The organism is Paraburkholderia aromaticivorans (genome assembly GCF_002278075.1).
In the GTDB taxonomy this organism is placed as follows: Bacteria; Pseudomonadota; Gammaproteobacteria; order Burkholderiales; family Burkholderiaceae; genus Paraburkholderia; species Paraburkholderia aromaticivorans.
Genome location: NZ_CP022989.1, coordinates 287,126 through 402,468, shown reverse-complemented (window position 1 = coordinate 402,468; position 115,343 = coordinate 287,126). Strand labels below are relative to the sequence as shown.

At 62.2% G+C, this 115,343-nt stretch carries 101 protein-coding genes, 1 other RNA gene and 1 riboswitch (2 of these 103 running past the window's edge); of the genes, 46 read left to right on the top strand and 56 right to left on the bottom strand.

Annotated elements, in window-relative coordinates:
• From CJU94_RS01725 to CJU94_RS01675, 11 genes are all read left to right on the top strand, one after another.
• Positions 1-783: the 3' portion of a methyl-accepting chemotaxis protein gene (locus tag CJU94_RS01725; protein WP_095417293.1), read on the top strand. Its footprint begins 765 nt before the window's first position; the window shows 783 of its 1,548 coding nt (coding positions 766-1,548); its start codon lies beyond the left edge, outside the window; its stop codon occupies positions 781-783.
• Between the two features lie 315 nt (positions 784-1,098).
• On the top strand, positions 1,099-2,646 hold the full coding sequence (locus CJU94_RS01720; RefSeq protein ID WP_244220896.1) for a malate:quinone oxidoreductase: 1,548 nt from the start codon (positions 1,099-1,101) through the stop codon (positions 2,644-2,646).
• 454 nt (positions 2,647-3,100) lie between these two features.
• A complete protein-coding gene (locus tag CJU94_RS01715; RefSeq protein ID WP_095420175.1) occupies positions 3,101-3,835 on the top strand; it encodes a Crp/Fnr family transcriptional regulator in 735 nt (244 codons plus the stop codon).
• Positions 3,836-3,958: 123 nt separating this feature from the next.
• A complete protein-coding gene (locus CJU94_RS01710; RefSeq protein WP_095417291.1) occupies positions 3,959-5,074 on the top strand; it encodes an acyltransferase family protein in 1,116 nt (371 codons plus the stop codon).
• Positions 5,075-6,187: 1,113 nt separating this feature from the next.
• Positions 6,188-7,249 (top strand): dTDP-glucose 4,6-dehydratase, encoded by a 1,062-nt coding sequence (gene rfbB / locus CJU94_RS01705; RefSeq protein ID WP_095417290.1) that lies wholly within the window; start codon positions 6,188-6,190, stop codon positions 7,247-7,249.
• Positions 7,250-7,259: 10 nt separating this feature from the next.
• On the top strand, positions 7,260-8,153 hold the full coding sequence (gene rfbA, locus CJU94_RS01700; RefSeq protein ID WP_095417289.1) for a glucose-1-phosphate thymidylyltransferase RfbA: 894 nt from the start codon (positions 7,260-7,262) through the stop codon (positions 8,151-8,153).
• A gap of 485 nt (positions 8,154-8,638) precedes the next feature.
• The gene (locus CJU94_RS01695) at positions 8,639-10,129 is read left to right on the top strand and encodes a lipopolysaccharide biosynthesis protein (RefSeq protein WP_095417288.1); all 1,491 of its coding nucleotides are present in this window, start codon (positions 8,639-8,641) and stop codon (positions 10,127-10,129) included.
• A gap of 9 nt (positions 10,130-10,138) precedes the next feature.
• Positions 10,139-11,140 (top strand): glycosyltransferase family 2 protein, encoded by a 1,002-nt coding sequence (locus CJU94_RS01690; protein WP_095417287.1) that lies wholly within the window; start codon positions 10,139-10,141, stop codon positions 11,138-11,140.
• Positions 11,137-11,787 (top strand): acyltransferase, encoded by a 651-nt coding sequence (locus CJU94_RS01685; RefSeq protein ID WP_095417286.1) that lies wholly within the window; start codon positions 11,137-11,139, stop codon positions 11,785-11,787. Before CJU94_RS01690 ends, CJU94_RS01685 begins: the two co-directional genes overlap by 4 nt.
• Positions 11,784-12,938, top strand: a complete 1,155-nt coding sequence (locus CJU94_RS01680) for an NAD-dependent epimerase/dehydratase family protein (protein WP_095417285.1) — start codon at positions 11,784-11,786, stop codon at positions 12,936-12,938. The genes CJU94_RS01685 and CJU94_RS01680 overlap by 4 nt, the downstream gene beginning before the upstream one ends.
• Positions 12,939-13,020: 82 nt before the next feature.
• On the top strand, positions 13,021-13,929 hold the full coding sequence (locus CJU94_RS01675; RefSeq protein WP_095417284.1) for a glycosyltransferase family 2 protein: 909 nt from the start codon (positions 13,021-13,023) through the stop codon (positions 13,927-13,929).
• Here CJU94_RS01675 and CJU94_RS01670 read toward each other — a convergent pair.
• From CJU94_RS01670 to CJU94_RS01660, 3 genes are all read right to left on the bottom strand, one after another.
• The gene (locus tag CJU94_RS01670; RefSeq protein ID WP_095417283.1) at positions 13,892-15,235 is read right to left on the bottom strand and encodes a hypothetical protein; all 1,344 of its coding nucleotides are present in this window, start codon (positions 15,233-15,235) and stop codon (positions 13,892-13,894) included. The two genes, CJU94_RS01675 and CJU94_RS01670, sit on opposite strands and share 38 nt — an antisense overlap.
• Positions 15,236-15,364: 129 nt before the next feature.
• The gene (gene rffA, locus CJU94_RS01665) at positions 15,365-16,537 is read right to left on the bottom strand and encodes a dTDP-4-amino-4,6-dideoxygalactose transaminase (protein WP_095417282.1); all 1,173 of its coding nucleotides are present in this window, start codon (positions 16,535-16,537) and stop codon (positions 15,365-15,367) included.
• A gap of 160 nt (positions 16,538-16,697) precedes the next feature.
• Positions 16,698-19,073 (bottom strand): polysaccharide biosynthesis tyrosine autokinase, encoded by a 2,376-nt coding sequence (locus CJU94_RS01660; RefSeq protein WP_425272188.1) that lies wholly within the window; start codon positions 19,071-19,073, stop codon positions 16,698-16,700.
• Positions 19,074-19,600: 527 nt separating this feature from the next.
• Between CJU94_RS01660 and CJU94_RS01655 the strand changes: the two genes are divergently transcribed.
• A complete protein-coding gene (locus CJU94_RS01655; protein WP_095417281.1) occupies positions 19,601-20,722 on the top strand; it encodes a glycosyl hydrolase in 1,122 nt (373 codons plus the stop codon).
• A 15-nt stretch (positions 20,723-20,737) separates the two neighbouring features.
• Here the strand turns inward: CJU94_RS01655 and CJU94_RS01650 are convergent, their stop codons facing one another.
• The 4 genes from CJU94_RS01650 to CJU94_RS01635 form a co-directional block, all read right to left on the bottom strand.
• The gene (locus CJU94_RS01650; RefSeq protein WP_425272187.1) at positions 20,738-21,817 is read right to left on the bottom strand and encodes a glycosyltransferase family 4 protein; all 1,080 of its coding nucleotides are present in this window, start codon (positions 21,815-21,817) and stop codon (positions 20,738-20,740) included.
• Between the two features lie 773 nt (positions 21,818-22,590).
• A complete protein-coding gene (locus CJU94_RS01645) occupies positions 22,591-23,817 on the bottom strand; it encodes a glycosyl hydrolase (protein WP_244220895.1) in 1,227 nt (408 codons plus the stop codon).
• Positions 23,818-24,649: 832 nt separating this feature from the next.
• Positions 24,650-25,744, bottom strand: coding sequence for a glycosyltransferase (locus CJU94_RS01640; protein ID WP_095417279.1), 1,095 nt, complete (start codon positions 25,742-25,744; stop codon positions 24,650-24,652).
• 45 nt (positions 25,745-25,789) lie between these two features.
• Positions 25,790-26,653, bottom strand: coding sequence for a sugar transferase (locus CJU94_RS01635; protein WP_095417278.1), 864 nt, complete (start codon positions 26,651-26,653; stop codon positions 25,790-25,792).
• A 1,030-nt stretch (positions 26,654-27,683) separates the two neighbouring features.
• Between CJU94_RS01635 and CJU94_RS01625 the strand changes: the two genes are divergently transcribed.
• Positions 27,684-30,779 (top strand): acetoacetate--CoA ligase, encoded by a 3,096-nt coding sequence (locus tag CJU94_RS01625; RefSeq protein ID WP_095417276.1) that lies wholly within the window; start codon positions 27,684-27,686, stop codon positions 30,777-30,779.
• 41 nt (positions 30,780-30,820) lie between these two features.
• Here the strand turns inward: CJU94_RS01625 and CJU94_RS01620 are convergent, their stop codons facing one another.
• From CJU94_RS01620 to CJU94_RS01585, 8 genes are all read right to left on the bottom strand, one after another.
• Positions 30,821-31,555, bottom strand: a complete 735-nt coding sequence (locus CJU94_RS01620; RefSeq protein WP_095417275.1) for an ABC transporter ATP-binding protein — start codon at positions 31,553-31,555, stop codon at positions 30,821-30,823.
• Positions 31,556-31,583: 28 nt separating this feature from the next.
• On the bottom strand, positions 31,584-33,524 hold the full coding sequence (locus CJU94_RS01615; protein WP_095420172.1) for a branched-chain amino acid ABC transporter ATP-binding protein/permease: 1,941 nt from the start codon (positions 33,522-33,524) through the stop codon (positions 31,584-31,586).
• A gap of 8 nt (positions 33,525-33,532) precedes the next feature.
• Positions 33,533-34,408 (bottom strand): branched-chain amino acid ABC transporter permease, encoded by an 876-nt coding sequence (locus CJU94_RS01610; protein WP_095417274.1) that lies wholly within the window; start codon positions 34,406-34,408, stop codon positions 33,533-33,535.
• A gap of 96 nt (positions 34,409-34,504) precedes the next feature.
• Positions 34,505-35,722, bottom strand: coding sequence for an ABC transporter substrate-binding protein (locus CJU94_RS01605; RefSeq protein ID WP_095417273.1), 1,218 nt, complete (start codon positions 35,720-35,722; stop codon positions 34,505-34,507).
• A gap of 230 nt (positions 35,723-35,952) precedes the next feature.
• On the bottom strand, positions 35,953-36,975 hold the full coding sequence (gene galE / locus CJU94_RS01600; protein ID WP_095417272.1) for a UDP-glucose 4-epimerase GalE: 1,023 nt from the start codon (positions 36,973-36,975) through the stop codon (positions 35,953-35,955).
• Positions 36,976-36,987: 12 nt separating this feature from the next.
• Positions 36,988-38,136 carry a glycosyltransferase family 4 protein gene (locus CJU94_RS01595; protein WP_095417271.1) on the bottom strand — a complete coding sequence of 383 codons (1,149 nt, stop codon included), beginning with the start codon at positions 38,134-38,136 and terminating at the stop codon, positions 36,988-36,990.
• 39 nt (positions 38,137-38,175) lie between these two features.
• On the bottom strand, positions 38,176-39,006 hold the full coding sequence (locus tag CJU94_RS01590) for a glycosyltransferase (protein ID WP_095417270.1): 831 nt from the start codon (positions 39,004-39,006) through the stop codon (positions 38,176-38,178).
• Positions 39,003-40,265 (bottom strand): oligosaccharide flippase family protein, encoded by a 1,263-nt coding sequence (locus CJU94_RS01585; RefSeq protein WP_095417269.1) that lies wholly within the window; start codon positions 40,263-40,265, stop codon positions 39,003-39,005. The genes CJU94_RS01590 and CJU94_RS01585 overlap by 4 nt, the downstream gene beginning before the upstream one ends.
• A 292-nt stretch (positions 40,266-40,557) precedes the next feature.
• On the opposite strand from CJU94_RS01585, the gene CJU94_RS01580 reads away from it, so the two are divergent.
• From CJU94_RS01580 to waaA, 4 genes are all read left to right on the top strand, one after another.
• On the top strand, positions 40,558-41,952 hold the full coding sequence (locus tag CJU94_RS01580; protein WP_095417268.1) for a phosphomannomutase/phosphoglucomutase: 1,395 nt from the start codon (positions 40,558-40,560) through the stop codon (positions 41,950-41,952).
• A gap of 230 nt (positions 41,953-42,182) precedes the next feature.
• On the top strand, positions 42,183-43,184 hold the full coding sequence (gene waaC, locus CJU94_RS01575; protein WP_095417267.1) for a lipopolysaccharide heptosyltransferase I: 1,002 nt from the start codon (positions 42,183-42,185) through the stop codon (positions 43,182-43,184).
• A gap of 49 nt (positions 43,185-43,233) precedes the next feature.
• Positions 43,234-44,118 (top strand): Kdo hydroxylase KdoO, encoded by an 885-nt coding sequence (gene kdoO, locus CJU94_RS01570; protein ID WP_095417266.1) that lies wholly within the window; start codon positions 43,234-43,236, stop codon positions 44,116-44,118.
• Positions 44,119-44,200: 82 nt separating this feature from the next.
• On the top strand, positions 44,201-45,517 hold the full coding sequence (gene waaA, locus CJU94_RS01565; protein WP_095417265.1) for a lipid IV(A) 3-deoxy-D-manno-octulosonic acid transferase: 1,317 nt from the start codon (positions 44,201-44,203) through the stop codon (positions 45,515-45,517).
• 36 nt (positions 45,518-45,553) lie between these two features.
• On the opposite strand, the gene ureG is transcribed toward waaA, so the two are convergent.
• From ureG to CJU94_RS01465, 19 genes are all read right to left on the bottom strand, one after another.
• Positions 45,554-46,207 carry an urease accessory protein UreG gene (ureG, locus tag CJU94_RS01560; protein WP_095417264.1) on the bottom strand — a complete coding sequence of 218 codons (654 nt, stop codon included), beginning with the start codon at positions 46,205-46,207 and terminating at the stop codon, positions 45,554-45,556.
• 11 nt (positions 46,208-46,218) lie between these two features.
• Complete coding sequence (locus CJU94_RS01555) at positions 46,219-46,899, bottom strand: urease accessory protein UreF (protein WP_095420171.1); 681 nt, start codon at positions 46,897-46,899, stop codon at positions 46,219-46,221.
• Complete coding sequence (gene ureE, locus CJU94_RS01550) at positions 46,886-47,557, bottom strand: urease accessory protein UreE (RefSeq protein WP_095417263.1); 672 nt, start codon at positions 47,555-47,557, stop codon at positions 46,886-46,888. Before ureE ends, CJU94_RS01555 begins: the two co-directional genes overlap by 14 nt.
• A 2-nt stretch (positions 47,558-47,559) precedes the next feature.
• Positions 47,560-49,266, bottom strand: coding sequence for an urease subunit alpha (ureC, locus tag CJU94_RS01545; RefSeq protein WP_095417262.1), 1,707 nt, complete (start codon positions 49,264-49,266; stop codon positions 47,560-47,562).
• Positions 49,267-49,324: 58 nt separating this feature from the next.
• The gene (locus CJU94_RS01540) at positions 49,325-49,630 is read right to left on the bottom strand and encodes an urease subunit beta (protein WP_095417261.1); all 306 of its coding nucleotides are present in this window, start codon (positions 49,628-49,630) and stop codon (positions 49,325-49,327) included.
• Between the two features lie 18 nt (positions 49,631-49,648).
• On the bottom strand, positions 49,649-49,951 hold the full coding sequence (gene ureA, locus CJU94_RS01535) for an urease subunit gamma (RefSeq protein ID WP_095417260.1): 303 nt from the start codon (positions 49,949-49,951) through the stop codon (positions 49,649-49,651).
• Positions 49,952-50,126: 175 nt separating this feature from the next.
• On the bottom strand, positions 50,127-50,930 hold the full coding sequence (locus tag CJU94_RS01530) for a transporter substrate-binding domain-containing protein (RefSeq protein WP_095417259.1): 804 nt from the start codon (positions 50,928-50,930) through the stop codon (positions 50,127-50,129).
• Between the two features lie 499 nt (positions 50,931-51,429).
• Positions 51,430-52,311, bottom strand: coding sequence for an urease accessory protein UreD (locus tag CJU94_RS01525; RefSeq protein WP_095420170.1), 882 nt, complete (start codon positions 52,309-52,311; stop codon positions 51,430-51,432).
• A 116-nt stretch (positions 52,312-52,427) separates the two neighbouring features.
• Positions 52,428-53,120 (bottom strand): urea ABC transporter ATP-binding subunit UrtE, encoded by a 693-nt coding sequence (gene urtE / locus CJU94_RS01520; protein WP_095417258.1) that lies wholly within the window; start codon positions 53,118-53,120, stop codon positions 52,428-52,430.
• A 45-nt stretch (positions 53,121-53,165) separates the two neighbouring features.
• Positions 53,166-54,029, bottom strand: a complete 864-nt coding sequence (gene urtD, locus CJU94_RS01515; RefSeq protein ID WP_091796480.1) for an urea ABC transporter ATP-binding protein UrtD — start codon at positions 54,027-54,029, stop codon at positions 53,166-53,168.
• Positions 54,026-55,210 (bottom strand): urea ABC transporter permease subunit UrtC, encoded by a 1,185-nt coding sequence (urtC, locus tag CJU94_RS01510; RefSeq protein WP_095417257.1) that lies wholly within the window; start codon positions 55,208-55,210, stop codon positions 54,026-54,028. The genes urtD and urtC overlap by 4 nt, the downstream gene beginning before the upstream one ends.
• Position 55,211: 1 nt before the next feature.
• Positions 55,212-56,873, bottom strand: a complete 1,662-nt coding sequence (gene urtB / locus CJU94_RS01505) for an urea ABC transporter permease subunit UrtB (protein WP_095420169.1) — start codon at positions 56,871-56,873, stop codon at positions 55,212-55,214.
• Between the two features lie 200 nt (positions 56,874-57,073).
• Positions 57,074-58,372: an urea ABC transporter substrate-binding protein gene (urtA, locus tag CJU94_RS01500; RefSeq protein ID WP_091796478.1), complete on the bottom strand. Its 1,299-nt coding sequence runs from the start codon at positions 58,370-58,372 to the stop codon at positions 57,074-57,076.
• Between the two features lie 356 nt (positions 58,373-58,728).
• Positions 58,729-59,991: a DUF3443 domain-containing protein gene (locus CJU94_RS01495; RefSeq protein WP_244220894.1), complete on the bottom strand. Its 1,263-nt coding sequence runs from the start codon at positions 59,989-59,991 to the stop codon at positions 58,729-58,731.
• 320 nt (positions 59,992-60,311) lie between these two features.
• Entirely contained in the window at positions 60,312-60,803 is a 492-nt protein-coding gene (locus CJU94_RS01485; protein ID WP_095417256.1) for a DUF2844 domain-containing protein, read from the bottom strand.
• Between the two features lie 145 nt (positions 60,804-60,948).
• Entirely contained in the window at positions 60,949-62,289 is a 1,341-nt protein-coding gene (locus CJU94_RS01480; protein WP_095417255.1) for a DUF3443 domain-containing protein, read from the bottom strand.
• A gap of 28 nt (positions 62,290-62,317) precedes the next feature.
• Entirely contained in the window at positions 62,318-62,782 is a 465-nt protein-coding gene (locus CJU94_RS01475; protein WP_095417254.1) for a DUF2844 domain-containing protein, read from the bottom strand.
• 372 nt (positions 62,783-63,154) lie between these two features.
• A complete protein-coding gene (locus CJU94_RS01470) occupies positions 63,155-63,478 on the bottom strand; it encodes a rhodanese-like domain-containing protein (protein WP_091796474.1) in 324 nt (107 codons plus the stop codon).
• A gap of 60 nt (positions 63,479-63,538) precedes the next feature.
• The gene (locus tag CJU94_RS01465; RefSeq protein WP_095417253.1) at positions 63,539-64,192 is read right to left on the bottom strand and encodes a protein-L-isoaspartate O-methyltransferase family protein; all 654 of its coding nucleotides are present in this window, start codon (positions 64,190-64,192) and stop codon (positions 63,539-63,541) included.
• A gap of 279 nt (positions 64,193-64,471) precedes the next feature.
• Here CJU94_RS01465 and CJU94_RS01460 point away from each other — a divergent pair, with 279 nt between their 5' ends.
• From CJU94_RS01460 to CJU94_RS01435, 6 genes are all read left to right on the top strand, one after another.
• Positions 64,472-65,551 carry a LacI family DNA-binding transcriptional regulator gene (locus tag CJU94_RS01460; RefSeq protein WP_095417252.1) on the top strand — a complete coding sequence of 360 codons (1,080 nt, stop codon included), beginning with the start codon at positions 64,472-64,474 and terminating at the stop codon, positions 65,549-65,551.
• Between the two features lie 3 nt (positions 65,552-65,554).
• Entirely contained in the window at positions 65,555-67,042 is a 1,488-nt protein-coding gene (locus CJU94_RS01455; protein ID WP_095417251.1) for a sugar ABC transporter ATP-binding protein, read from the top strand.
• On the top strand, positions 67,023-68,036 hold the full coding sequence (locus CJU94_RS01450) for an ABC transporter permease (RefSeq protein WP_095417250.1): 1,014 nt from the start codon (positions 67,023-67,025) through the stop codon (positions 68,034-68,036). Before CJU94_RS01455 ends, CJU94_RS01450 begins: the two co-directional genes overlap by 20 nt.
• A gap of 86 nt (positions 68,037-68,122) precedes the next feature.
• Positions 68,123-69,085, top strand: coding sequence for a substrate-binding domain-containing protein (locus CJU94_RS01445; RefSeq protein ID WP_095417249.1), 963 nt, complete (start codon positions 68,123-68,125; stop codon positions 69,083-69,085).
• 89 nt (positions 69,086-69,174) lie between these two features.
• Positions 69,175-70,224 (top strand): sugar phosphate isomerase/epimerase family protein, encoded by a 1,050-nt coding sequence (locus CJU94_RS01440; RefSeq protein ID WP_095417248.1) that lies wholly within the window; start codon positions 69,175-69,177, stop codon positions 70,222-70,224.
• A gap of 33 nt (positions 70,225-70,257) precedes the next feature.
• Entirely contained in the window at positions 70,258-71,409 is a 1,152-nt protein-coding gene (locus CJU94_RS01435; RefSeq protein WP_095417247.1) for a Gfo/Idh/MocA family protein, read from the top strand.
• A gap of 39 nt (positions 71,410-71,448) precedes the next feature.
• Here the strand turns inward: CJU94_RS01435 and CJU94_RS01430 are convergent, their stop codons facing one another.
• The 3 genes from CJU94_RS01430 to CJU94_RS01420 all read right to left on the bottom strand — a co-directional run bounded on the left by CJU94_RS01430 (position 71,449) and on the right by CJU94_RS01420 (position 74,090).
• A complete protein-coding gene (locus CJU94_RS01430; protein ID WP_091796466.1) occupies positions 71,449-71,709 on the bottom strand; it encodes a hypothetical protein in 261 nt (86 codons plus the stop codon).
• A gap of 235 nt (positions 71,710-71,944) precedes the next feature.
• Positions 71,945-73,114: an ABC transporter substrate-binding protein gene (locus CJU94_RS01425; RefSeq protein ID WP_091796465.1), complete on the bottom strand. Its 1,170-nt coding sequence runs from the start codon at positions 73,112-73,114 to the stop codon at positions 71,945-71,947.
• A 34-nt stretch (positions 73,115-73,148) separates the two neighbouring features.
• Positions 73,149-74,090, bottom strand: coding sequence for a CysB family HTH-type transcriptional regulator (locus tag CJU94_RS01420; protein WP_091796464.1), 942 nt, complete (start codon positions 74,088-74,090; stop codon positions 73,149-73,151).
• Between the two features lie 219 nt (positions 74,091-74,309).
• On the opposite strand from CJU94_RS01420, the gene CJU94_RS01415 reads away from it, so the two are divergent.
• The 7 genes from CJU94_RS01415 (at position 74,310) to CJU94_RS01385 (ending at position 81,750) form a co-directional block, all read left to right on the top strand.
• The gene (locus tag CJU94_RS01415) at positions 74,310-75,989 is read left to right on the top strand and encodes a nitrite/sulfite reductase (protein WP_095417246.1); all 1,680 of its coding nucleotides are present in this window, start codon (positions 74,310-74,312) and stop codon (positions 75,987-75,989) included.
• A gap of 22 nt (positions 75,990-76,011) precedes the next feature.
• Positions 76,012-76,551, top strand: coding sequence for a DUF934 domain-containing protein (locus CJU94_RS01410; RefSeq protein WP_095417245.1), 540 nt, complete (start codon positions 76,012-76,014; stop codon positions 76,549-76,551).
• The gene (locus tag CJU94_RS01405) at positions 76,548-77,279 is read left to right on the top strand and encodes a phosphoadenylyl-sulfate reductase (protein WP_095417244.1); all 732 of its coding nucleotides are present in this window, start codon (positions 76,548-76,550) and stop codon (positions 77,277-77,279) included. The genes CJU94_RS01410 and CJU94_RS01405 overlap by 4 nt, the downstream gene beginning before the upstream one ends.
• A 108-nt stretch (positions 77,280-77,387) precedes the next feature.
• Positions 77,388-78,350 carry a sulfate adenylyltransferase subunit CysD gene (gene cysD / locus CJU94_RS01400; RefSeq protein ID WP_095417243.1) on the top strand — a complete coding sequence of 321 codons (963 nt, stop codon included), beginning with the start codon at positions 77,388-77,390 and terminating at the stop codon, positions 78,348-78,350.
• A gap of 24 nt (positions 78,351-78,374) precedes the next feature.
• Entirely contained in the window at positions 78,375-79,691 is a 1,317-nt protein-coding gene (locus tag CJU94_RS01395) for a sulfate adenylyltransferase subunit 1 (RefSeq protein ID WP_011487103.1), read from the top strand.
• A gap of 54 nt (positions 79,692-79,745) precedes the next feature.
• Positions 79,746-80,501 (top strand): uroporphyrinogen-III C-methyltransferase, encoded by a 756-nt coding sequence (gene cobA / locus CJU94_RS01390; protein WP_095417242.1) that lies wholly within the window; start codon positions 79,746-79,748, stop codon positions 80,499-80,501.
• A 796-nt stretch (positions 80,502-81,297) separates the two neighbouring features.
• Positions 81,298-81,750, top strand: a complete 453-nt coding sequence (locus CJU94_RS01385; protein WP_095417241.1) for a hypothetical protein — start codon at positions 81,298-81,300, stop codon at positions 81,748-81,750.
• Between the two features lie 613 nt (positions 81,751-82,363).
• Here CJU94_RS01385 and CJU94_RS01380 read toward each other — a convergent pair.
• The 3 genes from CJU94_RS01380 to lptF are packed head-to-tail and all read right to left on the bottom strand — an operon-like array spanning position 82,364 to position 84,996.
• The gene (locus CJU94_RS01380; protein WP_095417240.1) at positions 82,364-82,735 is read right to left on the bottom strand and encodes a sirohydrochlorin chelatase; all 372 of its coding nucleotides are present in this window, start codon (positions 82,733-82,735) and stop codon (positions 82,364-82,366) included.
• Positions 82,736-82,746: 11 nt separating this feature from the next.
• Entirely contained in the window at positions 82,747-83,895 is a 1,149-nt protein-coding gene (lptG, locus tag CJU94_RS01375) for an LPS export ABC transporter permease LptG (protein ID WP_007175952.1), read from the bottom strand.
• Positions 83,896-83,898: 3 nt separating this feature from the next.
• Complete coding sequence (gene lptF, locus CJU94_RS01370; protein WP_095417239.1) at positions 83,899-84,996, bottom strand: LPS export ABC transporter permease LptF; 1,098 nt, start codon at positions 84,994-84,996, stop codon at positions 83,899-83,901.
• Between the two features lie 137 nt (positions 84,997-85,133).
• On the opposite strand from lptF, the gene CJU94_RS01365 reads away from it, so the two are divergent.
• The 3 genes from CJU94_RS01365 to CJU94_RS01355 all read left to right on the top strand — a co-directional run bounded on the left by CJU94_RS01365 (position 85,134) and on the right by CJU94_RS01355 (position 87,925).
• Positions 85,134-86,645 carry a leucyl aminopeptidase gene (locus CJU94_RS01365; RefSeq protein WP_095417238.1) on the top strand — a complete coding sequence of 504 codons (1,512 nt, stop codon included), beginning with the start codon at positions 85,134-85,136 and terminating at the stop codon, positions 86,643-86,645.
• A gap of 58 nt (positions 86,646-86,703) precedes the next feature.
• A complete protein-coding gene (locus CJU94_RS01360; RefSeq protein WP_007175949.1) occupies positions 86,704-87,120 on the top strand; it encodes a DNA polymerase III subunit chi in 417 nt (138 codons plus the stop codon).
• A gap of 94 nt (positions 87,121-87,214) precedes the next feature.
• Positions 87,215-87,925 carry a DUF2486 family protein gene (locus CJU94_RS01355; RefSeq protein WP_095417237.1) on the top strand — a complete coding sequence of 237 codons (711 nt, stop codon included), beginning with the start codon at positions 87,215-87,217 and terminating at the stop codon, positions 87,923-87,925.
• 82 nt (positions 87,926-88,007) lie between these two features.
• Here CJU94_RS01355 and CJU94_RS01350 read toward each other — a convergent pair whose 3' ends face one another.
• Positions 88,008-88,346, bottom strand: a complete 339-nt coding sequence (locus CJU94_RS01350; RefSeq protein ID WP_095417236.1) for a c-type cytochrome — start codon at positions 88,344-88,346, stop codon at positions 88,008-88,010.
• A 168-nt stretch (positions 88,347-88,514) separates the two neighbouring features.
• Positions 88,515-90,188, bottom strand: coding sequence for a dihydroxy-acid dehydratase (ilvD, locus tag CJU94_RS01345; protein WP_095417235.1), 1,674 nt, complete (start codon positions 90,186-90,188; stop codon positions 88,515-88,517).
• A 172-nt stretch (positions 90,189-90,360) separates the two neighbouring features.
• On the opposite strand from ilvD, the gene CJU94_RS01340 reads away from it, so the two are divergent.
• Positions 90,361-91,347, top strand: coding sequence for a LysR family transcriptional regulator (locus tag CJU94_RS01340; RefSeq protein WP_095417234.1), 987 nt, complete (start codon positions 90,361-90,363; stop codon positions 91,345-91,347).
• A 127-nt stretch (positions 91,348-91,474) separates the two neighbouring features.
• Complete coding sequence (gene lgt / locus CJU94_RS01335) at positions 91,475-92,380, top strand: prolipoprotein diacylglyceryl transferase (protein ID WP_095417233.1); 906 nt, start codon at positions 91,475-91,477, stop codon at positions 92,378-92,380.
• 112 nt (positions 92,381-92,492) lie between these two features.
• Here lgt and CJU94_RS01330 read toward each other — a convergent pair whose 3' ends face one another.
• The 5 genes from CJU94_RS01330 to CJU94_RS01310 form a co-directional block, all read right to left on the bottom strand.
• The gene (locus tag CJU94_RS01330) at positions 92,493-93,224 is read right to left on the bottom strand and encodes an SIMPL domain-containing protein (protein ID WP_095417232.1); all 732 of its coding nucleotides are present in this window, start codon (positions 93,222-93,224) and stop codon (positions 92,493-92,495) included.
• A 184-nt stretch (positions 93,225-93,408) separates the two neighbouring features.
• Entirely contained in the window at positions 93,409-93,867 is a 459-nt protein-coding gene (locus CJU94_RS01325) for an EVE domain-containing protein (RefSeq protein WP_095417231.1), read from the bottom strand.
• Positions 93,868-93,987: 120 nt separating this feature from the next.
• Positions 93,988-94,169, bottom strand: a non-coding RNA gene (gene ssrS / locus CJU94_RS01320) — 6S RNA.
• A 134-nt stretch (positions 94,170-94,303) separates the two neighbouring features.
• The gene (locus CJU94_RS01315) at positions 94,304-94,618 is read right to left on the bottom strand and encodes a cell division protein ZapA (protein ID WP_091796442.1); all 315 of its coding nucleotides are present in this window, start codon (positions 94,616-94,618) and stop codon (positions 94,304-94,306) included.
• The gene (locus CJU94_RS01310) at positions 94,615-94,971 is read right to left on the bottom strand and encodes an ATPase (protein WP_095417230.1); all 357 of its coding nucleotides are present in this window, start codon (positions 94,969-94,971) and stop codon (positions 94,615-94,617) included. Before CJU94_RS01310 ends, CJU94_RS01315 begins: the two co-directional genes overlap by 4 nt.
• Positions 94,972-95,178: 207 nt before the next feature.
• Positions 95,179-95,435, top strand: a riboswitch (cobalamin riboswitch).
• Positions 95,436-95,526: 91 nt separating this feature from the next.
• Here CJU94_RS01310 and CJU94_RS01305 point away from each other — a divergent pair.
• The 6 genes from CJU94_RS01305 to cobC are packed head-to-tail and all read left to right on the top strand — an operon-like array spanning position 95,527 to position 101,821.
• On the top strand, positions 95,527-97,398 hold the full coding sequence (locus tag CJU94_RS01305) for a TonB-dependent receptor domain-containing protein (protein WP_095417229.1): 1,872 nt from the start codon (positions 95,527-95,529) through the stop codon (positions 97,396-97,398).
• Positions 97,399-97,449: 51 nt separating this feature from the next.
• Positions 97,450-98,502, top strand: a complete 1,053-nt coding sequence (locus CJU94_RS01300) for a FecCD family ABC transporter permease (RefSeq protein WP_095417228.1) — start codon at positions 97,450-97,452, stop codon at positions 98,500-98,502.
• Positions 98,499-99,338, top strand: a complete 840-nt coding sequence (locus CJU94_RS41655) for an ABC transporter ATP-binding protein (RefSeq protein WP_095420167.1) — start codon at positions 98,499-98,501, stop codon at positions 99,336-99,338. The genes CJU94_RS01300 and CJU94_RS41655 overlap by 4 nt, the downstream gene beginning before the upstream one ends.
• A gap of 36 nt (positions 99,339-99,374) precedes the next feature.
• On the top strand, positions 99,375-100,436 hold the full coding sequence (gene cobT / locus CJU94_RS41650) for a nicotinate-nucleotide--dimethylbenzimidazole phosphoribosyltransferase (protein ID WP_095417227.1): 1,062 nt from the start codon (positions 99,375-99,377) through the stop codon (positions 100,434-100,436).
• Between the two features lie 33 nt (positions 100,437-100,469).
• A complete protein-coding gene (locus CJU94_RS01285; protein WP_095417226.1) occupies positions 100,470-101,246 on the top strand; it encodes an adenosylcobinamide-GDP ribazoletransferase in 777 nt (258 codons plus the stop codon).
• Positions 101,231-101,821 carry an alpha-ribazole phosphatase gene (gene cobC, locus CJU94_RS01280; protein ID WP_095417225.1) on the top strand — a complete coding sequence of 197 codons (591 nt, stop codon included), beginning with the start codon at positions 101,231-101,233 and terminating at the stop codon, positions 101,819-101,821. Before CJU94_RS01285 ends, cobC begins: the two co-directional genes overlap by 16 nt.
• A gap of 35 nt (positions 101,822-101,856) precedes the next feature.
• On the opposite strand, the gene CJU94_RS01275 is transcribed toward cobC, so the two are convergent.
• From CJU94_RS01275 to cobU, 4 genes are read right to left on the bottom strand one after another with little or no spacing between them, the layout of a single operon-like run.
• Positions 101,857-102,768: a cobalamin-binding protein gene (locus tag CJU94_RS01275; protein ID WP_095420166.1), complete on the bottom strand. Its 912-nt coding sequence runs from the start codon at positions 102,766-102,768 to the stop codon at positions 101,857-101,859.
• A gap of 59 nt (positions 102,769-102,827) precedes the next feature.
• Positions 102,828-103,886 (bottom strand): threonine-phosphate decarboxylase CobD, encoded by a 1,059-nt coding sequence (gene cobD / locus CJU94_RS01270; protein WP_425272197.1) that lies wholly within the window; start codon positions 103,884-103,886, stop codon positions 102,828-102,830.
• Positions 103,887-103,890: 4 nt separating this feature from the next.
• The gene (gene cbiB, locus CJU94_RS01265) at positions 103,891-104,826 is read right to left on the bottom strand and encodes an adenosylcobinamide-phosphate synthase CbiB (protein ID WP_095417223.1); all 936 of its coding nucleotides are present in this window, start codon (positions 104,824-104,826) and stop codon (positions 103,891-103,893) included.
• On the bottom strand, positions 104,826-105,380 hold the full coding sequence (cobU, locus tag CJU94_RS01260) for a bifunctional adenosylcobinamide kinase/adenosylcobinamide-phosphate guanylyltransferase (protein ID WP_095417222.1): 555 nt from the start codon (positions 105,378-105,380) through the stop codon (positions 104,826-104,828). The genes cbiB and cobU overlap by 1 nt, the downstream gene beginning before the upstream one ends.
• 186 nt (positions 105,381-105,566) lie before the next feature.
• Here cobU and CJU94_RS01255 point away from each other — a divergent pair, with 186 nt between their 5' ends.
• A complete protein-coding gene (locus tag CJU94_RS01255) occupies positions 105,567-107,027 on the top strand; it encodes a cobyric acid synthase (RefSeq protein ID WP_244220979.1) in 1,461 nt (486 codons plus the stop codon).
• 143 nt (positions 107,028-107,170) lie between these two features.
• Positions 107,171-107,587 (top strand): DoxX family protein, encoded by a 417-nt coding sequence (locus CJU94_RS01250; RefSeq protein ID WP_095417220.1) that lies wholly within the window; start codon positions 107,171-107,173, stop codon positions 107,585-107,587.
• 82 nt (positions 107,588-107,669) lie between these two features.
• Here the strand turns inward: CJU94_RS01250 and CJU94_RS01245 are convergent, their stop codons facing one another.
• A complete protein-coding gene (locus tag CJU94_RS01245; protein ID WP_095417219.1) occupies positions 107,670-108,089 on the bottom strand; it encodes a PaaI family thioesterase in 420 nt (139 codons plus the stop codon).
• 210 nt (positions 108,090-108,299) lie between these two features.
• Between CJU94_RS01245 and CJU94_RS01240 the strand changes: the two genes are divergently transcribed.
• A complete protein-coding gene (locus CJU94_RS01240; RefSeq protein ID WP_095417218.1) occupies positions 108,300-108,938 on the top strand; it encodes a ParA family protein in 639 nt (212 codons plus the stop codon).
• Between the two features lie 146 nt (positions 108,939-109,084).
• On the opposite strand, the gene panD is transcribed toward CJU94_RS01240, so the two are convergent.
• The 4 genes from panD to CJU94_RS01220 form a co-directional block, all read right to left on the bottom strand.
• Entirely contained in the window at positions 109,085-109,471 is a 387-nt protein-coding gene (gene panD / locus CJU94_RS01235; RefSeq protein WP_012432059.1) for an aspartate 1-decarboxylase, read from the bottom strand.
• A 50-nt stretch (positions 109,472-109,521) separates the two neighbouring features.
• On the bottom strand, positions 109,522-110,355 hold the full coding sequence (gene panC / locus CJU94_RS01230) for a pantoate--beta-alanine ligase (protein ID WP_095417217.1): 834 nt from the start codon (positions 110,353-110,355) through the stop codon (positions 109,522-109,524).
• Positions 110,356-110,542: 187 nt separating this feature from the next.
• On the bottom strand, positions 110,543-111,418 hold the full coding sequence (locus CJU94_RS01225) for a segregation and condensation protein A (RefSeq protein ID WP_095417216.1): 876 nt from the start codon (positions 111,416-111,418) through the stop codon (positions 110,543-110,545).
• Between the two features lie 4 nt (positions 111,419-111,422).
• Positions 111,423-111,608, bottom strand: a complete 186-nt coding sequence (locus CJU94_RS01220) for a DUF3460 family protein (RefSeq protein ID WP_007175923.1) — start codon at positions 111,606-111,608, stop codon at positions 111,423-111,425.
• Between the two features lie 456 nt (positions 111,609-112,064).
• On the opposite strand from CJU94_RS01220, the gene CJU94_RS01215 reads away from it, so the two are divergent.
• Both CJU94_RS01215 and CJU94_RS01210 read left to right on the top strand, forming a co-directional pair.
• Positions 112,065-113,900: an autotransporter assembly complex protein TamA gene (locus CJU94_RS01215; RefSeq protein WP_095417215.1), complete on the top strand. Its 1,836-nt coding sequence runs from the start codon at positions 112,065-112,067 to the stop codon at positions 113,898-113,900.
• A 28-nt stretch (positions 113,901-113,928) separates the two neighbouring features.
• Positions 113,929-115,343: the beginning of a translocation/assembly module TamB domain-containing protein gene (locus CJU94_RS01210; protein WP_095417214.1), read on the top strand. The gene runs 2,947 nt beyond the window's last position; 1,415 of the gene's 4,362 nt are visible here — the first part of the coding sequence; its start codon is at positions 113,929-113,931; the stop codon falls past the right edge of the window.

The following is a 115,343-nucleotide window of genomic DNA, read 5'->3' as shown; positions in this document are numbered from 1 at the left end:
ATGCGCGACGGTCTCGTCGAGACAGTGTCCAAAGTGCGCGGCAGTACGACGGCAATCACGCAGGGGGCTAACGAGATCGCATCGGGCAATGCGGATCTGTCTTCGCGCACGGAGCAGCAGGCAGCGGCCCTTCAGCAGACCGCTGCGAGCATGGAGCAGCTGTCGGCCACGGTGAAACAGAATGCCGACAACGCGAAGCAGGCGAACCGGCTCGCCCATGGCGCGCTCGACACGGTCACGCGTGGCGGTACGGTGGTGTCGCGGGTCACTGAAACGATGGATGGGATCAGCGAGTCGTCGCGCAAGGTGACGGAAATCATCGGCATGATCGAAGGAATTGCGTTTCAGACCAACATTCTGGCGTTGAACGCGGCGGTCGAGGCGGCGCGGGCCGGCGAGCAGGGACGTGGGTTCGCTGTCGTGGCCTCGGAAGTGCGCAGCCTCGCCCAGCGCTCGGGTGCGGCCGCGAAGGAAATCAAGGAGTTGATCGGCGAATCGGCCGCCAAGGTGCAGGAGGGCGCATCGCTCGTGTCCGACGCGCAGAAGACCATTCACGAAGCCATGAGCGCCGTCGAACGCGTGACCGGTGTGATGAACGAGATCGAGGCATCCGCGCTCGAACAGAGTGACGGTATCGAGCAGGTCAATAAGGCCGTATCGCAGATCGACGAAGTCACGCAGCACAATGCGGCGCTCGTCGAAGAAGCCGCTGCGGCGGCGAAATCGCTGGAAGAGCAGGCGACGATATTGCGCGACGCGGTGGCGGTGTTTCAGATGGCGTAGTGAAGAGGGCCGCGCTACCAAGGCGCGGCATACGCATTGGGGTGACTATTGTGGCGCGATTGACACAACGGATCGCAATTATTAGTAAGTCATGCAAATCAATAAAGGTTGAAGCGACCCATACCATTGGGCCGTTTGACGGCGATGGCGGTGCGTCAACACTAGATCGCAGCATTTTTTCCCGACACCGGCGGCGATCCGGAAAATTGTTCCATTCATTCGGTAAGGTTCCGGAATATTGTCTGTGCGCGAGCGCACAGAGTGATGCATGGCATTCGGGGATATTGTGTGTAGATTGCGAGCCGAGGAACAACCTTGACACTGGCAACGCGCGCCGTGCGCACCAACCACCGACAACGTTCGAACCTATCAGTTATGCAGAGTTCCTCAGCGGAAATCCCGGAAAGCTCCGGCAGCGTACCAAGCGATTATTCGTGTGTTTTGTGTGGGGCCGGCCCCGCGGGGATGGGCTTCCTGTTTTGCGCGTTCAAGAGTGGCAAGCTGGCGGAGGTTGCTAGAAACGGTTTGCTGATCATCGACAAACGCGTCAGTTTGGGGGCGGGCAAGCTTGGTGACTACGTGAACGTCACAGGCAACTCGGTCGCCAAAACGTTCCTCGCGTGCCTCGAGCACGAACGCTTCGACGACGTGTTCGGCGACATCCGCGAATTCAACGCCTTGCATAGGAAAATGGCCGCGGATCCCGACGCCGCACCGCTGCTCTCGGAAGTTGGTCAACTTCTCACGCTCGCCGCCGAGCGCTTGATCGCTCATCTTGTCGAACACTTCGATGTCGACGTGCTGCGTGGACATGAAATCGAGGCGATTCGGCGCTGTAAAGACGGCCGGTTCGAGATCGTCCATCACGACACGCGCAAACAAGCGGAACGCCGGTTGGTTATCAGCGACACCGTGGTGATGAATCTGGGCGGTTCGCAGCGCGTCGAAGAAGTCGACGAACTGTGTCGCACGCTGGACATTCCTCCGCCGGGCAACGGCGTCATGATTCGCACGTCGGACGACCTGCTTCGCCTCACGAAGACTCAACTGGTCGGCACCTTCGCACCCGTCTTCGCGCCACCTACGGCCGGGCTTACGAACCGGATATCGATCATCGGCGGGTCGCACAGCGCGTTCACGATGATCGAGCGCCTTGCGACAGATCTTGGCGGTGCCGGCCTGGATGAAATCTCCGTCATTCACCGCTCGCCGATACGGTTGTTTTTTGAAACCGAGCATGATGCGCGTGCATGGGGCTACGCAGTCGATCCAGTAACCGATATCTGCCCGGTCACCCAGCGCGTCAATCGTTCGAGCGGCCTGCGTTACCGCGCGTTCGAGGTGGCCTGTTCCGTCATGTCGCACGGTCGCGTAGCCGGTACGAAACCGCGCATCGAATTGATCGATGCAGCCTCCGGAAAAGCCGCCCACGCCCGCGCCGCCGCTTGTCTGGCCAACTCATGCGCCGTGATTCATGGGGCAGGTTACGGGCCCAACATGTCCGCCCTGGTCGATCACCGAGGCGCGACAATTCCCCTCCAGTTCAGCCAGGGCGGAATCGAAGTCGACAAATTTGGCCGCCCGCTCGACATCCACGGAGATGCGATACGCGGACTATTCACATTTGGGCTAGGCGCCGGTTTCCGGCCCGATGCGGAGATTGGGAGCGAGGTTGCATTCACCGGACGAATCTACGGCGTCTGGATCTTTCACCACGATATCGGCGCCCGGATTCTGGCGGGCGTATTGAAAGCGTTGGCCAGGAACGCCGTCGCGCGCGAAGCAGAAATGATCTCGACGGCGGACGACGACAGACATGAGACTCACCGTTCGGGCCGCGGACAAACCCGCCCACGACGCTGACTGCCGCTCGCCCTCTGGCGGAGAGTCTAGCCGGCTCCCTAACGCCGAGCCTGCGCATTGCGGAGTGGAACCTAGTCTCATAGATGTCCATAATAAATTAGACATATTGCGATCCAAGTTCGGTAGACGAGTCGGATATATCGAATCCTTCTCCGTCTGCAATAAAACCGGTTGCGCGTACAGAGCAAGAGCCAACCTTCAACGCAAATAAGTCCTCTCTATTCCGCCTATCGTGCTGGGTATTCCGCCAGTCATATTGGCGCGGCATTCTTTGCCGGTTATGCTGCACTGCGACATCAAAGCCAGCGCGACAATCGTTGCGAAGCTTTGATCGTCTCCATTACCGATTCAGTTTGCCGGCCGCGCGAGTGAGGGGAAGTGAATCGTCATTGCCTCCTCGATTCGAGTGGAGGCCTGCCATCCGCAGGCCTGCAATACTTAAGGGAGGGAAATGATGGCGACATATCAGTCATACCGACGTGGAAACCGTCTGCTTGAGGCGCTCCCAACGCGTGAATGGGAAGAGCTGGCTCCTCATCTTGAACTCGTCGAGTTGACTCCGGGACAAATGCTGTCGAAATCCGGTGAACTCATACGCACCGTCTATTTCCCTGTCACAGCCATTGTGTCTCTGCTGCAGACAATGGAAAACGGGAGTTCGGTGGAAATCGCCGCGATCGGCAGAGACGGCACGACAGGTGTGCCGATCCTGACAGGTGGAGACACCATGCCGGCGAGTGTGCAGGCCCAATGCCGGGGCTTCGCCCATCGAATAAGCGCAAAAGCACTTCGCGATGCGTTACGCGATTGTGCATCTCTACGTTCGTTGATGTTGCTGTACATGCAGGCTCTCCTCACACAGGTCGCGCAGACGGCTGCGTGCAACAGGCTGCATCGACTCGACGAGCAACTGTGTCGATGGCTGCTGGTTGACATCGACCGTTCGGGCACGAGCGATTTGCAAGTCACGCAGCAACTGATTGCCGACATGCTCGGTGTGCGCCGTGAAGGTGTGACGGAAGCGTCTGGCAAGCTCTGCGAAGCCGCTCTCATCCATCACAGTCGCGGCCGTGTCCGGATTCTGGACCGGACCGGACTCGAGGCGCGGGCGTGTGAATGCTACGAGATTGTCAAACGCGAATTCGACCGGCTATTGCCACGCGTCAGTGCGATGGAAGCCACGCGCTGATGGCCGATATTTCCGCGTCGAATTGATAAATTTGGCCGGAAGCGGTGCATTTGTGTGTTTGCGTACACTGCCCGACGCTCCACAGAGATAGACTCCGGCGACAACCCGTCTCAAGGAAACCTGATGCCGAAACCGGAAGAAATAAGGTTACCGAATGCGGGCCGGGCAGCGACTTCCGGTGGCCGCTATGCTTTCATCGATGTTCTCCGTGGAGTGGCAGCGCTGCTCGTGATTTTTCAGCATGGCGGCGAGGGCGCCGGTTGGTTTTCAATCAACACAGGGTTTGGCCCGTGGATCAACTTTGGGCAAGTTGGCGTCCTAACATTTTTTCTAGTCAGCGGATTTGTTATTCCACTGAGTCTTGAGCGCGCAAATGCGCTGGGTAGATTCTGGAAACATCGTATTTTTCGTATCTATCCACTCTACCTGGCCATTTTCGCGTTCGAGTTCGCGCTTTATCTTATTGGCTACGGTGCCTACCCTCCGGGCGCTGTACATAATTTCGGCTACTTCGTCTTATTGCACCTGTTCTTTCTCCAGGACTACGCACATCTACCCAACTTCGTTAGCGCATCGTGGACGCTTTCTATGGAGTTTGCCTGGTATATTCTGTTGTCGTTCGCATTCGCTCTACGGGTCAATCGGCGTAGTGTCTTACTGGCTTCGCTCACAGTAGCCGGATTGCTCGCATTGTCCATAGCATCATACGTTTTGCACCTGCGCATACCGCTTGGCCGCTTCGGCATCGTGGCGAGTTGTGTCGTAGGTCTGCTGTTTTACCGCCGGCATACTCACGAGATCAGCCAGTTGTCATTTCTGATTTTGGTGGGCTCAATTATGCTCGCGATCGTTCCAGCGCTTTTTATAGGATTCGGTGTTTTCCAACGCCCTGAGATTGCGACAGTACAGTCTGTGTTCATCTCATGGGGTGTCGCCTATCTGCTGTTCATCGGTTGCTATGCGGCACGTGAACGATCGATTATGCAACTCAAGCCGCTGCTAGGTCTCGGAACAATAAGCTACTCACTGTACCTCGTGCACCCGACTGTCCAGAATCTGATCGGACTGGCCAATATCGAAGGCTGGTTGCATGTGGCGATCCTCTGCCCGGCAACGCTGGCGCTCTCGTATCTTACGTATCGTTTCATCGAAAAGCCTGCGATCGATTACCCGCGTCGCATGGAGCGGAAAAAGAAGGCGCGTCTCGAGATAAACGGGCAGGCGTTAGCTAACGATTGAGCACCCAGCGATCCGCATGCGTCGGATACATTGCGTCGTGACCGCCCTCATGCTCGGGGCGGTTCCTGCGGAGCGCGTGAACGAGGCCTCTCGCGTTCTCGACAGTTAGCGGTGTGCCGTCTGAGTAGGAGTCGCCGTTCGTCGTCTGGTTTGCTTTCGAACTGCGATTTCGCGACGGCCTGCAGTTCTTGCCACGTGTCGTATCACGTCCGCACCCTTGCCGATTTGCCATGCTTGTATGCGCGGCGGGCTTCATGTCCTCGGCGCAAGCCGGGCCAGTCATCCGTATTCGCGTCAAAGTTCGATAACCAGTCCGATGCGTCGCGACAGGCTAACCGCATCGGCTGTATTCGCTCTTTGGACTGCGTCGCATTTCAGTAATGTATGATATTTGCCGCAACGATCACCGCGCTATACCAGTGCTGCTGCCAGAGTATTTTCGACTTTCGGTAGGTTGCACTTCCGGCTGCGGTCGGTGATTTTAGGTAAATCGCGAAGGAGGTGATTCGTTATAAATTCAATCTCGCCTCAATGAAAGGACCAGGCAAATGTTGAGCGTTTTGACACACTTCTTATGCTTCATATTTGGCGTGCTCATTGGCGTTTTCGTATGCGCATTGTGTGTCGCACGTTCCAGAACGCCGCGTGGCGATAAATAAACCTTTTCTTCGGGCGCGCAAGTGAGCGGCGTTTCGATGCATATCGGCGGCCGCGTCTGCCTCGAACCATGAAGGCCGCGACGATCATCTTCACGACGCAGTAGGGGCTATCAGCAAGAGTAATAGCCGCCCTCGGCGAAGATCTGACAAACTCATCTCCAGGCGGTCGAGGCATGGGCAACGCGCACTCCGGAGAGTGTTGCCCACTCAGACGAAGCTCCTCCTCTAACCCGGTAGTTGGGCGAAAGCACGTATGTTGCTTTCCGCACTGAAACGCGAGTGCGGGGATCCTACACTGCACGGGTTGCATCTGATCGCGGCAATGGAAGTCGCGATTGAAAGCTACACCGAAGCTGCTTGCCGACTTTTCGTGGCCGCACCGTTCACCGGATGTCAACCAGATCTTAATCGACCTTCTGCGCACTTGCGCGAAGGCGGCTTCCAAAGGGCTTCCATGATCTTCTTGACAGGCTGCGCCGGTTTTATCGGCGCAAACTTCGTGATTGACTGGCTGAAAATCTGCGATGAACCCGTGGTGAATGTCGATAAGCTCACCTATGCGGGCAATTTGCGCACGCTTAAAATGCTACAGCGCAATCCGTTGCATATTTTCGTTTGCGCGGATATCTGCGACCGCGGCGCGCTCGACGCGCTGTTCGCCGAGCACAAGCCGCGGGCCGTGCTGCACTTTGCCGCGGAAAGCCACGTCGACCGTTCGATTCATGGGCCGGCTGATTTCGTGCAAACGAACGTGGTCGGCACCTTCACGCTGCTCGAGGCGACGCGCAACTACTGGAACGCGCTCGGCGAGGCCGACAAGGCCGCTTTCCGCTTCCTGCACGTGTCGACCGACGAAGTGTTCGGCTCGCTGTCCGCTACCGATCCGCAGTTCTCCGAAACCACGCCGTACGCGCCGAACAGCCCGTATTCGGCCACCAAGGCGGGATCGGACCATCTGGTGCGCGCCTACCACCATACGTATGGTCTGCCGGTGCTCACCACGAACTGCTCGAACAACTACGGTCCGTACCAGTTCCCCGAGAAGCTGATTCCGCTGATGATCGCCAACGCGCTCGCGGGCAAGGCGCTGCCGGTGTATGGAGACGGCCAGAACGTGCGCGACTGGCTGTACGTGGGTGACCACTGCAGCGCGATCCGCGAGGTGCTGGCGCGCGGCACGCCGGGCGAGACGTACAACGTGGGTGGCTGGAACGAGAAGAAGAACCTCGAGGTGGTGCACACGCTGTGCGACCTGCTGGACCAGTTGCGTCCGAAGGCGGGCGCGTCGTATCGCGACCAGATCACGTATGTGAAGGATCGTCCGGGCCACGACCGCCGTTATGCGATCGACGCGCGCAAGCTCGAACGGGAGCTGGGGTGGAAGCCGGCGGAGACGTTCGAGACGGGTCTGGAGAAGACGGTGCAGTGGTATCTGGACAACCAGGCCTGGTCGGACGAGGTGGCCTCGGGCGAGTACCGCAAATGGGTTGAGACCAACTACGCGCAGCGCGCGTAAGGGCACGGCAATGGCGCGCAAAGGCATTATTCTCGCGGGCGGTTCGGGCACGCGCCTGTATCCGATCACGCACGTCGTCTCGAAGCAGTTGCTGCCGGTGTACGACAAGCCGATGATCTACTACCCGCTGTCCACGCTGATGGTGGCGGGCATTCGCGACGTGCTGATCATCTCGACGCCGCAGGACACGCCGCGCTTCGAGGCGATGCTCGGCGACGGCAGCCAGTGGGGGATGAACATCCAGTACGCGGTCCAGCCTTCGCCGGACGGGCTTGCGCAGGCGTTCATCATCGGCCGGGACTTCGTGGGTAACGATCCGTCGGCGCTGATACTCGGCGACAACATCTTCTACGGCCACGATCTTGCAAAGCAGCTTGCCAGTTCCGATTCCCGAACTGACGGCGCCACCGTCTTCGCCTATCACGTGCACGATCCGGAGCGGTACGGCGTGGTCGAATTCGACCGGCAGTTCCGTGCGCTGTCCATCGAGGAGAAGCCGGTCAAACCGCGCTCAAACTACGCTGTTACCGGTTTGTACTTCTACGACAAGCAGGTGTGCGACATTGCCGCTGAGATCAAGCCGTCGCCGCGTGGCGAGCTTGAAATCACCGACGTCAACTCGCGTTATCTCGCCAACGCCGCGCTCAATGTCGAAATCATGGGCCGGGGATATGCGTGGCTCGACACGGGTACGCACGATTCGCTGATCGAAGCCGCGACATTCATCGCCACGCTGCAAAAGCGGCAGGGTCTGGTGGTTGCGTGTCCGGAAGAGATTGCTTTCCGCAAAGATTGGATTGACGAAGAGAAATTGCTGGAACTCGCGAAACCGCTCGCCAAGAATGCGTATGGACGATACCTGCTTAATCTGCCGAACGATCAGATCGCTTGGCCAACCCGGTAACACTTGTGTTCGCGCGAAACGAGTCAGCCCGTAACGATATGTGATACCCCATTCCCAAAGCGTTGAACGTGCGCCGACGCACATTTGATTTGAAACCAGGCAGGTATGCTTGATTCCATGGGCCTCAGCGGACGTCTTTATCGCTCCCCAGTTGTATACGCGTTTGTCAGCGCGGTCTGCACACCGGGTTGAGTGGCGCGTTCGATATGCGTGTTCTAACCCCCAGACCGCAGCAGATAACCTGACAATACGTCGAATTTTTACGGTATTGATCTTCGAGTCACCCATGAGCATATAGCCAACCTGAGTAGTCGTTCCGCTGACGGCAGACCGTCGTGGTAGTGGAATGCTCGGTCGCTTGACCAATCACGCGCTCGCCCCTGAACAAGTTTGCGACGAATGAGTACCGCCAGGGGATTTAAGTCGGGTTCCACGGCGCTTCTGGCGCCACCTGAAGTTCTTACACAAATTACCGGCAGACCGCGATGTTGAGACGAAGCCTGCTCGCGAATTTCGTTGGCCAGATGGTGACTGTTTCGCTCGGCATCGTCATGGTGCCGATCTATGTGCGCCATCTTGGCGTGGAAGCATATGGGCTCATTGCCATCAACGCGGTTCTCCTCGCATGGGTGCTCGTGCTCGACTTCGGCCTTTCGCCAACGTTGTGCCGCGAGCTAGGCAGCCTGCGGGCAGGTACTGGGTCGAAAGATGAAGTGGGATTGTTGCTCGAGTCCTTGGAAAAATTGATCCTCGGCACAAGCGTGGTCCTGTTCGTCTTGTCGATCTTTGCCGCCCCCTATTTTGCCGAGCGATGGTTGAACGCCTCCACGCTGCCTCCGAGTGAGATCCGCACTGCGTTTGTGCTGATGACGCTGACGGCTATCGCGCGCTGGCTTTGTGCACTGTACCGCGGGGGAGTGATCGGTATCGACCGGCAGGTCGCGCTCAATGGCATTGGTATTACCTTTGCCGTGATACGCAACGTGCTCGTTGTGCCAATCATCATCGCTTGGCCGCGCGTCGAGTTCTTTTTTGTCTGGCAACTCATCGCGATTGTCGGCGAGGCTGTCGCAATGCGGATTCTGCTTGGCAGCACGATCGATATACCGATCTTTTCGACGCGGTTCTCGTGGAAGGTTTTGTCATCGCGCGCCAAGCTATCTCTGTCGATTGCATTGTCCGCACTGATCTGGGCTTGCACCGCGCAGATTGACAAGGTGGTTCTTTCGAAGGTCCTCCCTTTGGCGGATTTCGCGGTGTTCAGTATGGCAACGCTGCTTGCGAGCGGCATCATGTTGCTGGCCAACCCGATTCAGCAGGCTTTCATTCCCCGATTGACTACCGAGAGCTTTGGTGGTGGCGAGCGAATTCGTCAGATGTACGCGCTGGCCTCTGAGGTGACGTCATTGGCGGTAATCCCGGTGGCAGCGGTGTTCGCCTTCTCTCCCGAAGCCGTGCTTCGATTGTGGTCCGCGAGTGCGCCGGTGACGCCCGACGCATTGCGAACGATGCAATGCTACGCAGTCGGAAACGCATGTTCGGCGCTGGCATCACTTGCCTTTTTCGTGCAATACGCAAAAGGGGATTTGTCGCTGCACTTGAAGGGGAACATTGGCTTTCTCATCCTCTTCGCGCCCGCAGTTCTATACGGCGGCATTCATTTCGGCGCAGTCGGCGCGGCCTACGTGTGGCTAGGGATGAATCTTCTGCTGCTCTTCGGCTGGGTGATGATCGTCCATCGAAAGTTCATCGACGGAATCAACGGCAGCTGGTATCGCGGACTCGCAGCACGCGTTCTGGCGGTCATACCCATCGGTCTGTTAATGAGCCGCGCCGATTTGACGGCATGCTCGCGCATTGGTCTGTTCTGCGTTCTGTCGGGCGCGTGGCTGGCCATGCTTGCCCTGACCGTCGCGGTTTCGCCGATCGTTCAACGCAAGGCTCGCCACCTGGCGGGACGACTGGTCCTCAACTGAGAGAAACGTATGGATACAACTCTTCAGCACTCGGCATACGAGCCAACCGCGCCTGTGCTTTCGGTCGTGGTGCTCTGTTACCGGCAAGGCGAGTACGTCGGCGCGTGCCTGCAAAGCGTGCTCGACCAGAAGATCGATGTGCCGTTCGAGGTGATCGTGGGTGACGATAACTCACCTGACAATTCGCTTGAGGTCATCGAGTCGTTTCGACGGCGCTTTCCGGAGGTGATCAAGCTGGTTGCGCATGAGAAGAATGTTGGTTTCTCGGGCAACTTTGCCGATACGGTTGCTCTCGCGAGGGGCGAATACATCGCCAACATTGACGGTGACGATGTCATGTCTCCCGGCAAGCTGCAGCGTCAACTCGATTTCTTGAGGTCTCACCCGGAATATGGTCTCGTAGTACACAAGATGCGCACGGTCGACCAGGATACGTTGGAGCCCGTGGCGTATCCGCTGCCGCAGAAAAAGCCAGTGACGTTCGATGCCGAATACCTCATCAAGAATGGTCCATTCTTTTTTCATAGCTCGGAGATGTATCGGGCGCATTTGCGCCGCCGCCATCCGGTCGACGTCGGTCTCAAGTCGGTTCCTGACGTGGCCCACCTGACCCAGGTCCTGATGGGCTCTCGAGGTTGCTACCTGGACGAAGATTTGGGTTTATATCGCGTCAACCGTACCGGTTTGACTTCCGTTCGCATTAATAATCCCTCGCGCCATAGGGAATGTCTGAATGACGTAATCCAGACCTGCCAGGTCGCGGCTGATCTCGGCATGGCGAGCGACGCCGTCAACCAGGGGCGTGCCAAGTTCTATCTGACGTCGGCCATTTTCTATCTCGAGCATGGGAGCGAGGACGACTTTGAGGACTGCATCGAATCGAGCTGGCGCGCTGCGCGTATCGGTTCGAAACAGATGGTCTTGTACGCCATGCGCCGCTGGCCCCGTACGTTGCGCGCTATCTATACGGGGCTCAAGCAGATGGCCGGACGCCAACGGGCTAGCGCATGAGTACGACCGTTCAGGAGAGCGAGCGGCCGGCCACAAGGAAGGTGAGGCTTCTCGATCTGTGCAACCTGGCGCGTCTGGCCTGGTACCGAATCAAGACGCGTCTCTGGTACGCGCACGTATTCCAGTCGGTTGGCGCAAAAACGACAATCTTTCGCCCGATGCTGCTCGTCAACGTGCATTACGCGTCGGTCGGCGAGCGTGTGCTGATTCGGCCGGGCGCGCGTATCGAACTTGTGGTGACGGAATCGGCTGCGCCGCCGCGGCTCACGATTGGTAGCCGGGTCAATATCGAGCAGAACGTTCACATCGTATGCGGCTCTTCGATCGAAATTGGCGATGGCGTGACCATTACAGGCAATGTTGCCATCGTCGATGTTGAGCATCCCTATGAGGACGTCAACGACAGGACACGTATTGGCGAACGTATCCGCACCCGAGGCAACCACGTGTCGATAGGGCAGGGCACATTCATTGGATTCAATGCGGTGATTCTACCCAATGTGAAGATCGGACGTCATGCCGTGGTGGGCGCGCATTCGGTGGTGACACGCGACGTTCCCGACTATTGCGTGGTTGCAGGAAATCCGGCGCAAATCATGAAGCGCTACAACTTCGAAACGAAATGTTGGGAGAGGGAGAAGAAATGAAAGTCCTAATTACGGGTGGCGCCGGCTTCATCGGCTCAAGTCTGGCACGCAAGCTCTGCGCAGACAATGCGGAAGTTACCGTGCTCGATAATCTTTCCCCCCAGATTCACGGAGATGATCCCATTGTCACATCCGCAATCTTTGCGTCGTTGCCGGCAAGCGCGCACTTCGTGAAGGGGTCGGTGACTGATCGGGCAGTGCTGGAGCGTGTTATGCAGGGGCAGGACGCGATCGTGCATCTTGCAGCCGAGACGGGTACTGGCCAATCGATGTACGAGGTCGATCGCTATGTCGATGTGAACGTGCATGGCACAGCCCTGATTCTCGACATACTGGTGAAGAACAGTCGCAACTCCGTACGCAAGGTAGTTGTTGCTTCCTCGCGTGCAATTTATGGAGAAGGCAAGTATCTTTCGCCGGTCGCCGGCGTTCTGTATCCCGGCCCGCGGCAGGAAAAAGATATGCTCGAGGGGCAGTTCGAGCACCTCTGTCCGGTCAGTGGTGAAGCGATGGAATGCGTGCCTACCGACGAGGAATCGAAAATCCATCCGACCTCGCTTTATGGCATTACCAAGCAGACTCAGGAGCAGATGGTGATGACCACCTGCCGGTCCATCGGCATCGCTGCGTCAGCGCTACGCTATCAAAATGTATACGGCCCAGGGCAGTCGTTATCCAACCCTTACACGGGCATTCTTTCGATTTTTTCGACGCGTATCAAAAACGGCAACCCGATCAATATTTTCGAGGACGGGCTGGAAAGCCGGGACTTCGTCTACATCGATGACGTGGTCGACGCGACCTATGCGGCGCTTACGGACGCCAATGCGGCGGACAACGTATTCGGCATTGGCTCCGGCGTGCGTACTTCGGTCATGGATGTCGCAAAGACACTGTGCGAGGTGTATGCAAGTGATGTCAGCGTCGCCGTGACTGGCGCATTCCGCCTGGGCGATGTACGCCATGTCTATGCAGACTTGACCAAGGCAAGGGAAATGCTCGGATTCGAGCCTAAAGTGTCGTTTAGCGAGGGAATCACACGATTTGCCCAGTGGGTCGACCGGCAGCAGGTGATGACGGATACCTACGAGAAAAGCATCGCTGAGATGCGGGAGAAGGGGCTCTATAAGGGATGTGAACGCGCCGCCTGAAGCATAATCCGGCGATGCCCTCATCATGCCAGGACGGCGGCGCCGCGACGGCCACCTCCGCAACTCATTTGAAGGACGCGATATGTCAACGAGATATGGATCGCCGCTAATCGGGATTGTCACCGTGCTGTACCGCTCCGATTCTGTGCTTCCCGATTTTTTCAAAAGTCTCGCCGCCCAGCGCGATGTAAACTTCAAGCTGTATGTGATCGATAACAGCGAGACGGACACGGGAAGTGCGATATCGCGCGAGCTCGCGGCCCTTCACCATATCCGCGCCGACATCGTGTTCAACAACAACAATGCCGGTGTCGCGCGCGGCAACAATCAGGGCATAAAAATGGCGTTGGCAGACGGATGCGATTACGTTCTGCTAGCCAATAACGACACTGATTTTCCCGATCCCGACGTGATCGCGGGACTCGCGAGGCACACTGAGGAGGCGGACGCTTTGGCCGCCGTGCCCAAAATCACATATCACGGTACTAATCGCATATGGTGTGCGGGAGGGCGGTTTTCGCCCCTAACCGCCACTACGCCCCACGTGGGCGATCGGAAGGAAGATCGCGGGCAATTCGACAAGGAGATGTTTACGGAATACGCGCCAACCTGCTTTATGTTGCTGCACAAAAGCATTTTCAGGACGATCGGAATGATGGATGAAAAATACTTCGTCTATTACGACGACAGTGACTTCGTCTGGCGTATGAAAAATGCCAATATCGGTCTGCTATATGTGCCGACTTCATGCGTCGGGCACAAGGTGGCGGTGTCCACTGGTGGCAATGAAAGTCCCTTCAGCCTGTTTTATACGGCACGTAATCGCGTCTATTTCAGCCGCAAGCATTTGGCTCCTACATACCGTGCGATTGCGATTGCCTATGCCGTAGCTACTTTGACGGTAAAGTGCGTGAAGTTTTCGCCAGCGGGCAGATTAAGCGTGTTCAAAGGACTTAGAGCCGGCTTCGCACTGTCAGTTGCCGATCATTGACCGATCTCTGAGGCAACGCGCCGGCACTTCGGTGCGCTGTCATCTTTACGACGCGAAGCCGGGCATAAGCGATGGCAATGAATGTCCACGGCGCGAGGTAGGAGAATTCCGGAACTGAGATCATCATCATCACCCATGTCGTGACGCAACACTGGCGCAATGCCATCCCCTCTGCCGACCAATCGAGTTTGAACGCCGGGTACAGAATGAGCAGGCTCACGAGGATCAGCCCCACGACCCCCGTATTGACGAGCAGAGTCGAGAAGAGGTCGGTCGAACGGATATAGCCGAAGCCGATCCCAAATAGCTGGTTGGCGAGCGACCCGGCCGCCCACATATCCATGGAAGCACGGAAGAAGCCGGATCTCTCGACGCCAGATACGTTGTGCCCGTCCATCTTGTCGAGAATCATCTGTTGAAACAGATCGGCGATATAGTCTCTTGCCAGATAGGCGACCACAAAGAGCACTAATGCACCCGCCATAGCCTTGAGCGGATGGAAGCCAATCTTTCTGATGCGAATAAGCAGATAGACGACGTAGCCGATAAATGCGGTCGACGAAGTACTCATGATCAGCGAGGCGCCGATTATCCACACCGGCAGTCGCCGTTTCGACGTCGCGTTGAAGTAGACCCAGAATGGGAACATCGACAGAGCATACATCGACGGTTCACCGGTCAGGCTCTTCAGCCGCTGCATGTGGAATCCGTGGATGTCGAGCCATTGAAAGGAGCTCCCGTTCAGCGAGCCTTCCTCCGCGCTTCCGTCACCATTTCGAAAATCAGCGCCAAAAGACCGGTTGGAGATAAAGTCTCCGGGTTGACCCGTTATGACGAAGTACACCACCTCATAGATACCGTACACAGCGAAAATCGCCGCCGAGGCAAGCAGCCACTGCCGCCACGATGGTTTGTAGAAAATATAGACGTATGAGGCATAGAGCACGACAGCGACGAGATAGATCGTTTGGGTAAACAAGCTCTTTCGAAGGATAAAGGTCAACACATCGCTATCGTCGATAAGCAGGACTTTTGTAAAGTCCGGCTCGTAGGGAGCTGCGGTATCAGCGAGCTGGGACGCCAGGAAGAAGATTGTCCACACTGACGCTGCGACGATCAGGAAGTTGATATAGCGAGTACGCGAAGCGCCGGCGCACGCCAATGCGATCGGTAATGACAGAAAGCACATGATGTAACCGAGCGTCGTCCCCTGAACGGAAGGCAGGAGTAATACGGACGTCACCGGCATCGCGAATACCCAGACGAAATAGTACAGATCGGCGTGCGAGGAAATGCGCTGTTTCATGGGATTCCAGAGAGGGCTTGCAAACCGGTTCAGGAAGTGGAAATGGATCACGGTGCCGGGTTGCTGGCAAAAAACCTGTTGCCAGCCCCCGGATGCGATACTCGCGCGCCTGCCGGCGGGTATGCCGCCCTATTTCAGAAGAGCGCTAAAAATGTCGACCACCCGTATTTGCTGCGTTTCGGTCAGGCCTGCCCAAAGGGGCAGACGGATCAATCGCTTCGACTGATTGATCGTGACGTCAAGTGAGCCGACAGCTTTACCGTACCTTTGCCCGCCTGGAGAGGAATGAAGCGGAACATAGTGAAATACCGAGCCGATTTCGTGTCTTCTGTACTCGTCGAGTATGCGCTGGCGTACGTCCTCGTCTTCGACTAATACATAGTACATGTGTCCGTTGTGCTTGCATTCGTTCGGTATGATAGGGCGACGCAGCGCTCCTTTGCGCTCGAACGGTTCGAGAAGCGCATGATATCGCTCCCAGTTCGCGAGGCGCGCCTCAGTGATCATTTCTGCACCTTCCAACTGTGCCCAAAGATAAGCGGCGATTAGTTCGCTCGGCAGAAATGACGAGCCGACTTCTTGCCAGGTGTACTTGTCGACTTCTCCGCGGAGAAAACGGCTGCGATCGGTGCCTTTCTCGCGGATTACTTCCGCGCGCCTCGTGAGGGCCGGATCGTTGACCAGCAGTGCGCCACCCTCGCCAGAAACGATATTTTTGGTTTCGTGAAAACTGTATGCGCCGAGGTCGCCAATGGAACCCAGGCCGCGACCTTTATATGTGGCCATGACGCCCTGCGCTGCATCTTCCACGACTTTGAGTCCGTGGCGTCGCGCAATCGATACGATCGTGTCCATTTCGCATGCCACGCCGGCGTAGTGCACCGGGACAATTGCGCGGGTTCGTGACGTGATCGCGGATTCAATCAATCGTTCGTCGAGATTCATGGTGTCTTCGCGGATATCCACGAAAACCGGCACGCCGCCGCGTAGCACAAAAGCGTTCGCCGTCGAGACGAACGTGTACGAAGGCATGATGATCTCGTCGCCGGGCTGAATGTCTAGCAACAGTACTGCCATTTCGAGTGCGGCTGTACAGGAGTGAGTCAGCAAAGCCTTGCCAGAACCGCTTCTTTCCTGCAGCCACCTGTTGCAACGTCCCGTAAACGAGCCGTCGCCTGCAAGCTTTTTGCTGAAGTGAGTCTCCGCGATGTACTTCAATTCGTTGCCCGTCATGGCGGGTGCGTTGAAGGGGATGCGGTTCTCGTTTACCTCGATTCCAATTTGCGGCGTAGATCGGCTCATGAATAGGTCACCCCAAATAATCGAGAATCAATGGTTCTCGCTGCGACATGTACTTGGGTCTCGAAGCCGTGCAGCCTCAAGCCCCCGCTTTCCGGCGAACTCGCCTGATGTTTCACAAGGAGCAAGGTGCGTGAGCGCCTCGCTGGATACCTCTGTAGCGTTACACCTCGTCTGTTTCACTGAGCGTGCGCGTGTACTGCGCGGCCTGCTCATAGCTTCGCCAGTTGCTGGCTCGTTTGGGGATTGCGTTGAAAACCGATCCGAGAAGTCGTCCTCCTGCGCGTCGTAGCTTCTTGACCGTCTCTGAAATCTCGTCTTCGCTTTGCATGCCGGAGCGAAGCACGAGGACGGTCGCACCCGCGTGAGGTGCCATAATCGCGGCGTCGGTCACTACGAGGAACGGCGGGGTGTCGACTAGAACGAGATCGAACTGCACGCTCAACTGATCGACGACCTGCTTGAAGTCGTGCATCATCAACAGTTCAGACGGGTTGGCCGGGTAGGCGCCGCAAGACATAAAGGAGAGGCCGCGAACGCCAACAGAACGAATTGCATCCGCGCTGCGGAGCTTGCCTTGGAGAACCTCGGACAGGCCACCGCGATTGGATTGTTTGAAGAACGAGGCGAGATTGCCTCGGCGCATGTCTGCATCGATGAGCAGGATGCGCAAGCCGACTTCCGTAAGAAGTATCGAAAGATTCGCCGCCACAAAGCTCTTGCCGGTGGAGGGACTCGGACCCGTTAACATCACAATGTTATTCTTTTTGTTCAGACGATCGCGACACACTTGCGTACGTACCTCGCGCAACGCTTCCACTGAGGGCTCATGCGGCAAACGGCTGGCGAGAATGCGCGCGCCCACTTCGCGCGCTAGCCCAGGGGCGACAGCAGCTGCCGACGACTGGGCGTCGAGTGGGTCCAACGCTAGCGAATGGGGATCGGGCAGGCCCGGAACGCTGTCAGCGCGCCCGGACGGCAATTCTTGCGAGGTCTGCACAGATGTTTCGTTTTCCAACTGAGCCTGTTGCCGGCTGAACAGTACTTCGCCGAGGACCGGCACATCCAGCCGGCGTTCGACAAAAAGCGGGTCGGTAACACCGGTGGTTGCATAGCGCCTCAGTACAATGAAGAACGCGCCGATAAAAAATCCCAGCCCCCCGCCCGCAAAGATAACCAAAGGCCGGTTGGGCTTGATCGGTCTATACGGCTGCATCGCCTCGTCGACAATGTGTGCACCACCTGAGGCGCTTGCGCGGCGCACGGAAAGCTCTTCGGCCTTGCTAACCATGCCTAGGTAGATAGTTTCTGCCACTTTCGCATCGCGGGTGAGTTCAGCGTTGCGCCGCTCGGAAGTTGGCATGCTGGTGAAGCGCGAGTCGAAGGCACGTTTTGCTTCGGCCAGCTGGGCGAGTTGCGCGTCGATCGTTTTGACCTGCTGACTATTGGGCGTAAAAAGCGACGCCGCCTGCGTGCGCTGCAGTTGCAAGGCTGACGTCCGCTGCTGCAACTCGATGCTTCCCTGTAGATACGATTGCGCTTCGGTCGTCGGCCGCATTGTCTCGGTTGACGATTGATAGTCGCTCAAGGCCTGCTCGGCACTCGTGAGATCCCGTTTTAGCCTCGGCAACTCGCCCTGGATGAATTCAAGCGTTTTCGTGTCATTGAGCTGGCGGCTCGCCACCGCAGATGCAATGTATTGCTGAGCAACCGCATTGGCGACGTCTGCGGTCAGTCCTCGGTCTTTCGAGGAGAAGGAGATCTGGACGATCCCTGTGTCCTTGGTCACTTCAGCGATTTTGAGTTGGCGCCGCAGCCCATCGATTGCATCGAGCGCATTGCGATGGATCACCGTGAACGGAGTACCAGGTCTGGCGACGAGTTCCTTGACCGTGATTGCTAGTCCATCCGCTGCGGTCACGGGCGTGCCAGTCTCACCACGTAATAGGATATCGCCGGTGGGTGCGCGGAGTTCGTACTGGCCCTTGTCGAGCGCAATTAGTTCCAGTGGTTTTTCCTCAAGGTACGCAGGCACGTGGAGCGACGGGATTTCGAGCCGTTCGCCGCCCCAGGCGAACGAACTGAGCCCAAACCACGGCTTGGCGGGATGGCCGGGATAGGCGAGTTGCTCCGCGAAATGACCGAGGACAGGGAAGGTGTGCGGTGACACTTCGACATCAAACTGAAACTGGCGAATCACCGGCTCAAGCACGGACCTGCTTTGCATGAGCGAGATTTCCGCAGCGGTCGCTTGCGTGCCGGGTTGCTGCTGCGCTGTGCCATCCTGGCGGGAAATGCCGAGTGCATTCTGGTCGGGCGGGGCAGGCGGGTCGACACGCACGACGACGTCGGCCGAGTACGTCGGTGCCGAGAGGAAGGCGTACGCAGTGGCAAGCGTCGTTGCTATCGCGATGAAAGCCAGTAGTGTCCAGATATGGTCTCGCAACAGATGAAGCATGTCGCGCAACGAAAAGTTACCCTCGTCGTTGCCTGCACGAGACGATCCGGAATTAAGAATATGCGTGTTCAAAGGCGCCATCTCCAGGGTTCGGGGTAACAAGCTAATCGATGGTGCGACAGGCTTGGCCGCGTCGATCATTGGGTACCGACCGTGCATGTCGCCCACGGCCGGAATTGATACATGGATTCACATTGGTTCGACGAATCGTCGGCCGGGATCCGATGTGGTTGCCTGGCCCGTCATTGACCGATTCGCCGCAGCCACGTCCATCGACGCGACTCTGGACAGGTGTGATATGAATACCGCCTTTCCTGCTCGCCGGTCTGTGGTTTAGCGCACGTTGCACCGCGCTGGTTCCGTTAAAGTAGGCGGATATTCGCCAGGAACGCTTGGAATGTTTTTCGCTCGTAAAGGCGTAGCAAGATTGACTTTAATGCGGCGTCATAGTTACCGGTTTTTTCCGGTGTTACCGCGGGATATTCGGTTTTTCCGACCTCGTTGCGCCCGCCCACACACCACCTTGTGTTTAGATGGCCTACGTGCGGACCTGATCAGGCGAATGCGGCCCGCAGGGTGGCCGATCACAATAGTGAGGCTTCAGCCGCATGAGGAAACGATCAATCCCAATAGCCATCGTCATTTGTGGAACAGTATTCAGTCTGGCGATTGTTACTTTCGTACATCTGAGGGAAACAAAATGGTCGGACCTTAGGCTAGAAAACGCACTTGCGGCGAGTCAGCCTTTTCAACGTCAAGCCGCGGCGGAGCCTCAGATTCCATGTTCAAAGGGGCGCGCCGGTGTCTTTTATGGAGTGGTAGGTCATGTCCAGCAGGGCGGTATCTATACGGCGCGCAGCTTCGAGGCGCAGATTTCCCAATTGCGCGATCTTGGCATAACCATATACGCACAGGACGTAGGGGACAAAGCCGCGGCCGAGCAGGTCGCGCGACTCGCGCGGGTAGCGGCGGAGCAATGCGTAGGCATACTGCCGTTGATCATCACACCGGACGTACAGGAAAATTTGAACGAATCAACGGCGTACGCTCAAGGCCGCAAACTTGGAGCCGACGCGGCTACGGTGTTGAATAGCCTGGTTTCGTATTACCAGGTGGGTAACGAATTCGACAACGACGTGATCCTCAACGGCGCGAGCGGCGAGTATCCCTCCCATTACGACAATGCCAAGTACCAAAAGGCGCGCGGCGCGATTCGAGGCATGATAGATGGCATCAAGGAGGTTCAACCGTCTGCCCGAATACTGCTCGGCTCGCTAAGCTGGCTGCATTATGGCTTCTCGGACATGCTTAGAGACGGTACTGAACCTGATGGGAAGCGGGATAACGCGAAAGTCGTGGAGTGGGATATTACCGCGTGGCACTGGTATTCGGAAATGAGTCCGAACCGGGCTTCGTGGGTACCGCAGCCCAATGTTTTGAAACACGTATTGACCCATCTAAGTACCCAATACGGCAAGCCAATCTGGATCACGGAATTCGGCGTGCGGCCAGACTATTCGGGCGGTGATCCTGGTGCATACCTGGTTGGACAGGATGGGCTTGCGGGTTTCGTTGCGGATGCAAAGAAATATGGAATCCAAAATGTAACGCTATATCAGCTTTACGATCAGCCAAGCGAAGCGTACGGACTGCTCTACGGTGATGGTGTAAAGCGGAAGCAGCGCTTCGAACAGGTTAGGAAGTTCATCGAGGCCCACCCAATGCCTTGAGTATGCCCCGGTGAATCAAAGTTTCTCGAGCTCGGTCAGCAGGATTTTTGCACTCGTTTGCCAACGGTACTTGCTCGCGTGAAGGTGGCCACGGCGGCGTAGGTCGGCTCTGAGTTCGCTTGTATAGAGTAACGATTTCAACTTGTCGGCGATATCGTCGGAAGAGTACGGGTCGCAATATAGTGATGCGTCTCCGCAGACTTCAGGCAATGCGGCAGCGCTAGCCACCAGGGTCGGGCAGCCGTTTTTCATTGCTTCGAGCGGGGGGATCCCAAACCCTTCGTAGATGGATGGATATACGAAGCAGCGGGCATGTTGATAAAGTGCCTTCAACTTGCTGTCGCTCACATAGCCAACATATTTGATGTTGGGTGCAACGTTCGAGATATCATCGATCTCGCCGAAGATCGGATTCTTCATGCCAACGATCACAAGGTCGAGCGAAGAATCGTTGACACGTTGGAACGCTTCGACAATTCGAGCAAAGTTCTTGGTCGGATTCAGGTTGCTGACGGCGAGCACGAACTGATTCGAATTCAAGCCATGTTCGCCCAGCACGTTGTCGTCGGATTCGATAGTGTCGAGATGGTCAGAGCCGAGCGGAACGACGCCGATTCGCGAGGCTGGCACGCGGCAATGATGGGCTAAGCGTTGGCGAGAGAAGTCTGAGTTAGTCAAAATGCAACTCGACGTGCGCGCAAGGATCCAGAACATGATTCGATACCAGGCACGGAAGCGTAGGGAAAAATGTGCGGGCGTGTCGAACACGGCTGCGTCATGCATGAAGATGACCTGGCGAGGGCGGAATATCGACCCTGAATTACTCAGGTTTACGATCCTGCGTCGTCCGGCAAATATGGGGAGTATGACCTGCTCCCAGAATAGCCCTCTTCCGAAACCGATCTTCCGTGTCTGCGCGCCGTCAACGGGTAATATCTTGTCGCCGGGTGGAACTGCGACAGTTACATGGTCGATCTCCGGGAGTTGCGTCATAGCAACAATTAATTCTCGAGCAACTCGCTGCACACCGGTCGCCTTCTGACCCGTAAATCTCCCGTTGTAGACAAAATTGTCCTGCCCTGTCAGTGTGTCGATCGCGTTTGCCAATGTGCGTGTAGACATGTTCCATCCTTCGTGTCGAGACATTTTCCAGCGGTGGTTCAGATCAAAGAGTCAAGCAGACTCATGTGTGTTGCAATCAGGCGTCGGCGCGCGGCTTTTCGCTTTTCTCCCGAACTCGGCCCATGAAAAGTGAACAGGTGGCGCCAGGATGTAGCGTGCAGCCGTGTTAATGATTCGATTCAGCGACATGATGAGAAGCGCGTTCACCCCCCGCGCCGGACGAACGTAAGTTGAGCAGGCTATCGAGTCGAACAAAGATGGCATGCGTGCTGATCTCGCATGTCAAGTTCGCAGGGTCGCCAATCTGTCGCGCCGCATCGGCGGGCTTCATGGCTCGCGTAAAGAGCACGATTTGGGGCCAGGCCGTAATGCGGGTCCAGGAAAAGTCCTTTGCTCTCATCCGAACATTGTCGTGGCCAGCGCGCGAATAAGATGAGTGTCCACGTTATCGAGTCGAGTAGCCTGGGTCCGTTCGGTATCGCTCATATCGTGGAAAAGGGAGTCGGACCAATGGGGGGCTAACGGGCAATCGCGATCGCGGACAGTTCCTCACTGTCTGGACGTTGCAAACAGATTCCGGGTCGGGTTTAGGCGCAAAGTCGTTCCTTTCGTTGTCAAAAAGATTGGAGATGGCGGCAGGCGCTCATTGCTATAGGACGTTTTTTGTCAGATAAAAGCGGAATTGCATGAAAAAACGCGCCAGCGTGGCGGCGCTGGCGCGTATGTGCTGCAGGTAGCCGAATGCGTTATTTCGGGTGCGACGCGATGAAGGACTTCACGCTCGCGTACTGAGGCTTTTTCGTTGTGCCATCACTTTGAAGCAACCCGTATGTGCCGGCAGGATCATCGTAAAGCTCGTACATCTGAATGGACTGAAGGTTGTACGTCGAAGCCACAGACGCATATTCGGCCATCATGGTATTGCCGGTCAGGTAAGCTGCAGCTTGTGAGTCGGTGGCAGTCCAGGGGCGTACGCCATACTCGGTCAGCCAGATCGGCTTGCCGAACGCTTGAAGTTTGGACAGGACGTTATAGCAGCCCGACCCGCCGCAGATGTTCTGGATATCGTCATAGTCGTTGTACCAGTGCCACGCCGTTACATCCCAGGAGACGACGGGGTGACCCGCCGTACCATCCGGCTGCGTACCCTGTGCGAGCATCTGGTCGAAACCCCAATGCAGCCAAGTTCCAGCGCCCATGACGATCTTGCCTTGGGTATCGACAGACTTGATGCCGTCGATCATGCCGCGGATTGCGCCACGAGCAATCATGAATTTACTGTTGACGTAATCCGTCGGGAACGTCCCGTCGTAGTTGCCGGCAAGGGTGTCCGCCTCAAGCTCATTGCCGACCTCGTAGTAAGACGCGTGCATGGCTGACGCCACCTGCTGACCGAGCGCATATCCGGCGTTGTAGGAGGCCGTTTCGCTCGAATACTCTTGGGGCGAGATGAGCAGCACCGGGTACACGGTGACGCCTCCCGCAGCCATGGTGGTCGCAATCTGTGCGAGCGCCGTTGCAGCTGCCTTGCTGGAAACGTCGCTGCGATAAATCGTCATTCCCAAATCTTGAAGCTGGGCCAATTGAGTTTGCGTGCTCGATGATGCGTAGGCGCCGCCTTGCTGGAAGTGGCCGTTGACGCCATAAAAAATCTTGCCAGTCGACGCTGTCGTCGTAGCCGGTGTGGTTGTTGCCGGCGTTGAGGGGTTGCGCCTCGCTCTATTTGCCACTGCCGCAGGGTCTTGCGAAGAGTCGCCCCCGCCGCCGCAGGCTGCAAGCAGGACGCTGGCAGCAAGCGCGGCGCCGAGAAGACGCGTCGTGTGCGACGAGAGAATTCTCTTGAGTTGCGTTTGCCGATGAGACTTATTTTTTCGTGAATTAGTAGTGGTTAGCTGGATATCATGCATGGCGGTTAGGAGTGCGAATAATAAAAATAAAGGCTTCAAATAATTGGCGAGTTTCCAGAACACCATGCAATTCGTGTGGGTGTCCAATCAATCCCGCGCTGAAACCCGAAGGAAAGAGACGAGACGCTATCCGGCGTGCAGGCTTTTGTAGCGGCGGTGTGCTTGACACCGAGCCGAAAAAACTGGATTGCCGTTCACTTCACCGCCAAGATCGCTGCACAGACCTGATTCTTCGCAGGTCGAGTGCCGGCGGGCATCTCGTGGCTCAGCCTGCTACACGCAAACGTTTGCCTTTCGTATGGAATGAAAGGCGCAATTCATGTAGCGACGGTCGATCACTACACGGCCTCGTCCGGCTTGGGATTTGCGGAAGCTACCGTTGCAAGATCCTCGCACAGAGAGGGAAAACCCTTCGGTGGACGTTGACATCAGTAAATAGTGCTTGCTAGAGATGAATAGGCGGCTCGTGGAAGCCGTTGATTCTTCATACAAAAATAAATCTTTTGTAAAATCTACCGAGAGCGAATCCTAACATGAATAGAAAAAATGCCCAACCGAAAATTACATGAGTAATTAGTACTTTTAACAGGGTCTGACGACGAAAAAAGTGAGTACTGTTCGGACAAAATGTGAGCGTAGTACGCCATAAAGCTGGCGTACTGATATTCGTTAGTGTCCCGAAGCAGTGCACATATTTCCGATGCCATAACTGCGGGAAACGCTGGTAAGCCTAGGGTTTGTGCTGAGTGGGAAACGTCAGAGAATTGAATTGGCGTTCGGGCCAGCCCGTTGGTAAGAGTTGATGCGCGAGCCGAATGAAGGTGATCAGGGGGAGGATGCGCGCCTTGTTGGCGCGATCAAGGGGAGAAAAAAAGAAAAATAAATGAAATATAAAACGCTAGATTTCTATTAGTGGTATCTGCGCTTCATAAAGCGCGGTCACGTCATCGAAGAAGCGGTCCTCGCTGAAACGCTTGCGTACCTCGTCTTGCGCGCGCTCTGCCATGGCGACGCGAAATTTGTCGTCTTCCATCATCTGGGTCAGTGAGGCCACTGCCTCTTCGGCGCTGCTGAAGATCATGCCAGTCCGGGCGTGACTAAGAACGTCGATGTTCCCCGGGCAACTCGAAGCGACGATTGGTGTTCCGAGCGCCATTGCTTCGATGATAGAAATGGGCATACCCTCCCATGAGGAAGTGGACAGGTAGGCGTCGGCGCCTTTAACCTTTTCCATCGCTATAGATCGGCTAAGCCAGCCGGTGACTGTGACGTTCGCATCGGCCAGAACTTTCTTTGCAGCCTCGTCTCCGTCACCGATCCAGACGAATTCGACATCCCGTCGTTTGAAAAGGCTCGCTATTTCCGCGAACAATTCGGGGTTCTTCTGTCGTCTGATGCCGCCCACGGTCACAACGCATCTGGACGGACGTGGGCGCTCCTGAGTCGATGCGGCCATGTGACTTGTCGTTACGTGTTTGTCGAGCGCGTTTTCGACCAGTACCACTTGCGTGCGCAAGTAGCGTCGTACGATGGCACGTTCACTTTCGGAGCAGGCGACATAAGTCGACTTCTTCAGGCAGGCCAATGCCTCGAGTCCAATGAAGCACGTCTTCTTCAGCCTGGAGACATCCGAGCGCATGAAAGAAATGCAATGAGGACTGTAAAAGAACTTAGTCGATTTCAAGGAGGAAATGGTTGACAGTCGTCCCAGAAATCCAGCAAACGACGAGTGCAGATGAACGACGTCAGGGCGCAGACTATTGAGCTCACGACGCAATCCGAACAGTATGCTGGCAACGGGCCGGCCTTTCATCTGAAATTGCCGAAGGTGGACCTTCGGATGAAAGAGAGACGGCAAATTGGCGGGCGTTTCGTCGCGCTTGGAGAACACCACGTAAACTTCGTGGCCCTCACTCGCCAGACGATTCGAGATCATGCATATCACGGAGAGCGTGCCGGTCGCTGTCGACTCGACAACATGAACGATTCTCATCGGCAGTATGCAGGCATCGGATCAATACGGTTCGATTGCATTCTCTCAATACGCTCCGCTTCCTTCAAAAACCACCTTGAACGTTCGCAGCAGAATGCTGATATCGAGCAGAGTCGAGCGTTCCTTTACATAGGAGACGTCCAGTGCCACTCTCGTTGCATAGTCAACATTGTTTCGTCCGCTCACTTGCCACAATCCGGTCACTCCGGGTCTAACCGACAGATAGTAATGGGCGTCCGCGCCATATCGTTCCAACTCCTTCGTGACGATGGGCCGAGGGCCAACGAGGCTCATGTCGCCGCGAAGAACATTCCAGAGCTGGGGTAGCTCATCAAGGCTCGTCTTGCGAAGAAACCGGCCGACGGCGGTGACGCGAACATCGTTCTTCAGCTTGAAATCGCGATTCCATTCTTCGCGAGCGGTGGCGTCCGCGGCCAGGAGTTCAGCGAGAACGACATCGGCCCTAGGAACCATTGAGCGGAACTTCAAGCAGCGAAACGCTCGCCCGCCTCTTCCGACGCGAGGATGGCCGAAGAAAGCCGATCCGCCGTCGCTCAATACGAAGCAACCTACAACGAGAAAAATCGGTAGCAGCACGATTAGCAAGGAGGATGCGCCGACAATGTCGAAGACGCGTTTCGTGAAGTCGCCTTTTCTCGTCGGAATATCAGGATCGTTTGCCGCCGACAGCGTGCGGCAAGCCAGAGGACCTGGGACGGGCTCGGTTGAAAGGTCCGAAGAAAGGGATTCTTCGCCGCGACTGTATTCCGAGACGTTATCCAGATTCGAAGCCGAAAAACCGCGGCCGCTCCATTCAGAATGGTCGGCATGCGAACGACCGTCGTAGCGGGTATCGAAAGGATTAACTTCCTTTGACACTGATTCCGATACCTTGCCGACTAAAGCCATTGCTGCCCCCGGATCGAAGTTCGTTGACGAGTACATCAGTGTTTCGGCATTGCGGGCCACGCCGGTTATTTCTACCGGTGAGGCGGGGTGCCAGCCGCGTCAGACAGAAAGAAGCGGTCACCTGTCGAGATCTGCTGCGGACTACCCGAGATAGGAAAGCAGAGGGTATAGCAATGTATAATTGCTATGAAAATGCTATTAATAATCGAGAAGAAAGATGTCGACAAATACGAATATTTGTTTCTCCACGCGATGCGGAAACACGTGCCAGAAATAGTCAGGCACCGACTCCCCGCATCCCAGATCATGATTGTTTCAGTGGAAAGTATAGCTATGCAATTCAGCATCCGTCAGTCGACAAGTCGTAAAGCGACGATATCCTGGCCGACTCAGAAAGATGCCTCAATCAATTTCCGCCATACCTTAGACAGCAATATGTTGGACTAGCGAACAACCTATTCGCCATCAACATTACGAGCTTCACATTTCAAGCCGGGTAAGAGAGGTAAATCGGGCTTCCCTCGCTGCCTGCTGTCGGATTGTTCCGCAGTCTCAACTAGTGCGATGAATACCCGCTTACGCTGTCTTTGGTCGAGTATGTGTAGACGTAGAGTATCCGCACGAATGCCGCTACTCCGTGCGGTACAGCACATAAAGCTCGGTTAGGGCACGCGTCAAAATGTGCGCCCATGTGTATGATGAAACGGCTCATCGCGCAGAGGAAAGTTCGGTTGGGATGACGGTGCAATGCCGTGAATAATGTGCTGCGTGTTCGTTTCCAGAAGGTGGCCTGTTTGCAGCAAAGCTTCTACGGATTGAAGGGTGCAATCAAAGTCGGAAAGAGGCGTGTTCGATTCCGTCCAGAACACGCTACATCGGCTAGCTGGCTTGTTCGATCGGCCGGCAAGCTTGAACACCCCGTGCCTCCCGTGGGCTAGCAATCGCGAAAGCACGACGGCAGTCGGTGTGCGTGTCGCCTGCGGCGCGCCGCCGTCTCCAGCCGGCCTCGCATGTCATAGGTGCAATCTCCATGAATCGTGTCGAGTTACCTGGTGCATTCCGCGGGGCCAGCCGCTTGGCGGAGCGCGCGCCGATGATTTATGCGAACACGTCCGAGAGAATCGACGCTTCGCAGTTGAGCGCGTTCACCGCTTTCCTGCGCACCCATACCGGTCAGCCGCTTTGTGACTACGATGCGCTGCACGACTTCTCCGTGCGTGAGTTCAGGACTTTCTGGCAATGTTTCGTGCAATGGTCGTCGGGACTGGAATGGTCGGGCACCACCCTGCCAGTGTGCGAGGGCGACGATTGCGAACACATGCGCTTCTTTCCGCAGATGCAACTGAATTACGCGGACAATCTGCTCAGGTTGTCCGCGGCGGACGCCGACGCACCCGCCGTGACCGCCTGCCACGCCGACGGGCGTCGCATCCACCTCACTCGCGTGCAATTGCGCGAGCGCGTGGCGCGCGTTGCGCAGGCGCTGTCGGCGCTTGGGTTAGGCGAGGGCGACCGCGCGGTGGCGGTCATGCGCAACGACGCCGATGCGATCGTCGCCGCGTTGGCCGTCACCGCCCTTGGCGCGACGTTGTCGACTGCGGCCCCCGAAATGGGCGTCGATGCGATCCGTGATCGTTTCATGCCGCTCGAACCACGAATGCTGCTCGCCCATACCGCGGCGCGGACCTTCGACACAGGCAGGTCGGTTGCAAGCAAAATTTCCGGGTTGGCGGCCGCGCTGCCGTCGCTGCAAGACGTCGTCTGTCTGGACGAAGGGGTTCTGCCTAGCACGCTGACGCAACCGGTCCATTCGCTCGCCGCACTGCTCGACACCGGCGCTGCCGGCCGATTCGAATGGCGTCGATTTCCCTTCAACCATCCGCTTTTCATCATGTTCTCGTCGGGAACCACCGGCAAGCCGAAATGCATCGTACACGGCGCCGGCGGCACGCTGCTCGAACACCTGAAGGAGCATCAGCTCCACAGCGATCTGCGGCCAGGCGACCGAATGTATTTCCATACGAGTTGCGCCTGGATGATGTGGAACTGGCAACTCTCCGCATTGGCTTCCGGCGTGGAGATCGTGACATACGACGGCCCGATCTCGACGGTCGACACGCTATGGCGTCTCGTAGCGCAAGAGCGCGTCACCGTATTCGGCACGAGTCCCGCGTACCTGAAAATGTGCGAAGAGGCCGGCCTGGAATGTGGCGAACAGTTCGACCTCGGCGCGTTGAGGGCGATGCTGTCCACCGGATCAGTGCTATTCGACTCGCAATTCGAGTGGGTGCGCGCTCACGTGAAGCCGCTGCAACTGCAATCCATCTCGGGCGGCACGGACATTCTCGGCTGCTTTGTGCTGGGCAATCCGAATCTGCCCGTCTACGCTGGCGAGGCGCAATGCAAAAGCCTCGCGCTCGACGTGCAGGCATGGGAGCGCGGGGCGCGCATCGATGGCGTCGGCCAGCTTGTCTGCGTGAACCCGTTTCCGTCGCGTCCTCTCGGGTTTTTCGGTGATGCCGGGGGAGCGGCTTTTCATGACGCCTATTTCGCCAGCAATCCCGGTGTGTGGACTCATGGCGATCTGATCTCGTTCTCGCCAGACGGTGGCGTGCGCATGCACGGGCGCTCGGACGGCGTGCTGAACGTGCGTGGCATTAATGTAGGCCCGGCTGAGGTCTACCGCGTATTGAACGACATTCCCGAAATCCGTGAGGCGTTGGTCGTCGAGCAGCGCATGCGCGGCGCGGCCGGTGATCATGCGTTGCCCGACGATTTCGAATCGCGCGTCGTGTTGCTGTTGGTGCTCACTGACGGCGCGGTGCTCACCGGTTCGCTCGCCGCCCGTATTCGCCGCGACCTCGCGCGCCGTGCCTCTCCCGCGCACGTGCCCGACCGGATCCTTGCGGTCGATGCTTTGCCGGCAACACACAACGGCAAGCTTTCCGAAGCCGCGGCGCGCAACGCGATCAATGGACTGCCGATCGGCAATACGGCGGCGTTGCGCAATCCCGAGTGTCTCGACGCGATCCGGCGCCACCCGGCACTGAATCTGGCCACGCGTGAGTTGCCACCTGTGGGTGAGACGCGGGAGCAACTCGAAGCGCATTTGCAGGCGCAATGGGAGAAACTATTCGGCGTCGCGCCGATCGGCCGCGACGACAACTTCTTCGATCTAGGCGGCCATTCGCTGCTGGCGACGCGCTTGCTCGCCGACATCCGCGAGTCGACGGGACGCGCCATTCCGTTCGCCATGCTGATGACTGCGCCGACCATTGCGAGGCTCGCCGCGCTCATTGATGGCGACGCGCTACCGCCAGCTTCGCCGACGCTCGTGCAGGTGCGTGCCGGCACCGGCTCACCGCTCTTTCTTGTGCACAGCGCGAGCGGTTCGGTGATGGAATGTCTTGCGCTGATCGGCGCGCTGAATAGCCCACGTCCGGTTTATGGACTGCTGGCGCGCGGCCTCGACGGAGAACAGCCGGCGCAGTTACGCGTCGAAGACATGGCGGCGAGCTACATTGAACAGATGCGTGTCGTGCAACCGGAAGGGCCTTACGCGTTGGCGGGATATTCATTCGGCGGGCTGGTGGCGTTTGAGATTGCGCAACAGCTGCAACGCGCCGGCGAGCGGATCAAGATGCTATTCCTGCTCGACACGTATGTGCATCAACATTGCCTGCCCTGGACGGCGCGGTTGCTGCGGCGTGCCGGCTCTGCGCGCTCACATTGGCAGGCAGTGCGGGCGCTGCCCGCGGCGCGGCTGCCCGGTTATCTCACGGACCGCTTCGTGAGCGTGATGGATCAGGTGCGGATGCGCCTCGGCCGCATGCCACGGCGGCCCGAAGGCTACACGCCGGCAATGCCGCCGGTGCTCAGGCATATGCGCGAAACGATGCGAGTCGCGATGGCGGGCTATCGGCCCAAGCCTTATGACGCAGGGCGGATTATTTATGTCCGTGCGGCGGTTGCACAGAATGGACATGGTGATCCGCTGCTGCTTTGGCGGCGTGTCGCCCGTGCCGGGCTGACAGTGACGGAAATCTCCGGCGGCCACGCCGACCTGATCGTCGAACCTAACTTGCAGCTCGTGGCGGCGGAACTCGACCGTGGTCTCGCGACCTGATGACCTCGATGAACGCGCTATGCACCGAATCCGCGCGTGCCTCAGTGACTCGCGCCTAGATACGCCGCCTTCACCGAAGGATCGTTGCGCAACTCCGCCGCGGGCCCATGCGCCGCGATCCTGCCGTTCTCCAGCACATAGCCATAATCGGCCACATTGAGCGCGGCCGCGGCGAACTGTTCGACCAGCAACATGGTGACGCCCTGGCTTTTCAGATTCCCAATGATCCGGAACACCTCTTCGACTAGAATGGGCGCGAGCCCCATCGACGGTTCGTCGAGCAAGACCAGTTCCGGGTTCATCATGATCGCGCGCGCCATGGCCAGCATCTGCTGCTCGCCGCCGGAGAGCGTGCCGGCCAGTTGATGGCGCCGCTCCTTGAGCCGCGGAAACATTTCGATGGCGCGCTCCAGGTCGGCCTTCACGTCGCCGCGCGGCCGCGCTGAAGTCAGGCGTGGAAAGGCGCCGAGCATCAGGTTGTCGGTCACGCTCATTGTCGGGAATACGCGCCGGCCTTCCGGCGAATGCGCGACTCCGAGCCGCGCGATGCGGTGCGACTCGAGCGCGTCGATACGCCTCGCGTTTGCGCCGACGCCCATCGTGATCTCGCCGGCACTCGGCCGGATCATGCCGGAGATCGCACGCATCGTCGTCGTTTTACCCGCGCCGTTCGAGCCGATCAGCGTGACGACCGACGCCTTCGGCACATCGATCGAAATGCCGTGCAGCACTTTGACCTTGCCGTAGCCCGCATGCAGATTTCTGATCGATAACATGTCTGTTCCTGTGGGGGCGTCCGCGGACTTACGCCGCTTGACCGGCAGGCTGGCCGCCGAGATAGGCTTCAATGACTTTTTCGTTTGACTGAATATCGGCGGGCTTGCCTTCTGCAATCTTCTGCCCGAAGTCGAGCACCGAGACGCGGTCGCACACGCTCATCACCACGTCCATGTGATGTTCGATCAGCACGAGGGTAATGCCGTGATCGCGCACCTTGCGAATGATCGCGACCAGTTCCTTGATATCGGGCGCGGTGAGTCCGGCGGCGGGTTCGTCGAGGAGCAGCAGTTGCGGATCGAGCGCAAGCGCGCGCGCGATTTCGAGCAGCCGCTGTTTGCCGTACGGCAGGTTGCGCGCTTCTTCGGCCGCGACATTTTCCAGGCCGACAAAACGGAGCATGCCGAACGCGCGCTCGCGGGCCGCGCGTTCCTCGCGCCGGTAGCGCGGCGACATGAGTCCGACATCCGCGAGATTCGCCTTGAACGTGTGGTGCAGGCCGACCAGCACATTTTCGAGTGCGGTCATTTCGCCGAACAACTGCACGTTCTGGAACGTGCGCGCAATGCCGGACAGCGCGATCTGCGAAGAGGTCTTCCCCGCGAGCGATGCGCCGCGATAAGCCAGCGTGCCCCCGGTCGGCACATAGATGCCGGTCAGCACGTTCATCATCGTGCTCTTGCCGGAGCCGTTCGGCCCGATCAGTCCGTGAATCGTGCCGCGCTGCACGGTCAGATCGACATTGTTCAGCGCCTTCAAGCCGCTGAACTGCATCAGGATGCCGCGCAGTTCCAGAATGTCCTCCGTGCCCCCGGCGTGCACGGCCTGAATCGCATCGGCGCCGATCGTGGCCGGTTTGGTCGTGTCCACGGTGATCGTGCGAACCCGGCCGTGCATCACGATCTTGCGCACGAAGCCGACCACGCCATCCTGCAGGTAGTACACGACGAGCAGGATCATCAAGCCGAATATGGTGAGCCGCCAGTCGGCGAGCATATCGATCCGGTAGGAAAACGCGGCAAGACCCACGGTGCCCAGAACGGGAATCGCGACCTTGCGCGGCGTGGACGCCTTGCGCGCCAGCGCCACGCCCGCGCCGATCACGACGACGGCCGCCAGCACCGAGGCGACCGTGCGGAACATGTCGATGTCGTCGAGCAGCTTAGGCAGCAGCACGATGATCGCCGAGCCGAGCAGCGCCCCGGTGCGGGTTTTACGCCCGCCCATGATGATGGCGAGCAGGAACAGAATGGTCAGTTCGAAGTTATAGGTGTTCGGCGAGATGTACTGTTCCGAATACGAATACAGGCAGCCTGCCAGCCCGGCAAATCCCGCGCTGATCACGAATGCATAGACCTTGTAGCGATACACCGACACGCCCATGCAGTCCGACGCGATCGGGCTGTCGCGCAGCGCCTCGAACGCGCGGCCCAGATGCGATTTGAGCACGCGGTGCACGACGATCAGCGAGGCCGCCAGCAGCGCCGCGACGAGCCAGTAATACTCGACCTCGTTCATCGGCCGGCCGCCGAATGAAGGTTTGGGAATCTTCACGCCCATCGGCCCATTGGTCAGAAAATCCATCTCATTGATGAGAATCTGGATGATCGTGCCGAACGCGAGCGTCACCATCGCGAGGTAGGGGCCGGACACGCGCAGCGCCGGCAGCGCGAGAATCGCGCCGAAGCCCGCGGTGACCAGAATCGCCAGCGGCGCGGTGACGAAAAACGGCATGCCGAGCTTGAAGAACAGCACGCCGGCCGTGTAAGCGCCTACGCCGAACAGGCCGGCATGGCCGAGCGACACCTGCCCGGTGTAACCGACCACGATGTCGAGACCGAAGAGCAGGATCGCGTAGATCATGATCGTCTCGAGCAGGTGGATGTAATACGGATTCCCCGACAGCACGGGAAACACCGCGAGCGCGATCAGCGCCAGTGCGGACGCAATGAGCTTCTTCGGATTCACGACGGCCCTCACACTTTCTTGATCGAGGTCTTGCCGAACAGGCCGGCAGGTTTCAACGCGAGCACGATCAGCAGCAGCACGAGCCCAGGTACGTCCTTGTAGCCGGTGGAGAGATAGAAGCCGGTCGTCGTCTCGGCAATGCCGAGAATGACGCCGCCCACCACGATACCCAGTCCGCTCGACAGTCCGCCGATGATCGCCACCGCGAACGCCTTGAGCCCGAGCACGGCGCCCATCGTCGCGCCGGTGAGCGTGAGCGGCGCGATCAGCACGCCCGCAAAGGCCGCGGTCAGCGAAGACAGCGCGTACGAAAACGTGATCACGAGGCCGGTGTTGATGCCCATCAGCGCCGCGGCGTCCCGATCGTTCGCGGTAGCCACCACCGCTTTGCCGAAGATCGTCTTGCGATTGAAGAACTCGACCGCCAGCATCATGACGAGCGCGCCGCCGACCACCAGTAATTCCATCGGCAGCACGTTGGCGCCGAATATTTTCAGCGGCGCTTCCGGTAGCGGGGAAGGGAAGCGCAGATCGTCGCGGCCCCAGACGTTCTCGGCGACGTTCTTGAAGATAATGCCGAGCGCGATCGTCGACATGATCCAGCCGAACTCGGATTTGATCTTGATCGCGGGCCGCACCCCGATCCGTTCGACGAACGCGCCTTGCAGCAGACCGAACCCGCAGACGAGCGGAATCATCAGCCAGTAATTGACACCGAGCGTGACGAGCGTGAGGCCGACCAGCGCGCCGAGCATCAGTGCGTCGCCCTGGCCAAAGTTCAGCGTGCCGGAGGTGGCGAACGTGAGTTGATAACCGAATGCGATCACGGCATAGATCATGCCGAGCGCAATGCCGCTATAGATGAGCTGCAGAAGGATGGCCATCGTCGAGCGCCCTGGAATTCACCGGATATGAAGCAAAGCCGCGCCCGCCTTCAGACGGGTGCGGCTCCGTGGCAAGCTGATGCGTTTATGTCACGCTCAATTCGTGGCGCTTGCCTGCTTGGTGCGCAACTGGCTGCCGCCTTTGCGGTCCGCTTCGTACGCGTACACCACGCGGCCGCCCTTGACCTCGCCGACCACCGGCACGTTCGGGCTGATCGCTTCATGGTCGTCGTGGGTGAACGGCTTGTCGTAGACCATCACGACGCCTTCCACCTTGGTATTGAGGTTTTCGAGCGCGGCGCGCACTTTCGGACCCTCGGTCGAGCCGGCTTGCGTAATCGCGGCGGCCAGCAGATAGACCGAGTCGTAACCTTGCGCGGCGGAAACCGGCGAGTCGATGCGATTGTTCTTCGGCTTGAATTCCTTCAGGTACGCGTCGATGAAGGCTTTGCGCTTAGGCGTGTTCGCTTCCTGAATGAAGGTCTGCGGCATGCGCGCGCCTTCGCCGTTGGTGCTCGCGTTGTCGATGTAGTTCGCCATCGAGAGTGTCCAGCTGCCGATCAGCGGCACTTTCCAGCCGAGCTTGGCCATGCCGTTGGCAATCTGCGCGAGTTCCGGTCCGATGCCGTACGTCAGCACCGCTTCGGCCCCGGCCTCTTTGGCCTTGAGCAGCTGCGCGGTCATGTCGACGTCCTTGATATTGAATTTCTCGACGGCGACGGGTTTCACGCCCTTGGCGGCGAGCGCCTTTTCCAGATCTTCGCGGCCGAGCTGACCGTAGTTGGTCGAGTCGGCGAGAATCGCGACCTTCTTGAATCCGCGCTTCGTTACCGCCTCTTCGACGATCATCGGCGCCTGGATGCGGTCCGCGGCGGCATTGCGGAAGACGTAATTGTCCGGCTGGTCGGTGAACTGCTTCGTCACGATGCTACCCGTCGCGACGTTGTTGAAGACGGGAATCTTCGCTTCCTGGAAGAAGCGCTGCGAGGCGAGCGCGACGCCGGTGTTGATGTAACCGACCACCGCCACGACTTTTTCCTTGTTGATCAGCTCTTGCGCGATCTGCACGCCGCGTTCGTTTTTCGCTTCGTCGTCGCGTTCCACCAGCACGAGCTGGCGGCCCAGCACGCCGCCGGCTTTGTTGATCTCGGCGGTGGCGAGGCGCACGCCGTCGCGCATGCTCACGCCCATCGACGACGAGCCACCGGTGAACGGTCCATCGACGCCGATCTTGATCGGATCCGCCGCGTAGCTGAGATTGGTGAGGGCACAAAGCGCGAGCGCGCCCACTACGCTCTTCAAGCGAATTCGCATGACTGTCTCCGTAGCATGTCTTTTTTTGCACGACGCCTCGATGCGGGCCCGTGCACGCCGATTCGAACGTTCTTAGGAAGCCTGACCGTCTGACGGTGAGCCAGTATAGGAAACTGTAAAGGGTTAGTAATATTCGGAATTACCCGCTTGGTGCAATCCCTCAATCGACGGCGGCGGCGTTCCTGCCTGGCGACGCCTTCGTGCCGCCGTCGACTTTCACTTCACTTCACTCACGCGAAGCCTTGCGGATTGGTGGACTGCCAGCGCCAGTGATCCGCGCACATCCGCTCGATACCGAACTGCGCGCGCCAGCCGATGATCTTCTCGGCGGCGGCCGGGTCGGCAAAACACGAGGCGACATCCCCCGGGCGGCGCGCCACGATCTCGTAGGGCACCGGCCGGCCGGCGGCTTTCTCGAAGGCCTTGACCACGTCGATCACGCTATAGCCCTGGCCCGTGCCGAGGTTCACCACGAAGCTCGCGTCGCGCCTGACCAGCGCGTCGAGCGCGGCCAGATGACCACGCGCCAGATCGACGACGTGGATATAGTCGCGCACGCCGGTGCCGTCCGGCGTGTCGTAATCGCCGCCGAACACGCTCAGCTTCTCGAGCTTGCCGACCGCGACCTGCGCGACATACGGCATCAGGTTATTGGGAATGCCGGCGGGATCTTCACCGATCAGGCCGCTCTCGTGCGCGCCGACCGGATTGAAGTAGCGCAGCGTGGCAATGCGCCACGACGGATCGGCCACTTCCAGATCGCGCAGCACCTGCTCGGCGATCAGCTTCGACTGGCCATACGGATTGGTGGCCGACAGCGGGAACGATTCGTCGATCGGCGAGCTCTTCGGCACGCCGTACACGGTCGCCGACGAACTGAACACGAACTGCTTGACGTTCCGCTCGCGCATCACGCCGAGCAGGCTCAGCAGGCTGCCGACGTTGTTGCTGTAGTACTCGATCGGTTTGGCCACCGACTCGCCCACCGCCTTCAGCGCGGCAAAGTGGATCGCGCCCGTGATCGGATGAGCGTCGAAAATACGGTTGAGCGCCGCTGTGTCGCGGGCGTCGGCCTCATAAAAGTTCACCGCCTTGCCGGTGATTTTTTCTACGCGCCGCAGCGACTCGCGGTTGCTGTTCACGAGATTGTCGATTACCACGACGTCGTAACCGCCGTTCAGCAGTTCGACACAGGTGTGCGAGCCGATAAAGCCCGCGCCGCCCGTTACCAGAATCGTGCCCTTCGTGGTCATGCTGTTGCTCCGTTAAAGTAAAACGCCCGTCATTTTTTGCACCAGGTCCTTATACGTTTCGACGACCACGCGCTCGTCGAATTCTTCCGCGACTTTCTGCCGGCCGCGTTCTGCCATGGCCCGGCGCTCGGCGCCGCTCATGTCGAGCATGCGCGCCAGCGTGGCCGCGAGGCTTTCTGCATTGCGCGCCTCGCACAGCAATCCGTTGACGCCGTCCGCCACCACTTCGCGGCAACCCGGCACGTCGGTCGTGACAATGGGCCGTCCCATTGCCGAGGCTTCCATCAGCGTGCGCGGCACGCCTTCGCGATACGACGGCAGGACGACACAATCCGCTTCGGCGATGAAAGGCCGCACGTCGTGCGCCTCCCCAAGATACTCGATTGTGCCTTCTCGCTCCCACGCCGCCACCTCCGCGCGCGTGATCGCGCTGGGGTTGTCGACGCCCACCGGACCGAGCAGTTGGAACCGGGCGTGCGGATAACGTTCACGCACACGCCGCGCGGCCTCGACGTATTCGCCCACGCCTTTGTCCCACAACAGCCGCCCGATCAGCACGAAGCGGTAATCCGCCCGCTCGGGCAACGGCGTGAAGGCGAACTGCGCGAGGTCCACGCCTTCACCGTGCATCAACCTCGCGCGCTCAGGATGCACCAACAAATTCTGTTCGACAAATGCAGACTGATCGTCGCGATTCAAAAACCATATTTCGCGCGGGAAACGGAACGCGAAACGATACAGTTTCTTGGCCACCTGAGCCGCGCGGCTGTGCTGGATGAACACGTAGCCCAATCCGGTTGTGACCGCAACCGATTGCACGCCCGCCAGCTTCGCGGCGATCGATCCGTAGATATTCGGCTTGATCGTGTAATGGAACACCACGTGCGGGCGGATCGTCCGGTACTGCCGGTAGAGCGCGCACAACGTGCGCAGGTCGTCGCGCGGATTGGTGCCTTTGGACGCCACCGGCAATTCGATGCAGCGGCAGCCCATCGCGGCGAGCAGTTCGAACGTGCGGTCGCGCGGCGCAAGCACCGTCACGTCGACGCCGCGTCCGACCAGCATGCGGATCAGACCTTGCCGGTACGTATAGATTGCCCAGGCGGTGTTACAGACGAGTGTAATGCGCAACGCGGGCGTCGACTTCAAGGCAGGCTTCATGCGGGATCGAACTCGGCGGTGAATGGGGTGGTGAATGATTTAGCGGCTCGCGCGCGGCGCGAGCAGGCTGCGCTTGATCCGTTGCAACGCGCGGTAAGGCGTGACCAGATGCAGCAGATTTTTGGCGAGGCCCAGCCAGTCATAAATATTGGCGGCGTTGAAGTGGCGCAGTTGCAGCCGCAGCGTCGAGCTGACCTGGCGGCGCCGTTTGGTGGCGCTGATACCGCCTTCGTTCAGTTCGTAATAGAGCCCGAGCTCCGGCAGGTTCGCGCAGTCGTAGCGTTCCATCAGACGCACGAACAGGTCGAGGTCCTCGGCGGAGCGGTACTCGGCGCGGTAGTTGCCCACCGCGCGCACGGCGTCGATGCGCAGCATCATCGAAGGATGCGCAAGGCATGAGCGAAAGAAGCGCAAGCGCCGGATCGCGTTCGGTTCGGCGGGCGGCGTCAGCATGAAAAGCGGTTTGCCTTCGCGGGTGACGACTTGCGTCCACATGCCGAGGCCCGCCACGCGGGGATGCAATTCCATGAACAGGCGTTGTTTGGCGAGCCGCTGCGGCGCGCTGCGGTCGCCCGCGTCGATGCGCGCCGCATAGCGAAAGCCGCGCTGGGCAAGGGCGTCGATGCCGGTTTGCAAGGCGCGCTCAATGCCGCCGTTCTGCGCCATGCGCAGCACTTCGATCTTCATGCCGGGGATGGCCGGCGCGACGATCGGCGGCGTGCTGCCGTCGTCGACGATCAGCACATGCACCGGCGCGCTTTCACTGAACGACGCGAGCGTGAGATCGACGTCGGCCTGGCCGTTATAGGCGGGGATCAGTACCGCGACGTCGTCGAGGGTCATCTGCGCGGTGGCGGGTGAGTTCGTCATGGGCGCAATTTGAAACGGATGTAATAAAGATTAACCGACGCGGCCGCCAGATAACCGGCCGCGAGGCCCACCAGCGCGCCATAGGCGCCAAGCCGCGGAATCGCCAGCAGATTGACCACGAACGCGACGGCCAGCGCCAGCAGCCACTTCGAGAGCAACACGAACCTGGCCTGATATTTCAGCACGACGAGATTGCCGATCGCTTCGATGCCGGCCGGCACGGACAGCCACACGGCCCAGCGGAAAATCTCGATCGCGCCTTCGAACTGCGGGCCGAACACGCGGCGAATGATCAGGCCGGCGAGCAGGTCCAGCACGAGTGCGCCGCTCGCCATCAGCGCGGCGGTCATGGCGGTGAGCCGCCACATATTGCGGCGCAACTGGGCGGCGTCCTGGACGCGATAGACGAAGGCGGGCGCAATGGTCTGCGCGAGCATCAGCGCGAGCGTGATCCAGTTCTCGTTCAACTGCTGGGCGGCGGAATAGCGCCCGAGGTCGGCGAACGAGATGGCCCGTTCGAGCATGAGCCGGTCCAGTTTCAGGAACAGGTACATACAGATCAGGCCGAGCCAGAACACGGTGCCCGCGCTCGCGAAATGCCTGAAGAGCGCATGGTCCAGATGCCAGCCGAGCTTGCCGCCGTGCCGGCGCACGTAATAGATCACGAGGACGGTGCCGATGGCCGCCGATTCGAGCGCCCACAGCCAGCCGAAGCGCGCGGGCGTGGCCGCCGCGCGCACGAGCAGGTACACCAGAGCGGCTTTCAATACCGCGGTGCTCATACTGGTGAGCAACTGCGGCTTGCTGTAGGTCATGCTCTGCAGCCACGCATTGATCACGCCGACGAACGGCTCGCGAAACAGCATGGTCACGGCGAGGCCGCCAAGCATGGCGCCGACCAGCGGCTCGAAGAAATGCAGCGCGATGCCGAGCCACGTGAGCAGCAAGGCCGCGACCGACACCGAGATGCGCAGCGCGAAGGCGCTGCCGAGCACGGTGCCGAGCTGCGCGGGCGGCCGGTTGACGATGGTGGGCACGAGAATCTCCGAGCCGCACACCCACGTAATGGGCGAGAGCACCAGCAGCAGCGTGTTGGCGTATTGCCATTTACCGAAGATATCCGGCCCGAAGTAGCGCGCCAGCATGCCGCTGATCACGATTGCCACGCCGATCTGCGTGAGCCGCTCAAGCCCGAGCCAGACAATATTCTTGAAGGCGCGCGTGACGTCCGGATTGGCGAAGCGTTTGAGCGTCAGCATCCGGTGGGCGCTCGCCGGTCCGCTTGCGCCGGGCGTGCCGACGGCACGGTGAGCGCGCGCGGCGCCCCTGATCCGCGCGGCGCGGCGTGCGCGTTTGCCCACCCAGCCGAGTGTATCGGCAACTTTACAATTGGAGGGCGTCTAAGCATTAGAATGGTGCTATAAGGCTGGTCCGAAAAGCGCAATTATAAGTTGGAACCGGATCGCTTCCGGCAAGGGCGCATCGCTGTGTTTTACCGATTTGTCAGCGGTGCGCCGGTCAAAATTCTCCATTGCACGCAAGTGAGCCAACATGATCTCCAAATCTATCTTCAAGGCATATGACATTCGCGGTGTAATCGGCAAGACGCTCGACGCCGATGCGGCGCGTTCGATCGGCCGCGCGTTCGGCAGCGAAGTGCGGGCGCAAGGCGGCGACGCCGTGGTGGTCGCGCGTGACGGCCGCCTCTCGGGTCCCGAGTTGGTCCAGGCGTTGTCGGACGGTCTGCGTGCGGCCGGCGTCGACGTGGTCAACGTGGGCATGGTGCCCACCCCGGTCGGCTACTTCGCGGCCAGCGTGCCGTTGCAGCTCGACGGCGGCGAGCGTCGCGTCGATTCGTGCATCGTCGTGACGGGTAGTCATAATCCGCCGGACTACAACGGCTTCAAGATGGTCCTGCGCGGCGCGGCCATTTACGGCGAGCAGATCCTCGCGCTGCATCAGCGTATCGTCGACGAGAACTTTTCGGCAGGCAGCGGCACGTACACCGAGTACGACATCGCCGACGCCTATCTCGATCGCATCGCGAGCGACATCAAGCTCGCGCGTCCCATCAAGATCGTGGTCGACACCGGCAACGGCGTGGCCGGCGGCCTCGCGCCGAAGCTGTTCAAGAAGCTCGGCTGCGAACTGGTCGAGCTGTTCACCGAGATCGACGGCAACTTCCCGAACCATCACCCGGACCCGGCTCACCCGGAAAACCTGCAGGACGTGATCCGCGCGCTGAAGGAAACGGACGCCGAAATCGGCTTCGCGTTCGACGGCGACGGCGACCGCCTCGGCGTCGTCACCAAAGACGGCCAGATCATCTATCCGGACCGCCAGCTCATGCTGTTCGCCGAAGAAGTGCTGTCGCGCAACAAGGGCGCGCAGATCATTTACGACGTCAAGTGCACGCGCAATCTCGCCAAGTGGGTGAAGGACAAGGGCGGCGAGCCGCTCATGTGGAAGACCGGCCACTCGCTCGTCAAGGCGAAGCTGCGCGAAACCGGCGCACCGCTCGCCGGCGAAATGAGCGGCCACGTGTTCTTCAAGGACCGCTGGTACGGTTTCGACGACGGCCTGTACACGGGCGCGCGCCTGCTCGAAATCCTCACGCGTGTGGAAGATCCGAGCAAGCTGCTGAACGCGCTGCCGAACTCGAACTCCACGCCTGAGCTGCAACTGAAGCTCGAAGAAGGCGAGAACTTCGAGCTGATCGCGCGCCTGCAGCAGAACGCAAAGTTCACCGGCGCGGACGACGTCGTGAAGATCGACGGCCTGCGCGTCGAGTATCCGGACGGCTTCGGTCTCGCGCGTTCGTCGAACACCACGCCGGTCGTGGTGATGCGGTTCGAAGCCGATAACGACGCGGCGCTCAAACGCATCCAGGAAGACTTCCGCCGCGTGATCCTCGCGGAGAAGGCTGACGCGAAGCTGCCGTTCTAAACGCTGAAGCGGCGGCGCGGTTCGAAATGAACCGGCGCCGTCGTCGAACGCGGCGCGGGTTTCACTTACCGCGCCGCGTTTTTTCATGCGATTCACATGCAACGCGCTAGAATTGCCGTCCTCGTGAGAAAACGCCGAGTTTCTCATCTCCTTCCGAGGGCCCGGCGCACAGCGACGGGTTCGGGGCTCTCTCAACGCATCTTCGGGCCGGATAGCCGGTTTTCCCACTCTTGAGCGTGCAAAAGATACTGATCGTGAGGGTGTCGTCATTGGGCGACGTCGTTCACAACATGCCGGTGATCGCCGACATCCGGCGCCGCCATCCCGAGGCGCAGATCGACTGGCTCGTCGAAGAAAGCTTCGTGGGGCTCGTGCAACTGGTGAACGGTGTGCGGCGGGCGATTCCCGTGTCGCTGCGGCGCTGGCGCAAGCGCATTCTGTCGCTCGACAACTGGCGCGAGATCGGCGCCTTCCGCCGCGCGCTCGCCGCCGAAAACTACGACCTCGTGATCGACTGCCAGGGGCTCATCAAGACCGCGTGGGTCGCGAGCATGGCGCGCGGGCCGCTGGTCGGCCTTGCCAACCGCACCGAGGGCGCGGGCTTCGAGTGGCCGGTGCGCTTCTTCTACGGCAAGCGCGTGCCGATCGAGCCGCGCACGCATGTGGTAGAGCGCACGCGCCAGCTGGTGGCCGCGGCGCTGAACGACCCGCCGCCGCAACCCACCGACGACATCGACTTCGGGCTCGACACCGGGCGGGCCGCGCTGGCGTTGTCCGAGGCGAATCTGAATCTGCCGGTGCCGTACGTGGTGTTCGTGCACGCCACCTCGCGCGCCGACAAGCAATGGCCGGATACCGCGTGGATCGAACTGGGGCAGTCGCTGGTGCGGCGCGGGGCGTCGATCGTGCTGCCGTGGGGCAGTGAGGAAGAGCGCGCCACCAGCGAGCGCCTCGCCAAAGAATTCGGCGCCGCGGCCATCGTGCCGCCTAAACTCTCGCTGCCGGCGGTGGTCGGCCTGATCGAAGGCGCGGCTGCGACAGTTGGAGTTGACACAGGTCTCGTTCACATCGCCGCGGCGCTGAAGCGCCCGACCATCGAGTTGTACAATTTCGCCACCGCGTGGCGCACCGGCGGCTACTGGTCGCCGAACGTCGTCAATCTCGGCACGGCCGGACAGCCGCCCACGCTGCAACAGGTGAAGTCGGCACTCGCGGGCTTCGGCCTGCTGTAATACGTCCGGGGCGCTTCGCCTTGCGCTCCAACCGTTTTCAAGGGCGACCATGAACGAAACCCAGATCATCGAAGTAGCGAACGCCGACTGGCACGGGCGCAACCTGTCCGTGCCGCGCGAGATGCTGCTCGCCGGCGTCGAACGCGGCAAAGTGCTGTATTTCCCGAATCTGCGCTTCGCGATCGAAGGTGGCGAACAGGCGCTGCTCGACCCCGCGCTTGCCGATCCGAACCGCAAGAACATCAGCCTCGAACCGAACGGCGGCGCGTTGCACGGCGTGGCCGGCGACGCCGTTACGCAATCCGCGGTGCGCGCCTTGATCGCGCGTTATCAGGCCAACGCGCGCACGCTGGTCGACGGGCTCTTTCCCGAATACAACGGCAGACTGCGTGTGGCGCCCACCAGCCTGCGCCTGCATCAGGTCGAAACGCGCGAGACCTCATGGCGCAAAGACGATAGCCGTCTGCACGTGGACGCCTTTCCTTCGCGGCCGAATTACGGCGAGCGCATTCTGCGCGTGTTCACCAACGTCAATCCGCATGGCGCGCCGCGCGTGTGGCGCGTCGGCGAACCGTTCGAGGACATGGCCAAACGCTTTCTGCCGCGCATCAAGCCGCAAATGCCGGGCTCGGCCTGGCTGCTGAATCTGCTGCACGTGACTAAATCGCCGCGCAGCGAGTACGACCATCTGATGCTGCATCTGCACGACGGCATGAAGGCCGACCTCGACTATCAGAAGTCGAGCCCGCAGGAGACCATGCCGTTTCCGCCGGGCAGCGTGTGGGTATGTTTCTCGGATCAGACTTCGCACGCGGTGATGTCCGGCCAGTTCATGCTGGAGCAGACCTTTTTCCTGCCGGTCAAGGCGATGGCGCAGCCCGAATGCGCGCCGCTCGGGATTCTCGAACGCCTCAAGGGCAGGGCGCTGGTTTGAGCGCCGCGGTCCAATTGCGGGCAGCCCATTTGCCGCTTTCGCTCAGCGCGCCGGTTCGCGCGTTCAGCCACGCGGAGCGCCGATGCTGAGGGCGATCTATCAAGCGCTGTGGTGGATCATCGCGCCGCTGGCCGTATTGCGTCTGTTGATCCGCTCGCGCAAGGAACGCGGTTATCGCGAACATATCGGCGAGCGGTTCGGTTATTCGCGCGGCCGGCTGCCTGAAGACAGTGCGCCGCTCATCTGGGTGCACGCGGTGTCGGTGGGCGAAACGCGCGCCGCGCAGCCGCTGATCGACGCGCTGATGAAGGCGCGTCCCGACGCCCGCATTCTGTTGACCCACATGACGCCGAGCGGGCGCGCCACCGGCGAGCAGATTTTCGGCGACCGTGTTTTGCGCAGCTATCTGCCGTACGACATGCCGCATGCGGTGCGGCGCTTCTTGCGGACGTGGCGGCCGTCGCTCGGTCTCGTGATGGAAACCGAAGTGTGGCCGACGCTGATCGACGAATGCCGGCGCGCGGATGTGCCGCTGGTGCTGACCAATGCGCGGATGTCGGCGCGCTCGTACAGGCGCGCGGCGAAATTCGGCCATGCGACCAAAGACGTGTTCGGCGGCTTTGCGCGTGTGCTGGCGCAGAGTCCGGCGGATGCCGAGCGGCTGACCGCGCTCGGCGCGCGCAACGTGGCGGTGCTCGGCAATCTGAAATTCGACATGTCCACGCCGCCCGAGCTGGCGGCGCGCGGACATGCGTGGCGCGCGGCGATCGGCGCGCGTCCGGTCTGGGTCGCGGCGAGCACGCGCGAGGGCGAAGAGGAATTGGTGCTGCAGGCGTTCGCGGCGCTCGGCATCGACGAAGCGCTGCTGATTCTGGTGCCGCGCCATCCGCAACGTTTCAACGAAGTGGCTGGGCTGGTCGAGAAGGCCGGGCTGCGGCTCGAACGGCGTTCGGCGTGGGCGCCGGATGCGAGGGTGGCGTCGGCGGCGAACGCGAGCGGCGGTGTGCCCGCGTTGCCTGCGGGCGTGAACGTGCTGCTGGGCGATTCGATGGGCGAATTGGGCGCTTACTATGCAGCGTCGGATCTGGCGTTTATCGGCGGCAGCTTGCTGCCGTTGGGCGGGCAGAATCTGATCGAAGCGTGCGCGGTCGGTGTGCCGGTGCTGATCGGGCCGCACGTGTTCAACTTCACGCAGGCCACCGCGGATGCGGTGGCGGCGGGCGCCGCCGTGCAGGTGCAGGATCCGGCCGATCTGGCGCGGGCATTGCGCGAGTTGTTCGGCGATAAGGCCCGAAGGCTGGCCATGGGCGGAGCCGCGTCGGCGTTCGCCGCGCGCCATCGCGGCGCGACGGCGCGGACCGTGGATGTGTTGATGGCGTTGTTGCCGGAAGGGGAGTGAGGCAGGGGGCGCGAAAGCCTGGCTTGCGCCCATCCCTCAAACTTTCAACAACCCCTTCTTCTCGATAAACTTCACCACTTCATCCAACCCGTCGAGCGCCTTCAGATTGGACATCACGAAGGGCCGCTCGCCGCGCATCTTCTTCGCGTCCGAGGCCATCACGTCGAGATTCGCGCCGACCATCGGCGCGAGGTCCGTCTTGTTGATCACGAGCAGATCGGACTTCGTAATGCCGGGGCCGCCTTTGCGCGGAATCTTCTCGCCGCCCGCCACGTCGATCACGTAGATCGTCAAGTCCGACAGTTCCGGACTGAAGGTCGCCGCGAGGTTGTCGCCGCCCGATTCGATAAACACGATATCCGCATCCGGAAAACGCGTGAGCATGCGGTCGACGGCTTCGAGATTGATCGAGGCGTCTTCGCGGATCGCCGTATGCGGGCAGCCGCCCGTCTCGACGCCCATGATCCGTTCAGCCGGCAATGCGCCCGCCACGGTCAAGAGACGCTGGTCTTCCTTCGTGTAGATGTCGTTGGTGATGGCGACGAGGTCGTACTGTTCGCGCATCGCCTTGCACAGCATTTCAAGCAACGTGGTCTTGCCCGAGCCGACCGGGCCGCCGACGCCCACGCGCAGCGGCGGCAGTTTTTTGGTGCGGACGGTCGAGTGGGCGGGATGATGAGGTGCGTTCATGATGGATCGTGTTATGAGCGAAAGAGCCGCGAATACTGCGACTCGTGACGCGCCGACAGAATGCCGAGTTGCGGCGCGAAGGTGTTGATGTTCTCGGGCGATGTGGCGAGAGCGCGCGTCACGGCGGCGTCGATTGGCTCGCGCAACGCGACGATGATGCGTTGACCGGCGAGCTGTCCCAGCGGCACGGCTTTCAATGCGGCGGCCGCCTGGTTTTCGACCCAGCTGAAGGCGTAGGCGGCGAGGGCGGCGTCGACGGCTGCGTCGTGGGCATAGGCGGCGAAGGCGAAGGCGGTGGGCTGCGCGAGCGGCGTCATCGAAGCGAGCGTCGCGCGCCGGTCCGCATCGCCCCATTCCAGCGATGCGCACAGTTGCCGCAACGACCAGCCCATCTGTTCCGTTTCGCGGCGCAATTCCGCGGACTCACGGCTCGCGAGGAATTCGCTGTTGGCAACGCGCAAGCCTTGCGCGTCATGCGTGCGCCAGCGTTCCATCTGATGCGCGAGGAACGGCAGTTCGCCGTGCGCGAGCACGTCGGTCAATCCGCTGGCGATCCACGCGCGGGCGGAGTCGGCATCGGTGATCAGTTGCGCTTCGATGGCGGCTTCGAGACCCTGCGAGTAGCTGAACGCGCCGATCGGCAGCGCCGGCGACGCAAGATGCAGCAACGCCGTTAGTTCAGCGATGCGCATGATGGTGGCGATGCCCGTGGCCGCACGATTCGTCGTGGACGTGATCGCCGTGGTCGTGGTCATGCGCATGCGCACGCTCATGCTCACGCGCCGCGTGACCATGCCCATGGTCGTGGTCGTGGTCATGCGAATGCTCATGCCCATGATGCTCGCCGAACACCTGCTGCGCGAGCGCATAGTCTTCGGCGAAGGTTTCGTCGTGACCATGTTTATGACCGCCGCCGTACGCGCCGGATTCCGGCTGGAACGGCATCGAGACCTGATCGACCGTTGCGCCGATGCGCTTGAGCATATCGGCCAGCACCGGATCGTATTCGAGCTTCAGATAGTCCGCGCCGACTTCCACCGGCGTATGGCGATTGCCGAGGTGATAGGCGGCGCGAGTCAACGTCAACGCATCTTTCGCGCGCACGTAGAGCACCGCTTCCGGCGCGGCGACGACGCGCACGAGGCCGCCGTCGTCGGCAACCAGCACATCGCCGTCACGCAAAACAGTGCCGCGCGGCAACAGCAGCGCGACTTCTTCGCCGCTATCGAGCGTCGCCGCGAGCCGGCTCTTGCGCCGGTCGTCGAACGCCAGCGTCAAGGTCGGCGCGCGCTTCACCAGCACGGGCGCGAGCTTCAGATGCGGCGCAATCAGTTTGTCGAGGGTACGCATGGTCAGAACAGGAAGTAGCGTTGCGCCATCGGCAGCACGGTGGCCGGTTCGCAGGTCAGCAACTGACCGTCGGCAATCACCTGATAGGTTTCCGGATCGACGCTGATCGCCGGACGCCACGCGTTGTGGATCATGTCCGCCTTCGAAATGTTGCGGCAGTTCCTGACCGCAACGATACGCTTGTTCAGGCCGTAGCGTTCGGCGACGCCGGCGTCCGCGGCCATCTGCGAGACGAAGGTGAGCGACGTGCGCCCCAATGCGCCGCCGCGCGTCGCGAACATCTCGCGATAGTGCACCGGCTGCGGTGTGGGGATCGACGCGTTCGGGTCGCCCATCTGCGCCATCGCGATCATGCCGCCCTTGAGAATCAGCGACGGCTTGATGCCGAAAAACGCCGGCTCCCAGAACACCAGATCGGCCCACTTGCCCGGCTCGATCGAGCCGACTTCATGCGCGATGCCGTGCGTGATCGCCGGGTTGATCGTGTATTTGGCGACGTAGCGCTTTGCGCGGAAGTTGTCGTGCCGCGCGTTGTCTTCGGGCAGCGCGCCGCGTTGCACTTTCATCTTGTGCGCCGTCTGCCACGTGCGGATGATCACTTCGCCCACCCGGCCCATGGCCTGCGAGTCCGACGACAGCATGGACAGCGCGCCGAGGTCATGCAGGATGTCTTCGGCGGCGATGGTCTCGCGGCGAATGCGCGACTCCGCGAAAGCGATGTCTTCCGCAATCGACGGATCCAGGTGGTGGCACACCATCAGCATGTCGAGATGCTCTTCGAGCGTATTGACGGTGTACGGGCGCGTCGGATTGGTCGAGGAGGGCAGCACGTTCGCTTCGCCGCATACCTTGATGATGTCCGGTGCGTGGCCGCCGCCCGCGCCTTCCGTGTGATACGTGTGAATCGTGCGGCCCTTGAACGCGGCCACGGTCGCTTCGACGAAACCTGCTTCGTTCAGCGTATCTGTGTGAATCGCGACCTGCGTGTCGGTATCGTCGGCAACCGAGAGGCAGTTGTCGATCGCGGCGGGCGTCGTGCCCCAGTCCTCGTGCAGCTTCAGCCCGATCGCGCCGGCGGCGATCTGCTCCAGCGCCGGTTGCGGCTGGCTCACGTTGCCCTTGCCGAGAAAGCCGAGATTCATCGGATAACCGTCGGCCGCTTGCAGCATGCGTTCGAGGTGCCACGGGCCCGGCGTGCAGGTGGTTGCGTTCGTGCCGGTGGCGGGACCTGTGCCGCCGCCGAGCATCGTGGTCACGCCGCTCGCGAGCGCTTCTTCGATCTGCTGCGGGCTGATGAAGTGAATGTGCGTATCGATGCCGCCCGCCGTGACGATCAGGCCTTCGCCCGCGATCACCTCGGTGGACGCGCCGATCGCGATCGTCACGTTCGGCTGGATGTCGGGATTGCCCGCTTTGCCGATCGCGGCGATGCGGCCGTTCTTGATGCCGATGTCGGCCTTGACGATGCCCCAGTGATCGAGAATCACCGCATTCGTCACGACGGTATCGACCACCTCGGCATGCACGCGTTGCGACTGGCCCATGCCGTCGCGAATCACTTTGCCGCCGCCGAATTTCACTTCTTCGCCGTAGGTGGTGAAGTCGCGCTCGACTTCGATCAGCAACTCGGTGTCGGCGAGGCGCACGCGGTCGCCGGTGGTGGGGCCGAACATTTCCGCGTATGCGCGGCGGCCAATGCGTAAGGTCATGGTGTGGGTCCGGAAATGAGCAAGGCGGTCTGGGCGCGTGCCGCGAGAGGGTGGGGCATCACAGCTTGCCCATCACCTTGCCGTTGAAGCCGTAGACGACGCGCTCGCCCGCCAGTTCGACCAGCTCGACGGTGCGTTCCTGACCGGGCTCGAAGCGCACGGCGGTGCCCGCCGCGATGTTCAGCCGGAAGCCGCGCGCGGCTTCACGATCGAACGCGAGCGCTTCGTTCACTTCATAGAAGTGGTAGTGCGAGCCGATCTGCACCGGACGGTCGCCGGTATTCGACACGACCACCGTGACGGTGGCGCGGCCCGCGTTGAGCTCGTGTTCGCCGTCGTCGATGAGGAATTCGCCGGGAATCATCTGGGCTGCCTTGCGTGTTTAAGGAATCGGGTGGTGAACGGTGACGAGCTTGGTGCCGTCGGGGAACGTGGCTTCGACCTGGATGTCGGGGATCATCTCGGGCACGCCTTCCATGACGTCGTCACGGGTGAGCAGCGTGGTGCCGTAGTGCATCACTTCGGCGACGGTCTTGCCGTCGCGCGCCGCTTCCATCAGCTCGGCGGTGATGAAGGCGATCGCTTCCGGGTAGTTCAGTTTGAGGCCGCGTGCGCGGCGCCGTTCGGCAAGCAGCGCGGCGGTGAAGATCAGCAGCTTGTCCTTCTCGCGAGGTGTCAGCTTCATCGAATGTGTGCGTAGGGTTGCAACGGTTGTGGCGGCGGTCCTGGTCGGGACCGGCTGCGACAATGATAGGCGCTGCGCGTCATGGCCGCGATCAGGTGCGAGGCACGGGATGCGTCCATGACGAATGCAATGCCGGATAAGCCGGTCACGGTATCAATTTCGCCTAACGGCACGCTTACAGATCGGCCGGCAGCGGTGCGCTGAACCACTTCTTCGACATCGTGTTGAGCGTGCCGTCCTGCTTCGCCTGCGCGATGGCCGCGTTCACTTTCTGCTGCAGGCGCGGCTCGTTCTTGTTCATGCCGACGAAGCACGGCGAATTCTTGATCACGAACTTCGGTTCCGGCCGACGCGGCGGATTCTTCGCGAGGATCGCGGCCGCGACGATATTGCCCGCGGCGATCAACTGCACCTGGCCCGAGAGGAACGCGGCGATGGTCGCGTTGTTGTCCTCGAAGCGCTTGATGGTCGCGTTCGGCGCCATTTGCGTGAGGCCGATTTCTTCCAGCGCGCCGCGGGTTGCGCCGACCGTTTTGCCGGTCAGATCGGCGGGGCCGCTGACCTTGATATCGGCGGGACCGAACACGCCCTGGTAGTACGGCGCATAGGCGCTCGAGAAGTCGATCACCTTCTCGCGATCCGGCGTCTTGCCGAGCGACGAGATCACCAGATCGACCTTACCCGTTTGCAGATACGGAATGCGGTTGGCGCTGTTGACCGGGACGAGTTCGAGCTTCACGTTCATCGACTTCGCGAGCAGGGCGGCGGTGTCGATATCGTAGCCTTGCGGTTTCATATCCGCGCCGACCGAACCGAACGGCGGATAGTCCTCCGGCACGGCGACTTTCAGCACGCCGGCCTTGGCAATGTTATCGAGGGTGTCCGCGTGAGCGGCGGGCGCATGGATGGCGAGGACGGGCGAGAGCAACAATGCGGCGAGCCAGGCGCGACGCGCGGGGCGGAGAGTCGATCGTGTCATGTTCTGTGAGCGGAGGTGGCGGAGGTGGTGGCAGCGAGCCGGTCGGCTGCCGTCAGGGTGCGGCAGCATCGTGGGGGATTTTGATGCAAGGTATGTGCCATGGCGGTGCAGCATGGGCTGCCGGCCGACGAAATAACGGGCGCACGTAATTGACGCAACGCGACGCGCCAAATTGGTGCGCGACGCGTCTTACGACGGTGAAAGGAGAGCGGTCACTTTCCGCAGGAAAGCATCCACGAATACCGCGACGGCGCGCGCAGCGCCGCCGGAAGAATGACTGCTGTGTCACAGACGGGGAATGTGCGAGAACCCAGATTCCAGATGCACCACTACCGAGGCTGCGCGAGGGGCCCGCTTATAAGCTGGCGGTTCAAAGCCGCTTTCTTTGCTTACTTTCTTTGCGGCGGCAAAGAAAGTGAGTGCCGCCCCGCACAGGGGCAACGCTAATGGACCACTAAGAAATCAAGGAAAGGCCAAAAACCAAAAAAACCCACCAAATTCAAGTCGCCCAAATCCGCAAAGGCAGAGCCCCAACCCCATGCACAACCGGCCGCAACTGAAGCCAGCACTGAGTCAAAGCCCGCTGCAGCGTCTCCATAGACCGCGAGACAGCGCGCACGATCACCACCCCAGAGGTCACACAAGAAGCCGCACCTCTAAGCGACCCATCAAACGACAACTGAGCGGTAAGCGCTTCAGCGAGCGCATCATCGCAAGCCGCGCCGACCGCCCAAAGCGTTCCATAAGCAGGAAACCCGGCGAGCCCCTGAGCCGCATCGCGCAGCGAGTCATTCGCCGAGAGGCTGGCCCGCTCGAGCCAAAGCAATTCGCCGTCAGCGCCAACGATCCGCGACAGCGAACGCAAGCTCCCCTCCGACCACCGCTCACCGGCAGCCTGCCGTCCGAGTTGAGTTGCATCCCATCCCAAAGCCGTGGCACCCTCGCCGAGGGTCAACGAAAAATCCAGCTTCGCATTAGCCTGATCGAACACGATATTGTTTTGCGGCAGCCAATCGAGCTTCGCCCGCGCGCCGACACGCACATCGATACGCTGTTGCGCTTCACGCCCATTGGACTTGTACCACTTGGTCGCCCCAGGCGTGGTAATGACAGCATGCGCTGCGTCGCCAACCGCAACATCGATAGCGAGCTCATCACCGCCCGCGATCCCACCAGGCGGATGCACGATCACCGCATGACAAACGCCATATCCTTCCGGATAGAGCGGCCTTTGAACCCGCAAAGGCCCATCATGCAGCCGATGCTTGAGCGTAGTCCGCTCGCCATCCCTGACAAAACCGAGTTCAAGGCGCGCGCGCCATTGCGAATGTGCGCCGGCTTGCGCGATAGCGAGGGTAGCGTGATTTTCGTGAAGCGACATGCGAATGAAATGCGACCAGACGGAGAACAGCAAAGCGTGCCTGCGCACGTCAGACAGCGCTCAACCGCGCTGCCACAGGATGCGTCGAGAATAGCACGCGCGGTGCGTGACGCCGCTCACACGGCGATCAGCGTGCGCACGCCATCGGCATCCATATTGGCGCCTTCTCCGCCCGCGATGATCTCGCCGCGGCTCATCACCCAATACCGATCCGCGATCTCTTTGGCGAAGTCGTAATACTGCTCGACGAGCAGCACCGTCATGCCCATTTCCTCGACCAGTTGACGCAGCGTGCGGCCGATATCCTGAATGATCGAAGGCTGAATGCCCTCGGTGGGCTCGTCGAGAATCAACAGTTGGGGATCGCTCATCAACGCGCGGCCAATGGCGAGCTGTTGCTGCTGCCCGCCGGAGAGATCGCCGCCGCGCCGGCTGCGCATATCCTTTAACACTGGGAACAGTTCGTAGATACGATCCGGGATCTTCTTGGGCGCCTTCTTGCTGGCGGCGCCCACCAGCAGATTTTCCTCGACGGTCAGCCGCGGAAAGATATCGCGGCCTTGCGGCACATAAGCAAGGCCTTTTTCCACGCGCGAGTAGGTCGGCAGTTTGGTGATCGCCGCGCCGCGCCAGGCGATCGAGCCGCTCTTCGTTTGCACCACGCCCATCAGGCAGCGCAGCAACGTGGTCTTTCCCACGCCGTTGCGGCCGAGCAGGACAGTGAGTTTGCCGTCGGGCACGGTGAGCTTCACATCGCGCAGGATGTGGCTGCCGCCGTAGTACTGGTTCAGGTTTTCTACTTCTAGCATGTCCGTTCGACCCTTTGTTTCACCGTCCCGTTTGAGAGACCCGCTTCACCGGCCCAGATAAGACTCGATGACCGTCTCATCGCGCTTCACTTCGTCGAGCGTGCCGTGCGCGAGCACACGTCCTTCGGCCATCACCGTCACCTTGCCGGTCGAGCCTGATAGCGCCGCCACGAACTCCATATCGTGCTCGACGACCATCATCGAACAGGTGCCGCGCAGATGATTGAGCAATTCGGCTAACTGCATGGTTTCGTCGTCGGTCATGCCGGCGGCCGGCTCGTCGAGCAGGAGCAGCGCCGGTTGCTGCATCAGCAGCATGCCGATTTCGAGCCGTTGCTTCTGGCCGTGCGACAGTTCGCCGGCAAGACGCCGCGCTTCGCTCTCGAGGCCGATCAACGCCAGCGTCTCTTCGATGCGCGCCTGTGCCTCGCGGTCGAGCCGCGCGCGTAGCGAGGCCCACCAACCCTTGTCGGCCTTCATCGCCAGTTCGAGGTTTTCCCACACGGGATGCTGTTCGAACACCGTGGGCTTCTGAAATTTGCGGCCAATGCCTGCACGCGCGATGGACGGCTCGTTCATACGCGTCAGATCGATCGACTGGCCGAGAAACACCTTGCCGGAATCCGGCTCGGTCTTGCCGGTAATGACGTCCATCATGGTCGTCTTGCCGGCGCCGTTCGGACCGATGATGCAGCGCAATTCGCCGGCGTCGATCGTCAGCGTCAACGCGTTCAATGCACGAAAACCGTCGAAGCTCACGGTCACGTCTTCGAGATACAGGATCGTGCCGTGCGACACGTCGATCTCGCCGGGCACGACCGCGCGGCCCATGCTCGCCACACCGCTCAACGAGGTTTCAGCGGGATCTTCCGGTAACGCCAGATCAGGAACCATCGGGTTTTCGTTCATGAGCGGTTCCTTTTGCGCGTCACGAGTTCGATCAGCCCCATGATGCCGTTCGGCAGGAACAGCGGGACCAGCACGAAAATCAGACCGAGAAAGAACAGCCAGTATTCAGGGAAGTTCGCCGTAAAGAAGCTCTTCGCGCCATTCACGGCAAACGCGCCGATGATCGGGCCGATCAGCGTGCCGCGTCCGCCCACGGCAACCCAGATCGCCATTTCGATCGAGTTGCCCGGCGACATCTCGCCCGGGTTGATGATGCCGACCTGCGGCACGTACAGCGCGCCGGCAATGCCGCACAACACGGCGGACACCGTCCATACGAACAGCTTGTAGGCGAGCGGGCTGTAGCCGAGGAACATCAGGCGCGTTTCGCCGTCGCGCACCGCGGTTACCACGCGGCCGAGCTTCGAGGTGACGATGGCGCGCGCGCCGAGGAACGCGAGGATAAGCACGGCGAACGTGATCAGCAGCAGCGCGGTGCGCGTGCCTGGATGCGTGATGGGAAAGCCGCCAATGCGCTTGAAGTCGGTAAAGCCGTTATTGCCGCCGAAGCCCGTCTCGTTGCGATAGAACAGCAGCATCGCGGCGAAGGTCATGGCCTGCGTGATGATCGACAGATACACGCCCTTCACCCGCGAGCGGAACGTGAAGAAGCCGAACACCCACGCGACCACCGCCGGCACCAGCACCACCAGCAACAGTGCGTAGCCGAGATGCTGCGTGCCTTGCCAGTACCAGGGCAAGTGATGCCAGTCGAGAAACACCATGAAGTCGGGCAGGTCGCTGCCGTATTTGCCTTCGTGGCCGATCGAGCGCATCAGATACATACCGATCGCGTAGCCGCCGAGCGCGAAGAACAGCGCGTGCCCCAGGCTCAGAATGCCGCAGTAGCCCCATACGAGATCGAGCGCCAACGCCGCGATCGCGTAGCACATGAACTTGCCGGTGATCGTCATCGCGTACGCCGACAGATGCAGCGCGCTCGTCTCCGGCACGACTAGCGTTGCGAACGGCACGCCGAGGCCGAAGACGATGATCAACGCGATCAGCGCGAGCCACGCCCGCCGTGACAGCAGCGCGGGGCGCGGCGGCAGGCCGAGCGCGAAACCCGCTTGCGCTTCGCGTCCGGCGAGCGCGCCGCCGCCGCTTGCGCCGACGTGAGCCGATGAAGTTGCAGATGTCATCTCATGCCTCCGCGCTACGGCCCTTGAGGGCGAACATGCCCTGCGGACGCTTCTGGATGAACAACACGATCAGCACGAGCACGGCGATCTTCGCGAGCACCGCGCCCCAGAACGGTTCGATCGCCTTGCTGATGAGTCCGAGGCCGAAGCCGCCGATTACCGTGCCGGCCAACTGGCCGACGCCGCCCAGCACCACGGCCATGAACGAATCGATGATGTAGCTCTGGCCGAGGTCCGGTCCGACGTTGCCGATCTGCGAGAGCGCACAGCCACCCAGACCGGCGATGCCCGCGCCGAACGCGAACGCATACGAATCGACCCGTGCGGTCTTCACGCCGACACAGGCCGCCATGCGCCGGTTCTGCGTCACGGCGCGCACGAACAGGCCGAGCCGCGTCTTGGTGAGCACAGCCCACGCGATGCCGACCACGATCAGCGAGAACGCGAGAATCGCGAGCCGGTTGTACGGCAGGATCAGATTGGGCAGCACGGTGACGCCGCCGCTCATCCACGCCGGGTTGACCACCTGCACGTTCTGCGCGCCGAACAGCATGCGCGTCGCCTGAATCAGGATCAGGCTGACGCCGAAGGTGGTCAGCAGCGTTTCGAGCGGGCGGCCGTACAGATGCTTCAGCACCAGCCGTTCGAGCACGATGCCCACCAGCCCCGCGGCGACGAACGAGGCCGGAATGGCGAGCAGCGGATACCAGTCGAACGCGCCGGGCGCGAAACGCTGAAAGAGGTTCTGCACGACATAGGTCGCGTACGCGCCGATCATCAGGAATTCGCCGTGCGCCATGTTGATCACGCCGATCAACCCATAGGTGATGGCAAGGCCCAGCGCGGCGAGCAGCAGCACGCTGCCAAGCGAGAGGCCCGCGAACAGCGTGCCGGCGATCTGGCTGCGGCGCTGGATCGCGTCGAGTTCGTCGATGCCGCTTTGCGCGGCGGCGCGCACGCGGTCGTCGGCTTCCACGAAGGTGCCGTCCGGCTTCTTCGCGACGATCGGCCGCAGCAGCTCGTTCATGTCGAGGTCGTGTCGCGCGGCGACCAGTTGCACGGCTTCGAGGCGCCTTGCGGGGTCGGCGTCGTGCAGCGCGGTCATCGCCCACAAAGTGTCGAGGCGCTTCTTCAGCGCGGGATCGGTTTCCTTTGCGCGAGCCGCGTCGACGAGCGGTTTGATCGACGGATCCGGGTTCTGCAGCAGCGCGGTGATCGCGGCTTCACGTGCCGCCTTGTCCGGCGAATCGAGCTGCAGGCCCGACAGCGCGCCGGCCACTTTCGAGCGCAGCAGATTGTTCAGCGTGACCGGCTGGGCATCGCCCGCGGCGACGGTCTTGCCGGTGACCGCGTCCTTCGCGGTGTCGCCGTCCTGCAGCAGCACGGCGCCCGAATCGGTGGCGAGCGCGCCGTCTTCGGACAGGGCCTTGAGCACCGCCATCGACTCCTTGTCGTGATTGGCGATCAGTTTGTCGATGGCCGCGGATTTCGCATCGAAGTCGTCGCCGGCAAGCGGCGCCACATCGGCTTGCGTCAGCGCGAAGGCGGTGAGCGGTGCTCCGGCGAGCAGCACGAGCGCGGCGCCGGCTATGCCGCGCCGCGCGAGCCGTCGTGCCAGGGTGCGTGCCCGTGTTCGAGCGGATGTGAGGAATGAGAACGCCATGGTGGCCTTTGAAGAAAAACCGGCAGGGCGGCGCGGCATGTGGGCAAGCGCCGCGGCCGCGCCGTCGAGTTGCTGCGCGCGAAAGTCGTGCGTCGCGACGCCGGATCACGGCACGAACGCAGACGCGGTGGCCGCGCCTGTCGCGGGCTTGCATCGGCGTGCCATGCCGGCAGACGTCGCCGTCACGGCACGCCGTTCGCTCAGGCGACGCGCGAGCGCTTCAGGAACGCCGGGATCGAGCTGACCACGTCCGGCTTGCTCGAATTGCCGGCAATGAACGGGCTCCACGGCTGCGCGCGAATCGCGGTCTTGGTCCGCCATACCACGTTGAACTGGCCGTCGGCGCGCACTTCACCGATCATCACCGGCTTGTGCAGGTGGTGATTGCCGTCCATTTCGAGTGTGAAACCCGAGGGCGCCGCGAAGGTCTGGCCGACCATCGCCACGCGCACCTTGTCGACTTCGGTGCTCTTGGCCTTCTCGACCGCCTGCTTCCACATATGGATGCCGACGAAGGTGGCTTCCATCGGGTCGTTGGTCACGCGCTTGGTGCCGCCCGGCAGGTTGTTCTGCGCGACCCATGCGGCCCATTGTTTCTTGAACTTTTCGTTGGCCGGATTGCGCAGCGACATGAAGTAGTTCCACGCCGCGAGGTTGCCGACCAGCGGCTTCGTATCGATGCCGCGCAGTTCTTCCTCGCCGACCGAGAAGGCGACCACGGGCACGTCCGACGCCTTCAGCCCCTGGTTGCCCAGCTCCTTGTAGAACGGCACGTTCGAGTCGCCGTTCACCGTCGAGATCACCGCGGTCTTGCCGCCTTGCGAGAAAGTCTTGATGTTCGCGACGATGGTCTGGTAGTCGCTGTGGCCGAACGGCGTATAGACCTCCTGAATGTCGGCTTCCTGGACGCCCTTCGACTTGAGGAACGCGCGCAGGATCTTGTTGGTCGTGCGCGGGTACACATAATCGGTGCCCAGCAGGAAGAAGCGCTTGGCGCCGCCGCCTTCCGCGCTCATCAGGTATTCGGTCGCCGGAATCGCCTGCTGATTCGGCGCTGCGCCCGTGTAGAACACGTTGCGCGACATTTCCTCGCCTTCGTACTGCACCGGGTAGAACAGCAGGCCGTTCAGTTCCTCGAACACCGGCAGCACCGATTTGCGCGACACCGAAGTCCAGCAGCCGAACACCACGGCGCACTTGTCCTGCGTGATCAGCTGACGCGCTTTTTCAGCGAAGAGCGGCCAGTTCGACGCCGGGTCGACCACCACCGGCTCCAGTTGACGGCCCATCACGCCGCCGTTCTTGTTGATGTCCGCAATGGTCATCAACGCAGTGTCTTTGAGAGAGGTTTCGGAGATCGCCATCGTGCCCGACAGCGAATGCAGGATACCGACCTTGATCGGGCCGCTGCCCGACTGCGCGTGGGCAAACGGAACCTGACCAGCAAGCGCCAGCGCGCCCGACATGGAGCCGAACTTCAACAGACTGCGACGTTTCATGTATATCCCCTTGCCATTGATGGTGACTGTTTATGGGCGTCGATTTCAGCCAGCAGGGCTTATCCCGCATGACTTGCCGCTTGTGTACTGCAAGCCACATGCCATGCAGTAAATTCGACTTGAAGGACGGGGATGGCATGCTGCGGCGCGGCTGGGGGGCCGCCGCCCGATGCGTGTTACGGCGCAAAATTGGTGCAGGATCGAACCCCGCGCCTCGTTCGGGTGCGTGCCGCGCCGCAACGAAGCGCGCGTATCCGCCAACGGGCGTCGGCGGTGCATGTCCGCCGCGCCTTTGTGCATGCGCCGTGCTCTGGCTTCACTGACGCGAGGCGATCAAACGTGCAAGGTGGTCGCGCCTAGAACGCGACGAAGGGTCCGGTCTGCGCGCCGATCTGCGCGCCGTTCAAGCCGGTGAATACGTCGCGGCCGAAGAAGAAGGGCAGGCCCCAGATGAAGTAACTGGAAAGCGATGTGTAGACGGGAAGATCGTCGTGCGCGGCGTAGGGGCCGTTCATCAGGCCGGCCGTGTTGGCGACCTGGAACGGCACCGTCACGGGCACCGTCGCGCCGCTGCCGGGTTTGAGCAGAGCGGACAAGCTGAGAGGAGTCGGTGGCGTGTAGCGTCTCCACGGGTCGAACGGGATCGCGCGATCCTGGAAAGTGTTCGTGTTCGACCCGCTGTCCAGCACGCCTCTCGCGAACACCGCACCTTTATAGGTGGTCGTGAAGAAGCCGTTGCTGTCGAGCGGGATGATATGGGCCGCCGACGGCAGCCGATTGTTCTGCTGCGTGCCGATGCCGAACACCAGTTCGCCGGTCGCGCTCGCCTGACCGCCGGCCGGCAATGCGGGCAGACGGATGATCGTACCGTTGTTGTCCGATGTGAAAGCGGCGACTGGATTCATGACCTGCGTGTCGAGCGGCACGCGGGTGCCTTTGCACGAACCCGTGGACGGGCAGTAGTAGTAAGTTGCCGATAACGCCGTTTGAGCCGCGAGCGGAAAGTCGCGCACCGCTGAACCGACGCCGACCACGCCGTTGGCGCCTAGATCGGTCACCGTGCCGATGTTCCCGAGACCCACCGATGCGCAGTCGGCAGGCGTGACATACGCGCCGTCGCCGATGACCTGGATCGGCAGGTTGCCGGCCGCCTTGCCGCCGATCGTCACGTCGGCGCGCCTGATGGGCCCCCACGCGTAACCCGAGGCAAACTGCGCGCATTGGGCGATCGGCGCTGCGCTGGTGGGATCGTCGGTGGCGCCGGTCTGGGCGGGCAAGCGACCTGTGAGCGCCGGACCCAGTGCGCTCGCCAGCACGCGCACGCCTGCCGAGCCGGTGTCGACCAGCATGTGGTCGATCGTCGCGCATTGGTTCGCGCCTTGTACGCCAGGGATGCAGATCGTGACGGTGACGTACGGCTGGTTGGCGTAGTCGCCCGTCCACCGCGCGACGGTGATCGGGACGGTGTTGATGTCGGCCGTGGGGGATGGCGTCGGCGATGGGGTTGGGGTTGGCGTAGGAGTCGGTGTAGGAGTCGGAGTCGGAGTCGGTGTCGGAGTCGGGGCGGGACTCGGAGTCGGACTCGGAACGGGCCTTGGCGCCGGGTTGGGGCTCGACATCGGCGCGGGACTCGGTGTCGGAACGGGCCTCGGGGCCGGGCTCGGACTCGGCATTGGAGCAGGGCTCGGTGTCGGCGCGGGCGCCGGTGCTGGAACTGGCGTCGGCATTGGGCTCGAAGAGGGGCTTGGCGACGGCGCAGAACCCGGCGTCGGCGTGACCGGTGCCGGCTTGCCCTTGTCTTGTGTCGCGTTCGCGTCACCGCTCTCGCTCCCGCCGCCCCCGCAGGCGGACAGCACTGCGCTAACAGTCAGGATGGCGAAGCAAACGGATGGATTGAATGTCTTCATGTTTCCTGTGATTGGTGAGTCGCGCCGCGGCTTCATTGCAGATCTTCCACGCGAACATTGGTGGGGACGAGGCGCGGCAGGAACGCCTTGCCTGTGGCGTGTCCGGGCGCGCCTGCTGACTCGATCTGAAAGTCGCCGTTGCGCTCGATCAACGGCCCCGTGCCACGAGCCCGCATCGCGCTGGCGGCTACGGCGTTGGGCAAATAGCTGCCGAGCAGCGCGCTCATATCCGGCCGCACCGGGCCGTCCCACGTGACAGCAAAGACAACGTTCGACGGCAACACGTATTCGCGCACGATCACGCCGTTGGCGTCACGCGACGCGCGCACGGTGTAGGCCACGGAAGTGGAAGTGGAAGTGGAAGTGGAAGTGGAAGTTGAAATTGATGCGGAAGCGGCGTTAGAGGTTGCCGCACGGAGCAATGGTTGCGGCGCCACTCCCGCACCCGGCGCGGCACCCAGCGCCGCATACGACGCGAGCGGAGCCAGAGCCGCCGCAGCCAGCGCAACCTTCACGAGATTCATCACATTGCTCCTCAAAAACAGGTCGGAGCATGGTGCCAGCGGGGCGTTATTGGGATTGTCGGAAAGGTCTGAACCAAAATCGGAAAGGGCGTAAGGAGACGCTGTAGTAGCGCAGCGTCTCCTGAGCCAGTCGACCACTTAGTCGTTAGAACGCGACGAACGGTCCGGTCTGGTTGCCGACCTTCGCGTTTCCAATTACCGTATAGACATCGCGGCCATAGAAGAACGGCAGGCCCCACAGGAACATATTGTTGTGGCTGCTCGTGAAGTACTGACCGATGTTGTCGAACGCCGCGTAGCCGTTTGCCATCAGCCTGGCGGCGTTGCCGACCGAGAATGGCATCTGGAGCGGCGCGCTTTTTCCGTTGGTCGGGTCGATCGTTGCCGTGAGGTTCAGCGTGGCGGTCGGCGTGTACAAGCCCGTGGCGGAGACGGGAATCGTACTATCCGGAAAAGCGTAGCTCATGGTGCCGCTGTCGATCGCGCTTCGATTGAACACACGCCCTTGGTACTGCGTCGTGAACATGCCGTATTTGTCCACGGTCACGACGGTCGCATTGGCCGGCAACGCATTATTCGGCTGGGTGCCGATGCCGAACACCAATAGCCCCGTAACGGTCGCCTGGCCGGCCGCTGGCACGGCGGGCAGACGGATGATCGTACCGTTATTGTCCCTGGCGAATCCGGCAACCGGGTTCATGACTTCCTGGCTTGCCTGCATGCGCGTGCTGATGCAACGGTTCTGCGACGGGCAGTAGTAATAGTTGCCGGGAATCGCGGTGGTCAGGGCGTCCGCGGAATCGCTCGTGAAGTTGTCGATGCCGAGAATACCGTTGACGCCCATCGCGTCGAGCGCGGCGCCCAAGTCACCGCCGCCGTGTGCAATGCAATCGTCCGGCGTGGAGAACGCGCCGTCGGAGATCAACTGGATCGGAATATTGCTCGCGGACTTGCTGCCGATGGTCAGGTCGGCGCGCTTGACCGAACCCCATGTGAAACCCGAGGCAAACGGCATGCATTCGGCAATCGGCGCCGAACCGACCGGATCGTCGACTGCGCCGGCTTGCGTGAGCAACAGAGGCGCCAGCGTAGGGATTGCGCGGGATGCGATGCGCACGCCCGTCGAACCGGTATCCACCAGCATCCTGTCGACCGTCACGCACTGGCCCGCGCCCTGTGCCGCTTGCGCGCCCGGTGCGCAGACCGTTACCGCTGCGAAGAGCCGGTTCACGGTGCCTGTTGAAGTGTCGACACGGACCGCCACCGTGTTGTCTCCGGTTGCTGGCGGCGTCGGGTTGCCCGAATTACCGGAGTTGCCGGAACTGCCGGTGCCGCCCGGTGGCGGAATCCAGTCAGGCGTGGCGTTCCAGCCTATGGAATTGCCGCCTTGGTTGCCGCTGCCGTTCCCACCACCGCCGCCGCACGCGGAAAGCGCGATACCCGCAATGGCTGTTGCGAGACAGAGTGTCCTCTTCAATGCGTTCATGTTCTGTTTTCCCGTAGCTCGAAGCGCCTTATTGCAGATCGCCGGGACGCACGCCGGCGGGCATCAGGCGAGGCAGCCATGCCATGCCGCTGAAGCGCCCCAGTCGGCCGCTGGACTCGACGCGAAAATCGTCGTTGCCGTCGATCAGAGGCCCCGTGCCGCGCGCGCGGCTTTGCCCGGCGTTGACGAAGTTGGGGAAATAGCTGCCGAGCAGCGCTGTCATGTCGGGACGGATGGGTCCGTCCCACGAGACCGCGAACACGACGTTGTCGGGCAGCACGTATTCACGAAGGGTCACGCCGTTGGCGTCGATCGACTGGTGCAGGGAGTAGGGGGCCGCATTCGACGGTTGAGGCGAGGTCGAGACGGCGGATTGCGCTGCGGCGCGCAGCACGGTCGGAGCGGATGCGGCGCCGGGCGCGCCGCCCAACGTTGCATGCGATGCTAGCGGCAACACGGTTGCGGCTAGCATCGCGATCTTCAGAAATCTCATCACATGGCTTTCCCGAATAATGGTCGAAGCATGGTGCCTGTGCGATGCTCAGGAAACCGTATGAAATTTCTCAAATGAATAGCTGAAGCCGCGCAATGAATCCTTTGCGTTAGCGCTATGCGATAGACGGCAAACTGGACGCGGAGAAAGCGGAGAAAGCGGAGAAAGCGGAGAAAGCGGAGAAAGCGGAGAAAGCGGAGAAAGCGGAGAAAGCGGAGAAAGCGGAGAAAGCGGAGAAAGCGAGGAAAGCGAGGAAAGCGAGGAAAGCGAGGAAAGGCCAGCGGCCTGCGCGTGCAACACGTAAAGCGCGCACGCGAGCGCCGGAACGGCCGTGAACAACGGCCGTTCTAGCCCTTCATTGCGGCTGAATAATCAATAAGTCGGAACCGACGGATCGACCTGACGCGACCATGCGTCGATTCCGCCTTGCAGATTGAACACGTTGGTGTGGCCGCGCGATTCCAGGAACATCGCGACCTGGGCGCTGCGCGCGCCGTGATGGCACACGCATACAATCTGTGCGTCGTCGTCGAGTTCTTCGCTGCGCGCGGGAATTTCACGCATCGGGATCGACACGGCGCCGGCGATGGACGCCGTCTGGATTTCCCACGGCTCGCGCACGTCGAGCAGGACGGGCGCGGGACGCGAAGTGTCGGCGAGCCATTCGGCGAGCGCCGGAGCGGTGAGGTTTTGCATCAGAAGGACATCCAGTTCAGAAGACGGCGGGCAGGCCCGCCGTCCGGGTCGACGCGCCGATCAGAACTTGAAGCGCGAGGGCTGCACGGCGTTGATGAGCGGCTCGACATACGTTTCGAACACGTCGGCAATGCGGTATTGCTTTTCGTCGATACGCGTGATGATCTGTGCCTTCATGACCGGTGCGGTGCCGACGAACGCCGCCAGACGGCCGCCGATCTTCAGATGGTCGAGCACTTCCTGCGGCAGCACCGGCAGGCCGCCCGACACGCAGATCACGTCGTACGGCGCGGCGACGGGCCAGCCGCGGGAAGCGTCGCCGGTGGCGACTTCGGCATTCAGCACGCCGTTGGCGATCAGGTTCGTCTTTGCCAGTTCGGCCAGTTCCGGTTCGATGTCGACCGTCAGCACGTGCTGCGCGCGGTGCGCGAGCAACGCGGCCATGTAACCCGAGCCCGCGCCGATTTCGAGCACGCTTTCGTGTTTCTTCACCGCCAGTTCCTGCAGCACGCGCGCTTCGACGCGCGGCGCCAGCATGTGCTGGCCGGCCGGCAGCGGCACTTCGAAGTCGACGAAGGCGAGGTCGCGATAAACGGCGGGGACGAAGTTTTCACGCTTGACGATCGACAGCAGATTCAGCACGTCCTGGTCGAGCACTTCCCAGGGGCGGATCTGCTGTTCGATCATGTTGAAACGCGCTTGCTCGATGTTCATGGTGGATTCGGCTAGGTGGTTTGGCGAGTTTGCGATAGGCCACTGACCGGGGCCTCGCAAGACAACTCGGCACGCAAGGCACGTCAGGGTAACTGCGGGATTGTACCAAATGACGGCACCGATCCGCGCTCTGGCGGGCAGGGCGCGGGCCGCCGCCGAACCGGGGGGCGGCGTGGCGGTGCCCCGGCGCCCCCGTATTAATCCCTAGTGATCCGTCCTTGCACTTCGCGCGTCGATCGTTCAAAAATGTAATCGATTACATTCTCGAGGCGGGTTCACTTGTCCAGATCGTCGTCCACGAAGGCTCCGGCTGCGGCGTCCGAGGCGCATCCGCGGCCCGGCGCCCAGCCGTCGCGCGGCCCCGCCGAAGGCATCTCGATTGCCGGTGTGGCCGAGCAGGCGGGCGTCTCGGTGGCCACCGTGTCGCGCGTGCTGAACGGCCATGAGAACGTGCGGCCCGCCACGCGCGACAAGGTGCTGGCCGCCATCGACGCCAGCGGCTATCGCGTCAACGAACTCGCGCGCAACCTGCGCACGGCGGAGAGCCGCCTGCTGCTGACCATGGTCCCGGACGTGGGCAACCCTTTTTACGCGGAGATCGTGCGCGGCATCGACAGCGTGGCGCGTCAGCACGGCTACTTCATGCTGCTGTGTGACACGGGGGCCGATCCGGGCCGCGAGCGCAGCTACTTCGATCTGCTGCGCCGCCGCCGCGCGGACGGCGCGATCTGTCTCGATCCGGCCACCATCCAGCAGGCGCTCGGCGAGGCCTCCAGCGCGCTGCCGTGGGTCGCGTGCTGCGAGTTCGACCCCGCAATGGGTGTGCCGTACGTGGGCATCGACAACTACCGGGCCGCCGGCGACGCAGTCAGGCATCTGCTCGCGCGCGGCCACCGCCGCATCGGCCTGATCAATTCCGATGTCGACTACCTGTACGCGCGTCAGCGCCAGCAAGGCTATCTGGACGCGCTGACCGAAGCGGGCATTACGCCGGACGAACGCTGGCGCATGAACCTGAACAGCCTCGATTACGCGGCGGGCGCCTCGGCCGCGGCTACGCTGATGAGTCAGCCGCAGGCGCCGAGCGCGATCTTCGCGGTCTCCGATACGTTGGCGATCGGCGTGATTCACGGCTTGCGCAGCGTCGGCAAGCGCGTGCCGGACGACATCGCGGTGGTCGGCTTCGACGATATCTCGCTTGCCGCGCAGGTCGATCCGCCGCTCACCACCATCGCGCAGCCCATGCGCGAACTGGGCGAAACCGCCGCGCGCCTGCTGCTGCAGCGGCTCGCCAATCCGTTGGCGAACGTGCCGGGCGTGCTGTTGCCGCATCGGCTCGTGATTCGCGGGAGCGCCTGAGTCATGAGCCTCGCGATCCGTTTCGACGATATCCGCAAAGACTTCGGGCCCGTGCGCGTGCTGCACGGCGTGAGCTTCGAACTGACGCCGGGCCGCATCTACGGTCTGCTCGGCGAGAACGGCGCGGGCAAATCGACGCTGATGAAAATCCTCGCCGGCTATGAAACCGCCACGTCGGGCGGCTTGATGATCGATGGCCACCCGCAGCAGTTCGCCGGTTCGCGCGACGCCGAAGCGCAAGGCATCGTCCTGATCCACCAGGAGTTCAATCTCGCCGAGCATCTGACCATCGCGCAGAACATGTACCTCGGCCATGAAAAGAAGCGCGGCTGGTTCGTCGACGATGCCGCGATGAACAGCGAGGCCGCCCGTTATCTCGCGCAGGTCGGTCTGGAGAAAGCGCCGGACACGAAGGTGCGCGAATTGATCGTCGCGGAAAAGCAGATGGTGGAGATCGCCAAGGCGCTGTCGCGCCGCGCGCGGCTGCTCATCATGGACGAACCGACGGCGACCCTCACGCCGTCCGAAACCGAGCGTCTCTTCACGCTGATGGCGAAGCTGAAGGCCGACGGCGTGACCATCATCTACATTTCACACAAGCTCGACGAAGTGGAGCGCATCACCGACGAAGTGATCGTGATGCGCGACGGCCGCTTCGTCGCCCGCGGCGCAACCGCGGGGCTCGCGCGGCAGCAGATGGCGAACCTGATGGTCGGGCGCGACCTGTCCGATATGTTCCCCGAGAAAATCACCGTGCCCGCCGACGCGCCGGTTGCGCTGAAGGTGCAAGGCCTCGTCGTGCCGGACTGGGTGGAGGACCTGAGCTTCGACGTGCGCGCCGGCGAAGTGCTCGGTTTCGCGGGACTGGTGGGCGCGGGCCGCACCGAGGCGTTCGAGGCGATCATCGGCTTGCGCAAACGCACGGCGGGCCACATTGAAATCGCCGGCCGCCCCGCCGATCTGAAAAGCCCGCGCGACGCGATGCAGCACGGCCTCACCTATCTCAGCGAAGATCGCAAGGGCAAAGGCCTCCATGTGAACCTGAGCCTGCAGGACAACGTCACGCTGATGACGCTCGAACGCTACGCGCATCCGCTGCTGGACATGAAAGCGGGACGCGCCGCGTTGACCAAAGCCGTGAGCGAATTCGGCATTCGCACCGGCGATCTGTCGAGCCGCGCGCGCATGCTCTCCGGCGGCAATCAGCAGAAGCTCGCGCTCGCCAAGTTTCTGCAGCCCGAGCCGAACGTGATCGTACTCGACGAGCCGACGCGCGGCGTGGATGTCGGCGCGAAACGCGACATCTATTTCCTGATCCATCGTCTCGCCGCGCAGGGCCGCGCGGTGATCGTCATTTCATCCGAACTGATCGAGCTGATCGGCTTGTGCCACCGCGTCGCCGTGATGCGCGCGGGACGCCTGCAAGCGACGCTGACGCTCGAGCATCTGACCGAAGAGGAGTTGATCGCCCATGCTACCGGCACCCACTGAAGCCGTCCAATCAGGCCGCGCGTTGCGCTTCGCGCATCGTCTGTACGCGCTCGGGCCGCTGGTCGGACTGATCGCGCTGTGCATTGTCGGCACACTTCTCAACCGCGATTTCGCCACGCTCGACAACATGATGAACGTGCTCACGCGCACGTCGTTCATCGGCATCATCGCGGTCGGCATGACCTTCGTGATCATCTCGGGCGGCATCGATCTCTCGGTCGGCTCGATGGCGGCGCTGATCGCGGGCAGCATGATCTGGCTGATGAACGGGCTCGCGGCGGGCATAGGCGGCCATACGTTCGCGCCTTTGCTGATCGTCACGCTCGGCATCGTGTTCGCGCTCGTGCTCGGCGGTCTGTTCGGCTGCGCGCACGGCCTGCTGATCACCAAAGGACGGATCGAGCCGTTCATCGTCACGCTCGGCACGTTGGGCATCTTTCGCGCGGTGCTGACCTGGCTCGCCGACGGCGGCGCGCTGACGCTCGACAACTCGCTATCCGACCTGTACGGCCCGGTGTATTACGCGAGCCTGTTCGGCGTGCCGGTGCCGATCTGGGTGTTTCTGGTGGTCGCGGCGGGCGGCGCGCTGATTCTCAACCGCACGGCGTTCGGCCGTCATGTGCAGGCAATCGGTTCGAACGAACAGGTCGCGCGCTATGCGGCGATTCGCGTTGATACCGTGAAGATCGTCACCTACGTGCTGCTCGGCATGTGCGTGGGCGTCGCCACCGTGCTGTATGTGCCGCGCCTCGGTTCCGCCACGCCCACTACGGGTTTGCTGTGGGAGCTCGAGGCGATCGCATCGGTGGTGGTCGGCGGCACGGCGCTCAAGGGCGGCGAAGGACGCGTGATCGGCACGGTGATCGGCGCGATCCTGCTGTCGGTGATCGCGAACATTCTGAATCTGACCAGCATCATCAGCGTGTATCTGAACGCGGCGGTGCAGGGCGTGGTGATTATCTTCGTCGCGTTCGTACAACGTGGACGGCGGTAGGGGCGCTGCAATTCGCGCCGCAAATTTGCAATCACGGCGAGTGGAAAATCGGGGCGCACGAACGCCTCACACAAGGAGACACAACCATGAAGCAGGTCATTCGAGCGGTCGGCGCCGGCATGCTGGCGTTGGGGATACTGGGCACGGCGAACATCGCGCGCGCCGACGAAAAGGTCACGCTGGGTGTCGCGATTCCAACAGCCGACCACGGCTTTACGGGCGGCATCGTCTGGTGGGCGAACAAAGCCAAGGCCGATCTGGAGAAAGCCCATCCCGATCTGAAAGTGATCGTGAAGACCGCGGCCGGCGCGCCCGAACAGGCGAACCAGCTGCAGGATCTGGTGACGGTCAACAAGATCAACGCGCTCGTGATCTTTCCGTTCGAATCGGCTTCGCTCACGCAGCCGGTCGCGCAGGTGAAGAAGAAGGGCGTATACGTGACGGTGGTGGATCGCGGCCTGACCGACACCAGCGCGCAAGATGCGTACGTGGCGGGCGACAACACCGCGTTCGGCAAGATCCCCGCCGAGTTTCTGGCGAAGGAGCTGGGCGGCAAAGGCAACATCGTCGCGCTGCGCGGCATTCCGACCACGCTCGATAACGAACGCTGGACTGCGTTCACAACCGTGATCAAGAACTATCCGGATATGAAGATTCTCGACGCGAAGTACGCGAACTGGAATCGCGACGACGCGTTCAAGGTCATGCAGGATTATCTGACTCGCTTCAAGCACATCGACGCCGTCTGGGCCGCCGACGACGACATGGCGGTGGGCGTGATCAAGGCGATCGAGCAGGCCAAGCGCACCGACATCAAGATCGTGTTCGGCGGCGCGGGATCGAAAGGCATGGTGAAGAACGTGATGGACGGCGCGCCGATGATCAAGGCGGACGTGTCGTACTCGCCGAAGTTCATCTACGACGCCATCAAGCTCACGGCCGAGGCGCGCCTGAAGGGCGAGAAGCTGCCGCCCACCACGATCATTCCGTCGGTGCTGATCACGAAGGAAAACGCGCAGCAGTTCTATTTCCCGGACTCGCCGTTCTGAGCTGAGCATTCGGGGCGCGCCGGCGGGCCCGAGCCGGGCCTCGTGCCGCAGCGGCACGGCGAGCGCGCCCCCGTTCGAGGAGCCGTACGATGAAAACCATCAAAGGGCCTGCCATCTTTCTCGCCCAGTTCATGGGCGACGAGGTGCCGTTCGACAACCTCGCGCATCTTGCCGAGTGGGCCGCGAGCCTCGGCTTCAAGGGGATTCAGGTGCCGTGCGACAGCCGCCTGATCGATCTCGAACAGGCCGCGGCGAGCCAGGCGTATTGCGACCAATTGCGCGAGACGGTGGAGAACCTGGGCGTGACGATCACCGAACTGTCCACGCATCTGCAAGGACAGCTCGTCGCCGTGCACCCGGCCTATGACGCATTGTTCGACGGCTTTGCCGCGCCGCAGGTGCGAGGCGATCCGACCGCGCGCACGCAGTGGGCGATCGACCAGATGAAGCTCGCGGCGAAGGCGTCGCAGCGGCTGGGATTGAATACGCACGTGTCGTTTTCCGGGGCGCTGGCGTGGCCGTATCTGTACCCGTGGCCGCAGCGTCCGGCAGGTCTGGTGGAAGCCGCATTCGACGAACTCGCGCGCCGCTGGACGCCGATTCTCGACGCGTTCGACGCAGCGGGTGTCGACGTGTGTTACGAGTTGCATCCGGGTGAAGACCTGCACGACGGCGTGACCTTCGAGCGTTTTCTCGATGCGCTCAAGCAGCACGCGCGCGCCAACATCCTCTACGACCCGAGTCATTTCGTGTTGCAGCAACTCGACTACCTCGCGTTCATCGACATCTATCACGAGCGCATCAAGGCGTTCCATGTGAAGGATGCGGAGTTTCGTCCAAATGGCAGGCAAGGCGTGTACGGCGGCTATAGCGGTTGGGTCGAACGTGCGGGCCGGTTCCGCTCGCTCGGCGACGGGCAGATCGATTTCGGCGCGATCTTCTCGAAGATGGCGCAATACGATTTCCCCGGCTGGGCCGTGCTCGAATGGGAGTGCGCGCTGAAGCATCCGCACGACGGCGCGCGCGAAGGCGCGGAGTTCATTCGCCGCCACATCATCCGCGTGGCCGAGCATGCGTTCGACGATTTCGCGGGAAGCGGTGTGGACGCCGCGCAGTTAAAACGCGTGCTTGGCATCTGACGGCGGCGAGCCAACGCAAAAGGAGCGAGGACGATGGCACAACGAAGGCTCAGGCTGGGGATGGTCGGCGGCGGGCAGGGCGCGTTTATCGGCGCGGTGCATCGGATCGCGGCGCGGCTCGACGATCGGTTCGAACTGGTGGCGGGCGCGCTGTCGTCCGATCCGCAGCGCGCCCAGGCGAGCGCCGCCGAGGCCGGCATCGCGCGCAGCTATGCGGACTGGCGCGAGATGGCGCGCGCGGAGGCCGCGCGCGATGATGGCATCGACGCGGTGGCGATCGTCACGCCGAATCATCTTCACGCGCCGGTGGCGACAGCGTTTCTCGAAGCCGGCATCCATATCGTGTGCGACAAGCCGTTGGCGATTTCGCTGGCCGAAGGCGAAGCGCTGGCGAAACTCGCTCGCGAGAAGAACCGCTTGTTTGCGCTGACGCATACGTATTCGGGCTATCCGTTGGTGCGTCATGCCCGCGAGCTGATCGAACGCGGCGAGCTCGGCGAGATACGCGTGGTGCAGGTCGAATACGCGCAGGACTGGCTGGCCGAACCGATCGAAACGAGCGGCACGAACAAGCAGGCCGGTTGGCGCACGGACCCGGCGTTAGCGGGACCGGCGGGATGCCTCGGCGATATCGGCACGCATGCCTATCACCTTGTCGCGTTCGTCACGGGTATGACGCCGCGCGCGCTGTCCGCGGAAGTGCATACGTTCGTGCCGGGACGCCGCATCGACGATCACGTGCAGGCCATGCTGCGTTATCCGAACGGCGCGCGCGGCATGCTATGGGCGAGCCAGGTGGCGAGCGGCGCGGAGAATGCATTGCGTTTGCGCGTGTATGGGACGAAAGCCGGTTTGAGTTTCGATCAGGAGAATCCCAACGAATTGTGGTTCACGCCGTTGGGCGGCGCGGCTGAGCGTTTGACGCGAGGGCGCGTGAAGAGCGCGATCGCGGCGCATGCGACGCGTGTGCCGCCAGGGCATCCCGAAGGTTATCTGGAAGCGTTCGCGCAGTTGTACAAAGACGCGGCGTTGCAGATCGAAGCGCTGGACGCGGGCCGCGCGTTGCCCGCCGAAAGTCTCTTGCTCACGACGGTGGAAGACGGAGTGTCGGGTTTGCGCTTTATCGAGGCGATGCTCGCGAGTAGCGCGGCGGATGGGCAGTGGCGCGAGCTTGGCAACGCGTGAGGCGTTGATACGGCTATGGGCGCGGAGCAGTCGCCCCGCTCAACCGCCTTTGCTCTTCTTGATCTGCTCTTCGAACGCGATATCCAGCTTGCTGGCCTTACGCGGCTTCGGCGGGCCGAAAGCGTCGACGAATTTGACGAAGTCGTCGAGCGTCAGCGGATCGGAGACTTTCTTGTCCGTGCCGCTCGATTTGTCGACCAGATAGAACAGGCCGCCGGACAGGCTGATCGCGGCGAACTGCGGATTGCCGCTGCGCGTTTTCAGCCGCTCGACGGCGTGGATGGCTCGGGTGGTGCGCATGGTGTGGGACTGCTGATCGGGGGAAAGACTGCTACTTTAGCAATTTCGCAGGCTGAACGCGCCGGCGTCTCAGTCTTGCGGCTTGATTGCGGCCGCAGCCGCAAGTTGCTCCGCAGCCGGTCCCGCTGACTTTCCGCACGGCATATGGCGCCGCCCCGTGTAGCGGAGCCGGCGACGCGATCACGCCGCCGGCACCTGCCGCCCGGCTTTCAGGGCGGTGGTTCCCCTACATGGCTTACTGGCTCAAATAAACAAACTTGCCGTTCCTGATCACGCCCATCACGCTCGCGCGCTGATCCAACCCCACGTGATCCTTCGCGCTCGTGTTGACCACGCCGTTCGGCACGACCAGTTCATGCGCATGTTCCAACTCGTCACGCAGCGCCGTGCGGAACGCCGGCGTGCCCGGCTGCGCCGTCTTCAGCGCGCGGGCCACTGCATCCTGCAAGCGCGGATACACGCCGGCCGCGTCGCCAGCGAACTGCGTCACGCTGCCCGGGCCGTACTTCGCTTCGTATTCGTTCGTGAAGGCGAGCGCCGCTTTCTTCGCCGGATGATCGGCCGGCAGCGTACGCGCCACCACGACCGGCTGGGTCGGGAACAGCGTGCCTTCCACGTCCTTGCCGCCCAGCTTGATGAACTCGGGCGTGGCGATGCCATGCGTCTGATAGATCGGGCCTTTGAAGCCGCGCTCGATCAGTGTGCGTTGCGGCAGCACCGTCGGCGTGCCGGCGCCCGCGATCAGGATCGCGTCCGGCTTGGCGGCCATCAGCTTCAGAATCTGGCCGGTCACGCTCGCGTCGGTACGGTTATAGCGCTCGGTGGCGACCAGCTGGATATGGCGCAGCGCCGCGAACTTGCTGAACTCGTTGAGCCAGCTTTCGCCGTAGCCGTCCGCGAAACCGATGAAACCCACTGTCTTCACGTTGTGGTTCGACATGTAGCGCGTCATCACGTCGGCCATCGCGCTGTCGGTCTGCGCCATCTTGTAGGCCCACACCTTCTTGCCTTCCTGCGGCTCGACCACGCTCGCCGAACCGATCAGCGTGATCATCGGCGTCTGGCTCTCGGCGACCGGGTCGAGCGCGGCCATCGCGGCCGGCGTGATGTTCGGGCCGACGATCACGTCCACGTGGTCTTCGTTGATCAGCTTGCGGATGTTGCGCACGGCGGCGCCCGGGTCGGAGGCGTCGTCGAGGAAAATGTAGTCGGCTTTCTGGCCGGCGATGGTGGCGGGCCACATCAGCATCGCGTTCTTGCTGGTGATGCCGATCACAGCCGCGGGGCCGGTGCTCGACAGGTCAATGCCGACCTTGATGTCGGCGTGTGCAGCGGTGGCGAGCAGGAGCGCGCCAAAACCTAAAGCGGCGGTGAGGCCGCTGAATTTTTTCTTATACGACGTCATCAAAAGGTCTCCGTGGCAAGAAGCGGTGGTGATATCAAAGTTCGTAGGTTTCGTGTTCGCCCTTGAGCGCCTGCTCGATCAGCTTGCGGTTCATGCTCGGCGACAGCAGTTCGACGAGCGTATACACATAGCTGCGCAAATAAGCGCCCTGTTTCAGCGCGACCCGCGTCACGTTGCTGCCGAACAGGTGGCCGACCGGCATGGCGCGCAAATGACGGTCGCGCTCGGCGTTGAACGCGATATCCGCCATGATGCCGACGCCCAGACCCAGTTCCACATAGGTCTTGATCACGTCGGCGTCGATCGCCTCCAGCACGATGTCCGGATGCAGACCACGCAGGCGGAACGCCTCGTTGATCTTGGTGCGGCCGGCGAACGCGTTGTCGTAGGTGATCAGCGGATACTGGGTCAGATCATCCAGCGACAAAAGTTTGCGGTCGAGCAGCGGATGATCCGGCTGCATGACCGCCACGTGGTGCCACTGGAAGCACGGCAGCGAGACCAGCTCCTTATAGTTGGAGATCGCCTCGGTGGCGATGCAGAGGTCGGCCTGGTCGTGGATCACCATTTCGGCGACCTGGGTCGGGCTGCCTTGCAGAATCGAAAGGTGGACCTTGGGAAAGCGCTTCTTGAATTCGGCGATCGCGGCGGGCAGCGAGTAGCGCGCCTGAGTGTGGGTGGCGGCGATCACCAGATTGCCCTGATCCTGTGCCGCGTAATCTTTACCGACCCGTTTGAGGCTCTCGACCTCCTGCAGAATCTTCTCAACCGACTGAAGAATGATGCGCCCCGGCTCGGTCAGCGAGCGCACCCGCTTGCCGTGTCGTGTGAAAATTTCCACGCCGAGCTCGTCCTCCAGCTCGATGATCGCCTTCGAAACGCCTGGCTGGCTTGTAAACAGGGCTTTCGCGGCTTCTGTCAGGTTGAAATTCTGCCGCACTGCCTCACGGACGAAGCGGAACTGGTGTAGGTTCATATATAACCCCTCCGCATATCAAAAGAATTTTTTAGTCGTTTGAAATATAAGGCGAGTTTATTACGATCTGTCCATCTTTTTCAATATGGATATCTGTATTTGTCATAAGCAAATGAGCGATGGGTCTAAACGTTCATCTGCGGCTGCTGACAAAGAGAGGTATTCAAGGCGTGGCGGAACCGGACCGCTGCGTATCACTGCAAAAATTGGGGTCCCCGAATGTACCAATACGATCAGTACGACCAGACCATCGTCGATGAACGGGTCGCGCAGTACGCCGATCAGGTTCGCCGCCGCTTGTCGGGCGAATTGAGCGAAGAGGAGTTTCGTCCGCTGCGCCTGCAGAACGGCCTGTATATGCAGCGTCACGCGTACATGCACCGCATCGCGATTCCTTACGGCAACCTGCGCAGCGACCAGATGCGCGTGCTCGCGCAGATCGCCCGTGAGCACGACCGCGGTTACGGCCACTTCTCGACGCGCTCGAACATCCAGTACAACTGGATCAAGCTCGAAGAAACGCCGGAAATCCTGCGCAAGCTCGCCGCGGTGCAGATGCACGGCATCCAGACCTCGGGCAACTGTATCCGCAACATCACCGCCGACCAGTTCGCCGGCGTCGCGCCGGATGAAGTGGTCGATCCGCGTCCGTGGGCTGAAATTCTGCGTCAGTGGTCGACGTTCCACCCGGAATTCGCGTGGCTGCCGCGCAAGTTCAAGATCGCCGTGTCGGGTTCGAAGGAAGACCGCGCTGCCGTGCAGATTCACGACATGGGCGTGTATCTGCGGAAGAACGAGCAGGGCGAGCTGGTGGCCGACATTCTGGCCGGCGGCGGCATGGGCCGCACGCCAATTATCGGCGCGATCATCCGTAAAGATTTGCCGTGGCAACATCTGCTGACGTACTGCGAAGCCGTGCTGCGCGTGTATAACCGCTACGGCCGTCGCGACAATATGTACAAGGCGCGCATCAAGATTCTCGTGAAGGCGTTGAGCCCGGAGAAGTTCTCGGCGCAAGTCGAAGAAGAATGGCAGCACCTGAAGGACGGCCCTTCGACGCTCACGCAAGCCGAAGTGGATCGCGTGTCGCAATACTTCCAGCCGCCGGTCTACGAAAAGCTCGCGGATACGGACGCTTCGTACGAAAAGCATCTGCTGGAAAACCGCGCGTTCGCCCGTTGGGTCGAGCGTAACGTGCGTCCGCACAAGGTGGCGGGCTATTCGTCCGTCACCCTGTCTCTGAAGCCGACCACGATCGCCCCCGGCGATGCAACGGACGCGCAGATGGAAGCGGTCGCCGATTGGGCCGACGAGTACTCGCTCGGCGAAATCCGCGTGTCGCACGAACAGAATCTGATTCTGGCCAACGTCAAGAAGCGCGACCTGTTCGCGCTGTGGGAAAAGGCCAAGGCGCAAGGTTTCGCGACGCCGAACATCGGTTTGCTGACCGACATCATCGCGTGCCCGGGCGGCGACTTCTGCTCGCTCGCGAATGCGAAGTCGATTCCGATTGCGCTCGCCATTCAGGAGCGTTTCAACGATCTGGACTACGTGTACGACCTGGGCGATGTGTCGCTGAACATTTCGGGCTGTATCAATGCGTGCGGTCACCACCACATCGGCAACATCGGCATTCTGGGCGTCGATAAGGACGGCTCGGAGTGGTATCAGGTGACGCTCGGCGGCGAGCAGGGTACGGGCGCCACTGGTGCGCACCTCGGCCGCGTGATCGGCCCGTCGTTCTCGGCGGAAGAAATGCCGGACGTGATGAGCAAGGTGATCGATACGTTCGTGGAAAACCGTCACGAAGGCGAGCGCTTCATCGAAACGTATAACCGCATCGGCATCACCCCGTTCAAGGAACGTGTGTACGCCTCGCGTCAACCGGCTCACGCGTAACCGCGAAAAGGATACTGAACAGATGGCTTCTATCATCAAGAATCGCGCGATCGTCAACGATGACTGGACGGTCGTGCGCCCGGCGGAAGACGGCACGCTGCCCGCGGTGAACGAATTGCCCGCAGGCAAGGTGCTGGTGCCGCTCGCGTTGTGGCAGGCTGAGCGCGATGCGCTGAGCGCTTCGCGCAGTGCCGCTGAAATCGGCGTGTGGCTCGCGCCGGACAGCGAGCCGGCGGATATCGTCGCCGACTTCGACAAGCTCGCGCTGATCGGCGTCGACTTCCCGGTGTTTCGCGACGGCCGCGGCTATAGCATTGGCCGCCTGCTGCGCGAGCGTTACGGCTACAAGGGCGAACTGCGCGCGATCGGCGACGTGCTGCGCGATCAGCTCGCGTTCATGTTCCGTTGCGGCTTCGACGCTTACGCGCTGCGCGCCGATAAAGACTTCGACGACGCGCTCAAGGCGTTCGACGAATTCAGCTTCAACTACCAGGGCGCGGTGAATTCGTCGCCGCTGTTCCGCCGCCGCGAAGCGGGCGAATTGGCGAAGGCGTCGGCATGAGCGAAGTCCAAGCCCTCACGCCGGAACTCGCCGCGAAGGTCGAGCGCCTCGATGCGCTGCTCGATTCGATCGCCGCGCGTCACGCGAACGTCAAGCTCGCCAGCAGCCTCGCAGCGGAAGACATGCTGCTCACGCACGCGATCCTGTCGCGTGGCGTGAAGATCGGCATCTTCTCGCTGAACACGGGCCGCTTGCATGCGGAAACGCTGGGCATGCTCGATCGTGTGAAAGAGCGCTACGGTTACGACATCGAACAGTTTCATCCGCAAGCCGCCGCGGTCGAGGAATACATCGGCTCGCACGGTCTGAACGCGTTTTATGAAAGCGTCGATCTGCGCAAGCGCTGCTGCGAAATCCGCAAGGTCGAGCCGTTGAACCGCGCGCTGTCGGATGTCAGCGCATGGGTCACGGGCCAGCGCCGCGAACAGTCGGTCACGCGTGCCGAGCTGCATGAGGAAGAGCACGACGCCGCGCGCAATATCGCCAAGTTCAATCCGCTGACCGACTGGACCGAGGCCGAAGTGTGGGCCTACCTGAAAGCGTTCGATGTGCCGGTCAATCCGCTGCATGCGCGCGGCTACCCGAGCATCGGCTGCGAGCCGTGTACGCGCGCCGTGCGTCCCGGCGAAGATAGCCGGGCAGGGCGCTGGTGGTGGGAGTCGCGCGATACGAAGGAATGCGGACTGCACATCACGACGATTACGCCGATCGCAAACGCCTCGGCCTGAAGTTTGAGCGAAGGGGCCTTGGTTTTCGGCCCGAACACCGCACATACCGATGAATACCTCCGCGACGCGAGCAACCGCTTGCGACGCGAACCAACGAAGGACCCAGATATGAGCACCACGCTCGATTCCACTGTGAACGCACCGCTCGCCAACACGGCAAACCGTATGGATCACCTCGATTGGCTCGAAGCCGAGTCGATTCACATCCTGCGCGAACTGGTTGCCGAGTGCAGCAAGCCCGCGCTGCTGTTTTCGGGCGGCAAGGATTCGGTCGTGGTGCTGCACCTCGCGCTGAAGGCCTTCGGTATCGGCGCGAATCGCAAGACCGTGCTGCCGTTTCCGCTCGTGCATATCGACACCGGCCACAACTACGAGGAAGTGATCGACTTCCGCGATCGTCGCGCGAAAGAGATCGGCGCCGAACTCGTGGTGGGTCACGTCGAAGAGTCGATCAAGCGCGGCACGGTGCGTCTGCGTCGTGAAACGGATTCGCGCAACGCCGCGCAAGCCGTGACGCTGCTCGAAACCATCGAACAATATGGCTACACCGCGCTGATCGGCGGCGCGCGCCGCGACGAAGAAAAGGCCCGTGCGAAAGAACGGATCTTCTCGTTCCGCGACGAATTCGGCCAGTGGGATCCGAAGGCGCAGCGCCCGGAACTGTGGAGCCTGTACAACGCACGCCTGCATAACGGCGAACACCTGCGCGTGTTCCCGATTTCGAACTGGACCGAACTCGACGTGTGGCAGTACATCGCCCGTGAAAAGCTCGAACTGCCGTCGATCTACTATGCGCATCAGCGCGAGATCGTGCGCCGCAATGGTCTGCTCGTGCCCGTCACCCCGCTTACACCGATGCGTGAAGGTGAAGTCAGCGAATCGGCGCTGGTGCGTTTCCGTACCGTCGGCGATATCAGCTGCACGTGCCCGGTGGAAAGCGATGCGGATGATCTCGAGAAGATCATCGCTGAAACGGCCGTGACCGAAATCACGGAACGCGGCGCGACGCGGATGGACGATCAGGTCTCCGAAGCCGCGATGGAACAGCGTAAGAAGCAAGGTTATTTCTAAGCACACGACGAGGGTAAAGTAATCATGAGCGGTATTCACCAACCAGAAGACCTCGGCGTGCTGCGTTTCATCACTGCGGGCAGCGTCGACGACGGCAAGAGCACGTTGATCGGCCGCCTGCTGTACGACAGCAAGGCCGTATTAAGCGATCAACTCTCGGCACTGTCGCGCGCAAAGAATAAGCGCACCGTTGGCGACGAAATCGACCTGTCGCTGCTGACGGACGGCCTCGAAGCCGAACGCGAGCAGGGCATCACGATCGATGTCGCGTACCGTTACTTCGCGACGGCGAAGCGCAAGTTCATCATTGCGGATACGCCGGGCCACGAGCAGTACACGCGCAATATGGTGACGGGCGCATCGACCGCGCACGCGGCGATCATTCTCGTCGACGCGACGCGCGTGACGTTTGTGGACGGCGTCGCGCAACTGCTGCCGCAAACCAAGCGTCATAGCGCGATCGTCAAGCTGCTGGGTTTGCAGCACGCGATTGTCGCGATCAACAAGATGGACCTGGTCGATTACAGCGAGCAGCGCTTCAACGAGATTCGCGACGCGTATGTCGAACTCGCGCGTCAACTCGGCTTGAACGATGTGCGCTTCGTGCCGGTGTCGGCGCTCAAGGGCGACAACATCGTGACGGCGAGCGAAAGCATGCCGTGGTACGCGGGCGAGCCGCTGCTGGACCTGCTCGAAGCATTGCCGGTCGAAGTGCCGACGGGTCAGGCGCTGCGTTTCCCGGTGCAATGGGTGGCGCGTCAGGATGGCAGCCAGGCCGACGATTTCCGCGGCTACATGGGCCGTGTGGAAGCCGGCGAGGTGAAGCTCGGCGACACGATCGTCGTGTTGCCGGCCAATCGTGAAGCGACGGTTGCTGAAATCATCGCGCCGGTGCCGGGCGGCACGGCAGCGGTAGACCGCGCGTTCGCCGGTCAAACGGTGACGATCCGTCTGGCGGAAGACGTCGACGTGTCGCGCGGCGACACCTTCGTGCTGCGCGAAGCGGCGCCGGAACCGGCGAAGAAGCTCGAAGCCGACCTCTGCTGGTTCGACGACACGCCGCTGTCGACACAACGCAAGTATCTGTTGAAGCAGACCACCAACACGGTGTTCGCGCGGATCGGTGCGATCAAGGAAGTGCTCGACGTGCATACGCTGTCGCAGGCGACCGATCGCAAGGAACTGACGATGAACGATATTGGCCGTGTGGCGCTGACGTTGCAGAAGCCGCTGGTGTGCGATGTGTACGACTCGCATCAGGGCACGGGTGCGTTCGTGCTGATCGATGAGGCGACGCATCACACCGTTGCGGCGGGGATGATTCGGGCGTTTTCGGCTTAAGCGCTTGGCACGTCACTGCGTCGTGCTGGCGACCTAACAGGCAGGTTTAGGCAAATGGGTAAGGTTTATCTGATCGGCGCAGGGCCGGGTGCTGCGGACCTGATTACGGTGCGTGGCGCGCGGCTGCTCGGTTTGGCCGATGTCGTGCTGCATGATGCGCTCGTTGAGCCGGCTATGTTGGACTATGCGCCTTCGCATGCGCGGCGGATTGCTGTTGGGAAGCGTTGTGGGCAGTTGTCGACCGCGCAGCAGTTCATCAACAAGCAGATTGTGGATGCTGCTTTGGAGCATGACGTGGTCGTGCGCCTTAAAGGCGGCGATCCGATGTTGTTCGGGCGCGCTGATGAGGAAATGCGGGCGCTCGAGGCTGCGGGCATCGAGTATGAGGTTGTGCCTGGGATTACGGCGGCTCTCGCGAGCGCTGCCTCTTTGAAACGGTCGCTGACGTTGCGGGGGGTGTCGCGCAGCGTTGCGTTGGCTACTTTTAGTCGGGCGCCTGGGTCTGAGGAGATTCGCGAGCAGGTTAATGCGGATTCTCTGGTGTTTTATATGGGCCGGGATAGTGGGGTTGAGATTGCGCAGCAGTTGATTGAGGCTGGGCGGTCTGTTGCCACGCCTGTGGCTATTGTTGAGGCTTGTTCTACTGCTCGTGAGCGGATGCTTTCGCTTACTCTTGAAGAACTGGCCGCTGGCGATGCGCAGAAGTGGGTTGATGCTTCTCAGCCTAGTCTGCTGATGATTGGCGAGGCTTTTGCTGCGCGGCAAGGTGGGGTGGTTCGCTCCGCGGGTGGGTTGTTGGTCGCGGCTTGAGGTTTCTCCTTGCTGCTGTGCGCTTCGCTTGTTGGGTGCTTTTGCGGCTTTGGCCTTTCCTTGATTTCTTAATGGTTGATTAGCGTTGCCCCTGTGCGGGGCGGCACCTACTTTTCTTTGCCGGCCGCAAAGAAAAGTAGGCAAAAGAAAGCGGCTCACACCGCTAGCTCATAAGCGGGTCCCCCGCGCAGTCGCGGTAGTGGCGCATCTGGAATCTGGGTTCTCGCACATTACGCGCTCGTGACACAGCAGTCATTCTTCCGGCGGCGCTGCGCGCGCCGTCGCGGTCGTTTTCCAAACAATCACTCTGGGTTTTTTCGCCAAGCCTTCTCGGTGCCCTGGGACGTCTGGTCGCACATTCCGCCTTGGTGACAAAGCCTTCATTCTTCTCGTGGCATTGCGCGTGCCCAACGCGGTCGTTTAGCAAATAATCCCCTCGTTTTTCTCTGACGTTTCTTCGGCGCTGTAGTCTTGTATTCGCCTGGACGATTCGGAAACTTCGGAAATGTTGGCCGCGCGCGCCTTTTAGCTCGTGCGGGCGATCACTCGCGACGAGAGACGTTTAAACTCAATTCGCCGTCAACACAGCGACGGCCAGGCTTGGCGGCCTGCTACCAAACACGCGCCTGCTTTGGCGGGGCGTGTGTCTATCTCAGCACGTCTTATGGGCGGGCCGTGATGGGGAGGCCTTCGGGCCTGCCGGTTTGGTAACGGCCGCCAACCTTGTCACTGTGCCCGCTCACCACTTTACAAACGCGAGCCGGGCGATCCAGTTAAGTTTCAGGGAGATCGCGCCATGAGTAAATCCGCCAAGCATTCACGCATCACGTCGCGCCCACCCGTTGACGCACTTCAATACGAAAAACTGGCCTTATCCGCATTCGGACTGGTTGAACGGCAGCTAAGCCAGCTGGACAAACTGGTCACGCTTGCGGCTTCGATAGTTAGGAATCCGGCTATAACGCGGGAAGAAAGACACCGACAGCGGAGATTGCTGGAAGTGCTGGTGGACACAGTCGAGGACTACCAACGCGAAGTCGAGAATGACCGTGAGTTATACCAGGTGATCGCGCTCGATTCGAAGGGCATTCCTCAAAACCGCATTACTGCGCGCCACGCAGCAGACCTTCTGGATAAGGCGACGCGGACAGCAACAGATAGCCGTGAACGTACGGGCGCGAAGAGAGTGATGGCGAATGGGCAGGGGCGATTCAAAACGGTCACGCGTCGTACCGCGACAGCACACTGACAGCGGCTCAAGGCTCAAGGCTCAAGGCTCAAGGCTCAAGGCTCAAGGCTCAAGGCTGACGGCTGACGGCTGACGGCTCTGAACTCTGAACTCTGATCGAAGCGCGGGTCCCAAATGTGAGGTAACGCGCAGCGTATGCGCCTGAAGTGTTCGAGATACCTGCTCAACGGCGTCAGCGCTGGCAAGCGAACGTTAGCTGATTCTGCGTCAACGCTTTTCAACGCGACCACGCTTAGTACCGGGGACAAATCTTGGCGATCGGAGGTTTTCAACGGCAACTCGCCGAGGCGAAGCCGACGGCCCCCACCACGCCAAGAAAATCCAGCGGGTTTGAGCAAACCCTTCCGACGAGCGCGGAGCGCGAGGCGGGAAGAATGAGCGCCTTGTCACGAAAGTGGAGTGTGCGAGGGCGCGGATTCCAGATGCGCCACTCCCGTGGCTGCGCGAGAGACCCACTTAAGAATTAGCGGTGTGAGCCGCTTTCTTTTGCCTACTTTTCTTTGCGGCAGGCAAAGAAAAGTAGGTGCCGCCCCGCACAGGGGCAACACTAATAGACCACTAACAAAGCAAGGAAAGGCCAACGCCCCGAGAGGCACAAACAGCCCAAACCCAATCAAACCTGCCGCAGACAATACTGAGCCACAGCATCCAAAACCGCCTCATCCTCCCCCACAGCAACAGCGCACTTAATGCGAACAGAAGGATGCAACGCCTGGCATTGCTCAATGACAAGAGGCAGATCTTTCCTAACATGCCCCCCTTGCCCAAAAAACACCGGCACAACGGTAACCACATCACAGCCCTGAGCGACAAGCTCACCCAAAGCCGTAGGCAAATCCGGCTCCATCAACTCGAGAAACGCCAACGCCACAGGCCGTGCGCCAGCAGAAGCCTCCCGCAACTTGACAGCCAACCGCTCAAACGGCTCCCGCCACCGCACATCCCTCGCGCCATGCCCAAACAGAACGATACCGTGCATAGCCATAGCAACCGCTCCTAATGCCGATCAACCCACTTCAACCCAACCAACCCAAGCACGAGATAAACCAACCCAGGCGTAGCCGCAGTCAACGGAGCAGGCCACGTATTCAGCGTGCCGATATGCGAGAACAGAGTATTGAACAACTGAAAACTCATCCCCAACATGATCCCGCCAAAAACCTTCATCCCAACAACCCCAGCGCGCGTATGCAAATACGCAAACGGCAGCGACAAAACCAGCATCACGAACACAGCAAACGGATACAACAGCTTGCGCCACAGCGCAATTTCATACCGCTGCGTATCCTGATGATTCTCGGTCAAATGCTGGATATACCGGAACAGATTGAACATCGACATCCGATCCGGCGACACCAGCAGCACCGAGAGAATCTGCGGCGTCAATTCCGAACGCAGCGAATACTCCGGCACCGCAACTTCCTTCGCACGATAAACCGGATTCAACGCGTCAGCGGGCGTGCCCGGAGGAGGGGGCACATCGATCAATTGCGTATCGGTCACGCCAGTCAACTGCCAATGCCCCGGCGGCTGATACTTGCCACTTTTCGCGGTCCGCACATTGGAGAGCCGGAACTTCGAATCGAATTCGTAGATGCGCACATTGCTGATCGTCGCATCCGGCTTCAATTCGCCGACGTTGACGAACCGCGTGACCTGCTCGCCGTCCGCGCGCGCCGTCAGCGTGTCTTTCACCCACACACCCGACTCGAAATTACTCGACACCGAAGACCCCAGCGCTTCGAGCCGCACACGCTCCGACAACTGATCCGTGTACGGACCAACCACTTCGCCGATCAGATAGGTCAGCAAAACCAGCGGAATGCCGATCTTCAACAGCGAGCGCAACGCCTGATTCGTCGCAAGCCCGGACACACGAAAAATGGTGTACTCCGAATTCGCCGCCATCTGCGCAAACACATAAATCGCACTGATCAGCGCGGCGACCGGAATGATTTCGTAGAAACGCGACGGCGTCTGCAACGCAACCCGCAACACCGCGTACTGAAACTTGTAATTACCGTGCCCGACCGAATTCAATTCGTTGATCAGGTCGAAGAAAAAGAACAGACCCGAAAACGCAAACAGAATGAAGATGAACGTGAGATAGATCTGACGCGCGAAGTACCTTTCATAGATGCGCATCGGTCAGGCTCCCTGCGAACGGCTGAATATTGCCCGCGTGAATAGCGGCCGGTTGCGCACGCGCAGCCAGAAAATGAACGCGACGATCGCCGCGACGATCACATGCAGGCCCACCAGCCCGACCGGGAACGACATCTTGCCCTGCTCGATCCACGACTGCACCACGTTCAACAGATTCGAATACGTCAGATAGATGAGCACTGCCATCACCAGATTGATGGTGCGGCTGCGCCGCGGGTTCTGGTGCGCGAGCGGAATGGCGAGCAGCATCAGGTTGATCGCGATCAGCGGCAGCCCCGCGCGCCACGCGAATTCGGCGAGATTGTCGTTGGTGGGATTGCGCAGCAGCGTCAGGGTGGGCGTACCGGTGGTGCTCGGCGTATTGACGACCGGCTGGCTTTGGATTTTCACGCCATAGCGCTCGAATTCCATGATGCGGAAATCGGGCTGCCCCGGTTGTCCGTCATAGCGGCGGCCGTTTTCCAGCACGACGAAGCGATCGCCGTTCTTACGCGTTTCCGTATGGCCGGTCTTCGACACGACCACGTTGACCTTGCCGTTCTCCGTGCTGGTCACGAAAACGTTCTCGACGCGCGCCTGGTCGGGCGACATCTTCTCGATGAAGAACACGCGGTGGCTCGTGGCCGATTCGCGGAACTGACCCGGCGCGAGCAGTGAGACTTCGTCGCGTTGCTGGAAGCGCGCGCGGATCAGCTTGCTCTGCTGGTTCGACCACGGCCAGCCGACGAACACGAAGAACATGATGAGGATGATGATCGGCGTGGCAAAAATACCGATCGGCTTGATGAATTGCGTCAGACTGACACCCGACGAGAGCCACACGACCATCTCGGAGTCTTTGTACCAACGGGTCAGGACGAACAGGATCGACACGAACAGGGTCGCGACGAGCATGATCGCCAGGTAGCCGATCACGGTCAGACCGATCAGGACCAGCACGTCGCGCGGGTCGATCTCGCCTGAGGCCGCGAAGCCGACGATGCGGATCATCATCGTCGTCAGCACGAGCGTGAGGAGAACCATGAACACGGCACCAGCCGTATACGCGAGTTCGCGCTGGAGGGAGCGTTCGAAGATCATTATTGATGATGAGAGGGGGCGCTCTCAGTGGCGCACGGGTTGCTTCCCGTCACACCTCCGGTGCAGCCGCCGCGGGAAAAATAGCGGATAATTGCGGCTTTCATCCTAAGCCCAGATTTTATCCGAGGACAAGCGCGATGGACTTTAGCATAAAAGCCTGTGATTGGACCAAAGGCTCGTCAAACGGTTTCCTGACTGGAAAATCCGATTGCATCGTAATCGGTGTGTTCGAGTCGCAAACCCTCTCGGGCGCGGCTCTCGAGATCGACGCGGCCACCAAGGGCCTGTTGACCCGCATCATCAAGGCCGGCGACATGGACGGCAAGGCCGGCACCACGCTGTTCCTGCACGAAGTCTCGGGCATCGGCGCTTCCCGCGTGCTGCTGGTCGGCCTCGGCAAGCAGGACGCTTTCAACCAGAAAGCTTACGGTGACGCCGCACGGGCCGCCTGGCGCGCACTGCTGCCCACCAAGATCGTCCAGGTCACCTTCACGCTGGCGCAATTGCCGATCCTCGAGCGTTCGGCGGACTGGGCGGTGCGCGCCGCGATCCTCGCGCTGCGCGAGTTGACCTACAAGTTCACGCAGATGAAGAGCAAGCCGGACACGTCGGCGCGTGCGTTGAAGCGCATCGTCTTCAGCGTCAACACCGGCGACGAGAAGGCCGCCAAGCTGGCCGCGAAGCAGGGCGCGGCGCTCGCCAACGGCATGGACCTCACGCGCGACCTCGGCAACCTGCCGAGCAACGTCTGCACGCCGACCTACCTCGCCAACACCGCGAAGAAGCTCGCCAAAGACTGGAAGCTGAAGGTCGAAGTGCTGGGCGAAAAGCAGTGTGAAGCGCTCAAGATGGGCTCGTTCCTGTCGGTTACGGCCGGCTCGGTGGAACCGGCGCAGTTCATCGTGCTGCAGTACCAGGGCGGCGCCGCGAAAGCCGCGCCGGTGGTGCTGGTGGGCAAGGGCGTGACGTTCGACACGGGCGGCATTTCGCTCAAGCCGGGCGAAGGCATGGACGAGATGAAGTACGACATGTGCGGCGCCGGTTCGGTGCTGGGCACGTTGCGCGCCGTCGCGGAAATGGGCTTGAAAATCAACGTGGTGGGCATCATTCCGGCGGTGGAGAACATGCCGTCCGCTACGGCCACCAAGCCGGGCGACATCGTCACCAGCATGAAGGGCCTGACGATCGAAGTGCTGAACACGGACGCCGAAGGCCGGCTGATCCTGTGCGACGCGCTCACTTATGCCGAGCGCTTCAAGCCGGCTGCGGTGATCGATATCGCCACGCTCACGGGCGCCTGCATCATCGCGTTGGGCCACCATAACAGCGGCCTCTTCTCGAAAGACGACGCGCTGGCGGGCGAGTTGCTCGACGCATCGCGTGAAGCGTCGGACCCGGCCTGGCGCATGCCGCTCGACGACGAGTACCAGGACCAGCTCAAGTCGAACTTCGCGGATCTGGCCAATATCGGCGGCCGTCCGGCGGGCAGCGTGACGGCGGCGTGCTTCCTGTCGCGCTTCACCGAAGCCTATCCGTGGGCGCACCTGGACATCGCGGGTACGGCATGGAAGAGCGGTGCGGCGAAGGGCGCAACGGGCCGTCCGGTGCCGTTGCTGGCGCAGTTCCTGATCGATCGCGCCGCGCAATGACGCAATGCAGTAAAGTTGCAAGCCCGGCTGCGCCAGCAGACGCGAGGCGGAGCCGCCGATGACGAGAATCGACTTCCACTCGAACGTCGGCGATTCGCTGCTGTATGCGTGCCGCCTGATCCGCAAGGCGTATCAGGCGGGCCAGCCGACCATCGTGCTGGCCGAGCCCGCGCGGCTGAAGGCCTTCGACGAACAGTTGTGGACCTTCTCGCCGCTCGACTTCGTGCCGCACTGCATGGCGGGCACGCCGCTCGCCGCGCAAACGCCGATCGTGCTGGCTTCCACCCTCGAGGACGTGCCGCATCATCAGGTGCTGCTCAATCTCGGCGCCACGGTGCCGGCGCAATTCGCACGCTTCGAAAGATTGCTGGAAGTGGTCGGTAACGCACACGAGGAACTCGCTGCGGGCCGCGAACGCTATCGCTTCTATCGCGATCGCGGCTATGCTTTGAACAACTACAAGCAAGGCAGCTAGGCCCCATTCGGCCCGCGTCGCGCGCGTGTCTGATCTCAGGCATCCGGCGCGCACGCGGCCTGCTTCAGCTTCGACTCAAACACGGAGAGCGCACGTGTCCGATCCCAACGACGATTCGATCCCGGTTCTGCACGAGGTTCTCGTGCAGGGTCATCCTGTGCAGGCGCGCCAGGCGTCGAGCGGTGCTGCCGAGTTCGATGCTCCGCGTGAGCCCAGTTTCAAGGCGGAACCCGTGCTCGTGCCGCAGCCCGTGCTGACGCCGGAGCAGGTCAGGTCGGCCGAGCCTGTGCTCGCGCCAGAGCCGGCGCATCTGCAAGAACCTGCGTTCGCCCCTCAACCGCATGCGCCGGAGGAAGCCGCGCATGCGCCGCAGCCGGCGCATCCGGCCGATCATCATCCGAAGAAGCGCGCGCGGGCGCACCACGCGGTCCACGCGCGGCACGCGCACGAGGACGGGTTCGTGCCGTCGGCGGGCGTGTTCGATCGGGTCGAGCCGGCCACGCCGCTCGAGGCGGGCTCGACCGTGCCGCCGGATATCGCCCGTGAAGGCGTCGGCGAGCCGGCTCTGGACCTGGACGCCGATGTGATCGCCGAACGTCTGCGCAAACGGGTCACGGGGTTCCTGGCCGGCGACGGGCGGAGCATCATCGAAGATCGCTGCCGCGAGACCTTGCACGCGCACACGGGCTGGCTCATCGACCAGATCACGCGCGAAGTGGCGCTCACGCTGGAGGAAGAAATGACCAGCTGGGTGCGTGAAGCGGTGCTGGAAGAAATCGGACGGCACGCCGCAGGCACGGCCTGATGGCGTGACGCTATAAGCGTGGCGGGCACGCTCGCGGCGCCTTTCGCGAGGCGCTTGTTTCTGCTCAGCTTGGTTGGGCGGCTTATTTGAGCGTCAGCACCCAGCTAGCCAGCGTCGCCGCCTGATCCGGCGTGAGTTGGGTGTTCGCTGGCATCGGCACCGGGCCCCATACGCCCGTGCTGCCGTCCAGAATCTTGTGCTTCAGATAAGTGACCGCGTCTTCACGGCCAGCATATTTCGCCGCGACCTCACGCAGCGCCGGTCCCATGAAGGAACGCGTAACCGAGTGACAACTCATGCAATTCTGCTGCTGGGCCAGCGCGAGGCCCGCGGCCTCGGCCTGCGCCGCCGGACTGCCGGCACTCAACGCAGCGCCCAGCACGACGGCGGCTGCAAGCGCTGTGTGCGACTTTGATTTCATTCTGGTCTCCGTCGGTGCGGGTGCCCGACTCGTGGTGTCAGCATTATAAAAGGAAAGGGGCGCACGGTTTCCCGTGCACCCCCTTTCGCTTTTACGTAGCTTCACATGCGCCCGCAGGCCGCCGCCGCGGCCTTGGGTCACGTACCTGGCCGGCCGTCAGGCCGCGGCTCAGCCCGTCACAGCGCCCTTGTTGGCCGGCAGCGCCAGTGCCGAGTACTTCGCCAGCACGCCGCGCGTGTAGCGCGGCTTTGGCTGCTGCCATGCGGCACGGCGTCGCGCCAGTTCGGCGTCGTCGACGTTCAGTTGCAGCAGCAGCTTGTGCGCGTCGATGGTGATCGAGTCGCCTTCCTGCACGAACGCGATCGTGCCGCCCACGAAGGCTTCCGGCGCGACGTGCCCGACCACCATCCCCCACGTGCCGCCCGAGAAGCGGCCGTCGGTGATCAGGCCGATGCTCTCGCCGAGACCCTTGCCGATGATCGCCGAGGTCGGCGCGAGCATTTCCGGCATGCCGGGGCCGCCCTTCGGGCCGAGATAGCGCAGCACCACCACGTCGCCGGCGACGATCCCGTCGGCCAGAATCGCTTCGAGCGCGCTCTGCTCGTCGTCGAACACGCGCGCCGGGCCCGTGATGACAGGGTTCTTCAGCCCGGTGATCTTGGCGACCGCGCCGTCGATAGCCAGGTTGCCCTTCAGGATCGCGAGGTGGCCTTCCTTGTACAGCGCCTGCTCGATCGGGAAAATCACCTGCTGATCCGCACGCGGTTTGGCCGGCACGTCCTTCAACTCTTCCGCGATGGTCCTGCCGGTGATCGTGATGCAATCGCCGTGCAACAGGCCGGCGTCGAGCAGGATCTTCATGACTTGCGGAATGCCGCCGGCCTTGTGGAGGTCGGTCGCCACGAACTGGCCCGACGGCTTCAGGTTGCAGATCACCGGCACCTTCTTGCGCATGCGCTCGAAGTCTTCAATGGTCCATTCCACTTCGGCCGCATGCGCGATGGCGAGAAAATGCAGCACGGCGTTGGTCGAGCCGCCGGTGGCCATGATCACGGCCACGGCGTTTTCGATCGACTTGCGGGTGACGATGTCGCGCGGCTTCAGATCCTTCTTGACCGCTTCCACCAGCACGCGCGCCGATTCGGCCGCCGAGTCGACTTTTTCCTGATCCGGATTGGCCATTGTGGACGAGTACATCAGCGACATGCCGAGTGCTTCGAACGACGAGCTCATCGTGTTGGCGGTGTACATGCCGCCGCATGAACCCGTGGACGGACATGCGTTTCTCTCCACGCCGTCGAAATCTTCCTGTGACATGCGGCCGGCGGTGAACTCGCCCACGGCCTCGAACGACGACACGATGGTCAGGTCGGTGCCCTTCCAGTTGCCCGGACGGATCGTGCCGCCATACACGTAGATGCTCGGCACGTTGGTGCGCAACATGCCGATCATGCCGCCCGGCATGTTCTTGTCGCAGCCGCCGATCACGACCACGCCGTCCATCCACTGGCCTTGCACGCAGGTCTCGATACAGTCGGAGATCACTTCGCGCGACACGAGCGAGTACTTCATGCCTTCGGTGCCCATCGACATGCCGTCCGAGATCGTCGGCGTGCCGAAGATCTGCGGATTCGCGTCGGCGCCCTTGATCGCGGCAACCGCCGCGTCGGCCAGACGCTGCAGGCCGGCGTTGCACGGCGTGATGGTCGAGTGGCCGTTGGCGATGCCGATCATCGGCTTGTCGAAGTCGGCTTTTTCGTAGCCGAGCGCGTAGTACATCGAGCGATTCGGCGAACGCGCCACGCCTTGCGTGATGTTCTTCGAACGACGGTTGTATGCCATGGGGAGCTCCAGTCTGTTTTGTTTTGATCCGCGCTGCGGGTTCTGGCTTGCCGGCGTGGGTGGCCGGCTGCATCGTCCAGTGTAGTTCCGACGCGTCGTGCGGAGTGCAGTTTTCCAATGCGCGTGTCTAATATATTATTCGTGCTTCATTAGGTCGCAAAACGTATCACGCATGCTGCCAGCTATCCCCGATTTGCGCCAGTTGCGCTATTTCGTCACCGTCGCCGAAGAAAAGCACTTCGGCCGCGCGGCGGCGCGCCTTTCGATGACGCAGCCGCCGTTGTCGCAAGCCATCCGGGCCCTGGAAGAGACGCTCGGCGTCGCGCTGTTCGCGCGCACCAAGCGCTCCGTCGAACTGACGCCGGTGGGCGCCGACCTGCTGCCCGAGGTGCAGCGCCTGCTGGCGAGCGCCGAGGGGCTGCGGCCGCTCGCGCAGAGCCTCGCGCGCGGCGAGGCGGGCGTGCTGTCGCTGGCGTTCGTTTCCACGGCGGACTATGGCCTGCTGCCGTTGTTGCTGCGCGATTTCGGCGCGCGTCATCCGCGCGTGCGGCTGGAGTTGACCGAAGCCACCAGCGACGTGCAGGTGGACGAACTGGTGGCCGGGCGCATCGACGCCGGCCTCGTGATCGCGCCGCTGCCGCCGCGCCATGCCGCTCAGCTCTCGTGGCTGCCCATCGCGCGCGAACCGCTGGTGATCGCCATGTCGACGGAAATGGCGGCGCGCGTGGCGAGCGCTAGCGGCAGCCGTGACGACCCGAGCGCGGAATGGCTGGACCCGCCGATCAGCCTGCGCGATGTCGCCGACGCACCGCTCGTGATCTTCCCAAGACGTCTGGCGCCAGGCTTTTATGACATCATTATGGATTGCTACGGCGTGGCGGGCCTCGCGCCCCGGATCGGCCAGGAAGCGATCCAGATGCAGACGATCGTGAGCCTCGTGTCGGCCGGCATGGGTGTCGCACTGGTGCCGCAATCGTTGCGTAATCTGCGCCGCACCGGCGTCGTGTACCGGCCGCTGTCCGAGTCGGTGCCCGCCATCGAGACGGGGCTGGTCTGGCGCACGGCGGAGGTGAGCCCGGTGCTGGCGGGCTTCATCGAGATCGTGCGCTCGCATGCCGCGACCGTCGAGGCGCCGCTATCCGCCGCGCCGCGCGTTTAGACGCGTTTTCGCGAACGCATCGGCGCCTGGACCGTCCAACGCATGCACCGCAAGGTGCGGGCAGCGCCGCCCACTATTACAAACCCAGAAAACCCGCTTCTGAACCTGAACTGCCCATAACAACACGATGCTCATTCACCCGAATTTCGACCCCATTGCCATTCATCTGGGGCCGCTCGCCGTGCGCTGGTATGGACTGATGTACCTCGTCGCGTTTATCGCGGCGATCGTCGTCGGCCGGCTGCGGCTGCGTTTGCCGTATGTCGCCGCGCAAGGCTGGACCGCCAAAGATATCGACGACATGCTGTTTTACGGCGTGCTCGGCACGATCCTCGGCGGCCGGCTCGGCTACGTGCTGTTCTACAAGGCGAGCTTTTATTTCGCGCATCCGCTCGACATCTTCAAGGTGTGGGAAGGAGGCATGTCGTTTCACGGCGGCTTTCTCGGCGTGACGCTCGCCATGGTGCTGTTCGCGTATCAGCGCAAACGCTCGTGGCTGCAGGTCACCGACTTCGTCGCGCCGATGGTGCCCACCGGCCTCGCCGCGGGGCGTCTCGGCAACTTCATCAACGGCGAGTTGTGGGGACGCGTAACCGATCCGAGCGCGCCGTGGGCGATGCTGTTTCCGGGCGCCGCGCCCGACGACGCCGCGTGGCTCACCGCGCATCCGCAACTAGCCGCGCAATGGCATTTGAACGAAGTGTTCGCGCAATATCACATGCTGCCGCGTCATCCGTCGGAGCTGTATGAGATCGCGCTGGAAGGCGTCGCGCTGTTCTTCGTGCTGTTCTTCTTCTCCCGTAAACCGAAGCCGATGGGCGCGATTTCCGCCGTGTTTCTGATCGGCTATGGCCTTGCGCGCTTCACGGTCGAATTCGCGCGGGAACCGGACGATTTCCTCGGCCTGCTGGCCATGGGTCTTTCCATGGGCCAATGGTTGTCGCTGCCGATGATCCTCGTCGGTATCGGCCTGCTCGTCTGGTCTTATCGTCGCGCAGGCCGTCAGCCGGCGCAGGCGGTGAGCGCGAGCTGATCTGTTCAGCTACGGTTTATCGTAGCGAACGGTCAAATGAAAAAAGCCACGGCGTGCCGTGGCTTTTTCTTTGGCTGTCGCGAAGCTGCGCTTCCTGCGTGAGGGAATGGCGTTATTTCATCTGCACCGAACCCGACACATTCACGGTCACGGTGGACGTGCCGCCTTCGATCGGCACCGGCGCCGAGGCCTTCGCGTCGGCGCCCATGGCGCGCGCGCTCATCATCATCACCGGACGCGGCATCACGCCGTTGTGGCCGACGTTGACCTCGCGAATCGAATAGCCGCTATAGCCGAACGCCTGCGCGGACGATGCGGCCTGCTCGCGAAACGACTTGATCGCTTCGCCGGTGAGCTTCTGCTCGGCCGCGCGTTGTGCTTCGGGCGAGAGCGAGAATTGCACGTTGCCGACCTGCATGATCGATGCCATTTGACCCGCGAGCTTCGACGCCGCGGCGAAGTCGTGCGATTCGAGCACGATCTCCGTGCGGCCGCGCCATGCGGAAATGCGCCCGTCACGGTCTGTTGACGGATAGATCGAGAACGAGCCCGTGCGGGCCGTTACACCGCTCACACCCTTGGCCTTTTGCAGCGCCGAATCGGCGCGCTGATTCAGCGTTGACGTGAGCGCCGACGGATCGCTCGCTTCCTGCTCGTAGAACAGCGTGATATCGACGACGTCTTGCGGTACTTCCGCGCTGGCCTGCGCATTCAGCGACAGCACGCCGGCCGGCTGATACTGCATGGCGTTTTGCGCGCGTGCCACGGCCGGCGTCAAGGCTAGCGCTGCGGGCGCGGCGCATACGAGCGCGAGAGCGAGTGCACGTGCAGTGTTTTTCGTCATTGTTGGACTCCTTGCTTGAACAGGGTTGTGCACGATCGGAGCAAACGCCGCGCAATGGCACGGCGTTTGCGAGTCCGTTAGGCGGTTGTAACCTGAGCTTGGTTCCCTGATTTGACGTTGCTTTAACGTTTGCGTCCGCGTGAATACGCGTCTTGCATCAACGATCAGTCAACATCAAGCGACGTCAAGCGAGCCGCTTGGTGATGAAGCGCCATTCGGCTTCGGTCACCGGTGTGATCGACAGGCGGTTGCCCTTGGCGAGCACGCGCATGTCCTTGAGTTCGTCATGCTCGCGCAGCGCGGCGAGCGGAATCAGCGGGATCTTCTTCTTGAACACCACATCGACGAGCACCCAGCGTGGCGTTTCCTGCGACGACTTCGCGTCGAAGTAGGGACTCTTCCTGTCGAACTGCGTGGGGTCCGGGTACGCGGTGGACGATACCGCCGCAATGCCCGCGATGCCGGGCTCGGGACAGCTCGAGTGATAGAACAGCACACCGTCGCCGACCTGCATCAGGTCACGCATGAAATTGCGCGCCTGATAGTTGCGCACGCCGGTCCAAGGCAACGTGCGATGCGGTGCGTTGGCGAGATGGTCGATGCTTGCTTCGTCCGGTTCGGACTTCATTAGCCAGTAGCGCATGAATCGAATTGAACGTTAAGGGTTTGAAGATGCGGAAGAAATCGGCGTACAGCAAACAGCGCGCAAAAACAGCGCACAAAGAAAAACGGCACCGAACCGAAGTCCGATGCCGTTCTAAAAAAGGTCCCCGCCTTAGCCGCTAGGCCGGCATCCTGAACCGGGGGTTCAGAATTGGTCGCAGTTAGCAACACTTCGGGTACATCAGACAGAGTGACGCGCACACCCGTGCTACAAATTTCCGCAACCGTGCACATGGCATTGGTTCAAGGAATATATGACCTTGGCGAACCAGGCAGGGAAGCTAAACCGATGAAGCTAAAACACAAAACGACCGATTGAACTCAAACGTTTGCAGAATCTTGCACGCCTTGTGCTCACGCACTCCGTTTGAATCCGCCGCCGATCTCAGGACCGGCCGCACGATAACACACACTACTTACTGCATGCTGTACTGCTGAATCACAGTACCCAGTTGTTCGTTCATTTGATGCATTGTACGCCGGATTTCTTCAGCGGGAAATGCTTCTCCGTGTCTCACGCTCGATTGCAGCCTAAGCAGTTCCGATGCCAGCGACAGTGCGGCCATGACAGCAATGCGATCCGTGCCGCGCACGTTGCTGTTATTGCGGATCTTCGACATTTCGGCGTCGACGCGTGCGACCGCTTCAAGCAGCGCGCCTTCCGTTTCCGGCGAGCAGGCGAGCCGATAGGGCACGCCGAGAATCGATACTTCGATCTGCTTGGTGGTCATGCATTTTCTCCGTGGCGGGTCACGTCGCTCTCGGCTTCGCTTTCGTGCTGAGCCGGTTCGAGCAGATCGAGCTGGCTATCGGGCTCGCTGTTCGCGCGGGCACGCGGCAGCTTTTCGAGGATCGCATTCAGGCGCACCTGTGCGTCGTCGATCTTCGCCGACAGCGCGTCGCGCTCCGCCTGCAGTGCATTACGTTCCTCGCGCAGCATTGCAAGTTCCGTGCGCGTGGCTTCGACGTCCGCGCGCGATTGGGCGAGCTGCTCTTCGAGCGCGAGTCGCGCTTCATTGTGGCGTTGGCTGATCGCGATCAGCTTGCCGATATTCTGTGAAAGTGTTTCGAGTTCGGTGAGCATGTGCTGCGTCCTCTAAAGACATCGCATTTTAGCGCGGAATGTCGCAGGTTCCGACAATTGTCTCGTTTCGAGACGTAACAACATTGCTTTGTGCAGGCTTTTATCGACCATATGATGAAAAAGTACTCGTGCGTCGGACAATAGCCTGCACTTAACAGAACGCTAGTCTGCGGTCCCACTCATTCTTGACGGACCCCGAGGCCGCTCCTAAACTGGCCGCACTCTGGTGCCCGCGTGCGCTTTTCAACGGCGCGCGCAGTTAAACGGGAAGCAGGGGGCGCTGTTCGCCAGAACGCGCCAACCTGCGCTGCCCCCGCAACGGTAAGCGACCGCATTCGTCATGCAAGTCGATCCTGGTCGCGTGTTGGAAGTTCAACTCGCGAGTGTGCCACTGCGCGTCACGCGTGGGAAGGCGGGATCGAGAAGTCGCCAGCCCGGATACCGGCCAGGGGGAGAGGCACGTCACGCGCGACAATGTTAAATACGCGGGCGCCTCGTTACGCATCGGCCTGCGGGGAAGCGGGCCGCGCACGCTACCCACAGGACTTTCACCCCATGCTGTCCCCCATCGCTCGTGCGGCGCTCCTCGCCTTCGCGGGCCTGCCGGTCGTCGCGCACGCGCAAGCGGCACCTTCATCTTCTCCGTCGGCGGCGCAGGCGTCGCCCGCTGTGTTGTCGCCGATCGTGGTCACCGCGGAGCGCGGCCCGCAAGCACTCGCCGACGCGATCCCGCAGACCGCGCTGTTCGACCAGCAGGATCTCGCCGACACCACCGCGACCGATTTGCCCGGCCTCCTGCAACTCGCACCAGGCGCGCAAATCTCGCGCACAGGTGGCCCCGGTTCGACGACGAGCCTGTTCCTGCGCGGCGCGTCGTCGACGCAATCTTTGCTGCTGATCGACGGCGTGCGCGTCGATTCCGTGAGCCTGGGTTCGGCGCAACTCGCGCAGATTCCGCTCGACCAGGTCGATCACGTCGAGGTGGTGAACGGCAACGTGTCGGCGTTGTACGGCTCCGGTGCGATCGGCGGCGTGGTCCAGGTGTTCACGAAAGAAGGTGGCGACCACCCGCCGCGTTTCAATTTTTCGCTGGGCTACGGCAGCTATCACACGCAAACGCAGCAGGCGGGCGTGAACGGCGCATTGGATAAAGACGGCAATACGACCTTCAGCATTTCGCTCGCGCGGTCGAAGGACGACGGCTTCTCGTCGCTCAATCCGCATGAGGCGCCGAACGCCAACCCGAATGCGAACGGCTATCTGAACGAGAGCATCTCGGCTTCGTTGCGCCACAAGTTCAACGACAAATGGAATGCCGGCGCGAGCTACTTCCAGTCGAACGGCAACAACAGCTACGACAACGCGTACGGCCTGCCGACCGATCTGAACAACCTGTATAGCAAGGTGCGCCAGGTCTCGGTGTTCGCCAACGGCAAGCTGACCGACTGGTGGACGACGCACCTGATCGTCTCCGAAGGCGACGACCGCAGCGTGTCGAATACCAACGGCATTTATAACGGCCGCTTCGATACCGACAACCGCCAGTACACATGGCAGAACGATTTCGCGCTGGCCGCGCAGCAGAAGCTGCAGGTCGGCTACGAGCATCTCGATCAGAGCCTCGAGTCCGACACGTTCGCGGCGCCGGACCGGCATGTGGATTCGGGCTTCGTCGGCTATACCGGGCGCTTTGGGCGCAACCAGATTCAGGCCAACGTGCGGCGCGACCAGTATTCCGATTTCGGCGGAGCGAACAGTTACTATCTCGGCTACGGTTTCGATATCACCGGCCATTGGAAGGTAAGCGCAAGCTATTCGGATTCGTTTCGCGCGCCGAGCTTCGACGATCTGTACTATCCGCTCAGCGGTAATCCGTCTATCCAGCCGGAGCGCAGCCATTCGATCGAAGCCGCGCTGCAGTACGCATCGAATGCGCTTGGCGTGATGCGTCTTACCGCATTTCAGACGCGCTATTCGAATCTGATCGACTATGAGCAGGTGACGCCCGGCATCTATCTGGCCGAGAACGTCGGCCATGCGAAGGTGCAGGGACTCGAAGGGTCGTGGAGCGGTCATGTCGGCAAGACGGACGTGCGCGCGTCGGTGACGCTGCAAAACCCCGTCGACCTCGACAACGACGTCGACCTCGTGCGGCGCGCGCGGCGCTTCGGCTCGCTGACGGTGAACCGCAATATCGCCGGCTGGCGCGTGGGCGGCGAGTGGATCGTGAGCGGCCCGCGCGACGACAGCAGCGGCAAGCTGGGCGGCTATGGCGTGGTGAATCTGTCGGCGCGCTATAACATCACGAAAGCATGGTACGTGGCCGCGCAAATCCAGAATCTGTTGAACAAGGACTATGAAACGGCCTACTCGTACAACTCGCCACGGCGCGGTGCGTATCTCACGGTTGGTTGGCAGCAGCAGTGATGGACACGCCTCGTTGAGATCGCGCGCAAGAGCCGCTGCATGAGCCGAGCCATGAACCGCCACCCGGGTTCGACGCCCGCGACACCGCGCGTGATGAGCGCGAAGCGCGCGGCCGCGATCTGGCTCGCGCTGGCGGCGATCGCGCTGGCGGTGCTGATGGCGTCGCTCGCACTGGGCAGCGTCTCGCTCGCGCCGATGCGCGTACTCTCGGCGCTGATGCCCGCGCACGCATCGGCTAGCGGTTCCGGTGACCTGACGGCGGAGATCGTCCGCACGCTGCGTCTGCCGCGCGCGCTGGCCGGTCTTGCGTGCGGCGCCTTGCTCGCGTTGGCCGGCGCGTTGCTGCAGGTGCTATTGCGCAATCCGCTGGCCGAGCCCTACGTGTTGGGTGTATCGGGCGGCGCGGCGAGCTTCGCGCTCGTTGCGATGATTGCCGGCTGCGCATGGTGGATCGTCGACGCGAGCGCCTTCGCCGGCGCTTTCGTGTCGATCCTGCTGGTGCTCGGCCTCGCGCGCCGCGAGTTGTGGCGCGGCGAGCCGCAGGACACGTCGCCACGTTTGCTGCTGACCGGCGCGGTGATCGCCGCGGGTTGGGGCGCACTCATCACCTTGCTGCTCAACCTCGCGCCGGATAACCGCTTGCGCGGTATGCTGTTCTGGCTGACGGGCGACCTCAATGGCGGCGCGATGCCATGGACGGCGCTCGCCGCGCTCGTCGTCGTGCTGGTCGCGATCGTACCCGCCGCGCCGCGTCTGAATGTGCTGCTGCGGGGTGACGCCGCCGCGCAGGCGTTGGGTGTCGCGGTGACGCCGTTGCGCTTGCGGGTCTATCTGGTGGCCTCGTTGGCGGCGGCCGCGGCGGTGACGACGGCGGGCACCATCGGCTTTGTCGGGCTGGTCGTGCCGCATATGCTGCGGCTCGCGTTCGGCAACGATCAGCGCATGCTGCTGCCGGCCGCCGCGCTCGGCGGCGGTGTCGCGGTGATGGGCGCGGACCTGATCGCGCGCACCGTGATCGCGCCGGCGCAATTGCCGGTCGGCGTGATCACGTCGATCATCGGCGTGCCGGTGTTTCTATGGATGCTGCTGCGCAGGCGCCGATGATGCCAACGTTCAACGCTTCCCAAGCCGTGCTCAGTGCGCAACGTCTGACCTTGCGCGCCGGCGCGCGCACCTTGCTCGATGCCTTCACGCATACGTTCTACGAAGGCGAGATCTGGTGCGTGGCCGGCCCGAACGGCGCGGGCAAGACGACCTTGCTCTCCACGCTGGCGGGGTTGTTGCACCCGTCGGCGGGCCATGTCGAAATAGATGGCGTGCGTGTGACGGACTGGCCGCCGCTCGCGCTCGCGCAGCGGCGCGCGCTGATGCCGCAAAGCGCGCCCGACGCATTCAGCGCGAGCGTGTTCGACATCGTGATGCTGAACCGCTTTCCGCATCTCAGCGGCTGGGGCTGGGAGCGCGAGGCCGATCGCGAGGCGGCGCACGCGGCCTTGGACCTGCTGGGCCTCGCCGCATTCGCCGCGCGCGATGTGCTCTCGCTCTCGGGCGGCGAGCGTCAGCGCGCGGCGCTGGCGGCGGTGCTGTGCCAGGACGCGCCGTTGCTGCTGCTCGACGAACCCTTATCGCATCTCGATCTGCATCATCAGATCGACTGCCTCGAAGCGCTCGCCGCGTGGACCCGCGAGCCTCGGCGCACCGTGATGTTTTCGTGCCACGACCTGAACCTCGCGCGCCGCTTCGCGACGCATGCGCTGCTGCTCGACGGCGCGGGCGGCGCGTATGCCGGGCCGGTCCACGACGTGTTGACGCCCATGCTCGCGAGCCGCGCATTCGGCTACCCGTTGATTCTGATTCGCGACGGCGAACACGAGGCGCTGATTCCGGCTCCGCGCGCGCGTCACGAATCGAGCGCCGATCATGACATGCCAGCAGGCTGATCGCGTCATCCCAACATTCTCTTTTTACACACGCTTATGACTTCATTGCCACGCTTATCCGGACTGCCCGAAGTCGAACCACTCGATCAAACGCTGCGCGTCGAGTTGCAGCACATCATCGATACCAAGACCAAACCGCCCGGCAGTCTCGGCCGGCTCGAAACGCTCGCGCGTCAGATGGGCCTCATTCAGCGCACCACGCATCCCACCGTGACGCGCCCGGCGATGATCGTCTTCGCCGGCGACCACGGCGTGGCCGAGGAGGGCGTGAGCCCTTATCCGCAAGCGGTGACCGCGCAAATGGTCGCCAACTTCGTCGCGGGCGGCGCGGCGATCAATGCATTGAGCCGCGTGTCGGGTATCGAGCTCGAAGTGGTCAACGCGGGCATCGCGACGCCGCTGCCGTCGGCGGAAGGACTCGTCGACATTCCGGTCGCGGCGGGCACACGCAACTTCGCGCGCGAACCGGCCATGAGCCGCGACCAGGCGCTCGCCGCCATGCAGGCGGGCGCGGCGCGCGTACGGCATCACGCGGCGCTTGGCACCAACGTGATCGGCTTCGGCGAGATGGGCATTGCCAATACCTCGGCGGCGGCGTGTCTGATGAGCCGTATGTGCGGCGTGCCGATCGACGAATGCGTCGGCCGTGGCACGGGCCTCGACAATGCGGGGCTCGCGAGGAAGCGCAACGTGCTGGCCTCGGCGCTCGCTCATCACCCCGTTTCCAGCGATCCCCTCGACGTGCTCGCCACCTTCGGCGGCTTCGAGATCGCGATGATGGCGGGCGCCTATCTCGCGGCGGCCGAGACACGCATGACGATTCTGGTCGACGGCTTCATCGCGAGTTCGGCCTTGCTGATCGCCGACGCCTTCGCGCCGAGCGTGCGCGAGTACTGCGTGTTCGCGCATGCGTCGAACGAAGCGGGGCATCGTCGCATGCTCGATCATTTCGGCGCGCTGCCGTTGCTCTCGCTCGACATGCGGCTCGGCGAAGGCACCGGCGCGGCGCTCGCGGTGCCGCTGCTGCGGGCGGCGGTGGCGTTCGTCAACGAGATGGCGAGCTTCGAGTCGGCGGGCGTCGCCAATCGCGATGCGTGATCGCTCATATAGCAACACTGGCCCGGCACACCCATGAACCCGCTCGCGGAACTGCGCTATTTCTTCACGGCGCTCGGTTACTTCACGCGTGTGCCGGTGCCGCGCTGGGTCGGTTATGAACCGCATTATCTGAATGCGGCGGCGCGTTATTTTCCGCTCGTCGGCGTATTGATCGGCGGATTCAGCGCGCTGGTCTATCTCGCCGCGTTGCGCGTTGTTCCGGCGGGCGTGGCGGTACTGCTCTCGATGGCCGCGTCGCTGCTCGTGACCGGCGCGTTCCATGAAGACGGTCTCGCAGATTGCGTCGATGCGTTCGGTGGCGCCTATACGCGCGAAGACGTATTGCGAATCATGCATGACTCGCGCATCGGTGCTTTCGGCGCCATTGCGCTCGTAATCGCACTCGCATTGAAGTGGCAAACGCTCGCCGCCATGCCGCCGCTGCGGGCCGCAAGTCTGATGATTGCCGCGCATGCGGCGAGCCGAACGTGCGCGATCAGCTATCTCGCCACGCTCGACTATGTGCGTGCCGAAGGCAAGGCCAAACCGGTGGCGCAGCGCCTGAACGGCGGTGCGTTCATCTGCGCGGCGATATTCGGTTTGCCGTGGCTGCTATGGCCGGGCTTGCATGGTGCGCCGGACTGGCGGTTCGCGGCCTCGGCGCTTGCGGTGCTAGTGGTACTTCGCTTTGCAATGGGCCGTTATTTCGTCAGACGCATCGGTGGTTATACCGGCGACTGCCTGGGCTTCGCGCAGCAAATTTTTGAGTTGAGCATCTACCTGGTGGGGCTGATATGGATATCGTCCTGATTCGCCATCCCGCGGTCGCGCTCGATGCGGGCGTGTGTTACGGCCACAGCGACGTGGCGCTCGCCGAGGATGCCGAGGTATCCTCGGCGGCGCTTGCCTTGAAGCTCGCGACTTTGCAGGTGCCCGCGCCACGTGTGCTGATGTCGAGTCCGTTAAAGCGCTGCTCGGCGCTCGCCGCCGAGATGGCGAACGACTTCGGCTGCGTGATCAGTCACGACGATCGTCTGATGGAAATGAACTTCGGCGCTTGGGAAGCGCAACGCTGGGACGCCATCGACCGCGAACTGCTCGACGACTGGGCGGCCAACTTCGAACATGCGCGCGCGCATGGCGGCGAAAGCGTGGCGCAGTTCGTCGCGCGCGTGCGGGCGTGGCTCGACGCATTCGCGCTCACGCGCGAGTTGTCGCCGGCTTATGTGGTCACGCATGCGGGCGTGATTCGGGCCATCGCGTCGATCGTGCTGGACGTGCCGCTGGAACGCTGTCTGCGCTGGTCGCTCGATATGAGCGGCATTGTCTGGTTGCGCAGGAACGATGAAATGCGGCAGTGGTCGCTGGTGCGGTGGAATGCGTAAGGCGTAAGGCGCGCGGGACGCCGATCGCCCTTGCTTCATGGCGTGCCTGGCTTTCTGCGTGAGCGCGCCGCGTCGAGGTCTTCGCACAATTGCCTCGCGCCTTGCGCAATGCGCGGCGCCGGACGGTTGATCAGATCGCCGTCGATCGCAAAGAGGTTGTTGTTCGCCACCGCGGTGAGGCTCGGCCACGCTCGCCATGCGCCGAGTTGCGGCAAGGTGGTGTCCGGCTTCGTCGCGCCCGGCGCCGCTGTGACGATCGCTTCCGGATTCGCTGCGAGCACCGCTTCGGTCGAGACGGTCGGCACCAGCGGTTCGAGTTTGGCGAACACATTGCGCCCGCCGCACAGCGCGATCACGTCGCTGACCATATGCTCGCCGTTGAGCGTCATCAACGGCTGATCCCACACCTGATAGAACACGCTGACGGGCGGCCGGCTCGCATACCGGCTGCGCAGTGTTGCAATGTCATGACGGTAGGCGGCCGCCGCCGCATCCGCAATCGGCGATGTGCCGAGCAATTGCCCGAGCTTTGTCAGCGACGTGGCCACGTCGTCCAGATGATGCGGCTCGCTGAAGAAGAGCGGGATGTGCAACTCGCGCAGACGATCGATTTGACGCTGCGCATTGCCGTGCCGCCACACCACGATCAGATCGGGCTTCAGTGCGACGATGCGCTCCAGGTCGAGCGCCTTGTTATCGCCCACGCGCGGCAACCGTTGCGCCTGCGGCGGGTAGTCGCTATACGACACGGCGCCGATCACCTTTGCGCCACCGCCCGCGGCATACAGCATTTCGGTGACGTGCGGCGCGAGGCTGATCACCCGTTGCGCGGGAGCCGGCAGCGTAACGGTTGCGCCGGTGTCGTCGATGACGGAGACGGCGGCAAACGCATGCAGCGTGTGGACGAAGAGCGCGGTGGCGATGGCGAAGCGGGGCAGTCGGTTCATCGGGCGAAGATGCGGGAGACGGAGGGTGAGCGTGGGATGGATGCGAGGTCTGTGCTGCATCAACCCGCTCGTGTGGGATCGATCTCTCGAACGGCGGCGTGCAAACTTTCTTCAAAGCGGGCCCATTCGGCTTCGGTCGCAGGCAAGCCGAATCGAACGCTGCCCGACGGCGTGAACAGCCGCGTCCACACGCCGCGCCGGGCCAACGCTTCATGCAAAGCGGCGGCGCGGGCGTCGCCGGTCCACGCGAAAAGCGGCGTGCCGCGCGTGTCGAAACCTTGCGCATGCAACAGGTCGGCCAGCCGCGCGCCTTCGGCTTCGAGCCGCATGCGCATGGGCCATTGCCAGGCCTCGTCGGCGAATGCGGCTTTGACCGCGTGGCGAGCCGGGCCGTTGACGGTCCACGCGCCCAGCGTGTGGCGCAGGCGTTCGAGCAACGCAGGCGCGCCGAGCACGAAACCCGCGCGCACGCCGGCAAGGCCGAAGAATTTTCCCGGCGAGCGCAACACGAGCAAGCCGTCGCGATGCGTACTGGCCGCGAGCGAGGCCGACGGCATGGTGTCCGCGAAGGCTTCATCGACCAGCAGCGTACCGCCGCGCGCGCTCAACTGGGCATGCCAATGCAATAGCGTGGCGGCGCTCAGATGCGCGGCGGTCGGATTGTTCGGATTCACGACGACTGCATGCGTGAGCGCGTCGGGTAACGTTTCGCGGCAGACATCGAGCGTTATCGTTTCATGGCCGGCGCGCTCGAATGCGGGCGCGTATTCGCCATACGTGAGCGGCGCGATACCGACGCGTGCACGCGGCAGCAGCGCGGGCAGCGCGCGAATCGCCGCCTGGCTGCCTGCCACCGGCAGCACATGCGCGGCGTCGGGCGCGCCGTAGTAGCGCGCGGCACAGGCGGCGAAATCGTCGCCGTCGTCGGGCAGGCGACGCCAGGCGTCGGCGGGAACCGGTGGGACCGGATAGCCGTGCGGATTGATACCCGTCGACAGATCGAGCCATTGTGCGTGCGGAATGCCATAGCGTCTGGCCGCTTCGTGCAGATTGCCGCCGTGCGCGACGGTGCCGATGGCGGAGGCAGGTTCGTTCGCTTCGTGCACGCGGCCGTTCATCCGATCAAACATGGAACGGCACGCTCAGCAACGCCAGCACGATCAGCACGGCGAGCCACAGAATGACCGTGCGCTCGACCAGCATCAACGCGGCGTTCACGTCGCCGGCCTGGGCCTCGTGTCCAAAGCCGAGCGTGGGCCGGTGTTCGAGTGCGCCGTGATACACCGCCGGGCCGCCGATCACCACATTCAGGCTGCCCGCGCCGGCCGCCATCACCGGGCCGGCGTTCGGGCTGTCCCAGCGCGGCGCCTGTTCGTGCCAGCAGCGCCACGCGGTGCGCGTGTCGCCGAGCAGCGCGTAGCCGGCGGCGGTCAGACGGGCGGGAATCCAGTTGAGCACGTCGTCGATCCGCGCGGCGGCCCAACCGTAGCGCAAGTAGCGCGGCGTGCGGTAACCCCACATCGCGTCGAGCGTGTTGGCAAGACGAAACCCGAGCGCGCCGGGACCGCCTGCGATGGCGAACCAGAACAGCGCGCCGAAGATCGCGTCGTTGCCGTTTTCCAGCGCCGATTCGACGGCGGCGCGCGATAGCGCGCCTTCGTCGGCATGCGCGGTTTCGCGCGAGACGATGCGCGCGGTGAGCAAGCGCGCCTGGGGGAGATCGCGCTGTGCCAAGGCCTGCGCGATCGGCGCAATGTGATCGTGCAGACTGCGCGCGCCGAGCGCGAACCACAGCAACAGAACATGCACCGCGCAGGCCGCAAAAAACGGCAGCACGGCAACGAGGCACCACGCGATCAGCACCGGCGGCATGACGGCCAGCGACCATGCCAGCAGACCTTTGAGCCGCAAGCGCCGGCCGGTGTTGTAGCGGGTTTCGAGGCGCGTCGCCCATTTGCCGAACCCGACGAGCGGATGAGCCGTGCGCGGCTCGCCGAACCAGCGGTCGATGACGACGCCCGCGGTGGTCAGCGTCACGAGAAGCGGGAGCGACAGCATCACGCGCGGCTCGCGGTTTTGAGCGCGAGCGGCAAGCCGGCGACCATCATCGTGGCCTGCGTGCTCAGCGCGGCGATGCGCTGGTTGAGCCGGCCGAGTTCGTCGACGTAAAGACGCGTGGCCGCGCCGAGCGGCACCACGCCCAGGCCGATTTCGTTGCTGACCACGATCACCTTGCCTTGCGCGTCGACAAGCGCCGTTTCGAGCGCCGTGACATGCGCGTGATAACGGACGACCGGCAGGGCGTCGCCTTCGGGCGGACAGAGCAGATTGGCGAGCCACAGCGTCAGGCAATCGATCAGGATGCAATGGCCGGGTGCGTCCGTTTGCGTCACCGCGCCGGCGAGATCGGCGCCTGCCTCGAGCAGCCCCCAATGGGCCGGACGCCGCTCGCGATGGTGGGCGATGCGGGCGTTGAATTCGGCGTCGTTCGCCACGCGCGCGGTGGCGATGTAGGTGACGGGCAGGGTGCTTTCGGCGGCGAGCCGTTCGGCGTGCACGCTCTTGCCTGAACGGGCGCCGCCGAGAACGAAGGTGAGGTCGCGGGAAGTCATCGCGTGATTGTACCGGCGTGCAGTGCGGGCCGGCGCGATGGGATAATGCCGCGATCCCACGCATGGCGTTGCTGCACGAACGCCGCGTTACCGCCTGCTTCATGGGCCGTTCACCACCAAGCCCGAGAATTCGTGACCACCACTTCGACCTCGCAAGACGCCGCGCCCGTGCCGCGCGGCACGCTGATGATCCAGGGGACCACGTCGGACGCCGGCAAGAGTACGCTGGTCGCCGGTTTGTGCCGGCTCGCGCGGCGCGCCGGCGTGCGGGTCGCGCCGTTCAAGCCGCAGAACATGGCGCTCAACAGCGCGGTGACGGTGGACGGCGGCGAGATCGGCCGCGCCCAGGCCTTGCAGGCGGTGGCCGCGGGCATTGCCGCGCACACCGATCTGAATCCCGTGCTGCTCAAGCCGACCAGCGACCGTGGCGCGCAGGTGATCATCCACGGCAAGGCGCGCATGAATCTCGACGCGCGTGCGTATCACGACTACAAACCCGTCGCCTTCGAAGCGGTGCTGCAATCGTATGCGCGTCTGCAGGCGGCGTACGACACGATCTTTGTCGAAGGCGCGGGTAGCCCCGCCGAAATCAATCTGCGCGACCGCGATATCGCCAACATGGGTTTCGCGGAGGCCGTGGATTGCCCGGTCGTGCTGGTGGCCGACATCGACCGCGGCGGCGTGTTCGCCCATCTCACGGGCACGCTCGCGTGCCTGTCGGCGAGCGAGCAGGCGCGGGTGCGCGGCTTCGTCATCAACCGCTTTCGTGGCGACATCAGTTTGCTGCAGCCCGGTTTGGCCTGGCTCGAAGCGAAGACCGGCAAGCCGGTGCTCGGCGTCGTGCCCTATCTGCACGGCCTGACGCTCGACGCCGAAGACATGCTGCCGCCTGAACTGCGCGCGGCGCATAGCGGTGGGGCGGCGCGCATGCTGCGGGTGGTCGTCCCGGTGCTGCCGCACATCAGCAATCACACGGATTTCGACGCGTTGCGCGCGCATCCGCAGGTCGATTTTCATTACGTGCGCAGTGGCGCAGCGCCGCCGCCGGCCGATCTGATCATTCTGCCGGGCTCGAAGAACGTGCCCGGCGACCTGGCGTTTCTGCGCGCACAGGGCTGGGACGCGGTGCTGCAAAAGCATTTGCGTTATGGCGGCCGGGTAATCGGCATTTGCGGCGGCATGCAGATGCTGGGTCGCGAAGTGGCCGATCCGCATGGCGTGGAAGGCGCGCCGGGTACGTCCGCGGGACTCGGCTGGCTCGATTACTCGACGGTGCTCACGCGCGACAAGACACTCAAGAACGTGACCGGCCGCCTCGTGTTGCCGGGCTCACCGGAAGTGGCCGGCTACGAGATTCATATGGGCGAAACGCGCGGCCCGGCACTAGCCACGCCCGCGCTGCAATTGGGTGACGCGCGGGACGCCCGCCCCGACGGCGCGATTTCCGCCGATGGCCAGATTCTCGCCACCTACGTGCACGGCCTGTTCGACACGCCGGCCGCCTGTGCGGCGTTGCTCGCGTGGGCGGGTTTAAGCGGTGCCGAGGCAATCGACTATCCGGCGTTGCGCGAGGCGTCGCTGGAACGCCTTGCGGACACGCTCGCCGAGCACCTCGATTTGTCGAAACTTTTTGCTGCGATTAGTTGATCGGGGTCAACGACAAAAGCTGGATTAAATCCTATTGGGAAATAATCAAAGCTTGAGGAGTGGTTTTTCGCGCCATATGGTTCGAATAGAGTGCTGACATCGACGGCCGTTTTCCGTGCCGTCTCTCTCTTCGAGGACCTGTCATGAACCCGAACCGTTCCGCCGATCTCGCCGCGCTACTCCTGCGCGTCGCTCTGGGCGTGCTCTATCTCGCCCACAGTCTGCAAAAGATTTTCGTTTTCACGCTGCCCGGCACGGCGCAGTTCTTCGTCTCGCTTGGCCTGCCGGGCTGGCTCGGCTATGTGACGGCGTTCGTCGAACTGTTCGGCGGCATTGCGCTGCTGCTTGGCGTGCAGGTCCGCTGGGTCGCGCTCGTGCTGCTGCCGTTCATGCTCGGCGCGATGTCGCAGCATCTGCACAACGGCTGGGGTTTCGCGTCGCCGCATGGCGGCTGGGAATATCCGGCTTTCTGGGCCGTGACTCTGGTGGTGCAGTCGCTGCTCGGCGGCGGGGCGCTGTCGTTCGGCGGAGTGAAGGCGCTGCGGGCGGTGGCCGCCTGAGCGGTTAGCTGGATCGATGAAAAGGCACGCGCCGCAAGGCCGCGTGCTTTTTTCATGGCGCGGTTCTAGCGTCGCCCCATCATCAATACAATACAATCTGCGTGCAACGGAACAGCGCCATCGTCTTGCCGTTCGGATCCATGACCGTGGCGTCCCACACCTGCGTGCTGCGTCCCAGGTGCACGCTCTTCGCGACCGCGCGGATCGTCCCCTCGGTTGCCGTGCCGAGAAAATTGCTTTTCACCTCGATGGTCGTGAAGTTGCGCGCCGTCTCCGGCAAATGCGCGAGGCACGCGTAGCCGCATGCGGTGTCGGCGAGACCGATCACGGTCGCGGCATGCAAAAAGCCGTTCGGCGCGAGCAGTTCCTTGCGCACGGTCAATTCCGCAATCAACTCGCCTTCGTCCAGCGACAGCACATGCACGCCCAACAGACCCGGCAGCGAGCCCTGCTGGCGTTCGTGGAGGCGTTCGACGGTGTATTCCGGGCGGAGTTTGCTCATGAGATTCGGGTCCTCGATGGAAAAATCGGCAGCGCACGGTAGCCAATAAGCCGTTCAGGGGCTTCGGCGAAAGTGCATTTGTCGATATTATCAACGGCTGGACCGGCAGGTGGGCCCGAAAACCAGTCCTGATCCGGGCACACTTGCGCATGTCAGAGCAATACGCGGCAAACCGGCTGGCAGCGCCCAGCCTTCTTTCCGGGAGAATTCATGACGGTGATCGTGGTGGCGAATCCGAAGGGCGGCGTGGGCAAAAGCACGCTGTCCACCAATCTGGCTGGCTATTTCGCGGCGGCCGGCGAATGGGTCGCACTGGCGGACCTGGACAAGCAGCAGTCCGCGCACGCGTGGCTGTCGCTGCGGCCCGACACGCTGCCGGCCATCGAGACGTGGGAAGTCAATCTGGACGCGCCGGTCAAACCGCCCAAAGGGCTGGAGCACGCGGTGATCGACACGCCGGCCGGGCTGCACGGCCATCGGCTGGGCATCGCACTGGATCTGGCCGACAAGGTGATCGTGCCGCTTCAGCCGTCCATGTTCGATATCCTCGCCACCCAGGAATTTCTCGAACGGCTGGCCAAAGAGAAGGCGGTCAGGAAAGGCGCTATCGAAATCGGCGTGGTCGGCATGCGCGTGGACGCGCGCACGCGTTCGGCGGAGCAGCTGCATCGCTTTGTCGAGGGGCTGAAGCTGCCGGTGCTGGGTTTTTTGCGCGACACGCAGAATTACGTGCAGCTGGCGGCCCACGGGCTAACCTTGTGGGACGTCGCCAAAAGCCGTGTCGAGAAGGATCTGGAGCAGTGGCAGCCGATCCTCGAATGGACTAGCACAGCCGACAAGAAGGGTTGAAGCGAAAGGGCAGGCGGCCGCGCCGCCCGCTGGATGAGGCTGCCCTCGCAGTGGAAATCCCCGTGGGGCCGCCCGCGGGGCAGGCGTGTCAGCGAACTGCAGACCGGAACGATGGTGTTGAGTGACGGAACCGAACCGCGCAGCGTTCAGGTCCAGTTCTGCGTCGGCACGTGATCGCGGCTGCCCTTGATCTTGTTGTTGTCGTCCACGAATACCAGGTCGGGCTTCCAGCCGGCCTTCAGCTCCGCTTCGTCCACCACCGCGAACGCCGCGATGATCACCAGATCGCCCAACTGCGCGCGCCGCGCGGCCGAACCGTTTAGCGAGATCATGCCGCTGCCGCGCTCGCCCTTGATCGCGTAGGTCGAGAAACGCTCGCCGTTGTTGATGTTCCAGATGTCGATCCGTTCGTTTTCGACGATGTTCGCCGCTTCCAGCAAATCTTCGTCGATCGCGCACGAACCTTCGTAGTGCAGTTCGCAGTGCGTGACCGCGACGCGGTGGATCTTCGACTTCAGCATGTTGCGTTGCATGACCAATCCTGTGTAATTTCCTGTGCGTGTCTACGCTGCCTAAGACGGCTTCAGATTTCGAGGTTGTCGATAAGACGGGTGGCGCCGAGCTTGGCGGCCGCCAGCACGACCAGTTCCGCGTTCGCGTCTTGCGGACCCGGCGGCAGCAGGTCAGACTGCTTGCGCACCGCGATGTAGTCCGGTTGCCAGCCGCGCGCGGCGAGCGCCGCCATCGCCGCCTGTTCGATCTTCTTGAAGTCGCGCTCGCCGCCGAGCACGGCTTCGCGCACGCGATTCAATTCGGCGGCCAGCTGCGGCGCTTCGGCGCGTTCGGCGGCCTGCAGATAGCGATTGCGCGAGCTGAGCGCGAGGCCGTCGGCGTCACGCACGGTTTCGGCCGCGATGATGTCGGTGGGCAGGGCGAACTGGTTGCACATGCGGCGCACGATCATCAGCTGCTGGTAGTCCTTCTTGCCGAACACGGCGACGCGCGGCTGCACGCACGACATCAGCTTCATCACCACCGTGCACACGCCCTGGAAGAAGCCCGGCCGGAATTCGCCTTCGAGGATATCGCCCAGATCGTGCGGCGGATGCACACGGTACTCCTGCGGCTCCGGATAGAGGTCTTTTTCCGTCGGCGCGAACAGCACGTAGACGTTTTCCTTCTGCAGCTTCTCGATGTCGGCTTCGAGCGTGCGCGGGTATTTGTCGAAGTCTTCGTTCGGACCGAACTGCAGCCGGTTGACGAAGATGCTGGCCACCACCGGGTCGCCGTGCTGGCGCGCGAGGCGCATCAGCGACAGATGGCCCTCGTGCAGATTGCCCATGGTCGGCACAAAGGCGGTGCGATTCTGGCCGCGCAACTGGTCGCGCAATTCATGGATCGAGCTGATGACTTTCATGATCGGACAGGGATTTCCTCGCGCGGCGCGAGACTGGGTGGACGCAAAACCCTAGGGAATCGCGCGGGCCGCCGCCTCACTGGTGATGACAGGTTCGGAGCGCGGGATTGTAGTGGATTTGCGCGCCCGCCGCACCGAAAAGAGGCGCCTTCTCCCGCCGGGCGGAAGGGAGCCCCGTTTGAGGGCGTCAGGCCGGCAAATAGGCGAGGCGCACATAGATCGGCGCGAACGGTTCCGCCTGCGTGATTTCGACGAGCGATTCGCGGCACAGTTCGAGCACGGCGATGAAATTCACCACCACCACCGGCACGCCCCTGGTGGTGTCGAACAGGTCGGAGAATTCGATGAAGCGGGCGTTCTGCAGTTGCCGCAGGATCGAACTCATATGCTCGCGCACCGAAAGCTCTTCGCGCGAAATCTTGTGATGCTGGACCAGCTTGGCGCGCTTGATCACGTCGGCCCAGGCGGCGCGCAGGTCTTCGCTGTTCACGTCCGGAAAACGCGGCGTGATGCTTTGTTCGATGTAGACCTCGGCGCGCAGGAAATCGCGCCCGAGTTGCGGCAACTGGTCGATGCGCTGCGCCGCGAGCTTCATCTGCTCGTATTCGAGCAGGCGCCGCACGAGCTCGGCGCGCGGATCTTCGGCTTCCTCGCCGCTGTCGGCCTTTTTCACCGGCAGCAACATGCGCGACTTGATCTCGATCAGCATGGCGGCCATGAGCAGATACTCGGACGCGAGTTCGAGATTGGTCTGGCGCAACTGGTCGACGTAACCGAGGTATTGCACGGTGACGTCCGCCATCGGAATGTCGAGCACGTTGAAGTTCTGCTTGCGGATCAGGTACAGCAGCAGATCCAGCGGTCCTTCGAACGTTTCGAGAAACACCTCGAGCGCATCCGGCGGGATGTACAGGTCCGTCGGCATCTTGAACAGCGGCTCGCCGTACAGGCGTGCAAAGGCGATGCCGTCGACGGTGTCGGGTGTCGAATCGGTGGCGGGCGCGGCGAGCGCGGCGTCGGCGGGGGCCGGCGGTGCGCCGTGTGCCTCGTCGGCGTGACTCACGCGCTTAGAAGTTTTGATAGTACGAGTAAGGCGTCTGTTCCACGCGCGAGGCTTTCTGCTCGGCGCGTTCTTCGAGATCGATCGGCTGTTTGTCCCACAGCAGCGCGCGGCCGCGGCGTTGTTCGGCTTCCAGATTGGGTTTCTGTTGCTTGAGCTGGTTCAGGAACTGGGTGATGTCCGATTGATACATGGCTCGACGTCCGTGGTGTGGGAATTGGCGGCTGCCCGGCGGTCATTCGCCCGGCACCGCTACTATCCGATAATTTTACCGCATGCGCGGCGCGCGGTCGAAAAACGGCGGCAGCGCCGGGCGGCAGGCGATGAAAATCGCCGGAACCCGTGCGACGCGGCATGCGTCAAAGGCGGGCGCGTGGCCGGGCTGGCCAGGTCGAGGTGGCGCCGGGTCGCGTGGCGGTGGCGTTAAGGGCGCTAAGGTAGCCTTAAGGTGGCGTGATATTCGCCGTATGCGTTGCGCGCGTTGCGGTGTGCTGCGGCGTGCGCGGATCGGGCGGGGAGGCCCGCCCGCAAGCCACGGACGCATTTTTAGAGATCTCGCGGCGGCACGCCGATGTGGTCAAATAGCGAGCTTCGGCCGCCGCGGCGCGTCCGAGCGACAAAATTCATCAACCACGGCCGGAGGTCCTGTTTGGCGGGGTGTGCGATCGACAAGCCGCGGCTGCGGCGCGGCAAGGCCGGTGGCGGCCATGGGCTTCTCACGCCCATGCGGCGCTGGCTGCGCGCGTGGCTGGCATTCGCCCTCGTCATGCTGACGCTGGCGGCCGGCAACGCTCACGCGGCGAAAGCGGCAGCCAGCTACAAGGTCGATATCGAAGCCACGCCGCGCGCTTTGCGCAAGCTGCTCGAAGCCCATCTGGACATCGCGCGTTTCGCCAAACGTCCCGACATCAGCGACGACCAGTTCGAGTTTCTGATCACCGCCACGCCTCAGCAGGTGCGCGACCTGGCTTCCACGCAGGGCTATTTCACGCCGATCGTGCGCACCGACGTGCGCACGATCGACGCTACGAAACACGTCACGGTGAGCGTCGATCCCGGTCCGCAAACCGTCATCTCGTCGATTTCGCTGTCGTTTCGCGGGCCGGTGCTGACCGAAGACCCGGCGCAGGAGAATGCCGCGCGCTTTGCGTTTTCGCTGCACGAAGGCGATCCGTTCTCACAGGGCGACTGGGACGACGCGAAAAACGCGTCGCTCAAGGCTTTGCAGGCGCGCCGCTATCTGGCCGCGAAGATTTACCACTCCGAGGCGCGCGTCGATCCGCGCACGCACGAGGCGACGCTGTCGGTCACGTATGAAAGCGGGCCGACCTTCACCATGGGCAAGCTCGACGTGTCGGGCACGCGGCGCTACCCGGAGCAGATCGTCGACAATGTGAACCCGATTGCGGTGGGCGATATCTACGACGTGCAGCGGGTCGCCGAATTGCAGCGCCAGTTGCAAAATACGCCGTACTACGCAAGCGTCGCGATCGACGTGAATAGCGACCCCGCCAAACCGGTCGAGACGCCAATGCACGTGAAGGTGTCGGAATATCCCTATAACAGTATTCGCGGCGGCGTGGGCTACTCGACGGACAACGGCCCGCTGGTGCAGGGCGCCTATTCGTATCTCGACACGTTCGGCAAAGCGTGGCCGTTCACGATCCAGGGCCGCGTCGACCAGGTCCAGCAATACGGGCAAATCGAGCTGTCGATGCCGCCGGGGCCGCGCGCGTGGACCAATAGCATGCTGGCCTCCTACACCACGACCGATGTTTCGGATACGCGCATTTACAGTATCCGCGGCGGCGTGCAGCGGGCCCGGACCTCGCAGTTCATCGACTACAACTACGCGCTGCTGTTTTACCAGGACCGGCTCGATCAGAACTCGGCCGCGCCGACCACCAGCCGCGCGCTGGTGCCGTCCTGGTCGTGGACCCGGCGCAATACCGACGACCCGCTGTTCCCGCGCAAGGGCAACCTGATTCACGTCGAGGCGGGCTTCGCAATCAAAGGCGTGCTCACCGACCAGACCTTCATTCGCGGCTACGCGCGCGGCCAGCAGTATCTGCCGATCGGCAAGGAAGACCTCGTGCTGTTTCGCGCCGAACTCGGCGGCGTGTTCACGAGCGGCAGTTCGAGCGGTATTCCGGCCTCGCTGCTGTTTCGCGCGGGCGGCTCGAATTCGGTGCGCGGCTACAGCTATCAGAGTATCGGTAACAACGTCGACGGTTCGGTGCTGCCCACCAAGTATCTCGTCACGGCGACGGCCGAATACCAGCACTGGTTCAACCACGACTGGGGCGCGGCCGCGTTCTTCGACGTCGGCACCGCCACCGACACGTGGGGCGAAAAAGTCTTTTATCCGGGCGTCGGCGTCGGCGCGCGCTGGCGCAGCCCGGTCGGCCCGGTCAACGTCGACGTCGCCTACGGGATTCGCAACAGAAGCGTGCGGCCGTATCTGACGCTCGGCATCGCTTTCTGATGGCAACCTGCTTCTACATGATCCACGCATGACCACGGACGTTTCCGCCCAACCTCCCGCGCAGCCGCCCGGCGCTCAACCGCCAGGCGAGCCGCCCGGACAGCAGCCGCCGCCGAGGCGCCGGCTCGGCCGGCTGCTGCTGAAAACGATCGCGTGGACGGTGGCGGTGGTGGTGCTGTTGCTGGCGTTGGCGGTGGGTTTGCTGTATGGCGCGTTGACGACCGAGCGCGGCACCGCCTATGCGTGGCAGGCGGCGGTGAAGCTGCTGGGCGGCAAGCTGAGCGGCACGCTCGACAGCGGCGCCCTCGCCAACGGCCTGCAGTTGCGGCAGGTGCGCTGGCGCAGCCTCGACGGCAGCGGCACCGATATCCAGATCGACCGCGTGGCGGGCCGCTGGGCGCTCACGCGCAAACCGTGGCGGTTCACCCTCGAGTATCTGCATGTCGGCACGGTGGAGGCGCGCGTCGGCGCTTCGTCGTCGAGCAGCGGGCCGGTGACGCTGCCGCAGGACTTGCGCTTGCCCCTCCAGCTCGACCTGCGCGACGTGCAGGTCGACAAACTGCTGCTGCATCAGGGCGCGTCGACGACCGAGCTGTCGCGCTTCGTCTTTCATGGGCGCAGCGACGGGCGCCATCACGAGGCCGCGATCGAGCGGCTGGACACGCCGTTCGGCGCGGTGACGGCGGCTGCCAGACTCGACGGCGTGCGGCCGTTTCCGCTAAGCGGGGATGTCGGCTATTCGGGCAAGGTCAACAACGAGGCGGTGCAGGTGGGCGGCCATCTAAGCGGCTCGTTGGAGAACCTCATCGCCGAGCTCGATGCGAGCGGCATGAAGCTCGCGGGTCACGCCCGGGTCGAAGCCGAGCCGTTCGGCAGCGTGCCGCTTCAGCGCGCCACGCTGACCTTCGATCACATCAACCCGCAGGCTTTTGCGCCTGGCGCGCCGCAGGCCGATCTGGCCGTGCGGGCGGAGTTGCAGCCGGTGGGGCAAGGTGCGGTGGGTGGGGCGAGTGCGGACGCGGCGATGACGGGTGTTGCCAGTGCGGGTGTGGCCAGTGCGGGTGTGGCGAGTGCGGGTGCGGGCGCGAGTGCAGCCAGTCCAGCCCAGCCTCCCCGGATCGCGAGCGGCGAACCCGGCGCTCAGCCGCGCGCGTCCGGCAAAAGCGCGGCCGGCTTCGCGGTCGCCGGCCACGTTTCGATCGTCAACGCCAAGCCCGGCGCGATCGACCAGAACCTGCTGCCACTGATCGATGCCAATGCGGACGTGCGGCTCGACGCCCAGGCGCAGCGCATCTCGAACCTGAACGTGCGCCTCGTGAAGAACGCCACGCTCACCGGCGGCGGCGCGCTGAACGGCAAGCGCGGACAGTTCGATCTACGGGTCGCCGGACTCGACCTGAACGCGCTGCAAGCAACGGTGCGGCCCACGCAGCTTTCGGGTCC

What these genes read in the sequence shown, in the direction of transcription:
- CJU94_RS01220 (WP_007175923.1), bottom strand. Translation starts at nt 111,608, where the DNA reads ATGTATCAATCGGACATCACCCAGTTCCTGAACCAGCTCAAGCAACAG.
- CJU94_RS01340 (WP_095417234.1), top strand. Translation starts at nt 90,361, where the DNA reads ATGCTGCCAGCTATCCCCGATTTGCGCCAGTTGCGCTATTTCGTCACC.
- CJU94_RS01415 (WP_095417246.1), top strand. Translation starts at nt 74,310, where the DNA reads ATGTACCAATACGATCAGTACGACCAGACCATCGTCGATGAACGGGTC.
- CJU94_RS01325 (WP_095417231.1), bottom strand. Translation starts at nt 93,867, where the DNA reads ATGCGCTACTGGCTAATGAAGTCCGAACCGGACGAAGCAAGCATCGAC.
- CJU94_RS01330 (WP_095417232.1), bottom strand. Translation starts at nt 93,224, where the DNA reads ATGACGAAAAACACTGCACGTGCACTCGCTCTCGCGCTCGTATGCGCC.
- panC (WP_095417217.1), bottom strand. Translation starts at nt 110,355, where the DNA reads ATGAAAGTCATCAGCTCGATCCATGAATTGCGCGACCAGTTGCGCGGC.
- CJU94_RS01425 (WP_091796465.1), bottom strand. Translation starts at nt 73,114, where the DNA reads ATGACGTCGTATAAGAAAAAATTCAGCGGCCTCACCGCCGCTTTAGGT.
- CJU94_RS01440 (WP_095417248.1), top strand. Translation starts at nt 69,175, where the DNA reads ATGAAAACCATCAAAGGGCCTGCCATCTTTCTCGCCCAGTTCATGGGC.
- CJU94_RS01405 (WP_095417244.1), top strand. Translation starts at nt 76,548, where the DNA reads ATGAGCGAAGTCCAAGCCCTCACGCCGGAACTCGCCGCGAAGGTCGAG.
- CJU94_RS01640 (WP_095417279.1), bottom strand. Translation starts at nt 25,744, where the DNA reads ATGAGAATCGTTCATGTTGTCGAGTCGACAGCGACCGGCACGCTCTCC.
- CJU94_RS01300 (WP_095417228.1), top strand. Translation starts at nt 97,450, where the DNA reads ATGAACCGCCACCCGGGTTCGACGCCCGCGACACCGCGCGTGATGAGC.
- CJU94_RS01655 (WP_095417281.1), top strand. Translation starts at nt 19,601, where the DNA reads ATGAGGAAACGATCAATCCCAATAGCCATCGTCATTTGTGGAACAGTA.
- kdoO (WP_095417266.1), top strand. Translation starts at nt 43,234, where the DNA reads ATGAACGAAACCCAGATCATCGAAGTAGCGAACGCCGACTGGCACGGG.
- CJU94_RS01315 (WP_091796442.1), bottom strand. Translation starts at nt 94,618, where the DNA reads ATGACCACCAAGCAGATCGAAGTATCGATTCTCGGCGTGCCCTATCGG.
- CJU94_RS01395 (WP_011487103.1), top strand. Translation starts at nt 78,375, where the DNA reads ATGAGCGGTATTCACCAACCAGAAGACCTCGGCGTGCTGCGTTTCATC.
- CJU94_RS01690 (WP_095417287.1), top strand. Translation starts at nt 10,139, where the DNA reads ATGGATACAACTCTTCAGCACTCGGCATACGAGCCAACCGCGCCTGTG.
- CJU94_RS01495 (WP_244220894.1), bottom strand. Translation starts at nt 59,991, where the DNA reads ATGTCGAGCCCCAACCCGGCGCCAAGGCCCGTTCCGAGTCCGACTCCG.
- CJU94_RS01675 (WP_095417284.1), top strand. Translation starts at nt 13,021, where the DNA reads ATGTCAACGAGATATGGATCGCCGCTAATCGGGATTGTCACCGTGCTG.
- ureG (WP_095417264.1), bottom strand. Translation starts at nt 46,207, where the DNA reads ATGAACGCACCTCATCATCCCGCCCACTCGACCGTCCGCACCAAAAAA.
- cbiB (WP_095417223.1), bottom strand. Translation starts at nt 104,826, where the DNA reads ATGCTGTCGCTCCCGCTTCTCGTGACGCTGACCACCGCGGGCGTCGTC.
- CJU94_RS01245 (WP_095417219.1), bottom strand. Translation starts at nt 108,089, where the DNA reads ATGAGCAAACTCCGCCCGGAATACACCGTCGAACGCCTCCACGAACGC.
- CJU94_RS01410 (WP_095417245.1), top strand. Translation starts at nt 76,012, where the DNA reads ATGGCTTCTATCATCAAGAATCGCGCGATCGTCAACGATGACTGGACG.
- urtA (WP_091796478.1), bottom strand. Translation starts at nt 58,372, where the DNA reads ATGAAACGTCGCAGTCTGTTGAAGTTCGGCTCCATGTCGGGCGCGCTG.
- CJU94_RS01485 (WP_095417256.1), bottom strand. Translation starts at nt 60,803, where the DNA reads ATGAATCTCGTGAAGGTTGCGCTGGCTGCGGCGGCTCTGGCTCCGCTC.
- CJU94_RS01365 (WP_095417238.1), top strand. Translation starts at nt 85,134, where the DNA reads ATGGACTTTAGCATAAAAGCCTGTGATTGGACCAAAGGCTCGTCAAAC.
- CJU94_RS01635 (WP_095417278.1), bottom strand. Translation starts at nt 26,653, where the DNA reads ATGGCTTTAGTCGGCAAGGTATCGGAATCAGTGTCAAAGGAAGTTAAT.
- cobA (WP_095417242.1), top strand. Translation starts at nt 79,746, where the DNA reads ATGGGTAAGGTTTATCTGATCGGCGCAGGGCCGGGTGCTGCGGACCTG.
- CJU94_RS01620 (WP_095417275.1), bottom strand. Translation starts at nt 31,555, where the DNA reads ATGTTATCGATCAGAAATCTGCATGCGGGCTACGGCAAGGTCAAAGTG.
- CJU94_RS01530 (WP_095417259.1), bottom strand. Translation starts at nt 50,930, where the DNA reads ATGACACGATCGACTCTCCGCCCCGCGCGTCGCGCCTGGCTCGCCGCA.
- CJU94_RS01480 (WP_095417255.1), bottom strand. Translation starts at nt 62,289, where the DNA reads ATGAACGCATTGAAGAGGACACTCTGTCTCGCAACAGCCATTGCGGGT.
- CJU94_RS01455 (WP_095417251.1), top strand. Translation starts at nt 65,555, where the DNA reads ATGAGCCTCGCGATCCGTTTCGACGATATCCGCAAAGACTTCGGGCCC.
- CJU94_RS01305 (WP_095417229.1), top strand. Translation starts at nt 95,527, where the DNA reads ATGCTGTCCCCCATCGCTCGTGCGGCGCTCCTCGCCTTCGCGGGCCTG.
- CJU94_RS01625 (WP_095417276.1), top strand. Translation starts at nt 27,684, where the DNA reads ATGAATCGTGTCGAGTTACCTGGTGCATTCCGCGGGGCCAGCCGCTTG.
- lgt (WP_095417233.1), top strand. Translation starts at nt 91,475, where the DNA reads ATGCTCATTCACCCGAATTTCGACCCCATTGCCATTCATCTGGGGCCG.
- cobD (WP_425272197.1), bottom strand. Translation starts at nt 103,886, where the DNA reads ATGAACGGCCGCGTGCACGAAGCGAACGAACCTGCCTCCGCCATCGGC.
- CJU94_RS01310 (WP_095417230.1), bottom strand. Translation starts at nt 94,971, where the DNA reads ATGCTCACCGAACTCGAAACACTTTCACAGAATATCGGCAAGCTGATC.
- CJU94_RS01580 (WP_095417268.1), top strand. Translation starts at nt 40,558, where the DNA reads ATGATCTCCAAATCTATCTTCAAGGCATATGACATTCGCGGTGTAATC.
- CJU94_RS01420 (WP_091796464.1), bottom strand. Translation starts at nt 74,090, where the DNA reads ATGAACCTACACCAGTTCCGCTTCGTCCGTGAGGCAGTGCGGCAGAAT.
- CJU94_RS01680 (WP_095417285.1), top strand. Translation starts at nt 11,784, where the DNA reads ATGAAAGTCCTAATTACGGGTGGCGCCGGCTTCATCGGCTCAAGTCTG.
- CJU94_RS01590 (WP_095417270.1), bottom strand. Translation starts at nt 39,006, where the DNA reads ATGACGAACTCACCCGCCACCGCGCAGATGACCCTCGACGACGTCGCG.
- CJU94_RS01685 (WP_095417286.1), top strand. Translation starts at nt 11,137, where the DNA reads ATGAGTACGACCGTTCAGGAGAGCGAGCGGCCGGCCACAAGGAAGGTG.
- CJU94_RS01595 (WP_095417271.1), bottom strand. Translation starts at nt 38,136, where the DNA reads ATGAAGCCTGCCTTGAAGTCGACGCCCGCGTTGCGCATTACACTCGTC.
- CJU94_RS01255 (WP_244220979.1), top strand. Translation starts at nt 105,567, where the DNA reads ATGATCCAGGGGACCACGTCGGACGCCGGCAAGAGTACGCTGGTCGCC.
- urtC (WP_095417257.1), bottom strand. Translation starts at nt 55,210, where the DNA reads ATGACATCTGCAACTTCATCGGCTCACGTCGGCGCAAGCGGCGGCGGC.
- CJU94_RS01380 (WP_095417240.1), bottom strand. Translation starts at nt 82,735, where the DNA reads ATGGCTATGCACGGTATCGTTCTGTTTGGGCATGGCGCGAGGGATGTG.
- cobC (WP_095417225.1), top strand. Translation starts at nt 101,231, where the DNA reads ATGGATATCGTCCTGATTCGCCATCCCGCGGTCGCGCTCGATGCGGGC.
- cobT (WP_095417227.1), top strand. Translation starts at nt 99,375, where the DNA reads ATGACTTCATTGCCACGCTTATCCGGACTGCCCGAAGTCGAACCACTC.
- rfbA (WP_095417289.1), top strand. Translation starts at nt 7,260, where the DNA reads ATGGCGCGCAAAGGCATTATTCTCGCGGGCGGTTCGGGCACGCGCCTG.
- rfbB (WP_095417290.1), top strand. Translation starts at nt 6,188, where the DNA reads ATGATCTTCTTGACAGGCTGCGCCGGTTTTATCGGCGCAAACTTCGTG.
- CJU94_RS01695 (WP_095417288.1), top strand. Translation starts at nt 8,639, where the DNA reads ATGTTGAGACGAAGCCTGCTCGCGAATTTCGTTGGCCAGATGGTGACT.
- waaA (WP_095417265.1), top strand. Translation starts at nt 44,201, where the DNA reads ATGCTGAGGGCGATCTATCAAGCGCTGTGGTGGATCATCGCGCCGCTG.
- urtB (WP_095420169.1), bottom strand. Translation starts at nt 56,873, where the DNA reads ATGGCGTTCTCATTCCTCACATCCGCTCGAACACGGGCACGCACCCTG.
- CJU94_RS01585 (WP_095417269.1), bottom strand. Translation starts at nt 40,265, where the DNA reads ATGCTGACGCTCAAACGCTTCGCCAATCCGGACGTCACGCGCGCCTTC.
- ureE (WP_095417263.1), bottom strand. Translation starts at nt 47,557, where the DNA reads ATGCGTACCCTCGACAAACTGATTGCGCCGCATCTGAAGCTCGCGCCC.
- CJU94_RS41655 (WP_095420167.1), top strand. Translation starts at nt 98,499, where the DNA reads ATGATGCCAACGTTCAACGCTTCCCAAGCCGTGCTCAGTGCGCAACGT.
- CJU94_RS01275 (WP_095420166.1), bottom strand. Translation starts at nt 102,768, where the DNA reads ATGAACCGACTGCCCCGCTTCGCCATCGCCACCGCGCTCTTCGTCCAC.
- CJU94_RS01555 (WP_095420171.1), bottom strand. Translation starts at nt 46,899, where the DNA reads ATGCGCATCGCTGAACTAACGGCGTTGCTGCATCTTGCGTCGCCGGCG.
- CJU94_RS01645 (WP_244220895.1), bottom strand. Translation starts at nt 23,817, where the DNA reads ATGGTGTTCTGGAAACTCGCCAATTATTTGAAGCCTTTATTTTTATTA.
- CJU94_RS01540 (WP_095417261.1), bottom strand. Translation starts at nt 49,630, where the DNA reads ATGATTCCCGGCGAATTCCTCATCGACGACGGCGAACACGAGCTCAAC.
- CJU94_RS01710 (WP_095417291.1), top strand. Translation starts at nt 3,959, where the DNA reads ATGCCGAAACCGGAAGAAATAAGGTTACCGAATGCGGGCCGGGCAGCG.
- cysD (WP_095417243.1), top strand. Translation starts at nt 77,388, where the DNA reads ATGAGCACCACGCTCGATTCCACTGTGAACGCACCGCTCGCCAACACG.
- CJU94_RS01430 (WP_091796466.1), bottom strand. Translation starts at nt 71,709, where the DNA reads ATGCGCACCACCCGAGCCATCCACGCCGTCGAGCGGCTGAAAACGCGC.
- CJU94_RS01715 (WP_095420175.1), top strand. Translation starts at nt 3,101, where the DNA reads ATGGCGACATATCAGTCATACCGACGTGGAAACCGTCTGCTTGAGGCG.
- urtE (WP_095417258.1), bottom strand. Translation starts at nt 53,120, where the DNA reads ATGCTAGAAGTAGAAAACCTGAACCAGTACTACGGCGGCAGCCACATC.
- lptG (WP_007175952.1), bottom strand. Translation starts at nt 83,895, where the DNA reads ATGCGCATCTATGAAAGGTACTTCGCGCGTCAGATCTATCTCACGTTC.
- CJU94_RS01450 (WP_095417250.1), top strand. Translation starts at nt 67,023, where the DNA reads ATGCTACCGGCACCCACTGAAGCCGTCCAATCAGGCCGCGCGTTGCGC.
- cobU (WP_095417222.1), bottom strand. Translation starts at nt 105,380, where the DNA reads ATGACTTCCCGCGACCTCACCTTCGTTCTCGGCGGCGCCCGTTCAGGC.
- CJU94_RS01385 (WP_095417241.1), top strand. Translation starts at nt 81,298, where the DNA reads ATGAGTAAATCCGCCAAGCATTCACGCATCACGTCGCGCCCACCCGTT.
- rffA (WP_095417282.1), bottom strand. Translation starts at nt 16,537, where the DNA reads ATGAGCCGATCTACGCCGCAAATTGGAATCGAGGTAAACGAGAACCGC.
- CJU94_RS01240 (WP_095417218.1), top strand. Translation starts at nt 108,300, where the DNA reads ATGACGGTGATCGTGGTGGCGAATCCGAAGGGCGGCGTGGGCAAAAGC.
- ureC (WP_095417262.1), bottom strand. Translation starts at nt 49,266, where the DNA reads ATGACCTTACGCATTGGCCGCCGCGCATACGCGGAAATGTTCGGCCCC.
- lptF (WP_095417239.1), bottom strand. Translation starts at nt 84,996, where the DNA reads ATGATCTTCGAACGCTCCCTCCAGCGCGAACTCGCGTATACGGCTGGT.
- CJU94_RS01605 (WP_095417273.1), bottom strand. Translation starts at nt 35,722, where the DNA reads ATGCGAATTCGCTTGAAGAGCGTAGTGGGCGCGCTCGCGCTTTGTGCC.
- galE (WP_095417272.1), bottom strand. Translation starts at nt 36,975, where the DNA reads ATGACCACGAAGGGCACGATTCTGGTAACGGGCGGCGCGGGCTTTATC.
- CJU94_RS01610 (WP_095417274.1), bottom strand. Translation starts at nt 34,408, where the DNA reads ATGGCCATCCTTCTGCAGCTCATCTATAGCGGCATTGCGCTCGGCATG.
- CJU94_RS01435 (WP_095417247.1), top strand. Translation starts at nt 70,258, where the DNA reads ATGGCACAACGAAGGCTCAGGCTGGGGATGGTCGGCGGCGGGCAGGGC.
- CJU94_RS01475 (WP_095417254.1), bottom strand. Translation starts at nt 62,782, where the DNA reads ATGAGATTTCTGAAGATCGCGATGCTAGCCGCAACCGTGTTGCCGCTA.
- CJU94_RS01470 (WP_091796474.1), bottom strand. Translation starts at nt 63,478, where the DNA reads ATGCAAAACCTCACCGCTCCGGCGCTCGCCGAATGGCTCGCCGACACT.
- panD (WP_012432059.1), bottom strand. Translation starts at nt 109,471, where the DNA reads ATGCAACGCAACATGCTGAAGTCGAAGATCCACCGCGTCGCGGTCACG.
- ilvD (WP_095417235.1), bottom strand. Translation starts at nt 90,188, where the DNA reads ATGGCATACAACCGTCGTTCGAAGAACATCACGCAAGGCGTGGCGCGT.
- CJU94_RS01350 (WP_095417236.1), bottom strand. Translation starts at nt 88,346, where the DNA reads ATGAAATCAAAGTCGCACACAGCGCTTGCAGCCGCCGTCGTGCTGGGC.
- CJU94_RS01445 (WP_095417249.1), top strand. Translation starts at nt 68,123, where the DNA reads ATGAAGCAGGTCATTCGAGCGGTCGGCGCCGGCATGCTGGCGTTGGGG.
- urtD (WP_091796480.1), bottom strand. Translation starts at nt 54,029, where the DNA reads ATGAACGAAAACCCGATGGTTCCTGATCTGGCGTTACCGGAAGATCCC.
- CJU94_RS01670 (WP_095417283.1), bottom strand. Translation starts at nt 15,235, where the DNA reads ATGAAACAGCGCATTTCCTCGCACGCCGATCTGTACTATTTCGTCTGG.
- CJU94_RS01660 (WP_425272188.1), bottom strand. Translation starts at nt 19,073, where the DNA reads ATGGCGCCTTTGAACACGCATATTCTTAATTCCGGATCGTCTCGTGCA.
- CJU94_RS01250 (WP_095417220.1), top strand. Translation starts at nt 107,171, where the DNA reads ATGAACCCGAACCGTTCCGCCGATCTCGCCGCGCTACTCCTGCGCGTC.
- CJU94_RS01360 (WP_007175949.1), top strand. Translation starts at nt 86,704, where the DNA reads ATGACGAGAATCGACTTCCACTCGAACGTCGGCGATTCGCTGCTGTAT.
- ureA (WP_095417260.1), bottom strand. Translation starts at nt 49,951, where the DNA reads ATGAAGCTGACACCTCGCGAGAAGGACAAGCTGCTGATCTTCACCGCC.
- CJU94_RS01285 (WP_095417226.1), top strand. Translation starts at nt 100,470, where the DNA reads ATGAACCCGCTCGCGGAACTGCGCTATTTCTTCACGGCGCTCGGTTAC.
- CJU94_RS01465 (WP_095417253.1), bottom strand. Translation starts at nt 64,192, where the DNA reads ATGAACATCGAGCAAGCGCGTTTCAACATGATCGAACAGCAGATCCGC.
- CJU94_RS01525 (WP_095420170.1), bottom strand. Translation starts at nt 52,311, where the DNA reads ATGTCGCTTCACGAAAATCACGCTACCCTCGCTATCGCGCAAGCCGGC.